The organism is Listeria grandensis FSL F6-0971 (assembly GCF_000525835.1).
Taxonomy (GTDB): domain Bacteria; phylum Bacillota; class Bacilli; order Lactobacillales; family Listeriaceae; genus Listeria_A; species Listeria_A grandensis.
In genome coordinates, this window is the sequence record NZ_AODD01000002.1 from 1 (window position 1) to 115343 (window position 115343).

Annotated in this window: 117 protein-coding genes, 10 pseudogenes, 2 riboswitches and 1 other annotated feature (1 of these 130 running past the window's edge); of the genes and pseudogenes, 97 read left to right on the top strand and 30 right to left on the bottom strand. The window is 42.6% G+C overall.

Annotated features, from left to right (window positions below):
- Positions 1-33: 33 nt before the first annotated feature.
- From PGRAN_RS00525 to PGRAN_RS00565, 9 genes are all read left to right on the top strand, one after another.
- Positions 34-507 (top strand): Dps family protein, encoded by a 474-nt coding sequence (locus tag PGRAN_RS00525; RefSeq protein ID WP_036064148.1) that lies wholly within the window; start codon positions 34-36, stop codon positions 505-507.
- A gap of 177 nt (positions 508-684) precedes the next feature.
- A complete protein-coding gene (locus tag PGRAN_RS00530; protein ID WP_036064150.1) occupies positions 685-987 on the top strand; it encodes a HesB/YadR/YfhF family protein in 303 nt (100 codons plus the stop codon).
- A gap of 126 nt (positions 988-1113) precedes the next feature.
- Positions 1114-2229 (top strand): MBL fold metallo-hydrolase, encoded by a 1116-nt coding sequence (locus PGRAN_RS00535; protein ID WP_036064151.1) that lies wholly within the window; start codon positions 1114-1116, stop codon positions 2227-2229.
- A gap of 10 nt (positions 2230-2239) precedes the next feature.
- Positions 2240-2470, top strand: a complete 231-nt coding sequence (locus PGRAN_RS00540; RefSeq protein WP_036064154.1) for a DUF3006 domain-containing protein — start codon at positions 2240-2242, stop codon at positions 2468-2470.
- A gap of 78 nt (positions 2471-2548) precedes the next feature.
- A riboswitch (SAM riboswitch) is annotated at positions 2549-2659 on the top strand.
- A gap of 131 nt (positions 2660-2790) precedes the next feature.
- Positions 2791-3822 carry a methionine ABC transporter ATP-binding protein gene (locus PGRAN_RS00545; RefSeq protein ID WP_036064156.1) on the top strand — a complete coding sequence of 344 codons (1032 nt, stop codon included), beginning with the start codon at positions 2791-2793 and terminating at the stop codon, positions 3820-3822.
- Positions 3806-4456 (top strand): methionine ABC transporter permease, encoded by a 651-nt coding sequence (locus PGRAN_RS00550; protein ID WP_036064158.1) that lies wholly within the window; start codon positions 3806-3808, stop codon positions 4454-4456. Before PGRAN_RS00545 ends, PGRAN_RS00550 begins: the two co-directional genes overlap by 17 nt.
- Positions 4457-4572: 116 nt before the next feature.
- On the top strand, positions 4573-5427 hold the full coding sequence (locus tag PGRAN_RS00555) for a MetQ/NlpA family ABC transporter substrate-binding protein (protein ID WP_036064160.1): 855 nt from the start codon (positions 4573-4575) through the stop codon (positions 5425-5427).
- A gap of 26 nt (positions 5428-5453) precedes the next feature.
- Positions 5454-6647: a M20 family metallopeptidase gene (locus PGRAN_RS00560; protein WP_036064162.1), complete on the top strand. Its 1194-nt coding sequence runs from the start codon at positions 5454-5456 to the stop codon at positions 6645-6647.
- Positions 6648-6797: 150 nt separating this feature from the next.
- Positions 6798-8432: a peptide ABC transporter substrate-binding protein gene (locus PGRAN_RS00565; RefSeq protein WP_036064165.1), complete on the top strand. Its 1635-nt coding sequence runs from the start codon at positions 6798-6800 to the stop codon at positions 8430-8432.
- A 125-nt stretch (positions 8433-8557) separates the two neighbouring features.
- On the opposite strand, the gene PGRAN_RS00570 is transcribed toward PGRAN_RS00565, so the two are convergent.
- Together PGRAN_RS00570 and PGRAN_RS00575 are read right to left on the bottom strand one after the other, a co-directional pair.
- Positions 8558-9760 carry a CynX/NimT family MFS transporter gene (locus PGRAN_RS00570; RefSeq protein WP_036064167.1) on the bottom strand — a complete coding sequence of 401 codons (1203 nt, stop codon included), beginning with the start codon at positions 9758-9760 and terminating at the stop codon, positions 8558-8560.
- Positions 9761-9764: 4 nt separating this feature from the next.
- Positions 9765-10445 carry a FadR/GntR family transcriptional regulator gene (locus PGRAN_RS00575; protein ID WP_036064168.1) on the bottom strand — a complete coding sequence of 227 codons (681 nt, stop codon included), beginning with the start codon at positions 10443-10445 and terminating at the stop codon, positions 9765-9767.
- A 163-nt stretch (positions 10446-10608) separates the two neighbouring features.
- Here PGRAN_RS00575 and PGRAN_RS00580 point away from each other — a divergent pair.
- Positions 10609-11675, top strand: a pseudogene (locus PGRAN_RS00580) (AI-2E family transporter).
- Here PGRAN_RS00580 and PGRAN_RS00585 read toward each other — a convergent pair.
- Both PGRAN_RS00585 and PGRAN_RS00590 read right to left on the bottom strand, forming a co-directional pair.
- Positions 11656-12593, bottom strand: a pseudogene (locus PGRAN_RS00585) (alpha/beta hydrolase). The pseudogenes PGRAN_RS00580 and PGRAN_RS00585 overlap by 20 nt on opposite strands.
- Positions 12590-13403 (bottom strand): annotated as a pseudogene (locus PGRAN_RS00590) (alpha/beta hydrolase). Before PGRAN_RS00590 ends, PGRAN_RS00585 begins: the two co-directional pseudogenes overlap by 4 nt.
- Positions 13404-13592: 189 nt before the next feature.
- Here PGRAN_RS00590 and PGRAN_RS00595 point away from each other — a divergent pair.
- Complete coding sequence (locus PGRAN_RS00595; RefSeq protein WP_036064172.1) at positions 13593-14051, top strand: DUF4064 domain-containing protein; 459 nt, start codon at positions 13593-13595, stop codon at positions 14049-14051.
- Between the two features lie 178 nt (positions 14052-14229).
- Positions 14230-14361: a hypothetical protein gene (locus PGRAN_RS17430; protein WP_277619692.1), complete on the top strand. Its 132-nt coding sequence runs from the start codon at positions 14230-14232 to the stop codon at positions 14359-14361.
- A gap of 56 nt (positions 14362-14417) precedes the next feature.
- Here the strand turns inward: PGRAN_RS17430 and PGRAN_RS00600 are convergent, their stop codons facing one another.
- Entirely contained in the window at positions 14418-14666 is a 249-nt protein-coding gene (locus PGRAN_RS00600) for a DUF3116 family protein (RefSeq protein ID WP_051998361.1), read from the bottom strand.
- Between the two features lie 461 nt (positions 14667-15127).
- On the opposite strand from PGRAN_RS00600, the gene PGRAN_RS00605 reads away from it, so the two are divergent.
- The 17 genes from PGRAN_RS00605 (at position 15128) to PGRAN_RS00680 (ending at position 27445) form a co-directional block, all read left to right on the top strand.
- Positions 15128-15427 carry a lmo0954 family membrane protein gene (locus PGRAN_RS00605; protein WP_036064174.1) on the top strand — a complete coding sequence of 100 codons (300 nt, stop codon included), beginning with the start codon at positions 15128-15130 and terminating at the stop codon, positions 15425-15427.
- Positions 15428-15457: 30 nt separating this feature from the next.
- Positions 15458-16321 (top strand): PspA/IM30 family protein, encoded by an 864-nt coding sequence (locus PGRAN_RS17070; protein WP_036064176.1) that lies wholly within the window; start codon positions 15458-15460, stop codon positions 16319-16321.
- Positions 16322-16547: 226 nt separating this feature from the next.
- Complete coding sequence (gene nagA, locus PGRAN_RS00615; RefSeq protein ID WP_036064179.1) at positions 16548-17687, top strand: N-acetylglucosamine-6-phosphate deacetylase; 1140 nt, start codon at positions 16548-16550, stop codon at positions 17685-17687.
- Positions 17688-17700: 13 nt separating this feature from the next.
- A complete protein-coding gene (locus PGRAN_RS00620; protein ID WP_036064181.1) occupies positions 17701-18405 on the top strand; it encodes a glucosamine-6-phosphate deaminase in 705 nt (234 codons plus the stop codon).
- A gap of 95 nt (positions 18406-18500) precedes the next feature.
- Positions 18501-19223 (top strand): GntR family transcriptional regulator, encoded by a 723-nt coding sequence (locus PGRAN_RS00625; RefSeq protein WP_036064183.1) that lies wholly within the window; start codon positions 18501-18503, stop codon positions 19221-19223.
- Positions 19224-19465: 242 nt separating this feature from the next.
- Positions 19466-21007, top strand: a complete 1542-nt coding sequence (locus tag PGRAN_RS00630) for an AcpB/EbpR/MafR family transcriptional regulator (RefSeq protein ID WP_036064185.1) — start codon at positions 19466-19468, stop codon at positions 21005-21007.
- Between the two features lie 18 nt (positions 21008-21025).
- A complete protein-coding gene (locus tag PGRAN_RS00635) occupies positions 21026-22060 on the top strand; it encodes a WxLIP family cell surface protein (RefSeq protein ID WP_036064188.1) in 1035 nt (344 codons plus the stop codon).
- Positions 22050-22262 carry a hypothetical protein gene (locus tag PGRAN_RS00640; RefSeq protein WP_036064191.1) on the top strand — a complete coding sequence of 71 codons (213 nt, stop codon included), beginning with the start codon at positions 22050-22052 and terminating at the stop codon, positions 22260-22262. The genes PGRAN_RS00635 and PGRAN_RS00640 overlap by 11 nt, the downstream gene beginning before the upstream one ends.
- Positions 22229-22465 (top strand): hypothetical protein, encoded by a 237-nt coding sequence (locus tag PGRAN_RS00645; protein WP_206537349.1) that lies wholly within the window; start codon positions 22229-22231, stop codon positions 22463-22465. Before PGRAN_RS00640 ends, PGRAN_RS00645 begins: the two co-directional genes overlap by 34 nt.
- The gene (locus PGRAN_RS00650; protein ID WP_036064196.1) at positions 22462-22743 is read left to right on the top strand and encodes an LPXTG cell wall anchor domain-containing protein; all 282 of its coding nucleotides are present in this window, start codon (positions 22462-22464) and stop codon (positions 22741-22743) included. Before PGRAN_RS00645 ends, PGRAN_RS00650 begins: the two co-directional genes overlap by 4 nt.
- A gap of 14 nt (positions 22744-22757) precedes the next feature.
- On the top strand, positions 22758-23426 hold the full coding sequence (locus tag PGRAN_RS00655) for a WxL domain-containing protein (protein WP_036064198.1): 669 nt from the start codon (positions 22758-22760) through the stop codon (positions 23424-23426).
- A 224-nt stretch (positions 23427-23650) separates the two neighbouring features.
- Complete coding sequence (locus tag PGRAN_RS16090) at positions 23651-24442, top strand: copper resistance CopC family protein (protein WP_077914545.1); 792 nt, start codon at positions 23651-23653, stop codon at positions 24440-24442.
- Entirely contained in the window at positions 24381-25229 is an 849-nt protein-coding gene (locus PGRAN_RS16095; protein ID WP_149023946.1) for a copper resistance D family protein, read from the top strand. The genes PGRAN_RS16090 and PGRAN_RS16095 overlap by 62 nt, the downstream gene beginning before the upstream one ends.
- 15 nt (positions 25230-25244) lie before the next feature.
- Entirely contained in the window at positions 25245-25766 is a 522-nt protein-coding gene (locus tag PGRAN_RS00665) for a YcnI family copper-binding membrane protein (RefSeq protein WP_241433254.1), read from the top strand.
- 107 nt (positions 25767-25873) lie between these two features.
- Positions 25874-26197, top strand: coding sequence for a magnetosome magnetite crystal formation protein family (locus tag PGRAN_RS00670; protein WP_036064201.1), 324 nt, complete (start codon positions 25874-25876; stop codon positions 26195-26197).
- A gap of 71 nt (positions 26198-26268) precedes the next feature.
- A complete protein-coding gene (locus tag PGRAN_RS00675) occupies positions 26269-26919 on the top strand; it encodes an MOSC domain-containing protein (RefSeq protein WP_036064204.1) in 651 nt (216 codons plus the stop codon).
- 103 nt (positions 26920-27022) lie between these two features.
- Positions 27023-27445 (top strand): VOC family protein, encoded by a 423-nt coding sequence (locus tag PGRAN_RS00680; RefSeq protein WP_036064205.1) that lies wholly within the window; start codon positions 27023-27025, stop codon positions 27443-27445.
- A gap of 45 nt (positions 27446-27490) precedes the next feature.
- Here the strand turns inward: PGRAN_RS00680 and PGRAN_RS00685 are convergent, their stop codons facing one another.
- On the bottom strand, positions 27491-28213 hold the full coding sequence (locus PGRAN_RS00685) for a potassium channel family protein (RefSeq protein ID WP_149023973.1): 723 nt from the start codon (positions 28211-28213) through the stop codon (positions 27491-27493).
- A 145-nt stretch (positions 28214-28358) separates the two neighbouring features.
- Positions 28359-29277 (bottom strand): annotated as a pseudogene (locus PGRAN_RS00690) (COX15/CtaA family protein).
- A gap of 324 nt (positions 29278-29601) precedes the next feature.
- Here PGRAN_RS00690 and cyoE point away from each other — a divergent pair.
- The 7 genes from cyoE to PGRAN_RS00725 all read left to right on the top strand — a co-directional run bounded on the left by cyoE (position 29602) and on the right by PGRAN_RS00725 (position 34687).
- The gene (gene cyoE, locus PGRAN_RS00695) at positions 29602-30510 is read left to right on the top strand and encodes a heme o synthase (RefSeq protein WP_036064208.1); all 909 of its coding nucleotides are present in this window, start codon (positions 29602-29604) and stop codon (positions 30508-30510) included.
- A gap of 119 nt (positions 30511-30629) precedes the next feature.
- Positions 30630-31682, top strand: a complete 1053-nt coding sequence (locus PGRAN_RS00700) for a CAP domain-containing protein (RefSeq protein WP_036064210.1) — start codon at positions 30630-30632, stop codon at positions 31680-31682.
- A gap of 69 nt (positions 31683-31751) precedes the next feature.
- Complete coding sequence (locus tag PGRAN_RS00705) at positions 31752-32201, top strand: YlbF/YmcA family competence regulator (RefSeq protein ID WP_036064212.1); 450 nt, start codon at positions 31752-31754, stop codon at positions 32199-32201.
- 15 nt (positions 32202-32216) lie between these two features.
- Complete coding sequence (locus PGRAN_RS00710) at positions 32217-32498, top strand: DUF2129 domain-containing protein (protein ID WP_036064215.1); 282 nt, start codon at positions 32217-32219, stop codon at positions 32496-32498.
- Between the two features lie 78 nt (positions 32499-32576).
- Complete coding sequence (gene rsmD / locus PGRAN_RS00715; protein ID WP_036064217.1) at positions 32577-33149, top strand: 16S rRNA (guanine(966)-N(2))-methyltransferase RsmD; 573 nt, start codon at positions 32577-32579, stop codon at positions 33147-33149.
- The gene (gene coaD, locus PGRAN_RS00720; RefSeq protein ID WP_036064219.1) at positions 33142-33642 is read left to right on the top strand and encodes a pantetheine-phosphate adenylyltransferase; all 501 of its coding nucleotides are present in this window, start codon (positions 33142-33144) and stop codon (positions 33640-33642) included. Before rsmD ends, coaD begins: the two co-directional genes overlap by 8 nt.
- Complete coding sequence (locus tag PGRAN_RS00725; protein WP_036065186.1) at positions 33638-34687, top strand: SepM family pheromone-processing serine protease; 1050 nt, start codon at positions 33638-33640, stop codon at positions 34685-34687. The genes coaD and PGRAN_RS00725 overlap by 5 nt, the downstream gene beginning before the upstream one ends.
- Before the next feature lie 29 nt (positions 34688-34716).
- Here PGRAN_RS00725 and PGRAN_RS00730 read toward each other — a convergent pair whose 3' ends face one another.
- Complete coding sequence (locus PGRAN_RS00730) at positions 34717-35904, bottom strand: nucleotidyltransferase (RefSeq protein ID WP_036064221.1); 1188 nt, start codon at positions 35902-35904, stop codon at positions 34717-34719.
- A 239-nt stretch (positions 35905-36143) separates the two neighbouring features.
- Between PGRAN_RS00730 and PGRAN_RS00735 the strand changes: the two genes are divergently transcribed.
- Positions 36144-36671 (top strand): YceD family protein, encoded by a 528-nt coding sequence (locus PGRAN_RS00735; RefSeq protein WP_036064223.1) that lies wholly within the window; start codon positions 36144-36146, stop codon positions 36669-36671.
- Between the two features lie 97 nt (positions 36672-36768).
- Positions 36769-36945: a 50S ribosomal protein L32 gene (gene rpmF, locus PGRAN_RS00740; protein WP_036064226.1), complete on the top strand. Its 177-nt coding sequence runs from the start codon at positions 36769-36771 to the stop codon at positions 36943-36945.
- Between the two features lie 239 nt (positions 36946-37184).
- On the opposite strand, the gene nagA (PGRAN_RS00745) is transcribed toward rpmF, so the two are convergent.
- Positions 37185-38327, bottom strand: coding sequence for an N-acetylglucosamine-6-phosphate deacetylase (gene nagA, locus PGRAN_RS00745; protein WP_206537350.1), 1143 nt, complete (start codon positions 38325-38327; stop codon positions 37185-37187).
- A 1-nt stretch (position 38328) separates the two neighbouring features.
- Positions 38329-39084: a DeoR/GlpR family DNA-binding transcription regulator gene (locus tag PGRAN_RS00750; RefSeq protein WP_036064228.1), complete on the bottom strand. Its 756-nt coding sequence runs from the start codon at positions 39082-39084 to the stop codon at positions 38329-38331.
- Positions 39085-39265: 181 nt separating this feature from the next.
- Here PGRAN_RS00750 and PGRAN_RS00755 point away from each other — a divergent pair, with 181 nt between their 5' ends.
- Together PGRAN_RS00755 and PGRAN_RS00760 are read left to right on the top strand one after the other, a co-directional pair.
- The gene (locus PGRAN_RS00755) at positions 39266-40156 is read left to right on the top strand and encodes a 2-dehydropantoate 2-reductase (protein ID WP_036064230.1); all 891 of its coding nucleotides are present in this window, start codon (positions 39266-39268) and stop codon (positions 40154-40156) included.
- Positions 40153-40536 (top strand): DUF3397 domain-containing protein, encoded by a 384-nt coding sequence (locus PGRAN_RS00760; RefSeq protein ID WP_036064233.1) that lies wholly within the window; start codon positions 40153-40155, stop codon positions 40534-40536. Before PGRAN_RS00755 ends, PGRAN_RS00760 begins: the two co-directional genes overlap by 4 nt.
- Before the next feature lie 327 nt (positions 40537-40863).
- Here the strand turns inward: PGRAN_RS00760 and PGRAN_RS17550 are convergent.
- Positions 40864-40986: pseudogene (locus PGRAN_RS17550) on the bottom strand (ankyrin repeat domain-containing protein); the annotation flags it as partial.
- On the bottom strand, positions 40973-41395 hold the full coding sequence (locus PGRAN_RS17080; RefSeq protein WP_051998364.1) for an ankyrin repeat domain-containing protein: 423 nt from the start codon (positions 41393-41395) through the stop codon (positions 40973-40975). The pseudogene PGRAN_RS17550 and the gene PGRAN_RS17080, both read right to left, overlap by 14 nt.
- 254 nt (positions 41396-41649) lie before the next feature.
- Here PGRAN_RS17080 and mraZ point away from each other — a divergent pair, with 254 nt between their 5' ends.
- The 5 genes from mraZ to PGRAN_RS00790 all read left to right on the top strand — a co-directional run bounded on the left by mraZ (position 41650) and on the right by PGRAN_RS00790 (position 47381).
- Positions 41650-42081 carry a division/cell wall cluster transcriptional repressor MraZ gene (mraZ, locus tag PGRAN_RS00770; RefSeq protein ID WP_036064235.1) on the top strand — a complete coding sequence of 144 codons (432 nt, stop codon included), beginning with the start codon at positions 41650-41652 and terminating at the stop codon, positions 42079-42081.
- A 19-nt stretch (positions 42082-42100) separates the two neighbouring features.
- Entirely contained in the window at positions 42101-43054 is a 954-nt protein-coding gene (rsmH, locus tag PGRAN_RS00775; protein WP_036064236.1) for a 16S rRNA (cytosine(1402)-N(4))-methyltransferase RsmH, read from the top strand.
- Positions 43047-43418 (top strand): cell division protein FtsL, encoded by a 372-nt coding sequence (ftsL, locus tag PGRAN_RS00780; protein WP_036064237.1) that lies wholly within the window; start codon positions 43047-43049, stop codon positions 43416-43418. The genes rsmH and ftsL overlap by 8 nt, the downstream gene beginning before the upstream one ends.
- Positions 43415-45661 carry a penicillin-binding protein gene (locus tag PGRAN_RS00785; RefSeq protein ID WP_036064239.1) on the top strand — a complete coding sequence of 749 codons (2247 nt, stop codon included), beginning with the start codon at positions 43415-43417 and terminating at the stop codon, positions 45659-45661. Before ftsL ends, PGRAN_RS00785 begins: the two co-directional genes overlap by 4 nt.
- Before the next feature lie 232 nt (positions 45662-45893).
- Positions 45894-47381 (top strand): UDP-N-acetylmuramoyl-L-alanyl-D-glutamate--2,6-diaminopimelate ligase, encoded by a 1488-nt coding sequence (locus PGRAN_RS00790; RefSeq protein ID WP_036064240.1) that lies wholly within the window; start codon positions 45894-45896, stop codon positions 47379-47381.
- On the opposite strand, the gene PGRAN_RS17665 is transcribed toward PGRAN_RS00790, so the two are convergent.
- Positions 47359-47517 (bottom strand): hypothetical protein, encoded by a 159-nt coding sequence (locus tag PGRAN_RS17665; RefSeq protein WP_420911960.1) that lies wholly within the window; start codon positions 47515-47517, stop codon positions 47359-47361. The two genes, PGRAN_RS00790 and PGRAN_RS17665, sit on opposite strands and share 23 nt — an antisense overlap.
- Here PGRAN_RS17665 and mraY point away from each other — a divergent pair.
- From mraY to PGRAN_RS00870, 15 genes are all read left to right on the top strand, one after another.
- A complete protein-coding gene (gene mraY, locus PGRAN_RS00795) occupies positions 47444-48421 on the top strand; it encodes a phospho-N-acetylmuramoyl-pentapeptide-transferase (protein ID WP_036064244.1) in 978 nt (325 codons plus the stop codon). The two genes, PGRAN_RS17665 and mraY, sit on opposite strands and share 74 nt — an antisense overlap.
- Positions 48422-48454: 33 nt before the next feature.
- The gene (gene murD, locus PGRAN_RS00800) at positions 48455-49822 is read left to right on the top strand and encodes a UDP-N-acetylmuramoyl-L-alanine--D-glutamate ligase (protein WP_036064247.1); all 1368 of its coding nucleotides are present in this window, start codon (positions 48455-48457) and stop codon (positions 49820-49822) included.
- Positions 49819-50913, top strand: a complete 1095-nt coding sequence (murG, locus tag PGRAN_RS00805) for an undecaprenyldiphospho-muramoylpentapeptide beta-N-acetylglucosaminyltransferase (RefSeq protein WP_036064249.1) — start codon at positions 49819-49821, stop codon at positions 50911-50913. The genes murD and murG overlap by 4 nt, the downstream gene beginning before the upstream one ends.
- A gap of 21 nt (positions 50914-50934) precedes the next feature.
- A complete protein-coding gene (locus PGRAN_RS00810) occupies positions 50935-51720 on the top strand; it encodes a cell division protein FtsQ/DivIB (protein WP_036064251.1) in 786 nt (261 codons plus the stop codon).
- A gap of 354 nt (positions 51721-52074) precedes the next feature.
- The gene (ftsA, locus tag PGRAN_RS00820) at positions 52075-53343 is read left to right on the top strand and encodes a cell division protein FtsA (protein ID WP_036064254.1); all 1269 of its coding nucleotides are present in this window, start codon (positions 52075-52077) and stop codon (positions 53341-53343) included.
- A gap of 47 nt (positions 53344-53390) precedes the next feature.
- Positions 53391-54572 (top strand): cell division protein FtsZ, encoded by a 1182-nt coding sequence (gene ftsZ, locus PGRAN_RS00825; protein ID WP_036064256.1) that lies wholly within the window; start codon positions 53391-53393, stop codon positions 54570-54572.
- A gap of 23 nt (positions 54573-54595) precedes the next feature.
- On the top strand, positions 54596-55273 hold the full coding sequence (locus PGRAN_RS00830; RefSeq protein WP_036064259.1) for a YggS family pyridoxal phosphate-dependent enzyme: 678 nt from the start codon (positions 54596-54598) through the stop codon (positions 55271-55273).
- A 19-nt stretch (positions 55274-55292) separates the two neighbouring features.
- Positions 55293-55781: a cell division protein SepF gene (locus tag PGRAN_RS00835; RefSeq protein WP_036064261.1), complete on the top strand. Its 489-nt coding sequence runs from the start codon at positions 55293-55295 to the stop codon at positions 55779-55781.
- A 53-nt stretch (positions 55782-55834) separates the two neighbouring features.
- Positions 55835-56083, top strand: a complete 249-nt coding sequence (locus PGRAN_RS16100; protein ID WP_221638675.1) for a YggT family protein — start codon at positions 55835-55837, stop codon at positions 56081-56083.
- Positions 56084-56261: 178 nt separating this feature from the next.
- Positions 56262-57038, top strand: coding sequence for a YlmH family RNA-binding protein (locus tag PGRAN_RS00840; protein ID WP_036064264.1), 777 nt, complete (start codon positions 56262-56264; stop codon positions 57036-57038).
- Positions 57039-57186: 148 nt separating this feature from the next.
- Positions 57187-57723: a DivIVA domain-containing protein gene (locus PGRAN_RS00845; RefSeq protein WP_036064266.1), complete on the top strand. Its 537-nt coding sequence runs from the start codon at positions 57187-57189 to the stop codon at positions 57721-57723.
- Positions 57711-57954 (top strand) — a binding site (T-box leader). It overlaps the preceding gene by 13 nt.
- A gap of 86 nt (positions 57955-58040) precedes the next feature.
- Positions 58041-60800 carry an isoleucine--tRNA ligase gene (gene ileS, locus PGRAN_RS00850; RefSeq protein WP_036064269.1) on the top strand — a complete coding sequence of 920 codons (2760 nt, stop codon included), beginning with the start codon at positions 58041-58043 and terminating at the stop codon, positions 60798-60800.
- 630 nt (positions 60801-61430) lie between these two features.
- Complete coding sequence (gene dapF / locus PGRAN_RS00860) at positions 61431-62420, top strand: diaminopimelate epimerase (protein ID WP_036064272.1); 990 nt, start codon at positions 61431-61433, stop codon at positions 62418-62420.
- Positions 62421-62431: 11 nt separating this feature from the next.
- Positions 62432-63124, top strand: a complete 693-nt coding sequence (locus PGRAN_RS00865) for a phosphatase PAP2 family protein (RefSeq protein WP_036064275.1) — start codon at positions 62432-62434, stop codon at positions 63122-63124.
- A gap of 349 nt (positions 63125-63473) precedes the next feature.
- Positions 63474-63674, top strand: a complete 201-nt coding sequence (locus PGRAN_RS00870; protein WP_036064277.1) for a cold-shock protein — start codon at positions 63474-63476, stop codon at positions 63672-63674.
- Between the two features lie 129 nt (positions 63675-63803).
- Here the strand turns inward: PGRAN_RS00870 and ilvA are convergent, their stop codons facing one another.
- The 9 genes from ilvA to ilvD form a co-directional block, all read right to left on the bottom strand.
- Positions 63804-65072 carry a threonine ammonia-lyase IlvA gene (gene ilvA, locus PGRAN_RS00875; protein WP_036064279.1) on the bottom strand — a complete coding sequence of 423 codons (1269 nt, stop codon included), beginning with the start codon at positions 65070-65072 and terminating at the stop codon, positions 63804-63806.
- 49 nt (positions 65073-65121) lie between these two features.
- On the bottom strand, positions 65122-65703 hold the full coding sequence (gene leuD / locus PGRAN_RS00880; RefSeq protein WP_036064281.1) for a 3-isopropylmalate dehydratase small subunit: 582 nt from the start codon (positions 65701-65703) through the stop codon (positions 65122-65124).
- Positions 65681-67078 carry a 3-isopropylmalate dehydratase large subunit gene (gene leuC / locus PGRAN_RS00885; protein ID WP_036064284.1) on the bottom strand — a complete coding sequence of 466 codons (1398 nt, stop codon included), beginning with the start codon at positions 67076-67078 and terminating at the stop codon, positions 65681-65683. The genes leuD and leuC overlap by 23 nt, the downstream gene beginning before the upstream one ends.
- Before the next feature lie 2 nt (positions 67079-67080).
- Positions 67081-68133 carry a 3-isopropylmalate dehydrogenase gene (gene leuB / locus PGRAN_RS00890; protein WP_036064285.1) on the bottom strand — a complete coding sequence of 351 codons (1053 nt, stop codon included), beginning with the start codon at positions 68131-68133 and terminating at the stop codon, positions 67081-67083.
- Complete coding sequence (locus PGRAN_RS00895; protein ID WP_036064287.1) at positions 68130-69671, bottom strand: 2-isopropylmalate synthase; 1542 nt, start codon at positions 69669-69671, stop codon at positions 68130-68132. Before PGRAN_RS00895 ends, leuB begins: the two co-directional genes overlap by 4 nt.
- Before the next feature lie 101 nt (positions 69672-69772).
- On the bottom strand, positions 69773-70768 hold the full coding sequence (gene ilvC / locus PGRAN_RS00900; RefSeq protein WP_036064289.1) for a ketol-acid reductoisomerase: 996 nt from the start codon (positions 70766-70768) through the stop codon (positions 69773-69775).
- A gap of 66 nt (positions 70769-70834) precedes the next feature.
- Positions 70835-71317 carry an acetolactate synthase small subunit gene (ilvN, locus tag PGRAN_RS00905; RefSeq protein ID WP_036064291.1) on the bottom strand — a complete coding sequence of 161 codons (483 nt, stop codon included), beginning with the start codon at positions 71315-71317 and terminating at the stop codon, positions 70835-70837.
- On the bottom strand, positions 71318-73021 hold the full coding sequence (gene ilvB, locus PGRAN_RS00910) for a biosynthetic-type acetolactate synthase large subunit (protein ID WP_036064293.1): 1704 nt from the start codon (positions 73019-73021) through the stop codon (positions 71318-71320).
- Between the two features lie 18 nt (positions 73022-73039).
- Positions 73040-74731, bottom strand: a complete 1692-nt coding sequence (gene ilvD, locus PGRAN_RS00915; protein WP_036064295.1) for a dihydroxy-acid dehydratase — start codon at positions 74729-74731, stop codon at positions 73040-73042.
- 634 nt (positions 74732-75365) lie between these two features.
- Here ilvD and PGRAN_RS00920 point away from each other — a divergent pair.
- On the top strand, positions 75366-75899 hold the full coding sequence (locus tag PGRAN_RS00920; RefSeq protein WP_036064297.1) for a GNAT family N-acetyltransferase: 534 nt from the start codon (positions 75366-75368) through the stop codon (positions 75897-75899).
- Positions 75896-76354, top strand: coding sequence for a DUF6884 domain-containing protein (locus PGRAN_RS00925; RefSeq protein WP_036064299.1), 459 nt, complete (start codon positions 75896-75898; stop codon positions 76352-76354). The genes PGRAN_RS00920 and PGRAN_RS00925 overlap by 4 nt, the downstream gene beginning before the upstream one ends.
- On the opposite strand, the gene PGRAN_RS16495 is transcribed toward PGRAN_RS00925, so the two are convergent.
- The 3 genes from PGRAN_RS16495 to zwf all read right to left on the bottom strand — a co-directional run bounded on the left by PGRAN_RS16495 (position 76341) and on the right by zwf (position 78773).
- Positions 76341-76481, bottom strand: coding sequence for a hypothetical protein (locus PGRAN_RS16495; RefSeq protein ID WP_124892565.1), 141 nt, complete (start codon positions 76479-76481; stop codon positions 76341-76343). The genes PGRAN_RS00925 and PGRAN_RS16495 overlap by 14 nt on opposite strands.
- 13 nt (positions 76482-76494) lie before the next feature.
- Complete coding sequence (locus tag PGRAN_RS00930; RefSeq protein WP_241433255.1) at positions 76495-76938, bottom strand: YueI family protein; 444 nt, start codon at positions 76936-76938, stop codon at positions 76495-76497.
- A 365-nt stretch (positions 76939-77303) separates the two neighbouring features.
- Positions 77304-78773, bottom strand: a complete 1470-nt coding sequence (gene zwf, locus PGRAN_RS00935; RefSeq protein ID WP_036064301.1) for a glucose-6-phosphate dehydrogenase — start codon at positions 78771-78773, stop codon at positions 77304-77306.
- 313 nt (positions 78774-79086) lie between these two features.
- Between zwf and rnz the strand changes: the two genes are divergently transcribed.
- The 4 genes from rnz to PGRAN_RS15400 all read left to right on the top strand — a co-directional run bounded on the left by rnz (position 79087) and on the right by PGRAN_RS15400 (position 82605).
- Positions 79087-80001, top strand: a complete 915-nt coding sequence (gene rnz, locus PGRAN_RS00940; protein WP_036064303.1) for a ribonuclease Z — start codon at positions 79087-79089, stop codon at positions 79999-80001.
- Positions 80002-80016: 15 nt separating this feature from the next.
- Complete coding sequence (locus PGRAN_RS00945; protein WP_036064306.1) at positions 80017-80805, top strand: SDR family NAD(P)-dependent oxidoreductase; 789 nt, start codon at positions 80017-80019, stop codon at positions 80803-80805.
- A 115-nt stretch (positions 80806-80920) separates the two neighbouring features.
- A complete protein-coding gene (dinB, locus tag PGRAN_RS00950) occupies positions 80921-81991 on the top strand; it encodes a DNA polymerase IV (protein ID WP_036064308.1) in 1071 nt (356 codons plus the stop codon).
- Positions 81992-82065: 74 nt separating this feature from the next.
- Positions 82066-82605, top strand: coding sequence for a GNAT family N-acetyltransferase (locus tag PGRAN_RS15400; RefSeq protein WP_051998365.1), 540 nt, complete (start codon positions 82066-82068; stop codon positions 82603-82605).
- Positions 82606-82635: 30 nt separating this feature from the next.
- Here PGRAN_RS15400 and PGRAN_RS00960 read toward each other — a convergent pair whose 3' ends face one another.
- Positions 82636-83868 (bottom strand): toxic anion resistance protein, encoded by a 1233-nt coding sequence (locus tag PGRAN_RS00960; RefSeq protein WP_036064310.1) that lies wholly within the window; start codon positions 83866-83868, stop codon positions 82636-82638.
- Complete coding sequence (locus PGRAN_RS00965; protein ID WP_036064312.1) at positions 83865-84509, bottom strand: 5-bromo-4-chloroindolyl phosphate hydrolysis family protein; 645 nt, start codon at positions 84507-84509, stop codon at positions 83865-83867. The genes PGRAN_RS00960 and PGRAN_RS00965 overlap by 4 nt, the downstream gene beginning before the upstream one ends.
- A 206-nt stretch (positions 84510-84715) precedes the next feature.
- Between PGRAN_RS00965 and PGRAN_RS00970 the strand changes: the two genes are divergently transcribed.
- The 6 genes from PGRAN_RS00970 (at position 84716) to PGRAN_RS00995 (ending at position 88844) form a co-directional block, all read left to right on the top strand.
- A complete protein-coding gene (locus PGRAN_RS00970) occupies positions 84716-85264 on the top strand; it encodes an NUDIX hydrolase (protein ID WP_036064314.1) in 549 nt (182 codons plus the stop codon).
- Between the two features lie 25 nt (positions 85265-85289).
- Entirely contained in the window at positions 85290-85718 is a 429-nt protein-coding gene (locus PGRAN_RS00975) for a VOC family protein (protein ID WP_036064316.1), read from the top strand.
- Between the two features lie 139 nt (positions 85719-85857).
- On the top strand, positions 85858-86748 hold the full coding sequence (locus PGRAN_RS00980) for an ABC transporter ATP-binding protein (RefSeq protein ID WP_036064319.1): 891 nt from the start codon (positions 85858-85860) through the stop codon (positions 86746-86748).
- Between the two features lie 12 nt (positions 86749-86760).
- Positions 86761-87561 carry an ABC transporter permease gene (locus tag PGRAN_RS00985; protein WP_036064322.1) on the top strand — a complete coding sequence of 267 codons (801 nt, stop codon included), beginning with the start codon at positions 86761-86763 and terminating at the stop codon, positions 87559-87561.
- The gene (locus PGRAN_RS00990; protein ID WP_036064324.1) at positions 87561-88166 is read left to right on the top strand and encodes a TetR/AcrR family transcriptional regulator; all 606 of its coding nucleotides are present in this window, start codon (positions 87561-87563) and stop codon (positions 88164-88166) included. The genes PGRAN_RS00985 and PGRAN_RS00990 overlap by 1 nt, the downstream gene beginning before the upstream one ends.
- A gap of 147 nt (positions 88167-88313) precedes the next feature.
- Positions 88314-88844 (top strand): homing endonuclease associated repeat-containing protein, encoded by a 531-nt coding sequence (locus PGRAN_RS00995; protein ID WP_036064326.1) that lies wholly within the window; start codon positions 88314-88316, stop codon positions 88842-88844.
- A 62-nt stretch (positions 88845-88906) separates the two neighbouring features.
- Here the strand turns inward: PGRAN_RS00995 and PGRAN_RS01000 are convergent, their stop codons facing one another.
- Together PGRAN_RS01000 and PGRAN_RS01005 are read right to left on the bottom strand one after the other, a co-directional pair.
- A complete protein-coding gene (locus PGRAN_RS01000) occupies positions 88907-89899 on the bottom strand; it encodes an NAD(P)/FAD-dependent oxidoreductase (protein WP_036064329.1) in 993 nt (330 codons plus the stop codon).
- Entirely contained in the window at positions 89883-90728 is an 846-nt protein-coding gene (locus PGRAN_RS01005; protein ID WP_036064331.1) for an ABC transporter ATP-binding protein, read from the bottom strand. The genes PGRAN_RS01000 and PGRAN_RS01005 overlap by 17 nt, the downstream gene beginning before the upstream one ends.
- Positions 90729-90917: 189 nt before the next feature.
- Between PGRAN_RS01005 and PGRAN_RS01010 the strand changes: the two genes are divergently transcribed.
- From PGRAN_RS01010 to PGRAN_RS01075, 14 genes and pseudogenes are all read left to right on the top strand, one after another.
- Entirely contained in the window at positions 90918-91850 is a 933-nt protein-coding gene (locus tag PGRAN_RS01010; protein WP_036064332.1) for an iron-hydroxamate ABC transporter substrate-binding protein, read from the top strand.
- 61 nt (positions 91851-91911) lie between these two features.
- On the top strand, positions 91912-92937 hold the full coding sequence (locus PGRAN_RS01015; RefSeq protein ID WP_036064335.1) for a FecCD family ABC transporter permease: 1026 nt from the start codon (positions 91912-91914) through the stop codon (positions 92935-92937).
- Positions 92937-93958, top strand: a pseudogene (locus PGRAN_RS01020) (FecCD family ABC transporter permease). The gene PGRAN_RS01015 and the pseudogene PGRAN_RS01020 overlap by 1 nt, the downstream one beginning before the upstream one ends.
- Positions 93959-94172: 214 nt before the next feature.
- Positions 94173-94628: a ferric iron uptake transcriptional regulator gene (gene fur, locus PGRAN_RS01025; RefSeq protein WP_036064337.1), complete on the top strand. Its 456-nt coding sequence runs from the start codon at positions 94173-94175 to the stop codon at positions 94626-94628.
- 139 nt (positions 94629-94767) lie between these two features.
- Positions 94768-95661, top strand: a complete 894-nt coding sequence (xerD, locus tag PGRAN_RS01030; protein WP_036064338.1) for a site-specific tyrosine recombinase XerD — start codon at positions 94768-94770, stop codon at positions 95659-95661.
- Between the two features lie 39 nt (positions 95662-95700).
- Positions 95701-96519, top strand: a complete 819-nt coding sequence (locus PGRAN_RS01035; RefSeq protein ID WP_036064341.1) for a purine-nucleoside phosphorylase — start codon at positions 95701-95703, stop codon at positions 96517-96519.
- A gap of 175 nt (positions 96520-96694) precedes the next feature.
- Positions 96695-98005 carry a diaminopimelate decarboxylase gene (gene lysA / locus PGRAN_RS01040; protein ID WP_036064344.1) on the top strand — a complete coding sequence of 437 codons (1311 nt, stop codon included), beginning with the start codon at positions 96695-96697 and terminating at the stop codon, positions 98003-98005.
- Positions 98006-98017: 12 nt separating this feature from the next.
- The gene (locus PGRAN_RS01045) at positions 98018-98764 is read left to right on the top strand and encodes a segregation/condensation protein A (protein WP_036064347.1); all 747 of its coding nucleotides are present in this window, start codon (positions 98018-98020) and stop codon (positions 98762-98764) included.
- Positions 98761-99332, top strand: a pseudogene (scpB, locus tag PGRAN_RS01050) (SMC-Scp complex subunit ScpB). The gene PGRAN_RS01045 and the pseudogene scpB overlap by 4 nt, the downstream one beginning before the upstream one ends.
- A gap of 43 nt (positions 99333-99375) precedes the next feature.
- Positions 99376-100106 (top strand): annotated as a pseudogene (locus tag PGRAN_RS01055) (pseudouridine synthase).
- Between the two features lie 378 nt (positions 100107-100484).
- Positions 100485-101204: a response regulator transcription factor gene (locus PGRAN_RS01060; RefSeq protein ID WP_036064349.1), complete on the top strand. Its 720-nt coding sequence runs from the start codon at positions 100485-100487 to the stop codon at positions 101202-101204.
- 153 nt (positions 101205-101357) lie between these two features.
- The gene (locus tag PGRAN_RS01065) at positions 101358-103139 is read left to right on the top strand and encodes a HAMP domain-containing sensor histidine kinase (RefSeq protein ID WP_036065192.1); all 1782 of its coding nucleotides are present in this window, start codon (positions 101358-101360) and stop codon (positions 103137-103139) included.
- A gap of 27 nt (positions 103140-103166) precedes the next feature.
- Positions 103167-103676, top strand: coding sequence for an acyl-CoA thioesterase (locus tag PGRAN_RS01070; protein WP_221638698.1), 510 nt, complete (start codon positions 103167-103169; stop codon positions 103674-103676).
- Between the two features lie 65 nt (positions 103677-103741).
- Positions 103742-103867: riboswitch (FMN riboswitch) on the top strand.
- 247 nt (positions 103868-104114) lie between these two features.
- The gene (locus PGRAN_RS01075; protein WP_036064353.1) at positions 104115-104723 is read left to right on the top strand and encodes an ECF transporter S component; all 609 of its coding nucleotides are present in this window, start codon (positions 104115-104117) and stop codon (positions 104721-104723) included.
- An 11-nt stretch (positions 104724-104734) separates the two neighbouring features.
- Here PGRAN_RS01075 and PGRAN_RS01080 read toward each other — a convergent pair whose 3' ends face one another.
- Complete coding sequence (locus PGRAN_RS01080; RefSeq protein WP_036064355.1) at positions 104735-104986, bottom strand: ferredoxin; 252 nt, start codon at positions 104984-104986, stop codon at positions 104735-104737.
- 151 nt (positions 104987-105137) lie between these two features.
- Between PGRAN_RS01080 and PGRAN_RS01085 the strand changes: the two genes are divergently transcribed.
- From PGRAN_RS01085 to PGRAN_RS01130, 11 genes and pseudogenes are all read left to right on the top strand, one after another.
- Positions 105138-106148: a YpbB family protein gene (locus tag PGRAN_RS01085; protein WP_036064357.1), complete on the top strand. Its 1011-nt coding sequence runs from the start codon at positions 105138-105140 to the stop codon at positions 106146-106148.
- Positions 106139-107540, top strand: a pseudogene (locus PGRAN_RS01090) (RecQ family ATP-dependent DNA helicase). The gene PGRAN_RS01085 and the pseudogene PGRAN_RS01090 overlap by 10 nt, the downstream one beginning before the upstream one ends.
- Before the next feature lie 9 nt (positions 107541-107549).
- Complete coding sequence (locus tag PGRAN_RS15405; RefSeq protein ID WP_051998366.1) at positions 107550-107801, top strand: hypothetical protein; 252 nt, start codon at positions 107550-107552, stop codon at positions 107799-107801.
- Positions 107798-108136 carry a CPBP family intramembrane glutamic endopeptidase gene (locus PGRAN_RS17670; protein ID WP_051998367.1) on the top strand — a complete coding sequence of 113 codons (339 nt, stop codon included), beginning with the start codon at positions 107798-107800 and terminating at the stop codon, positions 108134-108136. The genes PGRAN_RS15405 and PGRAN_RS17670 overlap by 4 nt, the downstream gene beginning before the upstream one ends.
- Positions 108129-108914 carry a LysM peptidoglycan-binding domain-containing protein gene (locus tag PGRAN_RS01100; protein ID WP_036064359.1) on the top strand — a complete coding sequence of 262 codons (786 nt, stop codon included), beginning with the start codon at positions 108129-108131 and terminating at the stop codon, positions 108912-108914. Before PGRAN_RS17670 ends, PGRAN_RS01100 begins: the two co-directional genes overlap by 8 nt.
- Before the next feature lie 72 nt (positions 108915-108986).
- Complete coding sequence (locus PGRAN_RS01105; RefSeq protein WP_036065196.1) at positions 108987-109949, top strand: asparaginase; 963 nt, start codon at positions 108987-108989, stop codon at positions 109947-109949.
- A 22-nt stretch (positions 109950-109971) separates the two neighbouring features.
- The gene (gene cmk, locus PGRAN_RS01110; protein ID WP_036064361.1) at positions 109972-110646 is read left to right on the top strand and encodes a (d)CMP kinase; all 675 of its coding nucleotides are present in this window, start codon (positions 109972-109974) and stop codon (positions 110644-110646) included.
- Positions 110647-110923: 277 nt separating this feature from the next.
- A complete protein-coding gene (gene rpsA / locus PGRAN_RS01115; protein ID WP_036064364.1) occupies positions 110924-112072 on the top strand; it encodes a 30S ribosomal protein S1 in 1149 nt (382 codons plus the stop codon).
- Between the two features lie 172 nt (positions 112073-112244).
- Positions 112245-113555: a ribosome biogenesis GTPase Der gene (der, locus tag PGRAN_RS01120; RefSeq protein WP_036064366.1), complete on the top strand. Its 1311-nt coding sequence runs from the start codon at positions 112245-112247 to the stop codon at positions 113553-113555.
- Positions 113556-113570: 15 nt separating this feature from the next.
- A complete protein-coding gene (locus tag PGRAN_RS01125; protein ID WP_036064368.1) occupies positions 113571-114590 on the top strand; it encodes an NAD(P)H-dependent glycerol-3-phosphate dehydrogenase in 1020 nt (339 codons plus the stop codon).
- 101 nt (positions 114591-114691) lie between these two features.
- Positions 114692-115343 (top strand): annotated as a pseudogene (locus PGRAN_RS01130) (tyrosine-protein phosphatase) (it continues 333 nt past the right edge of the window).

The following is a 115343-nucleotide window of genomic DNA, read 5'->3' on the forward strand; positions in this document are numbered from 1 at the left end:
AATAGTTATTATAAATAAGGAGGAGAATTATAAATGAAAACAATTAACTCAGTAGACACGAAGGAATTTTTAAACCATCAGGTGGCGAACTTAAACGTATTTACGGTGAAAATCCACCAAATCCACTGGTTCATGCGTGGACATAACTTCTTTACACTACATGAAAAAATGGACGACCTATACAGCGAATTCGGCGAACAAATGGATGAAGTAGCAGAGCGTTTATTAGCCATTGGTGGCGCACCATTTTCGACATTAAAAGAGTTCTCAGAAAATGCTAGCGTAGAAGAAGCACCATACACAAAACCAAAAACAATCGATCAGTTTATGGAAGATCTTGTTGGCACATTAGAATTATTGCGTGACGAATATCAACAAGGTATCGAACTAACTGGAAAAGAAGGCGATGATGTAACGCAAGACATGTTAATCGGCTTCAAAGCAGCGATCGACAAACATATCTGGATGTTCAAAGCATTCCTTGGAAAAGCACCATTAGAAAAATAAGTAATATGACGCAAAGCCTGTGAAATGCGGGTTTTGCGTTTTTTATTTTTGCTAAAGAAGTTTAACTATTCAAAAAGAGTGGTACATACAGTTATCTAGTTGTAAGCAAAATACATGCGAAATGTGTAGATATCTGCTATTCTTGCAGTAATCGAATTTGGAAGAGGAGTGATGACAATGCAAATCGAAGTAAGCGATCAAGCACAACACTGGTTCAGAAATGAATTTAATACGGCTGACGGTAATGGAATTAGATTATTCGCAAAATATGGTGGCTCAAATAGTTCGCTACATCCGGGTTTTTCGATTGGTTTAGTATCTGAAAAACCTACAGAAATGGCATTGCAACACAAAATCGGCGATATTTTATTCTATGTAGAGGATCATGATTATTGGTACTTTAAAGACCATGATTGGATCATTGACTACAATCCCAAAAGCGAAGAAGTGACGTTTAAATTCTTTGAGAAAGTAAAATAATAGAGAGCGGGTCCTATTTTTGGGGCTCGTTTTTATTTTGTGGAAATCTCCCAAGTTGGCGTGCAGCTATTTACTCCTGACAATGATTCTGCTATTCTAAATGAAGAGAATTAGGGAGTTGAGATTTTGAAGAGATTAACAGGATGGGGAATCATCGCGATTTTTTTAATCGCACTTATTAGCGGATGCTCGAACAATACACAATCAAGCGTGACCGAAAATACATTGAAAGGAGCGAAGTTCACTTTTTTCGATGTGGGGCAAGGGGATAGCACGTTAATCCAAGCCGACGATGGAACAACTGTATTGATCGATACAGGGCGCCATGACGATAATCGGATTATGACTTACCTTGAAAAAGCAGATATCCAGAAAATTGATTTGCTGCTTTTAACACACCCACATTCGGATCATATTGGCAACGCAGATAAAGTTATCAAACAATATAAACCGAAAGAAATTTGGATGGATGGACTTGTATTCAATAGTTCGATCTATGAGCGGGTCATTGACGCAGCGCTTGCATCCAATGCGAAATATAAAGAACCAAGACGCGGTGAAAAAGCGACATTTGGCCCGTTTGGAATTCAAGTATTAAGTCCAGATAAACTATCGGATAACGCCAATAATGACTCGATCGCGATCCGTCTGACTTACAAAGATGTGGCAGCCATTTTTACAGGCGACGCAGAGAAGCCGCGCGAACGTGAAATGGTGGATAGCGGTCTGGATTTGAACGCACAAATCCTAGATTTAGGACACCACGGCTCCTCTACATCGAATCAACCGTACTTTTTAGATGCAGTGAAGCCTGAGGTGGCAGTTTATTCTGCTGAAAAAGGAAATTCCTACGGGCACCCACATCGCGAAGTCATTCAGTGGTTGAAGGATCGTGATATTACAACATATGGTACAGACGTTGAAGGGACAGTCACAATGGAGACTGATGGCAAGCAAATTCACGTTGCAACGGAGCAGTCTGGAACACCGAAACCGGGGAATGAAACAGGCAAACAAACAGCGGAAGAACCAGGAGATGCAGTACCTATCCCTGATAAAATCAATGTGAATACCGCAACTGCCGAAGAATTGCAGTACCTTCCAAGCGTTGGGCCGGTTTTAGCAGATAAAATTATTGCAGAGCGGCCATATCGCACCATTGACGACTTGAAAAAAATAAACGGAATCGGCGACGGCATTGTTAGGCAAATAAAAGAACAAGGCATTGCGACCGTGAAGTAGGTGAATCAACTTGAAAAAAGCGATTTTAGATCGTATCGAGGATGGAAAAGCTGTTTTTCTACTAGAGCCTGATCAGCAAACCTGGACAATCCCACAAACAAAAGTACCAAAAAACATTCATGAAGGCAGTTCAGTCATCATCAATGGCACCACAATCACATTAGACGAGCAAACAACAAACAAAAATAAAGCCAGAATCGCATCCAAACTCGAGCAACTACGCAAAAAAAATGGTCAATAAACAAATAACTTTTTCAAAAATGGTTGACAGTGTCCGAAATACACGATATAGTTATAAAAAATAAATAACGACGAACGCATTTTATCCAGAGAGGTGGAGGGATTTGGCCCTATGAAACCTCGGCAACAGATCAATTTTTTGATACTGTGCCAATTCCAACAAGCATTTTACGTGCTTGGTAGATAAGATGAGACGACAAAGACTGCATTAATATGGCTGTATAATTATTCGGTACATAGATGTTTGGATTAGAATCTCCTCTTATTAACTTAAGGGGAGATTTTTTTGTGGTAAAGTTGTGTAACTAAGGGAGTGAGAAAATGATTGAATTCAAAAATGTAACAAAAACATTCAAAAGCGGAGGAAAAGAAATAACAGCCTTGGACGGCGTGAGTTTGACCATTGAAAAAGGGGATATTTTCGGCGTGGTTGGTTTCAGCGGCGCTGGTAAAAGTACGTTGATTCGCACAGTGAACTTGCTAGAACGACCGACAACAGGCTCCGTTGCAGTCGGAGGCACAGACTTGACGACATTAAAAGCCAAAGAACTCCGTGCGGAACGAAAAAAGATCGGTATGATTTTTCAACATTTTAACTTACTAAACTCGAAAACCGTCTTCGATAATATCGCGATTCCACTGGCTTTAATACATACGAATCGTAAAGAACGCGAACAACGGGTGATGGAGCTTCTCACCTTTGTGGGACTAGCAGATAAGGCTAAAAACTATCCAGACCAGCTCTCAGGGGGACAGAAACAGCGCATCGGTATTGCGCGGGCGTTAGCAACCAATCCTGACGTGCTCCTGTGTGACGAAGCAACAAGCGCGCTCGATCCTGAGACGACAGGTGCGATTCTCGAACTACTGCAAAAAATCAATAAAGAATACAATATTACGATTTTACTTATTACGCATGAAATGTCTGTTATTCGCGAAATCTGTAATCGAGTAGCCGTAATGGAAGATGGTAGAGTGATTGAAGAAGGCAAAGTGTTCGATATTTTCTCCAATCCGCAAAGCCAAACTGCTAAGAATTTTGTGAAAACAGTGATTAATGACGATATTCCAGCAAGTGCGTTAAAACTCATTCAGAATCATGATGCGACGGTTTGGAAATTTACATTTGTGGGAGAATCGTCTGGTAACCCATTGCTTTCTAATATTGCGAAACAATTCGATGTGAACGTCAGTGTGTTAAGTGGCAACATTTCTGAAATTCAGGCGATTGCGTTCGGGTATATGATTGTAGAGGTGACCGGGGAAGCAGAAGAGATTGCAAGCGCATATGCCTATGCTACAACGCAAAATATCAAACTAGAGGAGGTGAGCGTTGATGGAAGTCACATCTGAGCAGCTGAGCACAGCATTTATTGAAACATTATACATGGTTACATGGTCGCTCCTGTTTGCTTGCCTTATTGGTATTCCACTTGGTGTCTTGCTCGTGGTTACTCGTAAAGGACATATTTTACAAAACACAGTGATTTTCAATATTTTAAACCCGATCATTAATATTTTACGCTCGGTACCATTCATTATTTTGCTTGTGGCATTGATTCCGGTGACGCGATTTATTGTTGATTCGAGCATTGGTGTGAAAGCAGCGATTGTACCACTTGTTTTCTATGCCGGACCTTACATTGCGCGACTTGTTGAAAACTCTCTTTTAGAAGTGGATCAAGGAATTATCGAGGCAGCGCAAGCAATGGGTGCCAACGCATGGCAAATCATCTGGCGTTTCATGTTGCCAGAAGGTTTGAGTTCGCTGATTTTGACGCTGACAACAGCAACGATTGGACTTGTTGGTGCGACTGCGATGGCTGGTGTCGTCGGCGCTGGTGGAATTGGTAATTTGGCGATTACTTATGGCTATCAGCGGTATGATAATATCACAATGTTGGTTACCGTCATCATCTTGGTAGTGATCGTACAGAGCGTTCAGTCTTTAGGGAACTTCATTTCTCGCAAAATTCGTCGTCGCTAGGGTGGTACGGTGCTTGGCTTTACCTAGAATCGAGCGTGCCTTGGTTTTAGGTAAAGGAGTCCGGATGGTAATGAAAGTACAAAGATTCAATAATAAATAATAAGGGAGTTTTTTGGATGAAGAAGTTGGTATTCGTTTTGACATTGGTTTTGTTGGCTGTTGTGGTTAGTGCTTGTGGTGGTGCGGACGAGAAGGCAAGCGGGGATGAGAAGAATCTCGTGATTGGTGTTAGCGCTGGGGATCGGACTTGGCCTGAGATTAAGCGGATTGCGAAGAAAGATGGCATTCATATCGAGTTGAAAGAGTTTAGTGATTATGTATTGCCGAACCGTGCGCTTGCAGATGGGGACTTAGATGCCAATGCTTTTCAAACAATTGCTTATTTTGACTCTTTTATCAAGGAAAATAAATTGGAACTTGAGCCGCTTGCTTCAACGGTCATTGCTCCGATGGGCGTGTATTCTAACAAGGTGAAAGCTATTAAGGATATCAAAAATGGAGCTACAATCGCAGTTCCTGATGATTCGACGAACTATGGCCGCGCGCTACTATTATTACAAGAAGCAGGACTTATCACATTAGTCGCTGATTTTGATGGGAATGGTTCACCGGAAGCTATTCAATCTAACCCGAAAAAATTAGATATTAAACCAATGGTTGCAGGACAAATCCCGCGTGCACTAGATGATGTAGATGCTGCCGCGATTAATAATGGCGTCGCTGTGGAAGCTAAACTGAACCCGTTGAAAGACTCCATTTTCCTAGAATCCGATACAGCAAAACCGTATATTAACATTATTGCGGTTCGTAAAGGAGATACAGATCGTGCGGCGCTTCAACAAATCGTGAAAATTTATCACTCAGATGAAATGAAGAAATTTATCGAAAAAACATATAAAGGTAGCTCGATCCCAGCTTTCGTCCCACTTGATGAGCTAGAAACATACAAAGAAACGTGGTCTAAGAAGTAAATTCGAAAAAAAGGAGGCGTTCGTAAATGGTAGATACAAAAATAACATGGTCTGAAGCCATAAAAACCAATATTGATGCGCACAAGGATTTTTATATTGAAGTTAGTCATGCGATTCATGATCGCCCGGAAATCGGCAATGAGGAATTTTACGCTAGCGAAAAATTAGCAACAATTCTTGAAAAAGCTGGTTTTACGGTAGAACTAGATGTAGCAGGCCACAAAACCGCATTTATCGCGCGCAAAAAAGCAGCGAAACCAGGCGCAACCGTCGCATTTTTAGCGGAGTATGATGCTTTGCCAGGACTCGGACATGCCTGTGGACATAACATCATTGGTACGACAAGTGTCGCCGCAGCCATTGCACTCGCAGAAGTTATCGAAGAAGTCGGCGGAGAGGTCGTTGTACTTGGAACCCCAGCTGAGGAAGGTGGGCCGAATGGTAGCGCAAAGGGCAGTTTTGTGAAGCATCATCTACTTCAAGGTATCGATGTTGCGCTCATGATTCATCCATCCAGTGACTCCGCGCTGACGACGCCATCGCTTGCAGTAGACGTATTAGAGTTTGAATTCTTCGGAAAACCAGCCCATTCTGCTGCCAATCCAGAAGATGGTATTAATGCACTTGATGGTTTGATCCAATTTTATAACGGTGTTAATGCCTTGCGTCAACATGTGACTTCGGACGTCCGCATTCACGGCATTATTTTAGACGGCGGTCAAGCACCGAATATCGTACCAGATTACGCTCGCGCTCGCTTCTTTACACGTGCGGATAAACGCCATCGCTTGGATGAGGTAACGAAGCGTGTTATTCAAGTTGCAGAAGGTGCGGCCATTCAAACAGGTACGACATTTAAAGTCACGAATATCCAGAACGGCGTCGATGATTTTCTGATTAATAAGCAGTTTAATCGCGTTTTTGCCCGGATTGCCGAGCAGTTGGATGAACCACTAAAAACCGATAGTCGCGGCATTGGTTCAACGGACGCTGGGAATATCAGCCAAGTCATTCCAACGATTCACCCCTATATCAAAATTGGTGCTAGTAATCTTGTCGGGCACACGGTAGAATTCCGCGAAGCCGCAAAATCAGAGGCAGGAGACAAAGCCTTGATCCAGGGTGCAAAATTGATCGCATTAACCGCACTCGAACTTTATACAAATGAGACTCTGCTAGCCGATATTAAGAAAGAATACGATGAAACAAAGCAAATCTAATGCACACAAAAAGGAGATAGGCGTGTCGCTTGTCTCCTTTAATGTGATAAACGTTATATAATAATTCAATTAATTTTGAAAAAGGTATTTATTTTCACATCGAAATAGCGTATGATAGAAGTATTCACACAGAAAAGGGGAGTTTTACATATGAAAAAAGGAGTTATTATCAGTACCATTTTAGTAGCAAGTACACTTATACTCGCAGCATGTGGTGGGAAAGACACGGCGAGTGACGCATCAAACAAACAAGTATTACGCGTGATTGAAACAACCGAAATCCCACTCATGGATACCTCACTTGCGACAGATGGCGTCAGTTTCACTGCGATGAATCAAGTGTTCGAAGGATTGTACACACTAGATCAAAAAGATCAAATCATTCCAGCCGCGGCCGAAGCGATGCCTGAGATAAGCGAAGATCAAAAAACATATACGATCAAAATTCGTGATAACGCGAAATGGTCCGATGGTTCCGAACTGAAAGCTGCTGATTTTATTTACGCATGGCGCAAAGTCGTGAATCCTAAATCAGGTGCCCAATACTCATTCCTATATCGCGATGTTGTGGAAAACGCGAGTGATATTATTGACGGCAAAAAAGATCCAAAAGAACTGGGCGTTAAAGCGCTAGATGATAAAACCATCGAGATTAAGCTCACTCAGGCTGTGCCATACTTCAACTCACTGCTCACATTCGGCCCATTCTACCCACAAAAAGAAGCTTACGTAACAAAAGAAGGAAAAGATTTTGCGAAGGATTCCGACCATATGCTGTACAATGGTCCATTTACGATGACAGACTGGTCCGGAACGAGTAAAACTTGGAGCTTCCTCAAAAACGACAACTATTGGGATAAAAAGAACGTGAAATTAGATCGTATCGATGTCCAAGTTGCTAAAGAACCGGGTTCCGCAGTCAATCTTTATAACACTGGAAAAGTCGACCGCGCTCCGCTCACTGGCGATTATGCAAGCCAGTACAAGGATAACAAAGAGTTTGTGGCAGAACCAGACTCCTATGTCTACTGGCTTAAATTCAACCAGAAACAAAGCGATGTTGCCAATGTCGAATTACGAAAAGCGATAGCGAAGGCGATTAACAAAGAAGCGTTGGCGGATACCGTTATCGCAAATGGTGCCACTGCAATTAACGGCGAAATTCCAAACGGCTTTGCCCAAAACCCACAAACCGGAAAAGATTTCCGTGAAGATAGCGGCGACCATCTCACCTATAACGTTGCGGAAGCGAAAGAACATTTCGCTAAAGCCAAACAACAACTCGGCAAAAATGAAATCACATTAGAACTTGTCGGTGATGATCAAGAATTTGCCAAGAAAACTTTAGAATTCATCCAAAGCGAGTTAGAAAGTCATTTAGAAGGCTTGAAAATAAATCTAAAAACGGTCCCTTATAAAAACAGGCTAGCACTCGATAAGGCACAAGATTACACCGTTCAACTTTCACGCTGGGCACCAGCTTACAAAGACCCAATGACATACATCGCAAGCTGGCAGACAGACAACAACTATAACAACATGAGCTACTCTAGCCCGGAATATGACAAACTGACAACCGAGATTACGACAACACTAGCGACAAATCCAGAGAAACGTTGGCAAGCCATGCTTGATACAGAGAAAGTATTACTAGATAAGGATGCAGCAATTGCGCCACTTTATCAAAACGCAACGGCTGTGCTTGAAAAACCATACGTAAAAGGCGTTGTTAAACACTTATTCGGCGCTCCGTATAGTTTTAGATGGGCATACATTCAAAAATAATGAGGAGCCATAAGTTTCAATAAATTGGCTCTCAAGCACGGATTGCTTCTAGCAGGAGTCACGTCTTACCTGAAAAAATGGGTTGCGTGATTTCCTGCTTATTTTTGTGTGAAAGGGTGTTTTGTCTAGCTCGCTTTATCAAATACTTTCTTATCTCGAGCTGCATCTAGTCCCATAATGAGCAACAGTAGTGTAGCAACGATAAGTATGCCAAGTGGTGCCGTGTAGCTATCGGTCACATCGTGCAGAAGCCCGAATAAGGTCGGTCCTGTCGCGGCTAGCAAGTATCCAATAGACTGAGCCATCCCAGATAAATCTGCCGCTTCTGACGCCGTTGTGGTTCGCAAGCTAAAGAACATCATGCAAATACTAAAGGCGGTTCCTGATCCAATCCCAATCATAAATACAGAGGCACTTATGAGAAAAAGATGACCGGAGCCGAACATCAATCCAGCCGTACCAGCCAAAAGTAATACGGCCATCGCAATAATAATCGGTTGCTGTGATTTCATTTTGCTAGCGATTATGGGCACGATAAATGTGAACGGAAGAATACCTAGTTGTAGTAACGACAGCATAAATCCAGCTTCTGTACTGGCAATCCCTTGGTTGATTAAAATATTGGGCAACCATGCTACCATTACGTAAAATACCGTAGACTGCATGCCCATAAAAATTGTGATTTTCCAAGCTAACGGGGAACCCCAAATGCTCTGTTTTGGTTTGTGCACAGTAGAATCAAGAACTACTTTCTTATTATATTTTAGTTGCGGTAGCCAGAACAGAAGCGCAATAATCACAAAAGCCGACCAAACGACAAGTGCTCCTTGCCAGCCAAATCCGGATTTTACTGCAATGGGCACACTAAGTCCCGAAGCAAGCATCGCGCAGACATTCATCGAAATCGAGTACATTCCTGTCATCAGCCCCATTTTAAAAGGGAATTCTTGTTTGATCAAGCTAGGCAGTAGTACGTTACCAACAGCAATGGCGAGTCCAATTAAAAACGTACCGAACAAAAGTAGCGGAATCCCACCAAAAGGCCGAACTAAGCTACCGAAAACCATCAAACATAGTGCAAAAAAGACAACGAATTCCATGCCCCATCTGCGCGCCAATTTCGAAACAAAAGGGGACAAACCTGCAAAGGCGAGAAGCGGTAATGTCGTTAAAAATCCCGTCATTGTATTAGACAGCGGCAAATCGACTCGAATATAGCTGAGGAGCGGACTTATTGCTGTAATCGGTGCGCGCAAATTGGATGCAACGAGTAAAATCCCGATAATAAGCAAAATTCTGCTGCGCATCTTTATTTTTTCTTCTCCCATGACTTCATTCTCCTTTCTTCGGCAGTATAATTTGTTTGAAATGCGAAATATACAGATCCACACAATGTACGGCAGAAGCTGCATCCTGATTGCGAATCGCCAAAATCAGATCATTATGACCCGCCGCACTGGAATCATTCATTTCTGTCGTACTCGTAATGGACATTTGAATTTCCTCGAACAGGTGCGCGTACATGTCAATTAAAAGCGGATTATAAGAAGCCGCTGTAATAGCTTGGTGCAACTGCCAATCTGCCTCTACAAACCCCTCTAGATTACTCTCTTTTGTAAATTGGAAGCATTGATCGCGAAACTTCTCCATCTCAATTAAATCCTCCTCTGTGCGACGTAAACAAGCTAACGATACAGCTTCCCGATCAAGCGCATGCCGAACTTCTAGAATCTCAAGCACTGCAGCGCCCTGAATTCTTTTTTGCAAAACAGCATTAAGCTCACTCGTCGTTAAAACAAATGTCCCATCGCCTTGTTTTACTTCAAGCAGGCCGACATGTGCCAAAGCACGGATTGCTTCTCGCAACGTATTGCGACTTACACCAAATTGTTCCATTAAATCCGCCTCAACGGGTAATCGATCGCCAATTTGCCACGTACCATTTTTAATCATATCTTCAATTTGGCTATATACTTGTTCTACCAATGATTTTTTTTGTAATTTGCGTATCATTTTCGGCACTCTCCTTTAAAGGTAGGATGATTGGTTCATAGGATATATTACCGCGTATTCTGTCAAAAGTAAACCCTAAAAGTAGCATTTCTCAACTTTAATAGAAAAACTAACAAATTTTTTCATGAAAGGAGGAATATGTGTTAGAATATGTTAAGAAACGATGGGAGTGTGTTCATTGGAAGAACTATGGGAAAAATTTAAAGTAAATACTGGACTGCAACGACTTCTTATTTTTGCGCTTCTCATTTTTGTATTATATTTGGTGAGAAGTATGATAGACCTGATTTTATTAACATTTATCTTCACCTTTTTGATTACACGGCTAGAAAAAGTTATTTTGCGGTGGGTGAAAGTGCCACGAAAGCTGATCGTTATTGTGTTATACATACTGATCGTGATTTTCTTATACTTTGCCTTTACGCATTATCTACCCATTATTATCGGGCAAATCGTCTCGACCTTTAACGGCGTTATGAAATTCTATAATAACCCTGGAAATAATGATTTTATCAAGTATGTGATGAGCTTGTTCAATGACTCCAATGTGAAAGCGTACATTAATTCCGGTTTGAAATTCATCATTGGATCACTTAGCGGCATTGGCAGTATTGGGATTTCGTTCTTCATGGCGCTAATTCTCAGCCTATTTTTCTCTTTGGAGCAAGAGCGCGTTGTGCATTTTTCAAGCAAGTTTTTGACGAGTAAAATCGGTCCCGTTTTTCGTGAAATTGCTTACTTTGGCAAGAAATTCGTTGGAACGTTTGGCGTTGTTTTAGAAGCGCAGTTTTTGATTGCCATTGTAAATACAGTGCTGACAACGATTGCTCTGATTGCGATGGGATTCCCGCAAGTACTGACACTATCTACCATGGTATTCTTGCTAGGCTTATTCCCGTTGCCGGTGTGATTATTTCCTGTATTCCACTTTCTATTATTGCTTACTCAGTGGGCGGACTTACAGACGTCGTTGTTATTTTAATTACGATCGTCATCGTACACGCCGTGGAAACCTACATCCTTAATCCAAAACTGATGTCATCCAAAACCGATTTACCGGTTTTCTATACGTTCATTATCCTTATTTTCTCCGAGCATTTCTTTGGAGTATGGGGGTTGATTGTAGGTATTCCGGTCGTTGTTTTCCTGTTCGATGTACTAGGTGTACGCGGAAACGAAGCGGAAATTAACAACCGCACATTCTTAGGATTCAAAAAGAAAAAAAGTTAGACAAACCAAAAAAAGAGTCGTATCCAAAACTTGGATACGACTCTTTTTTTAGGGCCATAAAAAAGGCTTTTATTGCGTCGTCAACATCTCTATTCTCATGAAGCCTACTATGCTGCGCTTGGCTTCCAGTCATGACAAGCTCTTTATAGCTCGCAACGTGATTGAAAATAAATTTGCCAGATAAGGCGCTAGCTAAGGAAACGCTAATGTCACTCTTTGTACCATCTTCTACATCCCCAGCAATATTCAAAACTTCAAGTGAAGCGGGGATCGCTTTTTGGCGCGCGATGAAACCTTGATAGCGTTCTGTTTGCGTCGCAGGTCCATTCTCGGTCAAATCATAGGCCGTTTTACCATCCTCGCCAATAACAAGGCCATTAAAAGGAGCGCCAATGGTGACCAGTTTAGCCACCGCTGGGAACGTTGGTTGATTGCTTGCGGCCTCGATATAACTGGTCCAATCGACACCGCCCATCGAATGCCCGACAACGTTCACCGCCGGAATATGATACGTGCTTTTAAGCTCACGCATCACACTTTGTAGCCAAGCCGTTTGATTCGTTAGTGAACTCTTATTATCCTCAAAAAGAACTTGAATGAGTGGCTTCTTCGCAAATTTATCCCACTCACCATCGATTTTAATTTGGCCATCATGTGTCACAGAAATAACAATGGAGCGCGTCGCATCACCATTTCGTGCTAGACGATCCATCATGTGTCCCATCGAGTTTTTCGTTCCAGAATAACCGTGGAGAAAAAGAGTTGGCACATCAATACTCTTCACCTTTGCCGGTGCTTTTTTGTTTTTTCTGTTGTTTTTGGTTGTTCTGATTTTGCAGCATCATGTGTGGCGAAAATAAAGCCGAATCCAATCGCAAATACGGCTAGAATACTAATAGCTACTAAAATTTTCTTCATTTTACTGACCCCTTAAATCCCCATAAAAATTTGGCAACATAGTTATCAACGACAGGTAACTCATGCATATTACTATGTTTTGCCGTCGGGCCTGTCAGTGTATGAGCCTCAACGTATTGATTGCTAAACAATTTCTTGCCATACATCACGCTATCAATTTTAACTTCCCCATCACTGTTCGAACCATCTTCCAAATTACCACCAATAATCATGATTTCCGTCGTGCTCTTTAATCGCTTTTCCATCTGTTTAGCGAATTTTGTATGAATCGCATTCGCATTTTCTAAATCGACTTCTTGATCCCCATTCACATACTCTTCAGGGTAGAAAGGAACCGCCAAAAATACGATTTTCTGAACTTCTGGATATTCGGGATTGTTGGCATAAGAGGACAGATAAGAAACCCAGGCGCCACCGCCCATCGAATGTCCTACAGCATTAAATTTCTTAATGTCATACGTGTCTTCGAGGTAACGCATCACTTTTTTTTGTCCATAAAGATTGCTGTGTCACGGTCGCACGATTGTCCGCGAAAACAATATTTATCAGCGGATTGTCCGCTTTCTTACTATAAGTTCCCTTCACAGAAATATCTCCGGTTGGGCTGACCTTTACGGTTAGGGCATCCGTCGCCCAATCATATTTTTGATCAAAACGTCGAATCATCCCATGGAGCGATCGATCCGTTCCACGATAACCATGAATAAATATCGTCGGTGTCGTACTCTGATTCACTTTTTGGTGTGTCCCGTTTAGTTGCAGCAACACAAATATGGACCCAGCAACAAAAATAGCCGATAAGAGTCCCATCCATAAATTTTTTTTTCCACATAAGACATATCCTCTTTTCTAAAATAGCAACATCTTTCTAAAGTATACAAGTTTTTTTTGAAAAAAACGCACCTTCTATCCTATCAAAAATGACATCTTTATTTTTACAGCTGGATTTATTTATAGTATACTGAAATAAACACGTAAGAAATGAGGGAATAGTAGAATATGATTAAACGTACAGCCGAGGTTGTTCTAGCTGTAATCGGTATGCTTTTTGGGTTAGTGACCTTAGTAGGGTTTACTGCCATTGGGTTTATCATAGATAGCACAGCCAGTACAAAAGAGGGCGTAGCATCCTTTACAAGAAGTTATTATCAAAGCCTAGAGGATTCAGGAATTGCGGTAAGTGATGTGCCGAGTGCCAAGCAGATTTTAGATATGGTGCATACATATGCTATTTTAGCATTAATCGCAACGATCGTTTTCACGGTTTTGCTGATTATCGGACTGATTGGCATTACTGGAAATAAGAAGCCTGTTTTGGCAGGTTTTATGTTCCTTATTGCCGGAATTATCGTAACCATTGGCGGTTTTGTAGTAGCAGGTTTTGTGCCAGGTCTACTACTTGTTATTGCGGCAATCTTAAGTTTCGTCCGCAAGCCAAAAGATCCATTTTTAGCATAAATAAAATAATGCGATGTAAGCCGTGTCTTGATATAGGATGCGGTTTATTTTCATTTGAAGTGGGAAAAGAGAGAGGGATAGCAATTAACGGCGGGGAGGTTTCACAAAATGCGAAATAAAAAAGAATTGGATAATGCTCGGAATGGTGGCTGGTGCAATTGGAGGTATAGTGACATGCGTGATATTAAATCAACGGACACTGGCTCCTTTGGAAGAAGGAAAAGAAGATTTGGAAGGAAATAATATGGTTTCAGAGGGTGCGATGACAAGCATTGATTACGAAAACAGGAGACAAGAACTAAAGAAATAATGAGTACCTATAGCCTACCGCCAAGCATCTTCACTTGGTAGTAGGCCTTTTTCATATCAGTCTTCTCTTTCTATTAGTTTTTTCCCCTTTGGTGTAATGTGGTAGCTGATATCTTCCAAGTGATATACTCGAAAAACATAGCCGTAACTTTCTAACGTGTAAAGGACAACCAAAATTATATCTTTACTAAGGTTCGTTTTTCTCTCTATCTGTGTACTTGCTTTATTGAAGTTTGTTAGCGATAGGCCACCAGCATCCAAATGTTTCAAAATGGTAGTCAGATTCCTATTTAAATCTCTTTTCATTTCCCCTTCACCTCTGTTTCGATTCATCCCAATGTAACAATATCCCCTTGCACAAAAGTTAGAAAGTACCTAATTGTTAGATTTTTCAAGAATCACCCCCAATACCTAGAGACTCCTTGCTTCTTTAAATTATCACCCCCCATCAGAGTATAACCTTTGTAAAGAAAAAATAAAAATCAGAATCGATAGAAAGTGTAACGATTACATCAAAAAAGATACAGGCAATATAATAAAAACGCTCTCATTTTTATTTGTGGCGTGCAAAATATACAAGCTAGATAGGAAGATGCGTTGGGGATATATTCTTAGTAAGTTAAATCAAGGTTTGATATAGTAGAGGAAACAGATACATATTGTTTTAGTAGGACTCTAGTTGTAGTGAAAGTTCCAACTAGAGTAGCTTACTGAAATGGCGAATCTATTTTATGATAGTTGTATAGTAAAGCAAGGAGGACATAATCATGAGAGGAATTATTATTGGAGTATTAGTCGCAGCCCTTATTATTGCGATCATTGTTTTCCTTTGGCCCGCGATTATGGCGGCGCTCGGAGCTGTACTTGGCTACTGGGCTTGGAAGCAATTAATGGTAGCAAATAGTGTAGGAGAAAAGATTTTATACGGTGTACTTATCGGTGTCGGAGCGTTAGTTATTTTGTCTAACTTGCATGGTATTGTTACTGTGGCCATCGTTGTCGCATTGATTTACTTCTTAACAAGAAATAAGCGCAAGACAACCAACTCGAATACATTTGATTATTGATATATAACTAAACAATTGGAGGAAATAACAATGACAAACTTTTTTAACAAATTCAAACAAGCTGTAAACAATGACTGGGATGCAATGAAAGAAAAACGTGAAGAGAAGAAGCGTAACTCAGTATCTTATTATATGGACCAAACAAAGAAAGAAATGAAAGATATTGAACGCGCGGTGGACAAACAACGTGAGTTGAAATCTTTGTTCTATAAAGAATGTACGGAAATTGAGAAATATATCGAAAAACGAGAGTATCAAGCTGGTATCGCGGAAGAAGCTGGAGAAACAAAGCTCGCTAATTTTGCAAAAGAAGAAGTAGCGCAGTATAAAGAACAATTGGCTACAACGCAAGGGCATTATGACAGTGCGTCGGAGCAACTAGATAAACTAGAACTACGAATGCACGAAATGCGTTTGAAATGGAAAAACCTAAAAACACAACATCTTGCGGAAACGGCAGAGAAAAATGCAGCAGAAACAGCTGAAAAAATGGATAAAGTCATTCACGATATGAGCTGGGGCAGCGTAACAGACTATCATGAAGCACAAAAACAACGCGATCTTGCAGATACAGCTAAAAAACAAGCGGATATGACAAGTGAGTTGTCACAAACGTTTGATGAACTGATGGCAGAGTTGGAAAAGAAAACAGCAAAAGGCAAAGAAGCTATCAAAGGAAAAACACAAGATTTTACACAAATGGTAGATGAGATCATCGAACGTGAGAAACAAAACTTCAAGAAGAAAGATAATGCATCCATGGAAGACATGTTAGAGGATCTAGAACGCGATGCGAAAAAACAAGCCAAAGCTGAAAAATCAGAAGAAGAAAAAGAAGTTTTAATTCCTGAGCTTGAGAAAAGAGATCCAGAAGAAAAGAAAGAACAAGAATAGATTGATTCAATAGAAGGATATGGTGCGTCTAGCTACTTAGGTGCACCGTATCCTTTTTTAGTATAGCTTGTTGATTGGCGCATGAGTAAAGCTGTTTCTTATTTTCACCACTAGGATGCTTATATATTAGGATTGGGGGTAAATATAAAAACGAAAAATGGTTGCATTTTTTCGAATAAGTTGTATAATAATTGGTATAGACCAGTTATAGAAGGGATGATTATGAATGACTTCAAAAGTAATCAAGAACGCAGTAGTATACACAGGCGATTCCGTTATCCAAGACGGTTTTGTGAGGTTTGATAAGACTGTAACTGAAGTAGGACCGATGTCGAGTTATCAAGAAGTGGCGAATGAGGAAATCCTTGATGCAAAAGGTCAGAAATTAGTTCCTGGATTTATCGATGTGCATTCACATGGTGGTTATAGTTTTGATGCGATGGATGCGAACCCTGAAGAGCTACGAAAGCAAGTTCGAAGCATGCTAAATGAAGGAATCACAACATATTTTGCAACAACAATGACGCAATCCAATGAGAATATTGAGAAGGCGTTAAAAGTTATCGACGAAGTAGCAAAAGACGAGCCACTGATTGGTGGGATTCATTTAGAAGGACCCTTTGTGTCGCCGGTATTTAAAGGGGCGCAACCGGAAGAATATATTACAGCACCAGATTTGGAATTATTTAAAAAATGGTTTAAGATAAGCGGTGGTCGTATCAAATTGGTGACGTATGCGCCAGAACATAGTACATCACCAGCATTTGAAGATCTTTGTATCGAGCTTGGTGTCGTGCCCTCTGTTGGACATTCAAACGCGGTTCGTGCGGAGTTGATCCATAGTAAAGCGAGCCATGCGACACATATGTACAATGCGTGTCGTCCGCTTCATCATCGTGAACCAGGCGTTGTCGGGCACGTTATGTTAGAGCCTAGCATTCATGCGGAATTGATCGTAGATGGGATTCACGTGCATCCTGACATGATTAAATTGGCTTATAATGTGAAAGGTCCGAAACGAATTGCGATTATTACGGATTCCATGCGCGCAAAAGGAATGCCAGATGGTGATTATGAGCTCGGCGGTCAGAAAGTATATGTGAAAGATCGTCAGGCGCGTTTGGAAGATGGAACACTAGCAGGTAGTGTGTTGACGTATGATGATGCTTTCCGAAATATGATCCAATTCACTGGTTGTTCGGTGGAAGATGCGGTATTAATGTCATCTGTTAACCAAGCAGAAGAGTTTAAACTGGGTTCAAAAGGTGGTATTGCGGTAGGCAAAGATGCCGACTTTAACCTTTTGGACGGTGCCCTTGAAATTCAAGCTACCTATTCATTTGGTAAAAAACATAGTAAACAGTAGGAGGAAACCATTCATGAACATTATTGTAAAAGATTCAAAAGCAGAAGCATCAAAGGAAGCTTTCCAAATTATTGAGAAAGCAATCCAAGCTGGTGAAGCGAAAACATTAGGCTTAGCAACAGGAAGTACACCAACAGATTTATATAAAGAATTTGTGAAAAGTGACGTAGATACATCAAAGCTAGTATCTGTAAACTTAGATGAATATGTGGGCTTGGCGGAGAATGATCCAAACAGCTACCATTTCTATATGAATGATGTTTTATTTTCAAAAAAGAAATTTCAAAAAAGTTATTTACCAGATGGTTTAGCAACCGATGCCGATGCGGAATGTGCTCGTTATGAGCAGATTTTAGCGGACAATCCAATCGATATTCAAGTGTTGGGAATTGGTACGAACGCGCATATTGGTTTTAATGAGCCAGGTACGCCATTTGAAACGCCAACGCATAAAGTGTTGTTAACAGAATCAACACGTGAATCGAATAAGATTTATTTTGAACGTGAAGAAGATGTGCCAACGCATGCCTATTCGATGGGAATTAAGTCGATTATGGGTGCAAAAAAAATTATTTTGCTAGCATTCGGTGAAAATAAAGCGCAAGCAATTAAAGATACGGTGGAAGGTAAAGTAGATGTTCAAATTCCTGCGTCTGTCTTACAGAACCATCCAGATGTGACGATTGTTGTGGATAAGGCAGCAGCATCACTTTTATAAGCAATAGAGAGCACCAAGCTAGTTCGTTCTTGCAAGAATGGCATAGCTTGGTGTTGTATGATATAATTCACTTCTACAAAAAAGAAGGTGTAAAAATGATAGATAAGTCATCGGGAATACCCATTTATATTCAAATCCAAGGTGAAATTAAACAGAAAATAGAAAATGGCACGTGGCAAGTTGGAAAAGCTATTCCTGCAGAGCGTCAGTTAGCCGAGATGTTTCATGTGAGCCGGATGACGGTTCGCCAAGCTATTCAAGGGCTTGTGGATGACACGATTCTGCAACGCCGTGTTGGTGCTGGAACATACATTGCTGAGAAGAAGATGACGGAGCATTTGGAAGCTGTCACGAGTTTTACGAATTTAATGATGCATGAGGGCAAGACGCCATCATCACGGATTGTTTCGTATGGTATCAGGCCCGCGAGCGTACAAGAACGGGAGGCCTTGCAATTACCTGAAAATAGTAATGTGATGCGGATTGAACGGATTCGTTACGGTGACAAAATTCCGATCTTGTTTGAGGTTGTTGTCGTTCCGGAAAACATTGCTTCGCTATTGAATAAAGAAGATATTATGGACTCGCTATATGAGGCTATTTTGTCGAAACTTGGCCAAAATATCGGTGAAGCAGAACAAATTATGGAGGCCGCGCTTGTTTCTGAAAAAGTGGCGCCATATTTGGATGTAAAACTGGGTTCTCCAGTGATGAAATTACGACAAATTACATTTTTACAAGATGGTAGACCATTTGAGTTTACTCGTTCACAATATGTTGGTAATAGGTTTCAATTTGTGGCGCGGGTCAAACAATAACAGAACTGGAATAACCAGAACATGAATGATGTTCCGGCTATTCCAGTTTTATTTTTTCGCGTTTTTATGGTATAAAGAACAAGATAAGTAGGAGATAAGTTGTATTATCCGTTTTTTACAAGTCTTGGCGTTACTTAACTAGCCACAAAGTATAGCTTTATTCCAAAATGAAGAAAAAAAAGTTATTGAAAAACATACCCAAAAAAATGAAATAATAAGGTTCTTGCGAGGAGGAGAAAAAAATGAACAAATTGTATTTAGACTTACTGACAGATAAAAAGAATAAGCGACTAGTTATTTTGTTAGACTATCTTGTAAAGTCTCGCCATCCAAGCACAATCGAGGAACTAGCAGATGTGGTTAACGTCAGCATAAAAACATTAAAAAAAGATTTGGCAATTTTAGAAGACGTATTTCCAGAAGGGGTATGGCTTGCGAATATTGGAAATAAGAGTGTTTTACTAGAATGGCAAGCTGCATTTTCCATCAGTGATTTCATTCAGAGTTTCATCGGTAACAGCCCTTTATTTCAAATTTTGGATGCGATGTTTCGGGGAGAGCATTTTTCAGTGGCGCAGTGGAGTGAGAAACTTTGGATTTCTGAAATGACATTACGCCGTTATACTAATACACTTGTGAAAATAATAAAACCATATAAACTAGATTTGGAGACAGCTCCACTTCAACTTGCTGGGAAGGAAAGCGATATTCGGTGTTTCTATTTTAGTTATCTTAATCAACGTAAGCAAACGGATGTCTTGTCAGCGAGTGTGGAGGAGAAGAAAGTGATTTCTCATTTCTATAAAAAAATGTTGGAAAAAGCGGAAAAACGACTAGATCGAGTGTTGCACCTAGATTATCATCGCATGGTGTCATGGCTTGGCGTAATCACACAGCGGTTGGAGAATAGTAATTATATTAAGCTGAGTGAGGCGTTGAAAGATGAGATTTCAGAGGAGAGTAGCTATCAAATTTTTAGACAACTATATGAGGACGAGTTGATGGTGAATTTTGAGTTTGGAAGTATTCCGGAAGATGAGATGATCTATGCGTATATCATTTGCTTGGATAGTGTTGTCTATAAGTTGAATGATGGAAAGCACTTTCAGATGCGCGGGGAAGATAGATGTATAGAAATATATGAGGATTTGTTCGCATGGAGGCATTTACAGCACCTAGGAATTCCTGCTACAAAATTGGAGCATGCTCACGCAAGTTTTATTGCTTTCACCGAAAATCTTACGTTACTCACACAAATATCGGAAGTATTCCAAAAGAATTCATATGAGCTTAATGTCTATACGAAGTCTGAATATCCATACACGTATCGTTACTGGTTGGATCAATTGACACAAAATGAACATGTGAAGGATTTGCCAATCGCTTATCGGGAAGATGTAGCTGTGAGTTTGACGATGCTAACGTGTGCGTATCGTGGGGAAGAGAATTACCGGAATAAAACAATCCTGTTTGCTTTCTCTGGGGAGTCGACCTATATGAATTATTTGATGACACGTGTCAGACAACATATCCCGCATGGTGTGAAATATGATTTTCTTTTTAATGAGGAGATAACGGAAGAGGCAATCCGGGAGCGTGATGTCGATATATTTTTGCATAATTATGATATTGAAGGAAATCTGAATAATTGTTTATCACTGCGGATTTCCCCTTTTCCGACGGTTCGAGAGTTGGAATTTATTAATAAGTTAATTGTGGATATGCCTTCTGATATTATGCATATGACGTACGATGCTTACAGTGAGAACTTGATTACCGGATAAGATGATGGAGGAGCAAATATGAAAAAAACGATTTTGATATTGGTATGTTTTATTAGTATGTATGTTGTTAAAAGTCCAGTTTTTGCGGAGGAGCCGGCCTTTTCTGTGAAGGCGGTTTTACCTGCGAATCAACAAGGTGACGCAACGAGTTATTTTAATTTAAAAATGAAGCCAGGACAGGAACAAGAGTTAGAAGTGGCGCTTCATAACGCTACAGATAAGGATTTGACGATTGAGGCTGCGGCCAATACAGCATTTACGAATGGGAATGGTATCGTGGATTATAATGCGACCAAACGACCGATGGATGAGTCACTCAAACATGGTTTCGGGGCGCTGACTGAAATCGCCGAGAAAGAAATCATCGTGAAAGCGAAATCGAAGGCGACGGCTAAAATAAAGGTCAAGATGCCGGATGAGGAGAAGAATGGTGTCATCTTAGGAGGTATTGTCTTCTCAGAAAAAGAGCAGGCGACGGATGGGGCTGAGAGCGCTAAGTTACAAAACAGGTTTTCCTATACAATTGGCGTCGTGCTTTCGCAAAATGATACGTTGGTAAAACCTAATTTGAATTTAGGAGAAATAAAAGCAGCACAGCAAAATTATCGCAATAAAATAACGGCAAACTTACAAAATGATCAAGCCGTTATCATACGGGACTTGGCGATAAAAGCAGAGGTATTCCGTGAAAATGGTAGTAAGGCACTATTCGAGCAACAGTCAGAGAAGTTACGGATGGCACCGAATTCTAATTTTGATTATGCGATTCATACACAGGATCAACCACTAAAGCCTGGCAACTATACATTAAAATTGACAGCAGCTTCGGGGGAAGATAGTTGGGCTTGGGAACGCGATTTTAAAATAGACAAGGAAACGGCCAGCGATTTGAATGATACGGCGCTAGATTTGGATAAAGGAGGTTGGTCTACGATTGGATTTATCGCCGCCATTATTATTTTATTAGGATTGGTGATAGTGTTGTTTTGGAGACAACACGAGACGAAGAAGAAACTAGGAATGAAGAAGAGGAGTGAGGAAGATGAAAGTTGACCATCATTTTGACGATATTGCTATTTTTCAGGTGGAGTTTACAGATAAGAAAAACCGGTGCCATAATCGCTGGATTGCCGTGCATGATCACGGGGAAGCAAATCCACGCCATATCTTAGAAAAGAAATTTCAACGTTTTGATGCAGTCAAAGTCAGGAATATTGATGAATGGGATGTTGGACTATACTTACGACCGGAGTAGGTGGAACGATGGATGGGTTGTTATTTTTGCAAGATAAGGAAGAGGAGTCATTCGGAGGCGACATATATAATCAGATGATTTGTTTGGATTATATCGGTTTGATTGAGGCAGAATTTCATGATGAGTATGTCATTTTTAAAGGATACACAGAGCAAGGTTCATATATTGCTAAAACGTTGACGAGAAAGGAGGTGAGCTTTTGAAAAGGCAAAGAAATTCGAGTATGTGTAGAGGCTTGCTTTTCGTAGTAGTCGTTTCACTCGGGATTTCAGGACATCAATATGTGGAGGCCACAACGGGCAAGTCCGAATTAAATATACGAATTGTCGAAAATGAATTGGAAGTAGTGGAAGAAGCACCTGTAGATGAGGTAGGACTGCCACATACTGGAGATAATAATTCTGTTTTTTCATTAATTATAGGCGGAATATTAATTTTATTAAGCTTAGTATACATGAGAAAACGAAAAATTAGAGAGTGAAAGAGGTTGAGTAGATGATGAAGCAGAAGAAAATGATGGCAGGTTTAACGATTTTTGGAATGACGATAAGTGTATATGCTGCGGGCGCTGGTGCTGCAGAATTTGATGGTCCGGATAAGGCGACGAGTGAGGCGACGGTGAACGTTTTACCAGGTAGTGGCGTGGTAAATCCACCGATTACTAATCCAATTGATCCGGAATTACCGGAGTTGCCAATCGATCCGGTTAATCCGATTGAGGGACCATTGCGTATTAATTATGTGTCAGATTTAAATTTTGATGATCATACGCTGACAGGAAGAGAGGAAACGATCTTTTCTAACGATGATGTCGTTGGTGATACTACGATTCCGGCTTTTGTGAATGTGGCGGATTTACGTGGAACAGGAACTGGATGGACATTAAAAGTATCGCAAACCGGTGAATTAGTAGAAGGTGGCGAATTACAGTTCAAGCCTGTGTATAACGGTGCCGATGATAAAATTACAACGGTAGGCGGCAACTTGAATAGCGATGGGGACGAAATTGATATTGCGATTGCTTCTGAAAATGGGGGTATGGGCTCGAACTCGATTCTGCTGGGTGGAACGGACGGTGTGGCACTTGTGATTCCTCATGATGCTAAGGCCGGGGATTATAATGCAGCGCTTCATTGGAACGTTGTTGCTGACCCAACGACATGATTAAATAACTCAATATAGCTGAATCCGCGCTTGCGTACGGCGAGGGTTTGGCGAAATGGAAGCCAGGAGTCTTTGAGGAGGTTCTGGGCTTCTTTTTTGAAGCAAATTAATTTCGTAAATAAATGGAGCATGGTATCTTAGGAGGGTAGGTGTTTTTTTTTCGCGAAGAGAAGGGGTGTGAATAGTGAGAAAAATTTTTATGGTGGGGGACGGGGCTTTTTCTAGTGGTCTGCTTCTTCTGTCTTTCGCCAACTGTGGCAAATGCCCATGCGTACTTGCAAAGTTCGACGCCAGTGGACCAGTCGACGCTTGATCAGGCGCCAAAGAAGGTCGTACTAACATTCACCGAGATGATTCAAAATGAGTATCCTTCGATCATTGTCAGGGATTCGAAAGGAAATCGTGTGGAAAAAGGAAAAGCGTTTATTAATCCAGAAAATGATCATGTTGTTGAGGTCGGCGTGCAAGATTCGCTACCAGCAGATGTTTACAGTGCGGAATGGCGTGTGGTATCAGCTGATGGACATCCGGTTTCTGGGGTTATCTCTTTTAAAGTCGGCAAAACGGATAAAAGTTTTACGACAGGTTCGGAAATAGGTGGAAATGCAACATCTGCTTGGCCAAGCACGATAGTAAAAATGGTTTTATACATAGGCTTTAGTTTGATTGCAGGGGTACTGTTGTTTTTCTTGGTGTTGTATCGGGGAATGATCGATAAACGGTTATCTAAAAGAGCGGGACGTGTGCTGTATGTTGGCGCTGGACTACTCACGCTTGGTTTCCTGTTATTTCTGCCCGTGCAAGTTCAGATCTATACAGGTGGGAAAGTATTAGATATTGGGGCCATGGGGCAACTTATTCGTCATTCTGGAATCGGACATTTATGGTTACTCCAGGTGGTGTCATTTTTATTATTAATTGCGAGTTTTATCGTTATTTTCCGGAAAAAATTGGTTGGGACGCACGTGGTCATGGCTGGTACCGCTTTGTTTGTTCGCGGTAATCTTGTTTGCTAAAGCGATGCAGGGACATGCGGCGGGGAGCTCGGATAAAAGTATCGCGATTCCGATGGACTTTCTGCATTTAGTCAGTGCTTCTGCGTGGGTCGGTGGTATTTTGGTCTTGTTCGTCCTTTTACGGAAAATGCCGGAGGAGGCCCAACTTACTTGGAACCGGTTTAGCCCGTGGGCGGCAAGCTTCGTCGGATTAATTATTGTGAGTGGTTTACTGATGAGCGTGATGAATTTGGGATCGATGCCGAAGCTATTTACGACGGAGTATGGTAAGGTTATTTTGTTGAAAGTGGCGTTGTTCCTCGTGATGGGCGCGCTTGGATTGGTGCATTATTTGTACATGCGGCAAACTGGGAAAATGATGTCGGCAAAAACGATGGTCGCTGAGTTTGGCATTGGTTTTGTGATTCTTGGTGTGGCGGCATTTTTGACGAATGTACAGACACCACCACCCGCGCCGCCGGTTGCTTTTTCGCAAGAAATAGCGACGGATTCTGGTTTTGTCTCACTGAAAATCGCGCCGGCAATCGTTGGTGATAACACGTTCCTTGTTGTGTTTACAGATCGGGATGGGCAAGTCCGGACGGATTTTCAGAAAGTGACGTTGACAGCGACCCCGAGTGGTGGCAAAAAACCAAGCGAATTCGAAGCGCTCCAAAATGCGCAAAAGGAATACGTGGCAAGTGGTTTATATTTGAATGCGACAGGGCGTTGGAAAATCAAGATTCATGCGCTTGCCAATGATTTTTCAGAGGTGGATAAAACGTTTACAATCAAAATAAAACAATAAGGGAGAGTGGCAGGAATGAAGAAATGGATGACAGGTTTATTGACAGGTGCGATGTTGGTGATCTCGCCAGTGTTGGCTAGTGCGCACGTGACGGTTGCACCAACGGAATCAACGACAGGCGCTTGGGAAACATATACGGTGAAAGTGCCTGTAGAAAAGGATAGCCCAACGATGAAATTGGTTATTAAAATTCCAACAGGTGTTGCGTTTCAGTCCTATGAGCCGGTTCCTGGATGGAATGTAGTGGTTAACAAGACGGACAACACGGTGACATGGACGGCAACAGCAGGTGGCATTAAGAATGGTCAATTTCAACGCTTTAGTTTTGTCGCGCAAAATCCAGACAAAGCCGAAACAGTAGATTGGAATGCCTATCAATACTATCAAGATGGTTCCATTGTGGAATGGACGGGAAATGAGGACGCGGATTACCCACATGCGACTACTACGATTTCGAAAGCTGTATCGGATAGCGCGACTGATTCTCACGGGAAAAAAAACAAAGCGAAGCGGCAACAGAGGATGATAAGCGTATGACTTCTGTGATACAATGGATTTCGCTAGGCATTGCTAGTTTAGCATTTGTTCTAGCTTTATGGACTTTTATAACAAAGCGAAAAAAATAACAGGAGGTTGGAAAGGGCATGACAAGCGATAAAGTTTGGGCAATTCTTTCTTATGCGAGCCATTTCTTTTTACCAATTGTATTCCCTGCTGTTGTATGGATGTTGGTTAAATCGGCGTACGTGAAACAGCATGCGAAAACGGTATTATTGGTCGACTTGGTTCCGACAGCAGTTAACATTTTGTTTCTTGTTATTGTTGGATTATACGGATTCTCAACAAAAGACAGCTCGGGGATGGTATTCATTACGATGTTTATGCTATTTGTAATCGTTGTTGTCAATGTTACCATTTTCATCTGGATAATTGTCAGAATTGTGAAGGTCGCAACAAATAAAATCTAAATAAAGGGCGCCAGAGCTTGAAAGTTCGGCGTTTTTTTTGTTAAATTGAAAGCATCAGAGAGGGTGAGGGCATGGATAGAGAAATTGTTGGGCTCGCAATTGGTGAGCCAAAAGAGATGCCAGTTGGTAAAAAGAAATCAATGATGACAGGGATTATCAAACAACCAGTAGAAAAAGCCATGTTAACGCAATATGGGTTTGTAAACGATAGTTCGCATGATTTAAGGCATCACGGTGGGCCAGATCGTACCGTGTGCATTTATCCTGCTGAGCATTATACGCGTTGGAATGAACAATTTCAAATAGCTTTACCACACGCAGCATTCGGAGAAAATTTAACCGTGACCAATATGCTTGAAAAAGATGTCTGCATTGGGGATGTATTTCGGATTGGTAGGGCGATCATTCAAGTGACAGAGGCGCGCAATCCATGTACCACGATTGGTAAACGAAATGATTTATCTGAATTATTCAAAGAAGTTAGAAATACAGGGTTTACAGGATATTTATGTCGTACGATTGAAGTGGGCGAGATTTGCCTTGGTGACAAGCTAGAATGTATTGAACGTCCAGATGATTTGGTGACAGTTGCTTTTTGTCATGAGAACATTTTGCATGGATATGGGACAGAAGAAGAACTCATTCGAATCTTAGAAGTAGAGGCGCTTTCGGAGCGTTATCGTTTTGATGTTGAGACCCGTTTGATCAATCTTGTTACTTGATTAAAAGTGTAGAATCGTGGGACTTACTTTATATGTCGGTCATAACATGATATAATCATTGGGAATGAAAGCGTTATAAATCAAATGAAGGTGGGAATAAAAGATGACATTAGGGGTTTATATCAATTTTAAAACAGAGGCGCGAGAAGCCATTGCGTTTTATGGTCAGATTTTCGGATCAGAATGCACAGATTTGATGACGTATGGTGATCTTCATGGGAAAGAAGAAGGTGGACCAGAAATGGATGACGCGACTAAGAAATTAGTGATGAATGCGAGTATTCAAATCGAGGGAGATACCGTTATGTTCTCCGATACACCGCCGTTCATGGCCAATTTCATACCTGGAAATAACGTGACACTTGTGTTAGATACGAAAGATGCGGATAAACTTACGCGTTATTTCGATGCTCTATCGGAAGGTGCTACGAAAGTGATGCCGTTACAAAAAACGTTCTGGTCTGAGAAATTCGGCCAGTTAACAGATAAGTACGGAATCGGTTGGTCCTTTAATTTATCTGCATAAAAAAGTGTTTGTGCTCTGTCGACAAGACAAGGCGCAAACACTTTTTTATGGCGTATTCTCCTCCTTTTTCTTACTATGAAGGAAGGTTTGGATCATTTGGATTTCTGATTCTGTTAGCGTGCCAGCTTGCTCGATACTTTTTGTGATTTTAGTTATTTTTTCGGAGCTATTAAGCCTTTTGTGATTGTTCGTGATAAAGCTACGAATGGTAGAAGTAAGCATCCCGATAAAACCGATTCCAAAAAGCATGAGCAGCACGGCGAGAAAGCGACCAAGGCCAGTGACTGGAACGATATCGCCATATCCGACGGTTGTTGTAGTAACGATAGAGAACCAAAGTGCATCAGGGTAGTTCTTGATGCTGGGCTCGACGAAAATAAGTGGGATAGGGATGAGTATCACGAGAATGACAAAGGTGTTGACCATCCGATTAAAGCCGTTCGTACGCAAGAAACTATACAGTGGTATAATGTAGCGCTTTCCAATAGCTGTTAGTCGCAATATCCGAATGAGGCTAACAACACGAGCCAAGCGGAAGAAACTATATACTGGTAAAATAGCGATTAGTTCAAAGAGGTGGGTTTTAATGTATTCTATTTTATTTTCAGCACGAATCAATCTTGCAAAATAATCCACCGCAAAAACGGCCCAAATAACAATATTAAGAACGGTTACTGCTGGGGAGTGTATCGGGATGGTTAGGAGAGAGAGGATGACTAAAACGAGCATAAATAGTTCATAAAAAATACTGCGACGTGGAGCTTTCAACCGATTCCCTACTTTCTTCAAGTTATTTATTCATTCTACCATAAAAAACGAAACTAGAACAAAAGGGATCTCCACAAAAATAAGCAGAATTCACGTTATCCTCTTTTTACACAGGGCGTGGATTCTGCTTATGTTTAGTTGAGATCTATCTGATGCGTAAGCGATTTTGCTTACTACGGCTAGCGAGTAGACATAGGTAGGTCATCAAGGCGAACATCATGGTGATAATTAAGCTATGTGCCAGAGCGACATATAGATTGACATTGGTAACCACGGACATGATACCCGTAAACGCTTGGGCTGCTACGAAAATAATTTCGAGTACCATCGCATATTTTAGGACGCGATAATGGCTGTACTCTCGGAATACAATCCAAGTGACATACAAAATCCACACGACAAGGATGAGAGCGGCAAGGCGATGCAAATATTGTACATAATCTTGCACATTGGTTGGCATGACGAACTTACCGTTCTCAAAAGGCCAGGCAGGTACGGCGAGGCTAGCTTTTTCATGACGTACGAGCGCGCCGGTGTAGACCGAGAGATACGTGTAAATCGTGAGCAGGTAGATGTTCACTTTTAGCTTTTTGCCAATGACCATGTTTCGGGCGTCGAACTTGTTGTCCACTTCAAAGATAAGGAGACAAAGTAAGACGATGGCAGCATAACAAATGATCGAAATACCGAAGTGTAGCGCCATGATGTAAGGGTTTTGTCCCCACATAACGGCTGCAGCGCCCATGAAAGCCTGCAATACTAGGAATGCAACAGCAATAATCGCAAGTGGTTTCGTTTCGCGACGATCTTTAATATAAATCCAAGCTAGAATGGCTAAAACAATAACGAAAATAGAGCTAATTCCTGTTGTGAGTCGGTGCATAACCTCGATAATTTTTTTCTGGTGTAATGTCTGTTAGGCGAACAAATTGTCCATTACAAAGCGGCCAAGTATTACCGCAGCCGTCTGCAGAACCCGTTTTTGTCACAAGCGCGCCGCCGAACACAACGAATGTCATGCACAGAATTGTCAGCACGGACCAGACTTTTAGAAATGTTTTCATGTTTGATGGTTTCCTCCTTCGTACGTATGTATTAATTCAAAACTGAGCATACAAATAAATTGCATTGCCATATACTATCTCATTTTAACTTGTTTGAAGGTGTAAGTAAAGAGTGTGGCTTGTGAAATCAGAAGGCGAACCAAAAGTTGCATAGGCAGTTCTTCTTGCTCAAATGAAGCTTAATGGCTTGACAATTAGGGTGTTTATTTCCGATAATAGTTAGGATGGCGTTCATAAGGACAATGTAAACTAATGAGCAATCATAGGCCTAATAATCTATGTGAAAAATTTGTAAAGTGCAACAAAAGCTAAGGGGGAAAACAAGTGAATCAAATGGAGAAGACAGCAAATGTGGATACTGCTGCGAAGCTCACTGTGAAAGATTTTACGGAACTCGTGAAGATTGGGATTGTTAATTCCAACACGATTACAGCTTTTACAGGGATGTGGCTCGCATTTCAGTTAACGAACGTTTCGTTTATGCAGAATCTCGACGTTCTTATTTTTACAATTTTGGGGTCAGGAATGGTCGTGGCTGCGTCGGGTGCGTTTAATAATGTGATTGATCGCGATATTGACGGGATTATGGAACGGACGAAAAATCGCCCAACGATGACGGGTAAAATTTCTGGGAAACGGGCGCTTCTCATCGCGGCGGTTCTTGGTATTGTCGGTGAAGCATTGCTATTTATGACAACGTGGCAGGCTGGTGTTATCGGCTTGATTGGTATTTTCCTATACGTCGTTGTTTATTCTATGTGGGCCAAGCGGAAATTGGTCAGCAATACAGTGATTGGTAGTTTTTCGGGTGCTGTGCCGCCGCTTATCGGTTGGTTTGCAGTAGAGCCGACGTTTAGTGCTGTACCGATTATGTTGTTCCTCGTGATGTTCTGCTGGCAACCACCGCATTTTTATGCGATTGCGATTAAGCGGAAAGAGGAGTATGCAGCAGCCGGTATTCCTATGTTACCCGTTGTAAAAGGCATTGAACGGACAAAATGGAGTACGCTTTTCTGGGTGGTACTTTTGACGATTTTACCGTTTTTCATGTGGGAATTGGGCCTTGTCTATGTTATTTTGGCGACAGTTTTAAACGTTATTTGGTTAGCGTTATGCCTGTATGGATTCAAAATGGAAGACAGCATGAAGTGGGCGCGAATCAGCTTTGTATACTCGATTAATTACATGACTATTTTGTTCGTATCGATGGTCATTATCGGTGTATTTTTATAAGATAAAAGCCTGACTTTGCGGTCGGGTTTTTTATTGCGAAAAAATTCGCTTTTCTTACTAGTAATTTTGACGAAAAGCCGATACAATAGAGAGAGTAGCATGAAGGAGTGCAGAAGTCTATGCGATTTATTTTACGAACACTTTCTGTGGTGGTGGTGTGTCTTTTTGTCGGCTATTACACGGATCTATTTTTTGAAACGCCTACAGATGTGAATTCTGTGGAAGATAAGGCTGTGCAACAAGGGAATGTAGATAAAAATAAAACAAATGAGAATGATCCAAAAGCGGAGACGGCAACTAGTCTTGCGGCTTATATTAATAAAGATATATCAGTTCTGGAGAAGATATACGGCGATCCAAAGCGGGTTGATGAGTCTCCATATGGGTATCAGAATTACATTTTCCATCAAACAGATGACCAGTATATGCAGGTTGGTGTGGTTAATCAGAAGGTACAAACGATTTATGGTCTCGGTGATAAGTTGCCGCTAGCGCCGTTTAAAATCGGGATGGCGACGGAAAAAGTTTTTCTGAATATGAAATTGCAGTCGGAGATTACGTTTAATTACGAGGACAATTACTATCGGTTTGAGTTGTCGGAGGATGAGCTTAATATTCGGCCGCTAATCAGCCTTGGAAATGGTGTGTATGCACAGGTGAATTTTGATAAATTTGAGTCAAAGGTCATCAGTGTGCGCTATTTCAATAAGCTGTCGCTGATTAAGATGCATCCGTACGAAATGACGTATCAAGGGGATATTTTTAAAGATGTTGTGACGGGCGCGGAATGGGACAAGATTGATAAAGCGTCGGACCAACAAGTATTTGATATTTCGAATATTTTCCGTAGTCGCTACGACAAGAAGCAGTTGGATTGGAACGAAGCGGTTGCCAAAGTAGCGTACGGGCATAGTGTGGATATGTATCAGAACAAATATTTTGATCATGATTCACCGACATATGGTTCGCTTGGCGATCGGATGAGTCGCGCAGGTGTCGATTATCAGAAGGCTGCGGAGAATATTGCATCGAATTATTTGGATGCTCCGGCGGCGGTAGAAGGTTGGTTGAACTCGGCTGGACACCGCAAGAACTTGTTTGATGATAGTTTCACGGACATGGGTGTTGGAACTTATCGGAAATTTTACACGCAGAACTTCTTGCAAAAGTAAAGCGTTTTTTGCAGAATCGTGTTATAATGGAGCTTGTAATTTGATTTACGATGGAAAGAAGGTGGCAAGATGCTTGCTACAATGGAAAATCTGGCGCTACTCGATATGTCAGATGACCTTGCATCGATGATTTTGGAGTCAGTAGAAGCGGATCGATATCGCGAATGCTTACACCAAATGACGACAAGTTTACCAACCGATCAGCGTATTAAGCGCTTGGCAAAAATAAAGGAACAATATGATGAAGTGCAACGTTTTGGTCGCTATCATCCGGATTATAAAGAAGTGAATCGTTTGGCTCGTCAATATAAACGTGAGGTTGACATGGATGAGTATGTCGCAGCGTTTCGGCAAGCGGAGATGGATTTACAAAGTTTACTCGATGAAATTAGTTTTATTTTGGCAGATGCTGTCTCGGAAAATATTAAGGTTCCAACTGGAAATCCGTTTTTTGAATCCAAGTCTTCTTGTTCTACAGGTGGATGTGGCACAGGTGGCGGTTGTAGTTGCTCAGCTTAAGAGGGAGGAAAGGCAATGGAGAATGAACGTCAATCCATTATTATTTGGATGAATCATTTGAAACAAGTACGTTCTTTAAAGCGTTTTGGAAATGTGCACTATGTTTCTAGGAAATTGAAATATGCGGTGTTGTATTGTGATATGGTTGATGTGGAAGAAATTTCAGCTAAATTATCGCGGTTCCATTATGTGAAACGTGTGGAGTTATCGTATCGGCCGTTTTTAAACACGGAATACGAATCGAAGAAAGACATGAAGTTTCGTGACCGCATGGAAGACGTACAAATCAGTATTTAATAACAATAGCGGCATGATTCGGCCTTGTTTTTGCGAGGTTGGGTGATGTCGTTTTGTATTTTGGAGGTACATATATAGATGAGAGTTATTGCTGGAGAACGTAAAGGGCATCATTTGAAGGCGGTGCCAGGAACGAATACAAGACCGACCACGGATAAAATTAAAGAGTCGCTATTTTCGATTATTGGCCCTTTTTTTGATGGGGAGAAGGTGCTTGATTTGTTTGCTGGAAGTGGCGGATTGGGTATCGAAGCGCTCAGTCGTGGGGCAAGCGAGTGCGTGTTTATTGACCAGGCGCAAGCGGCGCTTAAGACGGTACACGGGAATGTGGCGGCGTGTCATCTGGAAGAACGGTCGCATATTTTTAGGAATGAAGCGAAGCGGGCGCTTAAAGTTTTGACGAAGAATGAGTGGTCGTTTGATCTAATTTTTTTAGATCCGCCATACAAGAAGCAGCAGTTGGAGCAGCTTTTGACGTCGCTTGCGGAGCTTGCGTTGGTGAACGATGCGGCATTAGCTATTTGTGAGCATGATGCGGATGCGTTGTTGCCGGAAATCGTGGCGGGATTTAAAAAAATTCGGGAAGAGCGCTATGGCATTACGGTGCTGTCGATTTTCGAATATGAGAAGGAAGTGGCCGAAAATGAATAAAATCGCGGTTTGCCCGGGTAGTTTTGACCCGATTACGAATGGACATTTGGATATTATTACGCGCGCGGCAAAGGTTTTTGATGTGTTGTACGTGGCCGTTTTGAATAATTCGTCGAAGAAGTCGTTGTTTGATGTGGAAGAACGGATCTATTTGATGGAGCAGGTAACAAAGCATCTACCAAATGTGCACGTGGAAAGTGCGTCAGGATTGCTTGTCGATTATGCGAAGCAAAAAGAAGCGGATGTGATTGTGCGCGGGTTGCGGGCGATTAGTGATTTTGAATATGAGATGCAGATTACATCGATGAACCGCGTGCTGGATGATCACATTGAGACGTTTTTCATCATGACGAGTTCGCAGTATTCCTTTTTAAGTTCGAGTATTGTGAAGGAAGTGGCGCAGTATGATGGTAATATTGCTGAACTTGTACCACCGATCGTGCACCAAGCGTTGTTAAATAAACTAGGAATACAGGAGAAAAAAGATGATTAAAAAGAATTGGAAAAAACTCTTAGCTGGGCTGATCGTCTTGGCTTTAGTTGTCGCATTTTTTGTACCGTTACCATATTATGTTACGAGACCGGGGAGCGCCGACAAGTTGAGTCCGCTCGTTTCAGTGGAAGGATACCAGAGCAATAGTGAAGGCGTATTTCGTTTGGTGACGATTGCGATGGGGCAAGCCAACATATACGCTTATTTAGCGGCGAAAGTGTTGCCATATCAGGAGATTGAGAAAGAATCCGATGTTCGTGGAGAAAATGAGACGGATGAAGAATATAATGTACGCCAATTATCGCTCATGAATCAGTCGAAAAACAACGCGATCCAGGTGGCTTATAAAGCGGCGGGGAAATCGGTGAAGGTGGAGTATCGCGGTGTTTATGTGCTCAGTGTGATGCCGGATGCACCAGCTGCGAAATATTTAGCTGCAGGAGATTTGATTACGGCCATCGATGGTAAGACGTTCGAATCTAGCGCCGAGTTTATTAAATATGTACGCAGTAAAAAAGTGGGGGACAAAGTTGAGATCAGCTACAAACATCAAGATAAATCTGAAAAAGCATCGATTGAACTGATTGACATTGATAAAAAAGGAATGCCTGGCATCGGAATCTCACTCGTTGATGACCAAAAGCTAGTGACCGATCCTAAAATAACGATTGACTCCGAAAAAATCGGCGGGCCATCCGCGGGTTTGATGTTCACGCTTGAAATTTATAATCATTTTGGTAAGACCGATTGGACAAAAGGGCATAATATTGCAGGCACGGGAACCATTGATGTAGACGGGAATGTGGGCCGAATCGGCGGTATTGATCAAAAAATTGTTGCAGCAGATCGCGATGATGTCGAAATTTTCTTTGCTCCAGATGATACAGTGACGCCAGAAATGAAAAAGGCGGACCCTAAGGCTGTGAGCAATTATCAAGACGCGGTGAAAACAGCGAAAGCGATTGATTCTAAGATGAAGATCGTCCCTGTAAAGACATTCCAAGACGCACTAGATTATTTAAAAACAGTGAACGAGAAAAAATAGAGACCAGAGAAAAACTTTGACCGCTTGGATCAAAGTTTTTTTCTATATGGTGATGTGTGATAATCGCGTAGAAGTTGGTCTCCTAAGCTTGGCGAAAGTGAATACAGTTTTGTCGCTAAAACATCTTTTTGAATGAGTGCTGGGTCGGTCTTTGAGGCGGTGCTGACAATCGGCAAAGTAGCTACTTTTTTAACTTGGCTGAGGTATCTTTGCCCCGCGGAGGACATACCTAAAAGGCGAATATAATTTTGTGTGGGCGCTTTTGTTTTTGCTTGTTGTGCGAGTATTTGCAAGGAGACTCGCTTGATTCGAGCGCTGCTGTAACGCTTTGTTGTCACAGCGCCTAGGAATTCATCGAAATTTGTTGCAAGTTGCGTTGCTTGTTGCAGACGGTTCTCAATGCCTTCAGAAACGCCGCGTATGGCCTGTAACTGACTTGTTGGCGCCGTCATCAATTGATAACGCAGTAACGGCCAAAAATCATCCCATGACACGAAGGAGTATGTCTCACGGTATTTGTGCAAAATCGCAAGTGTGGTTTCGGGTACGTATTGTTTCACTGATTGCCAATCATTCGCCAGTAACATGCGGCGTATAGCGGTCGCGCTAGCAATAGAATGGTGCGCCGGGCTTTCATCATGGTAGCCTGCACTTTGCCGAGTCATCGTTGCAATTTCTATCCTTTTTCGTTGCTCGATGATAGCCCGCGTATAGTGGAATCCCAGTATGTTATTGGGTTGTGCTAAATCAAGCGCTAAATTGGGTGCTATTTCGCGAATTGCTAAATTCCAAGCTACAGCATAACTATTCGCCTTATCCTCCAAGAAACGACCCATAGCGGCTTTAAAAGGTATGCTTTGTTCTGTCAACAACTTTGCAGTCTGAGTAAAGGCGTCCGCATCTCCATTTTCACTTCCAAAAAAGAGCGTCTGCACACCAAGCGCATCTAGAATGTCAACCGCACCGTTTGCAAAAATATCTGCTTGTTGCGTAGCGAAATGAAACGGCAATTCTACTACAAGGTCGACACCAGCATCGATAGCCATTTGCGCGCGCTCCCATTTTGGAAGAAGAGCTGGTTCACCACGCTGTAAAAAAGAACCGCTCATTACCGCAATGATAACATCGGCATCGGTTTGTTTCCGAGCTTCCCGCAAATGCAAGAGGTGCCCATTATGAAAAGGATTATACTCTACGATAATGCCTGTTGCTTTCAAAATTATCAACTCCATGTCACAATAGTAATAGGTATTTTGATATTTAAATGAGTTAGGGTAACCTATATTTGATCTCGAAAAAAATAGATGTTTTTAAGAAACTTGTCGATGCTTACCTTCGATTACTTCCAGAATACCATAAAATCGCGCATGATAACATGATTCGCTTAATAAATAGGGATTGACAAAAGGCTTAGAAAAGTCTATAATATTTTTTGTTGCGCTTGGAGTGATAAACGATGAAATGGTCATTAATTCAACTACAGAAATACCGTGGTAAGAAAGTGCCGTTTGAGCAGGAAATAGATGTGGCAGAATACTTGAAAGAGCATAATCACGATGTCCGTGAAGCAAGTCTTGTACGTGTTTCAGGAGATATTACAGTGCGCCAAGATTCTGTGTTAATCAATCTTGTTTTGGATGGAACGCTGACATTGCCATGTGCCAGAACATTTGAAGATGTTCTTTATCCGTATCATATCGAATCTATCGAAACGTATGTGAACAAAGAGGAGAAGGTACTGGATGAGATGCATCACCTTATGGATGGCGATAAAATTGATGCGTTACCGGTGATTGAAGAATTACTTTTGTTAGAAATTCCGATGCAAGTCTACAGCGATAACATAGAAAATGCGTTATCAGAAGGAAACGATTGGAATGTCGTGACAGAAGAAGAACTGGAGCAACAGGCAATACAAGCAGAAACAAAAGTGGATCCTCGTCTTGCAGGATTAGCCGATTTCTTTGATAAGAAAGAAGACTAATTCTAAGAGCTGGAATATATTTTAAGAGAAAGAAATTTTTCTTAGATGGATTGCGATGAGGGAGATATCCTAAAAGTCGCGAAGGAGGTGTATGGAAATGGCAGTACCTTTTAGAAGAACATCTAAAGCAAAAAAACGCAAGCGTCGTACGCACTTCAAATTACAAGTGCCTGGTATGGTTGAATGCCCAAATTGTGGCGAGTACAAACTTTCTCACCGTATTTGTCCTGAATGTGGTCAATATAACGGCAAAGAAGTAGTAGAAAGCAACTAATATGCGTGAACAAAAGCAAGCGAAACGTACGCTTGCCCAAATAAAAAAACCAGAAGACGCCATGGATCTTCTGGTTTTTTTGTTGAGGTTCTTATGAAGCGTTCCCTGCGCTGAATTAGAACATCAATATGCATGCGAACAAAGTGAGCATGTAATCCTTCAGTGGTTCTTATGACGCAAAGCCAGAATAACTGCCCGGTACACTAATTGAAACTATACATACATATAATTCCCATTCACTAAAGGGAAACTAACAAGCCATCCAGTAAAACGTTAGACACTTCAAAATGCTCATCTAGAAAAACCAAATTTGCAATGTTCCCAGCTTTAATGGCACCTAAATCTTCGAGCCCTAAAATAGTTGCAGGAGTATTAGAAGCCATTTGAATAACATCAGAAAGTGGAATTCCCATCTCTGTTCCAATTTTTAAGGCTTGGTTCATGGTAACGGTGCTGGAAGCTAATGTGCCATCTGTTAAACGAGCTACTCCATTTAATACAGTAACGTGATGTCCACCGAATTGATATTCACCGTCGCCAACACCCATTGCTTGCAAGGCGTCGGTGATCAAAACCATTCGCTTGGCAGTTTTTACTTTATGCATTAATCGAACCATGCCTGGATGAAGGTGAACGTTGTCTACAATAGCTTGAATACTGACTTGATCATTTTCTAAAGCTGCGGTAGTAATGCCAGGGTTTCTATGGTGGATTTGAGGCATGGCATTACAACAATGGGTGATATGTGTTACACCGTGATGAAAGGCGATACTTGCTTCCTCGTAAGTCGCATTGGTGTGTCCAGCAGCCACAATGATATCAAGTGATCTAAGATAATCAATCAGCTCCGTTGCTCCGGGGAGTTCTGGTGCTATCGTAACCATTTTGATCAATCCATTGGCGTGTTCTATAATTTTCCTCATTTCGTTTAAATCGGGATGTCTAATAAAGTGAGGATCCTGCATTCCTTTTTTCTCGATATTTAAGTAAGGCCCTTCTAAATGAATGCCTAAAATTTTGGCGCCTTCTTCTTTACCGATGACTTGTTTTACGGCTTCGATCATGGCTGTAAGTTGCGCTAATGATGAGGTGACAGAAGTGACGAGAAAGCCAGTGCATCCTGTTGCTAGGCATTTCTTTGATACTTCCTGAATGCTTTTTGTTGTGCCATCCATCATATCGTAATGATTTGCGCCGTGAATGTGAACATCGATCATTCCGGGGATTAGCAATTCTCCTAACCCATCGATTATTTTGTCAAAATGACTTTCGGGATTCTGTGAACTAATCGCTTGAATTCGTCCGTCTTCTACTTGAATATAGGCGGGTTCTTTTCCTAGTTCTGTCGCGATAACAACATTTTTAATAAGGGTACGCATCATTTTACTCTCCTTCGATAATACAAGCTATATTTTGTTCTTTTAGGGTATCTAGAAGTGTTTTTGGAATGGGGCTGTTTGTAATAATGGCGTCGATTCCTGTGAAGTCCATCTTGAAATTAGTTGTGACATGAAACTTGGAACTATCGATCAATAGATAGGTCTTGCTTGCGTTATCACTAATGGCTTGATGTAGCTGGATATCATCAAATTCTGGGTAGAAAATACCTTGGTTTGTAATTCCGGAAGCGCCGATAAAGGCAACATCGAAATGAAAATGCTGGATTTGTGCGATGGTCGAGGCTCCATTTAATAGGTGAAAATCTGCGTGAAAAAAACCACCGAGTAAATAAATACGTTGCTTCTGCTTTGAAAAGGACAGCGCGTTGTCTACCGAGTTGGTCACAAGAAATGTATCTGGCGTGGCCAAATGTTCCGATATTAACTGGACGGTGGTGGAGACATCTAGCCATACTGTGTGCTTGTCATGGATGAGTGAAGCAGCTCTTTTTGCGATGCGTTGTTTGGCATGACTATGTTGTATTAAACGGTCGGTGTAATTTTCAATTTGTTGTTTTAATTTGGGGAGTGTGACCCCGCCGCGTGTTCTTTCCGCTAGGTCTTGTTCCACGAGTTTTAGAATATCTCGTCGGGCCGTGTCTTTAGAGATTCCGAAATAGCTTGTTAAGTCTGGGAGTGTGAGAGATTGTCTTTCTTGTAGCAAGTCTAAAATTTTTGCTATGCGCGCTTTTTGTTCCATATGCATCACCAAGTTTAGTATACAATATAAAAGTAAAGTTTGCTAGTTATTAAGTTTTTTTTATATTTTTATAAGTTTTTATAAGTTTTTTAAGAATGTTACGTGGCGTTTTTTCTTAAAAATGCAAAATACACGAGGATTTGCTAAAATAGAGCCAAGGTGTTTAAAAGGAGTGAGTAGCTTGACTTATCGGGTGGGCATTATTGGCGCAGGAGCATTAGGACTTTTATATGCTGGGATGTTGCGAGCGGATGTGACGCTTTATACGCACTCCGAACGTCAAGCGGTCGCAATTAACGAAAATAATGGTATAGCAGTGAGGTTAACTGGAACAGAAAAAGAAGCGGCTATCCGTGGCGTGCGGATCGAAAAAGCCGATTTTTTGGAAATGGATCTCGTTATTGTAACGGTGAAGTCTTATCAACTAGATTCGCTCGAAAAGCAATGGGGCGAAATTCCTTTGGAGACGCCGCTTTTATTTTTGCAAAATGGAATTGGGCATTTGGAATTGTTGGCGAATTTGCCACAGGAGACGATTTTGGTGGGATCTTGTGAGCATGGCGTCGGGAAAATCGATGATAGGGTGGCGGAATGGCGTGGTATGGGTCGAACGAATTGGGCGCTTTATCGGGGACGTGCTAACGAGGCTTTATATGGCATATTTGATGCGAACCCAGACTTTCTTTTTTTGGAGCAGGTAGATTATCGTGAAATGTTGTATAATAAATTATTGGTTAATGCGGTGATTAATCCGTTGACTGCTGTTCTTGGTGTGTCAAATGGTGCATTGTTACATAATGAATATATGTTGGAACTATTGAAGCGATTGACGGAAGAAGTGGCGACCGTTTTAGCGCGCGAGGAGGCATTTCAGAAGGTATCTGGAATATGCGAGGCGACGGCGCTGAACTTTTCTTCAATGGCAACGGACGTCAAGGAGAAGCGGCGGACGGAGATTGAGAGTATAACTGGAGCGGTAGTCAAGCTTGCGAAAAGGCAGGGCAAACCCGCTCCAATTTCAGAGACATTATACGGCCTATTGAAGGGGCTAGAGGGAGAGTATTTACAGTGAATTGGTTAACGAATGTGACGGCGCTTGTTATTATCGCCCCAGTACTTATATTTACGTTGACGTTTATGGTGACGCAGTATATGACGAAACGAACACCCAAAGCGATCAAACGGAGCGCGGATGTGACAACTTTTTTCCTGATTTTAGCGGTGCATTTCTTCATGATTGTGCTGTTTGATCAGTCCTTTTTGCTCTATATTTTGTTGTTTTTATTTTTGGTAGGCATTGTTTTTGTGGCGATGTATGCGAAGTCGCAAGGCGATATTAATTTCCGCAAAGTGATTCGTGGTTATTGGCGAATTTGTTTTTTTGCTTTCGCGATTTTATACTTGCTATTATTCGTCATTGGGTTGGCAAAAAGTATTGTGCTTGTTTTTTGAAATAGTCTGAGATCTTCTATTCTGACAACATGTGGATGGCAATTGACGACAGTATGAGCAAACATAACCAAAAGAAGAGGCGTGGCCGAGTATGAGGAACCGGTGTATGCCTCTTCTTTTTGAATTATTTAGCGCCGTGTGCTTGGAGCATGTCCGCTATGGCGTGATCGTTTTGTTCCTTGGCGTGTTGGAGTGGCGTTACGCCGTTTGCATCAGCAATATTTGGGTTAGCGCCATTTTCGAGTAGGCCTGCACGATTTGTTGTTGCGTTTTATTGCCGTTAGACAAGACGATGGCTTCTAAAAGTGCTGTCCAGCCTGGATTGTTTACGTGATTGACATCGATTTCGGTCTCGGCTAGGAGCAGACGAACATTCGCTAAATGGCCTTTTTCAGCGGCAGGGATCAGGGCGGTCCCTCCGAATCGATTGGTTAATTTAATCGGGGTGATGGGAAAGCATGTGCCTTAAGATCTCTGTGCGTCCTTCTGCGCCAGCGTATAAAAAGGGGCTATCTTGCATATGATCCTGTAAATTGACGTCGGCATCATACTTTAGGAAAAGTTGTGCCATCTGAATATCGTTTTCGTGTGTCGCGATGAGCAACCCGCTTTCTCCTTTACTGTTCACCGCATCAACCTGTGCCCCTTGGTCAAGAAGCGACCTGATTTGTTCGAGATCTTTTGCTTTAATAGCTCTGAGTAAAGAGGCGTTCAAATTCGCTGTGCTTTTCTTGGGCATGATTTTCTCCTCCGTTTCCTGTTTTGGTATATTTTCTGATTCTCTTGATTTGGATTTGTTGGAACAGGCTATAAGTGTAATGATTGCAATCGTGTCTAAAAATAGAAATAATTGGCGCATAATCTGAAACCTCCTTTATATGACTAGTATGCCATATGAAAATAAACCAGACATTAACTGGATATTAAATGTTTAGTGGGAAATGTCCCCACTCCTGCTCCACTTCTGTGGAATAAGAAAAAATCGCTCTATATCAGCGCTTAGTAATCTTGTTTTTAGGACAAGGTTTTATTTTTTTGCACTTTTTTTCAGTTTTTGGTGGTACGAAGTGGGGAGTTGTGGTAAAGTTGTTAATAAGAAAGTGGGGATGGACTATGTTCATGGGCGAATATCAACATAACATTGATATAAAGGGCCGTTTAATCGTGCCATCTAAATTCCGTGAACAATTAGGGGATCAATTTGTCATTACCCGAGGGCTTGATAAATGTCTCTTTGCTTATCCGCTTGATGAGTGGACGAAAGTGGAAGAGAAGATCCAGAAACTCCCGCTGACTAAAAAAGATGCTCGTTCTTTTACCCGTTTTTTCTTTTCTGGGGCTTCGGAATGTGAGCTTGATAAGCAGGGTCGGATGAATATTCCGTCCAACTTAACAAGCTATGCGGAACTCGAGAAAGAGACGGTGATTGTCGGGGTCGCAAGTCGTATTGAAATTTGGAGCAAGTCAGAATGGGATAAATTCTTCGATGACGCACAGGAATCATTCGCAGACATTGCCGAAAATATGATTGGCTTTGATATTTAAAAGAGGAGGGCATACTCGGATGTTTGAACATGAGACAGTATTGTTAAAAGAGACGGTAGACAGCTTGAACATAAAGCCAGATGGTGTGTATGTCGACTGTACGCTCGGTGGGGCAGGACATAGTGCTTACTTATTGAGCCAACTTTCGGAGTCGGGGCATTTATTTGCGTTTGATCAAGATAGCAAGGCGCTTGCCCACGCGAAAGAACGTTTAAGTGAGTACACCGGACAAGTGACGTTTATCAAAAGCAACTTTAGATATATAAAGGAAGCATTACTAGAAGTTGGGATTACCAAAGTGGATGGAATTTTGTATGATTTAGGTGTTTCGTCACCGCAACTAGATGAACGGGAACGTGGATTTAGTTATCATCAAGATGCACCGCTAGATATGCGAATGGATCAGGATGCCGAGCTTACGGCACGCGATGTCGTGAATGATTGGCGTTATGAGGATCTTGTGCGCATTTTTTTCCGGTATGGCGAGGAGAAGTTTTCGAAGCAAGTGGCACGTGAGATTGAACGGAGACGTGAAGTGGCACCGATTGAGACGACGGGGGAACTCGTGGATGCGATCAAAGCCGCGATTCCAGCGCCAGCAAGGCGAAAAGGGGGGCACCCAGCGAAGCGGGTTTTCCAAGCGATTCGGATTGCAGTGAACGACGAACTAGGTGCAGTAGAAGATTCGCTGAAAGAAGCGCTTGAACTACTGAAACCAGGTGGACGAATCAGCGTGATTACGTTCCATTCTTTAGAAGATCGAATGACGAAGCAAATTTTTGCAGAACAAGCGAAGGGGCCGGAGCTGCCACCAGGGTTACCGATTATTCCAGATGAATATAAGCCAAAAATGAAGCTAATAACAAGAAAACCTATTCTCCCATCTGAGGAAGAACTAACGGAAAACAATCGTGCGAGATCAGCAAAGCTAGAGTGGTGGAACGAAATAGTTAGGAGTGATGTAAATGAGTAATAATGTAGCTTACAAAACGAATGCGGAACCAAAACGTGTACATAGAGAAGTACCGCAGCCGCAACCTAGGAAGCAAATATTAAAACGTGGTAAAATAACGCTTGGTGAGAAAATGATCGCCTCCATTTTCATTGTTGTGATTGCGGTTTTTGCATTTAAAATCATCAGCGTGCAGGCGCAAATATATGATGTGAACCAAAGTATTCAAGAAAAACAAACGGATGTGGATAAACAAGTGAAAGCGAACGAAGATTTGTCGGCGGAAGTGGCAGATCTTAGCCGTTACGAACGTGTGTGGCAAAAAGCGAAAGAGCTTGGTTTGAAACTCGATCCAGATAATGTGAAAGTAGTGGAAGGCAAATGAAGAAACGAGTAGGAAACATGCGAAGGGGCGCCTTGGTTCTTTTCATCATCTTTGGCGTTATTTTTCTGTCAGTTATCGGACGCTTCTTTTACATGCAAGTCGTTGGCGATGTTAACGGCGTTCCTCTTGCTGCGAAGGCGGCAAAACAGCATTTACGAAGCAGTGTCATGGAAGCAAATCGCGGCTCTATTTTGGACCAAAAGGGCGAAGTGATTGCAAAGGACACTGCTTCTTATACGTTGGCGGCTGTGCTTGATCCAAAGCAAACCGTCGATCCGAAAAACCCGCATCATGTGGTTGAAAAAGAGAAAACTGCGGCACTTTTAGCGAAATATTTACCGTTAAAAGAAGCGGATATTTTGAAAAAGCTCGAAAAGAAAAAGGTATTCCAAGTTGAATTTGGGAAGGCTGGCAAGAACTTGTCGGCCGAAGTGAAGGATAAGATTGAGGCTTCCAAACTGCCAGGGCTTGTCTTTACAAAGCAAGCAGAGCGATTTTATCCGAATGGTGTCTTTGCCTCGCATCTTGTTGGTTATGCCCAGCAGGAGACTGGAAAGGATGGTATGTCGAAATTAATCGGTAAAATGGGAATTGAGAAGGCGTACAATAGCATTTTAACTGGTAAAAATGGATCGATTAATTATGATGCAGATAAATATGGTTATATTTTGCCGAACACGAAAAGTAGTGTGAAGGAAGCGCAAGATGGTCAGAATATTTATTTGACGCTGGATAAGAAAATCCAAACATTTTTAGAGGATACGCTCAATACGGTGGATGCGAAGTATAATCCCAAAAATATGATGGCGGTTGTGATGAACCCGAAAACGGGTGAGATTTTGGCTATGAGTCAGCGCGATACGTTTAATCCAACGACGAAGGAAGGTTTGACGAAAGAGTGGGCGAACTTACCGGTGGAAACAACGTATGAGCCTGGTTCGGTTATGAAAGTATTCTCGCTTGCATCGGCTATCGATCTCGGTGTTTATAACCCAAATGCATACTATCAATCTGGAACATACAATGTTGGTAAGATTCCAATACATGACCATAATGCTGGTGTTGGCTGGGGATCAATTACGTATCGTGAAGGTGTGGAACGCTCCAGTAACGTAGCGTTTGCAAAAATGCTTGCTGGTATGGGCCCTGATAAATTCAAAACCTATTTGCAAAATTTTGGATTTGGTCAAAAAACGGGTATCGACCTTCCGAATGAAGCGCAAGGCAAGATCCTTTTTGATCAAAAAATTGAGCAGGTAACAACGGTATTTGGCCAAGGGACAACGGTTTCTATGATGCAAATGCTTCAAGGTGCGACGGCAATCGCGAGTGATGGAACGATGAAGCAACCATACGTTGTCTCAAAAATTGTCGATCCGAATACGGGTAAAACAACGAAGACGAAGCCGAAAGTGACGGGTAGCCCGATCAGTGCAGCAACAGCGAAGCAAACGCGTGAGGAATTACGAAATGTTATTAAAGGTAAAGTTGGTACGGGGAAACTGTACGCGATTGACGGTTATGATATCGCTGGTAAAACCGGAACGTCCCAAATCCCCAATCCAAATGGTGGGGGTTATATGACAGGGGATAATAACTATATATTCTCCTTCATGGGCATGGCACCAGCAAAAGATCCAGAGCTTGTCATGTATGTGACGATGTTGCAACCGCAATTGCCAACAGGTGTGACAGGCGGCAAGGCGGTATCTGAAATTTTTAACCCGGTAATGAAGAACAGTTTGCAATACTTGAATATCAAGTCGGCGGATACAGATAAACTAAAAACGGTCGAAGTTCCGACGATGGCAGGTAAGACGCCGGAAGCGGCTAAGAAAGAACTGGAAGCGAAGAAGTTGGTTCCTGTCGTGATTGGTAATGGTAAGAAAATTGTGCAGCAATTACCGCAAGTTGGTGAGAAGATTTTAGAAGGGCAGCGTGTTATTTTGATGACAGAAGGTGACATGACGATTCCTGATATGAAGGATTGGGCGAAGAATGATGTGCTCAAAGTCTCCGAAATAACGGGAGTTCCTTTTAAAGTGACCGGAAATGGGTATGTGCTTAAGCAGAGCCTATCTGCGGGATCCGTGCTGAATGATAAATCCAATGTGATAATTGAGCTTGCGACACCGGATAAAATTCCGAATTTCAACAAAGTGCCTGTGGTGACGAAGGATAAAGACGATTCGACGGACACATCGGTGGAAGAAGCGGCAGGGCTAAACGCCTTATTAAATTAATATACGTGAGGAGTAGGCGCCAAACTTCGTGACAGGCAAACGCGAGGCGCCTACTTTCTTTTCATCACATTGGAAACATTGTTAAAAGACTAGTATTCCCACGTTGTTTTTGCTAATATAGAGGAGAAGATTTGTCATCGTTACGCGCGGCTGATATGCTTCCCCGCTTTTTAAAGGGATGTGATATCGTTTTTTGGCGTTAGGGCGATCGGGATGGAAGGGAAGTTTCAAAATGGAATTAAAGAAGCTGATACAGGCAATTCCTTATAATCGAATCATGCAGGCGAAGGAAGATGTGCTACATATAGAAATTAATGCGGTGGAACAGGATAGCGGGCAAGTGCGGGATGGAACGCTATTTGTTTGTATTGACGGGGAAGTCGTTGATGGCCATGATTACGCGAAAATCGCGCAGGAACAAGGCGCGGTGGCGATTGTTGCGGAACGGGTGCTGGCGGATGTGACGCTACCGATTATCTTGGTACAGGACGGGAAACGGGCGATGGCGATGCTTGCTGCGGCGTTTTATGAAAATCCGACAGCTGAAATGGCTTTGATTGGTATTACAGGAACAAACGGTAAAACGACAGTGAGTCACCTCATCGAGTTCATTCTCGCAGATCATGCGGTGACAACGGGTCTGATTGGCACGATGTATCGCAAAATTGGTGCTGAGATTTTGGAGACTAAAAACACGACACCGGATAGTTTAACGCTACAAAAGACATTCCGGCAAATGCGGCATGCCAAAGTGACGACGGCAATCATGGAAGTATCTTCCCACGCATTGGTGCAAGGCCGCGTTTATGGATCAGAGTATGACATAGCTGTATTTACGAATTTGTCGCAGGATCATCTCGATTACCACAAAACGATGGAAGAGTATGCACACGCGAAGAGCTTGCTATTTGCACAGCTTGGTAACGGTTATGGTGGTGTGGCTAAAACGGCCGTTATGAATGCCGATGATGCGTATGCGCGATTCATGACGGAGGCAACTGGTGTGAGTTTATTGTCGTATGGCATCGAGAATGAAGCGACATTTCAAGCAAGGAACATCAGGATTAGTAGCAAAGGCACTGCGTTTGATCTCCATTTTCAGGATGAGGTTTTCCATACCGAATTGAAATTAAGCGGCAAGTTCAATGTATACAATGCGCTAGCAGCGATCGCAACGGTCTACGCGGCGAAAGAAGGACCAAGCACACTGCCAGAAATTATCGCATCATTGGAAAAGGTACCAGGTGTCGCGGGGCGTTTTGAGCTCGTAGATGCAGGCCAACAATTTCCGGTCATTGTAGACTACGCGCATACGCCAGATGGACTCGAGAATGTTTTGAAAACCGTGGGCGAGTTTGCAACAGGACGGATTTTTGTTGTTGTTGGTTGTGGCGGTGATCGTGATAAAGGAAAAAGGCCACAGATGGCGCAGATTGCCGTGAAGTATGCTACAGATCCTATTTTTACATCGGATAATCCGCGAACAGAAGCACCAATGCAGATCATTGAAGATATGTTGGCGGGCGTGCCCAATGCGACTTATACAGTGAAGGAACAACGACATGACGCGATTCGGTTTGCCGTAAATCAAGCAAAGGCGGAAGATGTCATTTTGATCGCTGGAAAAGGGCATGAAACGTACCAAATCATTGGCGATGTCGTCCATGATTTTGATGATCGCACCGAAGCGCGAGACGCTATTTTGGCGAAGATACTATAAAAACTAATATTGCACAGAACAGATTTACGTTGTTCGTGATAAAAAGATAGGAGCGAAAAAGCGTGTCATTATATTGGATATTTACAACATTTGCGATGGCGTTCATTATTACTGTAATCGGGGTGCCACTATTCATTCCGTTTTTACAAAAATTGAAGTTTGGTCAGAGTATTCGTGAAGAAGGACCACAAAGCCATCAAAAAAAATCAGGAACGCCGACGATGGGAGGACTTGTCTTTTTACTAGCTATGATTGTGAGTTTTGTCGTCATGGTACTGATCGGTGGCTGGTTTGGAAGCGAGGCATTGCTACTCCTTATCCCGCTCGTTTTATTTGGTGCACTAGGCTTTTTAGACGATTACATCAAAGTGGTTAAAAAACAAAATTTAGGATTAAAATCCAAACAAAAATTTATCGGACAAGTCGTTATTTCGGTCTTGTTCTACCTCGTATATCGTTGGGGAGGTTATCCAGATACGCTCACGATTCCATTTACATCTATAGAAGTGAACCTTGGTTGGTTCTTCCTTATCTTTGTGATTTTCTGGATGGTCGGATTTTCCAACGCTGTTAACTTGACGGATGGTTTAGATGGTCTTGTTTCTGGACTGTCTGTGATTGCATTTGGCACGTTTGGAATCATTGCGATTTACCAAGAGCAAAACGTCGTGGCGATGTTCTGCTTAGCCATTGTCGGCGCCATGCTTGGGTTCCTTCTTTTTAACAAAAATCCTGCGAAAATTTTTATGGGAGATACCGGATCACTCGCGCTAGGTGCTGGGATTGCGGCAATCTCGATTCTGTTGAAACAAGAATGGATGTTGCTTTTAATCGGCCTTGTTTTTGTCATTGAAACGTCATCGGTTATTATCCAAGTATTCTATTTTAAAGTAACAAACGGAAAACGACTATTCAAAATGAGTCCAATCCACCATCACTTTGAGCATGCCGATATCGGCTGGTCTGAGTGGCGTATTGTTTTCACTTTTTGGGGGACTGGCCTTGTATGTGCTATCATTGCCCTGTTCGTTATCCTTTAAAAAATGGTAGAGAGTTAAACTGGAGGAGTAGAAATGAAAAACATTATTCAATATAAGCATCGCAAAGTACTTGTATTGGGCTTGGCGAGAAGTGGCGTCAGTGCGGCGTCATTACTGCATAAACTCGGCGCCTTTGTGACGGTCAACGATCAACAGCCGTTTAGTGAAAATCCAGAGGCGCAAGGTCTGCTAGAACAAGGCATTAAAGTTATCTGTGGTTCACATCCCGTAGAGCTTTTGGATGAAGGATTCGAGCTGGTTGTGAAAAATCCGGGCATCCCGTATGAAAATCCAATGATTAAAAAAGCGCAAGATTTGATGATCCCGATTATAACGGAAGTCGAACTGGCTTACCAAATATCAGACGCGCCGATCATTGGTATTACAGGTACAAACGGAAAAACAACGACCACGACGATCATACATCACATGTTAAACGAAATGTCGCCTAACAAATCATTACTTGCCGGGAATATTGGTTTTCCGGGTTCAGAAGTTGCCGAAAAAGCGACGACAGACCAATATATTGCGATGGAACTTTCGTCATTCCAACTCATGGGGATTCGTACGTTTTGTCCGAAAATCGCAGTGATTACGAATATTTACGAGGCGCATCTCGATTACCATAAGACGCGTGATGAATATGTGAAGGCAAAATGGCGTATCCAAGAAAACCAGACGAAAAATGAATTTTTAGTCGTCAATTGGGATCAAGATGAACTGCGTAACATGACGAAGCGTACAAAAGCAAAAGTCATTCCATTTTCACCAACACAAAAACTAGCAGAAGGCGCCTACGTCAAAGATGGCAATATCATGTTTTATGATGAAGTTATTGGAAACCGCGATGATATTTTGCTTCCAGGAGAACATAACCTCGAAAATATTTTAGCTTCGATTGCAGTCGCAAAAATTTGTGACGTCAGCAATGAGCAAATTATGCATATTCTAGAAACATTCAAAGGCGTGGAACATCGGACACAGTTTGTAAAAGAGCTGAACGGTCGTAAATTTTACAACGATTCTAAAGCGACGAACATTTTAGCGACACAAAGTGCGCTCAGCGGTTTCAATAAGCCAGTCGTTTTGCTTGCGGGCGGGCTTGATCGTGGCACCCAATTCGATGAACTAAAACCATTTTTTAAAAATGTAAAAACATTGATCGTATTTGGAGAAACTGCCGAAAAAATAGGCCGTGTTGGGAAAGAGGCTGGTGTTGATGTGCACAGAGTCCATGATGTCACAGCTGCAGTGCCACTTGCCTATCAATTATCGAACCCAGGCGATATTATTTTATTATCACCGGCATGTGCAAGCTGGGATCAGTACCGAACGTTTGAAGTTCGTGGTCGCGCCTTTATGGATGCCATCGAAGAATTACCAGATGAGGTGGAAAAATGAAATTTGTAATAAGCGGCGGTGGCACGGGTGGACATATTTATCCAGCTCTTGCGCTAATCCGAGCTATAAAAAAAAGAGACCCTGAAGCAGAATTTTTGTACATTGGAACGGAAAAAGGACTAGAGTCCACGATCGTTAGGCGTGAGGGGATTCGTTTCGAAGCTATTGATATTACCGGTTTTAAACGCTCCCTCTCGCTTGAAAATGTCAAAACGATTACCCGCTTTTTTAAAGGTGTTACAAGAAGTAAAACGTTGATTCGAGACTTTGCGCCTGACGCGGTTATTGGCACGGGTGGATACGTATGTGGACCGGTTGTCTATGCGGCAGCAAAATTGAAAATCCCGACATTGATTCACGAACAAAATAGTGTCGCTGGATTGACTAATAAATTTTTAAGCAGGTACGCAGACCGTGTCGCGATTTGTTTTGAAGAAGTAAGCGACTCATTCGCTGCTGAAAAAGTTGTTTTCACCGGTAACCCGCGCGCGTCCGAAGTTGTTGGCATCGAATCAGGGGATGTTTTGACGGAATACGGTTTAGAAATGGGCAAACCAACCGTACTCGTTTTTGGAGGAAGTCGTGGTGCTAGGGGTATTAACGAGGCAATCGAAGCCAATTTAGCAAAAATCGGCAAGCGTTCTTATCAACTGTTGTATGTGACAGGTGATGTTCATTTTGACAAGATCAAAGAGAAGCTAGCCAATATGGAGCTAAGTCATAACATTAGCATTCAACCATTCATCTACGACATGCCAAAAGTACTTAACGTAAGCACGTTAGTCGTATCAAGAGCAGGCGCTACATCACTTGCAGAACTGACAGCGCTAGGTGTTCCGAGCATCTTAATCCCAAGCCCATATGTGACAGCAAATCATCAGGAAAAAAACGCAGAATCGTTAGCGAAAAAAGCAGCAGCCTCCGTATTAACGGAAGCAGATCTAACGCCTCAGCGCTTGCTAGATGAGATTGATAACATCATGGGTAGCCCAGAAAAGCTCGCAAAAATGCAATATGAAGCGAAACAACTAGGCGTTCCGGATGCAGCAGATCAGCTCGTCGATGCCATTTACGAAATCATAAACAACTAACAAAGATGAGGAGGACAAACCGTGGCGAATAAAAAAATTGTTTCCATCGAAAGCAGAATTCCTGAACTAAAAAAATATCGCAAAAAGAAACTGATTCGCCATATGTCGATCCTGATAAGCGCTTTCGTTCTTCTCATTTTGATTACGCTCTATTTTTTGTCACCGCTGAGTAAGGTTGCGCGCATCTATGTCGATGGCAATCACCAAGTGGACGAAAAAACAATTTTAGCAGAAGGAAATCTAGATCTCGACGAATTTATTTTTGCACTAAATAAGTCCAAAAGTGCGTCGAAATTGGAAGAAAATCCGTTGATCAAAAAGGCGACGATAGAGCTTCAGGGATTTAACACTCTACGCGTCCATATTACAGAGAACCAAACGGTAGGCTACCAAGAAAAAGAGGGGCAATACTTTGACATTTTAGAAACAGGTAAACTGCTTACAACCCAGCCTAAGCAATTTCCGATTGGCAATAGCCCGATATTTAGCAATTTTAAAAACGGAACCGCACTAAAGGATATGGTTTCGCAATTAAACAAGCTTCCAGAAGGCGTGAGGCTCTCCATTTCGGAGATCCATTTTGCACCAACCAAAAGTGATGATGAGCACATTCGTCTCTATATGAACGATGGCAATGAGGTATCTGCAACAATTGCAACCTTCGCTGAAAAAATGGCGCATTATCCGTCCATCGTCGCGCAATTAAAAGCGGATCAAAAAGGAATTATTGATCTAGAAATAGGATCTTACTTCCGAACATATTTAAAAGATAAAGAAGAAAAAGCCGCCTTGGATAAGAAAAAATGACATGGAGCGACAAACTAAAAAGCTAAAAAGATGTGTGTTTTACTACATAAAAAAAATTTTGTATGAGAATGCACGTTCCTTTTTTAGAGCTGAATTAAAAAAAAAAGCTAAAAAGTTGCTGAAAAACGTCCTTTGTGCTTTTATTACTATCTTTCTTGGTGTAGACTATAGATATGCGTTGTAAAAAAAAAACGGAATTATTTTGGACAATCATCATGTTTGCTAGAAAGGGAAATCTTAATCAGCAAACACCAACATTAAAAATAAACTTATGAATAAAACACTTACTACTAACATTCTTGCGAGTAGACAAATATAATGAGAAATAACTTTAAATGAAGGAGGTGCCGATAAATGGGAGAAAACGAAATTTACGTGAGCTTAGATATTGGAACATCATCTGTGAAAGTGATTATTGCTGAAATGGCAAACGACAGACTCAATATTATCGGTGTGGGCAACGTGGCATCCCAAGGTGTCAAAAAAGGCGTGGTCATTGATATTGATAAAACAGTAGATTCCATAAAAAAAGCAATTGAGCAAGCAGAGCGCATGGTAGGCGTGCATATTTCACAAGTGATTGTGGGTATCGTATCCAGCCAAGTGCGACTTGACCCATGTCGTGGTATTGTTGCAATTAGTAGTGAAAACCGTGAAATAACAGATGAAGATGTGTGGAATGTTATGGACGCAGCGCAAGTTGTTCCGCTATCCCCAGACAGAGAGATCATTAATATCATTCCAGATCAATATATTGTGGATGGACTAGAAGGTGTGACCGATCCTAGAGGCATGATTGGTGTGCGTTTAGAAGTCGAAGGGACACTTATTACTGGCTCAAAAACCATCTTACATAATACGCTACGTTGCGTAGAGCGCGCTGGTTTAGAAATTACGGATATTGTTTTACAGCCCCTTGCAGAGGGAGCAATTTCCTTGTCAGCAGATGACAAAGATTTCGGCACGGCACTTGTCAATATTGGTGCTGGAACAACGACAATAAGTGTCTTTGAACAAGGCAAGTTAACGTATACAACGGTATTACCAGTCGGTGGGGATCACGTGACAAAAGATCTGTCACTTGGCTTAAATACATCGACAACAAATGCTGAAAAAGTGAAGTTAGAACAAGGATATGCTTTTTATGACGATGCATCTGCGGATATTGCATTTGGTATCGATGTCATTGGTAGTGATCAACAGCAGCATTTCACACAGCTAGAGGTCGCAGATATCGTCGAAGCTCGGATGGAAGAAATTTTCTCATTGACGATGGAAGAGTTGGCGCGTGTTGGGAAAAATCACCTACCAGGTGGTTATGTGCTAACAGGTGGCTCAATGGCAATTCCAGGTGCGATTGATCTGGCGGGAAAAATATTTCAATCGCATGTCAGGCTAGCAATCCCAGATTATATCGGTGTTCGTGAACCGAGTTTCACAACGGCCGTTGGATTGATAAAATACGCCTATCAAATGGCTGAAAAAGAAGGTCGGAGCGTGAGTTCTGCGCCAGCTGAAACAATGGAACAAGAAGCGCACACACCAAAACAAAAACCAAAGAAAACAGAAGAAGAGAAAGTTTCTACTAAAATGAAGAATTTCTTCGGTGCATTTTTCGATTAAAAAAGTACGTGTTTTTCGTTAAAAAGGTGAAATTAGGAGGCAATAATATGTTAGATTTTGACACAAGCTCAGAAAGCTTAGCAACAATTAAAGTAATAGGTGTCGGTGGTGGCGGGAATAATGCTGTCAACCGTATGATCGAACATGGCGTCCAAGGTGTCGATTTTGTCGCAGCCAATACGGATGCACAAGCTTTAAATCTATCCAAGGCAGAGGTTCATTTGCAACTAGGCACGAAATTAACGCGTGGACTAGGCGCCGGCGCTGTTCCTGAAATCGGTAAAAAAGCTGCAGAAGAAAGTCGTGAAATGATTGAAGAAGCATTAAATGGAGCCGATATGGTCTTTGTAACAGCTGGTATGGGCGGTGGTACTGGAACTGGTGCAGCACCTGTCATTGCGACGATTGCTAAAGAGATGGGTGCTTTAACGGTAGGCGTGGTCACGCGCCCATTCGGTTTTGAAGGGCCGAAACGTACGAAGCAAGCGGCAATTGGTACAGAAGCAATGAAAGAAGCAGTGGACACATTAATCGTCATTCCAAATGACCGTTTGTTACAAATTGTCGACAAAAATACACCGATGTTAGAAGCGTTCCGTGAAGCGGATAATGTTTTACGTCAAGGTGTACAGGGTATATCTGATTTAATTGCTGTTCCAGGATTAATCAACCTCGATTTTGCCGATGTGAAAACAATTATGACAAATCGTGGTTCTGCTTTGATGGGAATTGGGATTGGAACGGGTGAAAATCGTGCAGCTGATGCAGCTAAAAAAGCGATTTCTTCACCACTTCTGGAAACGTCTATTGATGGCGCGAAAGGCGTCTTGATGAACATTACAGGTGGTTCTAACCTTAGCCTTTATGAAGTTCAAGAAGCAGCTGAAATCGTGTCTTCTGCATCTGATGAAGACGTGAATATGATTTTTGGTTCCGTTATTAATGACGATTTGCAGGAAGAATTGATTGTTACGGTAATTGCCACTGGTTTTGACGAAGTTGCTCAAGCTAAGGCACAAGCGCAATCGCAAGCACAGGCACAAAATAAACCCAATCCATCGATTCAAGTGAACCGTCCTGGCTATGCAGTTAAAGAAGAAACTGGCGGAACACTCCCGCAACAACAGAATACACAAGAAGAACAACAAGCACCGCACGTGGAAGAACCACGTCAAAACCTCGATGTCGAAGTACCAGCGTTTATCCGCAATCGAAACCGTCGAAACTAAAACGTAAAAATAGGTGATATGTGATGAGCTATAACGATAACTTAAAGTTGGTGGAGGATAAAATTTCGAGAGCAGTAGCAAGAAGTCATCGCGAGCGAAGTGACGTGCATTTAGTTGCCGTAACCAAGACCGTAGATGTGGCTGCGATGGAGAAGCTATACGATCTGGGCATTCGTCATTTTGGCGAAAATCGCGCCGATGTTTTTGCTGAAAAGGTAGAGGCATTCGCGGATAAGCCAGATGTTGTTTGGCATTTTATCGGATCCTTACAAACACGAAAAGTGAGAGCCATCCTACCATATACGCGTTTTTTACATTCTTTAGACCGGGTATCTCTGGCGGATGAAATTGAAAAGCGCGCCACTGAAAAAATGGCTTGTTTTTTGCAAGTCAATATTTCGGAGGAAGAAACAAAACATGGCTTTAATGCCGAAGAAGCAATTGCGTTTGTAAAAGCGCAGAACTATCAACACGTTGAAATTATTGGGTTGATGACAATGGCTCCAAACACCGATGATGAACAAACTTTACACCACGTTTTTCAAGGATTAAAAGCATTGCAACAAGAAATAGAGAAACTTGAAATCGCGAATGTTCCGTGTCACGAATTATCGATGGGAATGACGAATGATTTTGAGATTGCAATAGAGGAAGGCGCAACGTTTATCAGAGTAGGAAGAGCTTTAGTAGAGGAAAACTAAATGTGGAGGTGTCAATCAGATGGGATTGAAAAATAAATTTAAATCTTACTTTTTCTTAGATGAGGAAGAGGGCGAAGATTATTATGAAGAGCCAGTTGCAACAAAGCCGCAGCCACTTCGCGAGGTTCCAGCTGAGAATAAAATGAAAAAAACAACAGGAAAAAACTATTTTAAAAATCAAAGCGAAGCACCTGTGGACGACGATCACAAAGTCGTAAGCATGAATGGCGCGCAATTTTCTAGCCAAATGGTACTAGTGGAACCGCGCGTGTATGCAGAAGCACAAGAATTATCCGACTACTTGAAGGAGTACAAAACAGTGGTTGTGAACTTGCAACGTATCAGTCATGATCAAGCAATCCGCATTGTGGACTTTTTGAGTGGGACTGTGTATGCTTTAGGTGGAGATATTCAACGTATTGGTAACAATATTTTTCTATGCACACCAGAAAACGTCGAGGTTGATGGCGCTATTTCTGAAATGTTGGAAGAACAAGATTTTATGTAAATGAGGTGTAACACATTTTAGCATATCAGATCGCACATTATGTTTTTTTAGTATTGGATTACTTTCCGTACGTCTTATTTGTTTACATTTTGCTGTCATGGTTTCCTGGCGCATATGAAACGACATTTGGTCGCTTTTTAGCCAAGATTTGTGAGCCGGTCTTAGCACCGTTCCGCAAAATCATTCCGCCGATCGGTGGCGTCCTTGATTTATCGCCAATCATCGCCTTTTTTGCAATAAGAATGGCAACGTTTGGTTTGCAGTACTTAGTCTACAATTACATTTTACCATTTTTTATTTAAAAGGGAATACCGAAATGAAACCGATCTGAAAAATCAGGTGTGCGTTCATTCGGTATTTTTTGGATTTTTAGTGGGTGTCAAAAATGGGGGAACCGTGCTATAATGGGAACTATATGTACGACTATTTTTCAAGATATCTTATCAAGGAGATGTTTTGTTATTAAAGGGAGTAAGGGACATGGAAGGAATTTATCAACATTTTAGAGCAGAGGAACATGGGTTTATTGACTTGGCGCTGGAATGGATTGTGCAAGTAGAGGACCAATATACGCCGCGTTTGACCGATTTTTTAGATCCGCGACAACGTCATATACTTGAATCAGTTGTTGGTGGATATGAGCACATCCGTGTGAAGTTCTGGGGTGGAGTGCCACATGCAGAGCGTAGACGGGCGCTTATTTATCCGGATTACTACGAGCCAACAGATGATGATTTTCAGATTACGTTATTTGATATCCGCTATCCAGTCAAATTCACAACATTGACGCATCAGATGATCCTTGGGACGGTAATGTCGCTTGGAATGAAACGGGATATCTTTGGTGATATATTGACGGAGAACGAGCTGTGGCAGTTTTTCGTGATGGTGGAAATGAAAGAATACATTAGTTTGCAGCTTGATAAAATAGGGAAAGTGAACATTATGCTAGAAGAAATTCCGCTAAGCCAAGCGTTGCCAGTACGTGCAGATTGGGATTATGAGAGCACCACGATCACTAGTCTAAGACTCGATTTAGTCGTAGCAACGGCGCATCATATTTCTAGACAAAAAGCGAAACAATTAGTGCAAGGAAAACTTGTCAAAGTAAACTGGAAAACCGTTGAAAATCCTGATTTTGAATGTGAAGAAAAGGATATTATTTCGGCTCGTGGATACGGACGTGTGAAATTGGGCGAGATTAATGGGCATACGAAGAAGGATAAAATTCGAATGGAAATTGGTTATTTACGCTAAAGTTTCTGCCTTTTGGGAAGCTAATACTTGCGAGAAAGCCAGAATTTTATTATAGTAATAGACAGGTATATATGAAATGAATTTTTATGGTATAATAGAGGGGCTAGCCTAGATTTTGATGGGCTTTGACCATATGGAGGTGTTGAGCATGCCATTATCACCGCTGGATATACATAACAAAGAGTTTAGCCGTGGTTTTAGAGGTTATGAAGAGGACGAGGTGAACGAATTCCTCGACCAAATTATTAAGGATTATGAACAACTGATTAAAGAGAAGAAACGCCTAGAGGAGACACTATCTTCAAGAGATGACCGTTTAGGACATTTCACGAATATTGAAGAGACGCTGAACAAATCATTAATTGTGGCACAAGAAGCTGCCAATCAAGTGATTGATAATGCGGATAAAGAGGCGAAGCTGATCGTGCGTGAAGCTGAGAAAGATGCGGATCGTATTTTGAGTGACTCCCTTTCTAAAGCACGCAAAATTGCGATTGAGATTGAAGATTTAAAACGTCAATCGAAAGTATTCCGCGAACGCCTGCGTATACTAGTAGAAACACAGATGGATTTAATCAAGAGTGACGATTGGAAGCAATTGATGGAATACGAAGTTGATGCAACCGAGTTGAAATCAGTAGAACCATTGGAAGTTTTAGAAGAAAACGAAATAGAGAAGCAATAATAGAGACAAGTACATTTTCTAATGAAAGCCTATGATAAAGCGAGCTGGTGGATGGTGAGAGCCCAGTGAGTAGGATAGAAATATGGAAATCACTCTGGAGCTCTTCTTTTGAACGACCAAGCGTCAAGTAGGAAGAAGCGTAAGTCGGCGTTAACGATGTAACGAAGTGGGCAAAGATGTAAGATCAATGTCAACAAGGGTGGTACCGCGACTATTAGACTCGTCCCTTTTTTTGAGGGAGGGGTTTTTTTGTCGTGAAAAGCACCGAATATAGCACGCATATAACAAAAAATAGTATTACAAAGGAGAATGAACTGATGGAGTATAAAGACACATTATTAATGCCGAAAACAGAATTCCCAATGCGAGGTAATCTTCCTAACAAAGAGCCTGAATGGCAAACAAAATGGGAAGATATGAATCTATACGATCAAATTCAGCAAAAAAATGCAGACAAACCGACGTTTATTTTACACGATGGACCGCCGTACGCGAATGGTGAGCTACATATGGGCCACGCAATGAATAAGGTTATCAAAGACATGATTGTTCGTCAAAAATCAATGAGTGGTTTCCGTTCGCCATACGTTCCTGGTTGGGATACACATGGTTTGCCAATCGAACAAGCGCTAGCTAATAAAGGTGTGAAGCGTAAAGAAATGTCCGTCGCTGAATTCCGTAAACTTTGTGCAGAGTACGCGTATAAACAAGTGGATATCCAGCGTGCAGGATTCAAACGTCTCGGCGTAACGGGTGAGTGGGCGAATCCATACATCACGTTGCAACCCGAGTACGAAGCAGAACAAATCAAAGTTTTCGGTGAGATGGCTAAAAAAGGCTATATTTACAAAGGCAAGAAACCAGTTTATTGGTCTCCATCGAGTGAATCTGCCTTAGCGGAAGCCGAAATCGAATATCAAGATAAGAAATCTGCCTCGATTTTTGTGGCGTTTAAAGTGACAGATGGCAAAGGTGCGCTAGAAGAAGGCACGAATATCGTGATTTGGACAACGACGCCGTGGACGATTCCTGCGAACATGGGGATTACGGTGAATCCAGATTTAGAATACGTCGTTGCAGCGGTTGATGGTAAAAAATATGTCGTGGCAGAAGCGCTTTTCGAAAGCCTTCGCGAAACATTGGGCTGGGAAGCTGCTGAGGTCGTTAAAACAGTGCGTGGTTCCGAGCTTGATCGCGTTGTAACGAAACATCCATTTTATGATCGTGATTCCTTGGTGATGAACGGTGGGCATGCCACGGCAGAAGCTGGTACTGGTGCAGTTCATACGGCGCCTGGGCATGGGGAAGACGACTTTATCATCGGTCAAAAATATGGCTTAGAGACGCTGGCCCCACTGGATGGTCGCGGCGTTTTCACGGACGAAGCACCAGGATTTGAAGGTGTATTTTATGATACAGCGAATAAAATGGTGACGGAGAAGCTAGAAGAAGTCGGTGCGTTACTAAAAATGGAATTCATTACGCACTCGTATCCGCATGATTGGCGTACGAAGAAACCAGTTATTTTCCGTGCGACACCGCAATGGTTTGCATCCATTAATGCATTCCGCCAAGAGTTGCTAGATGCTGTACAAGGGGTGACTTGGACGCCTGCGTGGGGCGAAACGCGTTTATTCAACATGGTTCGCGATCGCGGGGACTGGGTTATTTCGCGTCAACGTGTATGGGGCGTTCCTCTTCCGATTTTCTACGCGGAAAATGGGGAGTCGATCATTACGGATGAGACGATTAATCACGTTTCGGAATTATTCCGTGAGCACGGATCGGATATCTGGTTTGAGCGGGAAGCGAAGGATTTGTTACCAGCTGGATTCACGCATGAAGGCAGCCCAAATGGGGAGTTTACGAAAGAAAATGATATTATGGATGTTTGGTTCGATTCAGGATCAAGTCACCAAGCCGTTCTCGCAGCGCGTCCTTACTTGAATCGTCCGGCTGATTTGTATATGGAAGGCTCTGACCAATATCGTGGTTGGTTCAACTCTTCGTTAACGACTAGTGTTGCAATCAGTGGACAAGCGCCGTACCGCAACGTTTTAAGTCATGGTTTTGCTTTAGATGGCGATGGTCGTAAAATGAGTAAATCGCTTGGAAACACGATGCTTCCAGGGAAAGTCATCAATCAATTAGGCGCGGATATCGTACGCTTATGGGTTGCCTCTGTGGATTATCAAGCGGATGTGCGTATCAGTGATAATATTCTAAAACAAGTTTCGGAAGTATATCGTAAAATTCGTAACACGATGCGCTTCTTGCTTGGAAATATTTCTGATTTTACACCAGCAACAGATGCGATTGCGTATGAAGATTTACGTGAAGTCGATCAATATTTGTTGATTAAACTGGATGAGCTCGTTAAGAACGTTCGTGAAAGCTATGATAAGTATGAGTTTTCAACGATTTATCATCAAATTAATAATTTCTGTACGGTAGAGCTTAGCCAATTTTATATGGATTTTGCGAAGGATGTTGTGTACATCGAAGCGGCTGATAGCAAAGATCGTCGCGCGATGCAAACAGTATTTTATGAAGCGGTTGTTGTGTTGACGAAATTACTGGCGCCAATTTTGCCACATACAGCAGATGAAGTTTGGTCGCACATAACTGGTCAAGAAGCAACGAGCGTACATTTAGCCGAAATGCCAGAAGTGAAGAACTACTTGGCAACAGCTACGATTACTGAGAAGTGGGATCAGTTTATGCAAATTCGTGATGTTGTGCAAAAAGCATTGGAAGAAGCGCGTAACGAAAAAATCATCGGTAAATCGATGCTTGCAAAAGTGACATTGTTCGTAGATGGCGAAGCAAAACAATTATTTGACTCGTTAGAAGGCGACTTTGCACAACTGCTAATCGTATCCGATTTTGAGTTAGTAGAAGGCTTGGATCAAGCACCAGCCAAAGCGATCAAAGATAACCACGTAGCCGTAGCGATAACCGTAGCAGAAGGCGAAACATGCGAACGATGCCGCGTTGTGAAAAAAGACGTAGGCGAAAACCACGATCATCCAACACTGTGCAAACGATGCGCGGATATTGTAGTGGAGAATTATTGAATGAAAAGCTGAAACGGCCCGTTCAGCTCCGAAAAAAACTGGAGCGGCCGCAGTAAAAAGCCGATCTTGCTTTTTATGGAGGGCGTGAAGTATTCGAGGAGTTGGCCGTTGAAGCTGGATCCGAAGGCGCCGGACACGATGCAACACATGGATTACATGCTCACTACGTTCTCATGCATATTGAGGCTTCTAATTCAGCAAAGGACGCTTCATAAGAGCCACAACAAAGCTGAAACGGCCCGTTCAGCTCCGAAAAAAACTGGAGCGGCCTCCATAAAAAGCCGATCTTGCTTTTTATGGAGGGCGTGAAGTATTCGAGGAGTTGGCCGTTGAAGCTGGATCCGAAGGCGCCGGACACGATGCAGCACATGGATTATATGCTCACTACGTTCTTATGCATATGGAGGCTAGACTGGAAATAGGAAGCTAAGCTGAGAATAGGCGTAAGCAGGCCACTGGTGGATTACATGATCACTGCGTTCTCATGCATATTGAGGCTCTAACTCAGCAAAGGACGCTTCGTAAGAGCCACAACAATAGAACGAATGCTCTCTACGCTCGCACTCATATTGATTCTCTAAATCAAAGCAAAGGACGCTTTGAAAGTTCATCAACAATGGAGGTAATCGGATGGCACATATCCATTTTATTAAAGTACATGGTTCACAAAATGATTTCTTTCTCATCGATGAAACTAAAAATAACTTAACAAACTGGCAAGATAGTGATCGCGCTAAACTGGCTACGCGTATTTGTGATCGCGGGGAATTTCTCGGTGGCGCGGATGGGATTCTATTTGTGTCTGAAAGCTCAAATGATACCTCTATCGGCCGTATGCGCGTTTTTAATGCTGATGGCTCTGAAGCATCGATGTGTGGAAACGGCTTACGTACGGTGGCTCGTTACTTGTTAGAAGCGCATGATCTAGATGAAGCTACCATTGAGACAATGAAAGCAACATTGCACGTCTCAAAAGCAGCGGAAATCGGTGATGGCATTCCAACATACCAAGTCGAAATCTCACCGGTTTTATTTGCTCCTGAAGCACTGCCGCTAAATTGGTCAGAATCAGAAATGATAAACGAAATGGTACCCGCATTTGATCCAGATTTACGCTTCTCTGCCGTCGCGGTTCCTAATCCACATTTGATTACATTTGTTGATCAGGCGACGCTAGACTCGGATAAGCAAACGGAACTTGCCACTTACTTAAACGGTGAGAATCCATACTTTACAGATGGTGTGAACGTTAGTTTTGTCAAAGAGCTGGCAGAAGACACGATCTATGTCCGGACTTTTGAGCGCGGTGTTGGTTTTACAAATGCTTGCGGTACTGCGATGTCGGCCTCAAGTCTGATGAAAAAACTATTGCACAATGATAAACTGGAAACGCCGGTCAACGTGTATAATAACGGTGGTCGTGTGAAAGTAACGGCTACAAAAGATGCGGAGGGCAATCTACACCTACAGCTCATCGGTAATGCCACATTTTTGTATCGCGGCACGCTTGCAGTCACCAAAGATTTCGTGAATCTCATTCTAAAAGAAGATACAAACGAACAAGCGAAATATCAAAGCATGGTAGAAGAAGTACAAGCCTACCTGCAAAAAAATAAGTGAGGAGTAGATTTATGAACACAAACAAAAAAAAGGCCATACCACTGTTCACGATTGGTGGTTTCGCCTTGCTATTATTCGTAATCGTAGCACTAGCGGTCCATTCAGAACCAAGATGGGTCGCAAAATTTGATTTGAACTGGATCGGCCGAATTCAAACAAATGTATCAGCTTCCAAAACTAGCCTTATCGATAGCTTAACAATGATTGGGAGTGCAGAAACAGCAATTATTTTAACGATTATCGTTGTCGTTATTCTTTTCTTCTTGCGTAAATTTGTCGTCGGCCTTTGGTTTGGTGGTACCGTACTCGTGTGTGCGATTCTACTCAATGCAGTTTTAAAACACATTTTTGAGCGCCCACGTCCAAATTTCAATCGCCTTATTGCAGAAACGGGATTTAGTTTTCCAAGTGGGCATGCGACTGGAACGACGATCTTTTATGGCTTAGCGGCGATGTTTCTTATCTTCACCGTGAAACAAATGTGGGCGAAGATTGTTATCGGTGTCGTTGGGCTTGGCTGGATTTTCTTCATTATGTATTCTCGCGTGTATCTTGGTGTTCATTACCCAACGGATGTGCTAGGAGGATTCTTGTTCGGAATCGCCTCGATTTTTATCTCCCTGGGCGTGTACTTCCTTGTCCGCGAACCATTACACAACTTATTGGTGAAATGGCGTATCAAAGACCGTAGTATTATTAAATAAGCCGAAGAATCGCGATGTCTCCCATACACTGTGGGGCGCGCGATTTTTTTATCGACAGAGTTGTCGCAATAATGGCGCACTTAGGTAAATATTGCTTGCATTTTTAGAATGAAAGCGTTAAAATGATTGTATTGATACGTTACTTTTACTCTGTATTGTTGGGATGCTGTAAGCGCGACTGGCTATCATTCACACATTATAAAGGATATTAATCCGATGATGAGTATCTTTTATAATATGTGAATTTTGAAATGAAAACAAAAGGTAAGCTTGTTGTTAAGCAGTTTCCCAGTAAGTTTTATATTTGTAAAAGGAACATATTAAGAAAATTTTTGGAGGTTTTTGACAGATGCAAGAAGGTACAGTAAAATGGTTCAATGGTGAAAAAGGTTTTGGATTTATCGAAGTTGAAGGCGGCGACGATGTATTCGTCCACTTCAGCGCAATTCAAGGAGAAGGTTTCAAAACACTTGACGAAGGTCAAAAAGTAGAGTTTGAAATCGTAGAAGGACAACGCGGACCTCAAGCTGATAACGTAACTAAACTTTAAGAATAGTGAGAGTATGCGAAGAGGATTGAGCAATGACCGACATGTGCGGTAGTTGCTCAATTTTTTGTCAGCAAAAAATAAAGTGCCAGTACTCAGGATTTGCCTGAGCAGGGCACTTTATTTTGTTTATTAAACAAGTAAGGTGTATAGCATCTGATTATCATTAATCGGCATGAAACTTGGATCAAAAACGGCGATGCGTTCTAATAGTTTTTCATAGTCATTTGGATCTTGTAGTAAGACACCGATGATAACGGGACCTTGATTCCGGTTTACTTTTTTTGTGTACTCGAATTTTGTGATGTCATCGTAAGGCCCAAGTACGTCATTGACAAATTCACGCAAAGCACCAGGGCGCTGTGGGAAATTGACGATGAAGTAGTGTTTTAAGCCTTCAAAGACGAGAGACCGTTCTTCAATTTCTTGCATCCGGTTGATGTCATTATTACCACCACTGACAATGCAAACCACGTTTTTACCTTTGATTTGTGGTCGGAAATGATTGAGTGCTGCGACGGATAAGGCACCGGCTGGCTCTGCTACAATGGCTTGTTTTGTGTACATATCTAGGATGGTAGAGCACACTTCGCCTTCATCCACTTCGGTTACTTCATCGACGAGTTTCGCGCAATGATTATAGGTTAGTTGGCCAACCTGTTTTACGGCTGCACCATCAACGAACTTATCGATTTTCGGTAGGTTGACAACTTTGCCGGCTAGCAGTGATTTGGCCATAGAAGGAGCACCAGCGGGTTCGACACCGATGATGGTTGTTTCTGGGCGGACAGCTTTGACGTAAGAGGCAACACCAGATACAAGCCCTCCACCACCGATTGCTGCGAAAACAAAGTCACAGGCTTCGCTACCGAGGTCATCCAACATTTCTACAGCAACGGTACCTTGACCAGCAATAATGTCTGCATCGTCAAAAGGAGCAATAAATGCTTTATTTTGTTCTGCGCTAAATTTTTTCGCAGAGTAGGCGGAGGCGTCGAACGTATCTCCCGTAAGGCGAACTTCGACAAAATCGCCACCAAAGAAGCGAACTTGCGATACTTTCTGTTGCGGTGTCGTTGTTGGCATGAATATAGTAGCAGGTACGCCGAGTTTTTGGCAGGTGAAGGCGACCCCTTGTGCATGATTTCCAGCACTTGCGCAAGTGACGCCATTTTTGAGTTGTTCTTTGTTTAATTGGGCGATGGCGTAGTAGGCACCGCGTAATTTGAAGGAACGAACCCATTGTAAATCTTCCCGTTTTAAGTAGACGTTGCAGTCATATTTTTGCGATAAGTAGTAGTCTTTTTCAAGCGGTGTGTGTTTGACGATCGTTTTTAATGTATCGTATGCATCCAGCACGTCTTGTTTGCTAACTAAAGCATCCACATCAACCATTTCCATAACATCTTCACATCCTTCTTAAGATTGGGGCATACCCCAGACAAAGCGTTTAGTAGGCGCGTGCTTGATTCTCGTATTCTGTAATCATGGATTCGTGTTCCATTGTTTGTGCAATATCATCGAGACCTTTGATGAACTTTTCTTTCCATGTAGCGTCGATCTCGAAATCGTAGGTGCCCGCCGTGCTAATGACTTGCTGATTGGGGAGGTCGATAGCGATTTCTTCGTTAGCTGGAATCGCGGCCAGTTTTTCGCGGGCTTCTTTTGGTAGGCTGATCGGTAAAATACCGTTTTTTGTACAGTTCATGTAAAAAATGTCGCTGTATCCGCCGGCGATAATGACCCGGAAACGGTAGTCAAGTAGGGCCCAAGGAGCATGTTCGCGACTGGAGCCACAGCCGAAGTTCTCACCGGTGACAAGGATGGTAGCTTCTTGTCGGTCAGGAGCGTTCAGCGGGAATGCAGGATTTAAGGAACGATCGGGAAGATAGCGCCATTCATCAAAAAGAAATTCGCCAAATCCGGTGCGTTCGATCCGCTTTAAAAATTGTTTTGGGATAATTTGATCCGTGTCAATGTTATCGTTCATGAGGGCTACGGTTTTTCCTTTATGCAACACCATTGCTTCCATTTTGCCACACTCCTTTGCGAATATCGATAAAGCGACCGTGAATGGCTGCTGCTGCGGCCATTGCAGGGCTTACCAAGTGAGTTCGTGCACCTTTTCCTTGGCGGCCTTCAAAATTACGATTGGATGTTGATGCGCAGTGAATGCCTTCTGGTACTTGGTCGGGATTCATACCTAGGCACATGGAACAACCAGGCTCGCGCCATTCAAAGCCAGCGTCGATGAAAATTTGATCGAGACCGATGCGTTCTGCGGCTAAGCGAACTTGGCGGGAACCGGGAACGACCATGGCGCGAATACCAGATGCGACTTGGTGTCCTTTGACAATTTGTGCGGCTTCTTCTAGATCAGAAAGTCGTGAGTTGGTACAAGAGCCGATAAAAACGTAGCCAAGGTCGATTTCGGACGCGGTTTGACCGGGTTTTAGTCCCATGTATTGATAAGCGCGCTCGTCGTTGATGCTTTCGATTTCTGGGAATGCTTCGGTTACTGGAACGCCCATACCTGGATTGGTTCCCCAAGTAACATATGGTGCTAGCTCTGAGACGTCAATTTCGATGTCACGATCATATGTCGCATCAGGATCACTTGGTAGCGTCGTCCAATCGGCGATAGCAGCCTCCCAATTTGTTGGTGCATACTCGCGACCTTGAATGTAAGCAAAAGTGGTAGCATCAGGAGCCATCATCCCCATTTTAGCGCCGCCTTCAATGGACATATTGCAGATGGTCATGCGTTCTTCCATCGTCATATTGCGCACGGCTTCTCCGTAATATTCAACGGCGTATCCGTTGCCGAAAGCGACGCCGTATGTTGCAATTAGATGCAGAATAACGTCTTTTGCATAAACGCCTTTTGGAAGGGTGCCGTTGATTTTGACACCCATTGATTTTGGTTTTTGTTGCCAGATAGATTGCGTAGCAAGGACATGTTCTACTTCACTCGAGCCAATACCAAAGGCCATTGCTCCGAAAGCGCCATGTGTTGCGGTATGTGAGTCACCACATACGATTGTTTTACCAGGTTGTGTCAGCCCAGTTTCTGGTCCGACCATGTGCACAATGCCTTGACGCTCACTACCGACATCTGCCAGTGTGACACCAAATTCTTCGCAATTTTTGCGCAGGGCATCGATTTGCTTTTTAGCAACGACATCGTGAATGTTGAAAATGTCTTCGGTTGGGACGTTGTGATCCATCGTGGCAAATGTGCGATCCGTGCGACGAACCTGTCTTCCTTCCATTCGCAATCCTTCAAAAGCTTGAGGGGAGGTAACTTCATGCACCAAATGCAGATCGATGTATAACAGCTGCGGTTCACCTTCTTTTCCAAATATGACGTGACGATCCCACAACTTATCGAACATTGTTTTAGCCATTGTTATTCTCCTCCTTTAACTCGTTTTTTAACTTCTTTTGTAAAATCGGTAGTCGATGTGTTACCGCCAAGATCTTTGGTTAGGAACCCTGCCTCCATGGTTTCTGAGGCTGCTTTGTCAAGATAATCTGCGGCTTCAAAAAGTTGGAGCGATTGGCGTAGCATCATGGACACAGATGAAATCATCGACATTGGATTGGCGATGTTTTGACCAGCGATATCTGGCGCGGAGCCGTGAATGGGCTCGTAGAGTGATGGACCTGATTCTGGATGGCTCGCAGATGGTAACATGCCAAGCGAGCCAGTAATAACGGAGGCCTCATCGCTCAAAATATCACCAAACATGTTTTCTGTGACGATGACATCAAAAGTGGTAGGGCGTTGGATGAGAATCATGGCAGCCGCATCCACGTAAAGATGTTCTAGTGTGACTTCTGGATAGCGCGTAGCGACGCGTTCCACGACTTGACGCCAAAGTTTACTCGATGCCAGCACATTGGCTTTGTCGACCGAGGTCACTTTGTTGCGCCGCGTTTTTGCGAGGTTAAAAGCTTGGACAGCGATGCGTTCGATTTCTTGCGCTGTGTACGTTAATGTGTCTACCGCACTGTTTTCATCCCAATGCTTCGGCTCACCAAAATAAATGCCGCCAGTTAGTTCGCGAACGACGATAAAGTCGGTACCTTCTACGATTTCCTTTTTCAATGGAGAGAGGTGGGCGATGGTGTTTGGCACTTGAATCGGGCGGATATTAGCGAATAGGCCGAGTGCTTTTCGTAACGCTAGTAAGCCTTGTTCTGGCCGTTTTGATGCGTTATCCCATTTTGGACCACCAATAGCACCGAGCAAAATGGCATCTGCTTTTTGGCACGCGGCAAGTGTTGTTTCTGGTAGTGGATCGGACAGGGCATCAATGCCAGCGCCGCCAAATGGGTGTGTTTCTATTTTAAAATCTAGTTGGAATTTTTGAGCAAGGGCTTCTAGCACTTCTAGTCCGCTCGCCATGATTTCTGGGCCAATCCCGTCGCCAGGAAGGGCGGTAATGTGATATGTCACTTGACTGGGACCTCCTCGCTAGTCGTTTGTTTTTTTTCGGTAGCTTTGGCGCTTGCATGCAAGTAAGATTTGGCGGAAGCGGTGAGGACATCATTGTCAATACCAATGCCGTGATACGTCGCACCTTTTTTGTCTTTGACGATAACATGAACCTCTGCTTGCGCGTCATGACCTGCCGTAATCGCTTGAATACGGTAATCAGTCAGTTCGATGTCTTGCTCCATCAGGCGGTTAATCGTGTTGTAAATCGCTTCGATACTACCTGCCCCAGTCGCCGCATCTTCTAAAACAGAGCCATCTTCCGTATGGATTCGAACAATCGCGCCTTGAATGCCGCCGGTCACATACTGTACTTGCAGGTGATTCAATTCGTAGTCATCGGCTTTCTCGGATGTTTGACCAAGAATCAATGCATGTAAATCGTCTTCGGTTACGTCTTTTTTCACATCGGCCAAATGTTTGAAGCGCTTGAATGCATCGTTTCTCTCGTCGTCCGTCATGGAGTAGCCGAGTTCTTCCATACGCGCGACAAAAGCGTGACGGCCAGAGAGTTTGCCAAGTGGTAGCGCATTTTTCTCGACACCAACAAGTGCTGGTGTGATAATTTCATACGTAGTCGGTTCTTTCAAAACGCCATCTTGGTGGATACCGGATTCATGCGCGTAAGCATTGCCACCGATAATCGCTTTATTGCGTGGTACAGGCATTCCAGAAAGGCGGCTGATTAGGTCACTCGTTTTCTTTGTCTGATTCAAAATAATGCCAGACTCCGTTTTGTAATAATCGTTGCGAATGTGAAGCGCCACTGCAACTTCTTCTAGCGCTGTATTCCCTGCGCGTTCACCGATACCGTTTACCGTACCTTCAACACGACGAGCTCCATTTTCGATCGCAGCAAGCGCATTTGCAACCGACATACCAAGGTCATCATGACAATGGGTAGAAAAAATAACCTCATCGAAGCGCGGAATATTTTCACGCAAGTAGCGGAAGAGGGCACCAAACTCTGTCGGATTCGTAAAACCAACCGTATCCGGAATATTAATCACCGTCGCCCCAGCATCGATCGCCGTTTGGACAGCCGCTACTAGAAACGCAGGATCTGTTCGCGTCGCATCCTCAGGTGAGAATTGGACGATTGGAAAAAGCTTACGGGCATGTGCGACATGATGTTTAATCGACGCCAAAACCTCAGGCCTACTCATTTTTAACTTATGCTTCATATGTACATCACTGGTAGCAAGAAAAACGTGTACCTGAGCATTTGCGGCCCCGCTTAGCGCTTCGTAAGCTCGGTCAATATCACGTTCCACAGCACGCGCTAATCCACAAACTGTCGCCGTTTTAATCATGCTGGCAATCTCTTTTACCGAGTGGAAATCACCATCAGACGCGATGGGGAATCCAGCTTCAATAACATCAATCCCATACGTTTCTAGTTGACGTGCGATTTGAATTTTTTCTTGCTGGTTAAAATTGACGCCTGGCGTTTGTTCGCCATCACGTAGCGTCGTATCAAAAAATTGAATATAAGCCATAAACTTTCACCTCATTAGAAAAGGGGACCAGCGTGCCGATAAATACCTATCTTTAGTGGCTCAACACGCTTGTAGGTTTCCTAATCCCCAATCTCTTCCTATTATTTTTGTGGTTTGACGAAAGGCATCATTTCGCGCAAGCTCGCACCAACCGCTTCGATTTGGTGTCCTTTTTGTTCTGCGCGCAGACGATGGAATTCTTTGAAACCATTTTTATTATCATCGATAAATGCTTTGGCAAAGTTACCATTTTGGATGTCTGTCAAGACTTCTTTCATGGCTTTTTTCGTGTCACTCGTTACTACGCGAGGGCCGGAAACATAGTCGCCGTATTCCGCTGTATTCGAGATCGAATCACGCATTTTTTCCATGCCACCTTCATACATCAAGTCAACAATCAGTTTCAGCTCATGCAATACCTCGAAGTAAGCAAGCTCTGGTTGGTAGCCAGCTTCAACTAATGTCTCAAACCCAGCTTGTACTAAATGCGTTGTACCACCGCATAGAACCGCTTGTTCGCCGAATAGATCGGTTTCTGTTTCTTCTTTAAATGTTGTTTCGATCACGCCAGCACGAGTCGCACCGATGCCTTTTGCGTAAGATAACGCGACATCTGTTGCTTTTCCAGTAGCGTCTTGGTAAACCGCGAATAATCCTGGAACCGCGCCACCTTCCACAAATGTACGACGAACTAAATGTCCCGGACCTTTTGGTGCTACTAAGAACACATCCACGTCAGCCGGTGGTTTAATTACGTCAAAATGAATGTTAAAACCATGCGCAAAAGCTAAGGCATTTCCTGCTTCTAAGTTAGGTTTGATTTCAGCTTCATAAGTATCTCCTTGCGTTTCATCTGGCAAAAGAATCATCACGACATCAGCCGCTTTCGTAGCATCTGCGACAGACAAGACTTCAAAACCATCATTGCGAGCAGCCTCGGCTGATTTTCCTTCACGAATCCCAATAATGACATTGTTTCCGTTATCACGTAAGTTTTGTGAGTGGGCATGGCCTTGTGAACCATAACCGATCACTGCAATTTTCTTACCTTGTAACGCGCTCTCTTGTACTGCATCTTCATAATATACTTTTGTCATTTTCCTAACCTCCATAAATTATCTATATATATTTCTCAGAAAAAGGATTTCTGGGATTCAAAATGATTATTTAGCGCTTCGTGTGAAACCAGTTACACCAGTTCGCGCCATTTGTTTGATACCGTAAGGGCGAATGCTATCAACAAACGCATTGACTTTCTCGCTCGTCCCTGCGACCTGCACCACGACGCTTGATTTACCAACATCGATAATCGTTGCGCGAAACGGCTCAATAATGGAATTAAGCTCCGCACGTGTTGTAGCTGGGGCATTGACTTTAATTAAAGCCAGTTCACGCTCCATATGTGGATCATCTGTAATGTCACTGACTTTGAGCACATCGATTTGCTTGTTTAGTTGCTTCGTCACTTGTTCAATTTCATAGAGTGAATCGACATGAACGACGATGGTGATGCGGGAAACATTCGCGGTTTCTGTCCAACCAACCGAGATGCTATCAATATTGTACTGGCGGCGCGATATGACACCAGTAATTCGGTTAAGCACACCACTTGAGTTATTAACAGTAGCTGTAATGATACGTCGCATTTATTCCACTCCTTCCATCTGATGATTCGCTTTGCCTGGCGGGATCATTGGTAGTACAAGCTCACCTGGGGAAACCACACAATCAATAACAATGGGACCAGGATAGGCAAAAGCTTCTGCGAGATCAGCGGCGAGCGTCTCAGGATTGGTGAGACGAACTGCTTTGACACCGTAAGCCTCTGACAATTTCACAAAATCAGGCTGACTCTGGAAAATGGAGTGGGAGAAGCGCTCGTTATGAAACTTCTCTTGCCACTGCCGCACCATGCCAAGTGATCCGTTATTGATAATGACCGTTTTCAAATTGATTTTATAATCGTTCAAAATAGCCAGTTCCTGATTCGTCATCTGGAAGCCACCATCACCAACAAAAGCAACAACGGTTTGTTCCGGATAGGCGAGTTGTGCACCAATTGCGGCTGGAAAACCAAAGCCCATTGTGCCAAGACCGCCACTCGTCATAATTTGGTGATCATGACTAAACGGGTAAAATTGCGCGACCCACATTTGATGCTGTCCAACATCTGTTGCAACGAGCGCCTTACCTTCTGTAATATCGCCAATAATTTCGATGACTTTTTGCGGTTTGATCTCGGTTTTTGCATCGCGATTATACGTGAATGGATGGCGTTCTTTACGCGTCATATTCAGTTTATACCAATGTGTTTTATCCGCCTCGTCCGTCACGTTCATCTCAAGTAATTGCGTTAATGTTTCTTTAATATCCGCCACAATCGGAATTTTTGTTGTTAAAACTTTACCGATCTCTGCGGGATCAATATCGACATGCGCAATCACCGCATGTTTCGCGAATTCTTGAGGCGAGCCAACCATTCTATCATCAAATCGCGATCCAAAATTAATGAGTAAATCAGGATCCGTCAGAGCCATGTTCGCCGCATAAGAACCGTGCATGCCACCCATTCCTAGGAAGAGGGGATGATCTTGTGGAAAACTGCCAAGTCCAAGCAATGTATTCACTACAGGGATTTGATAGCGTTCCGCAAAATCAAGCAGTTCTGCAGTCGCACGAGAATGATTCACGCCAGCTCCGGCTAAAATAACCGGTTTGCTAGAAGCCGCCAACGCTTGCATCAATTTTTCCAGTTGCATGCCATTCGGTTTTACAGTTGGCTGATAACCTGGTAAATCAATCGTAGCGTCGTTTACTTTATCAGTGGTTGCAATCGACATATCTTTTGGTAAATCAATCACGACTGGGCCTTGTCGACCTGTTGTCGCAATGTGGAAAGCTTCTTTAATAATTTTCGGAATATCTTTTACGTCGCGTACTTGATAATTATATTTGGTGATCGGAATCGTCAAGCCAATCATGTCCGCTTCTTGGAAGGCATCTTTCCCAATGCCCGGTGTGGCCACTTGCCCAGTGAAGACAACCAATGGAATCGAATCACTCATCGCATCCGCAATCCCTGTCAAAGCATTGGTAGCTCCAGGTCCGCTGGTTACGACGACAACGCCAGCCTTTCCTGTTACACGCGCATAACCTTCTGCTGCGTGGACTGCGCCCTGTTCGTGCCGCGTCAAGATATGGGGAATGTCGCAATCATAAAAGGCATCGTACAAAGGAAGAACGGCGCCACCAGGATAGCCAAAAATCATTTCTACGCTCTGCTCATTCAAGGCATCAATTAAAAGTTCCGCGCCACTTTTCGTCGTTGTTTGCTTTTCTACTTTCATCATTTTCTTCACCTCTCCTTATCACTCTAAGAAATCATCTGGAAGTTGCAATACGCCACCAGTGTGAGCAGATGTCACGAGTGCAGCATAGCGAGCCAGATAGCCTTTTTTAATTTTCGGTACAAATTTAGGAATACCAGCGCGGCGTGCTTCTAAAACATCGGGCGCAACATCGACATTCAGCGTTCTATTTGGCAGGTCAATCACGATTGTATCACCATCTTCAATCAGCGCAATCGGGCCACCAGAAGCGGCTTCCGGCGAGATATGCCCAATCGCAATCCCACGAGTCGCACCAGAGAAACGACCATCCGTGATCAGCGCGACATCTTTTCCAAGTCCGCGTCCAACGATGGAAGAAGTCGGAGCAAGCATTTCCGGCATTCCTGGACCACCACGCGGTCCTTCGTAACGAATCACGACCACATGCCCCTCGCGAACTGTATGATTGTCAATAGCCTCAACAGCCGCATCATGGGAATCAAAACAAATGGCTTTTCCAGTAAAGACGGATACCGATGGATCGACCCCGCCAACTTTGATCGCTGAACCTTTTGGCGCAATATTTCCAAAGAGGATGGAGAGACCACCCGTTTTCGTATACGGATTTTCTTTCGGATGAATCACGTCTGTATTGTTAATTTTCGCATTTTCAACGTTTTCCCGTATTGTTTTCCCAGTGACTGTAATTCGATCGGGATGAATCGCGGTTTCTAAGTCCACGAGCTCTTTCATGATTGCAGGGACCCCGCCAGCTTCATGGACATCATGCATGGAGTAAGCAGAGGATGGAGCGATTTTAGAAAGGTAAGGGACACGACTGGCGATTTCATTAATGCGCTCCAAATCGTAATCAATCTCCGCTTCATTTGCGAGAGCAAGCACGTGTAGCACCGTATTTGTCGAGCCGCCCATCGCCATATCAAGCGCAAAAGCATCATCAATCGCATCGCGTGTAATAATATCACGAGGACGAATATCTTTTTTCACAAGATCCATCAAGTGGAAGGCTGATTCACGAATCAACTCGCGCCGCGCCTCTGATACAGCAAGCGTCGTACCATTGAACGGCACTGCCATACCAAGCACTTCCATCAAGCAGTTCATCGAGTTCGCTGTAAACATCCCGGCGCATGAACCACACGTTGGGCACGCATTTGCTTCCATATCTAAAAATTCTTCTTGACTCATGCTACCTTCTTTAAAAGCACCAACCGCTTCGAATACAGAGGATAACGTCAAAGCTTTCCCAGTGGCAGAAAGACCAGCCTTCATCGGACCACCGGAACAAAAGATTGCCGGCACATTCGTACGGACGGAGGCAAGCAACATGCCTGGTGTGATTTTGTCACAGTTTGGAATATACATAACACCGTCAAACCAGTGAGCGTTAATCACTGTTTCTGCAGCATCCGCGATCACTTCACGGCTCGGCAGGGAATAACGCATCCCAATATGACCCATCGCAATCCCGTCATCAACGCCAATCGTATTAAATTCAAAAGGAATACCACCAGCTTCGCGAATCGCTTCTTTTGCAATATCGGCTAGTTCACGCAAATGCACATGACCAGGGACAATATCGATGTAGGAGTTACAAATGGCGATAAATGGTTTATCCATATCACCTGGACTTTTAATTTGACCTGTTGCGTGCAGAAGACTCCGAGCGGGAGCTTGTTCGACACCTTTTTTGATTTTATCACTACGCATGAGCATATTCCCCGTTTCTTTATTATAATTGTTGGTCGACGCTGAATTTTTAGAATATAATAACTAGCACGACCTTTTGTTTCAAATAAATACCATTGATAGCGTGTTTGGCAACAAAAAAGGCATCCCATTTTTGAGTAAAAAATGGGATGCCTAGATACAAATCCCATTTAATGCTAAACAGGATCTAAACGACTGCTTGTTTTAAACAGTGTTCCAGACCCTTGCTAGAGTAATAAAATTGTAATGACGTAATGTCGGTTCCATGTTTTCATAAGTCATTATCTCCTCTAAAATCAAATTTGGGATACGTATCAAATTCGTATGTAGCCTTAAAGAATCTCATAAGTATCAATGCATGTAATATTATTATTAATTATAGCTTTTGACAGCCAAATGTCAACCGTTTTTTGAAAATTTGTTGCTTTTGGATTTCAGTGAAAAACGGGAATACATAGCTAAATCTATTGAAAGAGAATGGTGTAAGCGGATACAATTATTTTGAAAAAAAATTTTTAAAAAAATTAGTATGTGGTAATAATAACAGGTAGTATTCTACGAAAAATTTGCGTAATCCAGCATAATTTGATAATTTAGAGAGAAGATATACTGAAATGGAAAGTCGGGTTTTAATATGGGGAAATTAGAAACAAAGCGGCTGTTATTAGTAGAGTATAATTTAGAGTGGATCAAAGCGACGATTGCGGGTGTAGACGAGCTGGAGCGTGTATCAGGTTACACCGTGTCCAGAGATTGGCCTGGCATCGATTTCTTTTTTTATCTGCCATATGTATTGGAGAACGTAAAAAAAGAGCCGGAGATGACGAAATGGACGCATTTAATCGTCTTGAAGGACGAGAACAAGGTTATCGGGGAAATTGGCGGTCAAGGAAAACCGGAGGAAAGCGGAGAGATTGAGCTTGGTTACAGCATCGTGCCGGCTTACCAGAATAATGGCTACGTGACAGAAGCGCTAGAGGAGTTATTGATATGGCTCAAAAATCAGCCGGAGATTCACCGAATTTTTGCAAGAAGCTTTGAAAGTAATACGTATTCGATTCAAGTCTTACGTAAATCGGGATTTGTCTATCAGCCAGAGAGAGATAAGGTAGATTCGCGGGGGACGATTGTTTTATGGGAATACCCGATGAATGAGGATGTATCATGATTATCATTCCGTCAGGTAAGCCAAAAATTTGGGATAAAAAAGAGGATGCGGGACCTGTCATAGCTAGTGAGGCGTATACTGGGAATTTCCATCGCTTATGTAAGGCTTATGCAGAGAAATTTGACGGGGATTATGTTATTTTGTCGCCGAAATATGGTTTTTTGAAGCCTGATTCACTTGTTTTAGAGACGTACGATGTAAGATTTACAGCGCGCGGCGTGACAGCGGAGACGATTTCTGTAGAAGCATTATCTGACCAATGGCGCTCATTAGGCATTGCGCAGGAAACGATTGTGATGCTAGGCGGGAAAAAATTTAAACCACTACTTGCAGAGGTGACAGGAGGACAGCCATTTGTTTTTCCACTTCACGGTAGCGAAGGCATCGGCGACATGCAAAAAAGGCTCCGCGCAGCATTGGATACTGGAGAGCCTTTGAAGATCAACCAATCGTAGAAATAATAAGCAATGCGATACCGATGAGCAGGAACATCACGCCCATATCGGTATTTTTTCGTATGAAGAAATAGATTGTTTGTAGAAAAATGAGGATCGCGAGTGCAAGTACAATCGTATGAAGCATCTATGTCACTTCCTTAATCTTGAAAAATAGCTTTGATTTTGTCGAGTAAACTTACTTTACCAGTTTGGTCCTCTGTGATAATCGGTGCTTCATGAAGGTGCGTATCCTCACGATTGATTTCGTGATCTTCAGCTAAGACGAGACCGATTGGCGTATCTTCATCTTCGCGTGCCACAATGGAAAACGGCATTTTATGTTTTTCAGCAAGCATGATGTAGGAACGCAATATCTCATAGGAAATTGAGCCATTTAGCAGTAGTTTGGCCTTTGGATGATCTTTCATTTCCTGTTCTAATTCTTTAGTACAATATTTTTGGAAAACTTCCTGTTTGGTCATTTGGATTTCGATACGTTCTCGAAATGTGCCAAGATATTTTTTTTCGTTCCGCTGGATTAATTTCTTTTGTGCCATGTATTCCGCGATCGATATAATCGTCAATGCTTTCAGGCATATCATGACTCTCCTTTGTTGAGGCTATTAGGAAACACGCTGTACTTACTTAGTACGTCCATATACATGATGGCGAAGTGTTTTCCAAAAACTAAGACTCATAATTGGAATGGGAGGTGTTACTTAGTTACCCATTGAACTTAATGATATCAGCTTTGTGGGTGGTTGGTCAACCTATTTTTGTTGAAAGAATTAGGAAATATTACGTGTTGACTAGAGGTAGGGATGCAAAGGCAGCGGAGCGATGATGGCGCTAAGAAAAAAAGTAAGAGCGACTTTTTACAGCTGCTCTTACTTCTTAGGGTTTTCTAACTAATTTTTGTTCTCAGATCTAGCTCTAACCGAGGCTAACGAGCTGTTTCCGCTTTTCACTATTCAAACCACTCAAATCCATCTTGTGATACTAGCTTGTCTGCTTCTTTTGGTCCCATCGTGCCAGATGTGTAGTTCGGGAAGTGTTCTTTGGTTTTTGACCAGACGTTGGCTACTTTGTCGACAAAGTTCCATGATAGGGAAACTTCATCCCAATGTGAGAAGTAGGTGGCATCGCCATTTAGGCAATCTTGAATTAGTTTTTCATAGGCCTCAGGAGTGTTCATACCGTCTGGCGAAGAGTGTGCGTAGTTCAGGTTGATTGGCATGGTCAGCATTCCTTGACCCGGCTCTTTCACATTCATGTGTAGCGTGATACCTTCATCTGGTTGGATATGTATCACCAGTACATTTCCGGCAAGGGACTGTTGCCCTCCAAATAGGTTCATTGGGACGCTCTTGAATTGAATCGCAATTTGGGTTGTTTTCTTAGCAAGACGCTTACCAGTTCTAATATAAAAAGGTACGCCGCTCCAACGGAAATTATCGATCATTAGTTTTGCTGCAACAAATGTTTCGGTGTTGGAATCAGGATCGACATTATCTGCTTCGCGGTAACCAAGAAGCTCCTCGCCGTCTACTTTTCCAGGACCATATTGACCACGAACGAAATATTTATACACATCATCGCCTTCAATAACACGCAACGAACGGAGCGCACGCACTTTTTCATGGCGAATTTCTTGTGTCGTTAACTTGATTGGCGGTTCCATCGCAAGTAAGGAAACGATTTGCAAAATGTGATTTTGAACCATATCACGCAAGGCACCACTTTCCTCATAATAACGTCCGCGATCCTCCACGCCAAGTGTTTCACTGAGTGTTACTTGCACATTATCAATATAGCGGTTGTTCCAAAGCGATTCAATAATCGAATTCGCAAAACGGATAACAGAAATGTTCTGAATCATCTCTTTACCAAGATAATGGTCAATGCGGTAAATCTCATCCTCAGCAAAAGCTTGGCGAAGCGATTCATTGAGTTCCTTCGCGCTAGCTAAATCACGACCGAATGGTTTTTCAATAATTAAGCGGCTAAATCCAGCATTATCGACAAAACCTTCTGATTTTAATCGACTAGCGATAGTTCCAAAGAAATTCGGCGCCATAGCAAGATAGAATAGGCGATTTCCTTTTAGTTCGTATTGCTTATCGAGTTCATCGGATAGATTTTTCAGTTCTACGTAGGATTCGCGGTTCGTTACGTCATGTGATTGGTAGTAGAAATGAGAAGCAAATTCTTTTGGATCGAACCCTTCTTTTTCAATACCTTTCAATGATTCCACGACTTTTTCGCGGAAGAAATCATTCGTCCATGGGCGACGAGCTGTACCAATCACGGCGAAATTCTCTTTCAAAAAGCCTTTCGTGAAGAGATGGTATAGCGAAGGGTAAAGTTTGCGATTTGCTAAATCTCCCGTACCGCCAAAAATTGTAATTAAAGCTACTTGTTCTTTCACTTCTGTCATACGTGCTTACCCTCTTTCATTATTATATGGAACATACCTGAGATACATCGGCTTTCAAGCGCTCGATTCGTATAAAGCTGGTGACACATCTTACCCAGCTTGCTCTCGAAGTTGTTTCAAGCTATTCTTTAAAATGAGGTAAATAAGATCTAATCAAAGTCGGCCTCATTATTCCTTACTATTTTAGCCGTTTGATTTCTAATGTGCAACTGATTGAACCAGAAAAATTAGAAAACAACGTGAGGACGAGTGCAACAAGCATGGTAAATATGGTATGATTAGTAGCGAATTAGAGAAAGGATTGTGAGACAAAATGGAACTGATTTTTCTCGGAACAGGAGCGGGTGCCCCTTCCAAAGGCCGTAACGTAACGGCGATTGCGCTCACGATGCTAAACGAGCGAAATAGTATTTGGCTTTTTGATTGTGGAGAAGCAACGCAACATCAGATTTTGCGAAGTTCGATTAAATTAAGTAAACTGGAAAAGATTTTTATTACGCATTTACATGGTGATCATATTTTTGGCTTGCCGGGTCTTCTTAGTAGCCGTTCTTTTCAAGGTGGGGAGACGAGGCTCACGGTCTATGGTCCAGTTGGTATTGCGAACTATATTCGAACGAGTCTAGCGGTGAGTGGGACGCATCTGAAATATCCGCTAGAAATCATAGAAATTTCCGATGAAACGGTATTTGAAGATGCTGATTTTAAGGTGATCTGCGGTGAGCTAGATCATGGGATTATGAGTTACGGCTACCGGATTGAGGAAGCAGATAAGACGGGAGCGCTTGATGCTGCGGGACTTGCAGCGCTTGGTGTGAAACCAGGGCCGATTTTTAAAGAATTAAAGGAAGGTAAGATGGTGACGCTTGAAGACGGTACAGTTGTAGATGGAAGCAGGTTTATTGGCCCTACAAAAAAAGGCCGGATTATTGCTATTTTCGGAGATACTCGAGCAGCGCCAAATGAGCTAATGATTGCACGCGATGCAGATGTAATCGTCCATGAGGCAACATTTGGTGCGGAGATGGGTGATGTGGCCTGCGAATACATGCATTCAACGACGATAGGAGCTGCCACTTTGGCAAAGAATGCGGGTGCGAAACGACTTATTGTGACCCATATTAGTTCGCGTTACAATCGTGAAGATAATCGTGAGCTTGTTGCGGAGTGCCAGTCCGTTTTCCCAAATACAGAAATCGCAACAGATTTTGCCATATTTGAACTATAAAGGAGTTTAACTAGGATGAATGATTTTTTGAAAGGAAAAACAGTTTTGATTACGGGGGCATCAAACGGTCTTGGTGCAGAGATTGCGAGGCAGGTTGCGGCGCAGGGGGCACATACGATTTTGACTGCTAGGCGAACGGAAAAGCTAGCGGAATTAGCGACGCAGATTCAAGCGGAATATGGAGTCATCAGCGCTTATCATAAGATGGATATGACCAACTTTGATGAGATTGCAGCAGTGGTTCAGAAAATCGGGGATACGAAGATTGATGTCTTGGTAAACTGCGCAGGTTTCGGAATTTTTGAAGAGGCAGTGACTACCGATTTTGAGACAGTGAAACAAATGTTTGAAACGAACGTACTTGGTTTGATGCGTCTGACACAGCTAGTTTTGCCGGCTATGCTGGCGCGGAAATCTGGTCATATTATCAACATCGCTTCCCAAGCTGGCAAAATTGCAACACCGAAATCATCGGCTTATTCTGGAACTAAATTCGCTGTCTTGGGCTATTCCAACGCTTTACGAATGGAAGTGAAACCAGCGAACATTCACGTGACAACGGTCAATCCAGGTCCTATCGCCACCAGTTTCTTCGATATTGCGGATAAATCAGGGGACTACCTCGATAATGTAGGATTCCTTGTTTTGCAACCTGAGAAAGTAGCAGCGAAGATTGTAAGGATTATGGGGAAATCAAAACGCGAAATTAATTTACCATTTTTAATGAACCTCATTTCGCGAATGTATCAGGTCATGCCACGGGTTATTGAGTTTTTTGGAAAAGGTGCTTTTGAGAAAAAATAAAGAGGCGAGTAAGATTCCAAATAGGTGGGAATCTTGCTTGCATTTTTTATAGTGGCAAGGTATAATAAAAAATAAGAACAAATGTTCGTTTTGGTTGTGAAAGGCGATGGAAAGAATGGATAAGACACGTAAAATTATTCATATAGATATGGATGCTTTTTTTGCTTCTGTGGAGGAACGAGATCATCCGGAATATCGCGGGAAGGCGCTTATTATTGGTGGAGACCCGAACAAGCGCGGTGTTGTCTCTACGTGTTCTTACGAAGCAAGGAAATTTGGCGTTCATTCGGCCATGCCGACGAAACAAGCGTATAAACTGTGTCCGCACGGTATTTTTATTCATGGGAATATGGAGCATTATCGAGAAGTTTCTAACCAGATTCGTGAGATTTTTCATCGCTATACAGATTTAGTGGAACCGATGTCTCTCGATGAGGCTTATTTAGATGTGACGGAGAATAAGAAAGGGATTAAATCAGCAATGAAAGTGGCGCTAGAAATCCAATATGCGATTTATCATGAACTCGGTTTAACTGCATCCGCTGGTGTTTCTTACAATAAATTTATTGCTAAGATTGCATCTGATTTCAAAAAGCCAGCAGGAATGACAGTTGTAATGCCTGATGAAGCGGAAGCCTTTCTTGAAAGACTACCTGTTACGAAGTTTCATGGCGTGGGAAAGGTGACCGCAGAGAAGCTACATAAATTAGGTATTCATACTGGAGCTGATTTGAAAGCTTGGGATGAATGGGATCTCATTCGAGAATTGAATAAACAGGGGTATCGTTTGTATCGTGCGGTAAGGGGATTGTCGGATTCGTTGGTTAATCCACATCGTGAACGTAAATCAGTGGGTAGAGAAACGACATTTGCTAATAATATTTTTGATGAACGAGAAATGCAAGAAATGCTATTATTATTCTCGCAAAAGATTGAGAGCTCCCTTGAGCGTATTGGGAAACATGGTAAAACTGTTGTTTTGAAGTTGCGTTACAGTGATTTTAGTACAGTAACCAGGCGATTATCTCTCATGGAGTATACACGAGATGCAAGGGTCATTTATGAAGCGGGAGTTAGCCTTTTACGAGATGTGTACAGCGGGGAAGAAAGCGTTCGCTTAGTGGGACTTACGGTAACTAATTTAAAACCACTTCACTTTGAAAATTTAAAGCTAGAAGGTTTTTAGTGAAAAATAGCTTGTTAATTGTGCCGAGTCATTGGTATACTTTACATGATAACTTTTGTTGGGAGTTGTAGTAAATGACCGAGGAAAAAGGGATGATTAGACCCATCAGGATGGAAGATGTGGAAGTGATGCATGCTTGGGAACATGATGAAGAGATTGCAACAGCAAGCGGTATCATAAAGCCACGTTCGTTGGAAGTATTTCAAGCGGCGTATGCGAAGTATTTTTTGAAGGTGAGCGATTCTTTACGCTTGTTTAGTATTACACTAGACGGACGTGTTATTGGGCGAGCAGAGCTAGGTTTGATTGATCGGGAGAATGGCAATGCCGCCTTTGGTATCGTTATTGGGGACAAGTTATGTTGGGGAAAGGGATACGGAAAACAGGCGATTTGTGACTTGTTAGGCTGGGCATTTGAGGAACTGCATTTACATAAGGTTTACTGTGAAGTATATACATTTAACGATAGATCGATGAACATGATGCGATCGATAGGCTTCCATCAGGATGGTGTATTACGGGAACATGAATATTTCAACGGCGAGTATCATGATGTAGCTGTTTTCAGTATACTTCAGTCAGAGTACAACAAAAATAAGAGGATAAGGTGCTGATTTTGAGTCAGCATCTTATCCTCTTATTTTTTATTTCATTTCTAGTAAGCGGTCTTTGAGTTCTTGTTCCATTGTTATGAGCTCTTTTTCTGCTACGGCGCGTTTAGCACGGCCTTCTTGTTGGATTTTCAATGTTTCTTGTAATGTCTCGATTAAACTTGATTGGGTCTCTTTTAATGTTTCGATATCTACGATTCCTCTTTCGTTTTCACGCGCTGTTTCGATTGCGTTTGTCTTAAGCATATCGGCATTGCGTTTTAGAAGCTCGTTTGTTGTTTCAGATACTTGGCGCTGTGCTTCTGCTGCTTGTTGTTGTCGTAGTAATGTAAGCGCGATTGCTACTTGGTTTTTCCAAAGCGGAATAGCCGTCATGATGGAGGATTGGATTTTTTCAGCGAGCACTTGGTTTGTGTTTTGGATAAGACGAATTTGTGGTGCTTGTTGAATAGTGATTTGTCGGCTAAGTTTCAAGTCGTGCACGCGTTTTTCTAAGCGGTCTGCAAATTGTGTTAGGTCGTTTACTTCTTGGAAATCCATTTGATCGCCGGATTGTTCGGCTTTTTTACGTAGTTCTGGAAGTAGTTTTGTATTGATTTCTTCCTGTTTTAATTCACCGGCTGCAATGTAAATATTTAAGGCTTGGAAGTAATCTTTGTTCTTGTCGTAAAGTTGTTCTAAGAAGGAGTTGTCTTCCATTAAGCGTTTTTTAGCATGTTCTAATTTGAGGGCAATACGATCGATTTGTGTGCCCATTTTTTGATATTTGGATGTGATTTCATTGATGGATTGCTTCACGCGAGAGAACATTTTTGTAAATACATTTTTATTGCGCGCGGCAAGTTCGTCTGGATCAGCTTCTTGTAAGCGGAACATCAGATCGCTAATAATTTCGCCGATAGGACCAACATCTTGCTTTTGAACTTGGTTTAGCATCGAATGCGAGAAGTCATGTAATTTCGCTTGAGCTGGTGCACCATATCCGAGGATTGCGGCTTGATTACCAGGTTCGATTTGTTTAGCGAGTTCAACAGCTTGACGGCGGTTAGCCTCGGGTAACATATCTACAAGGCGCGGTGCTTTGTCAGTCTCGTTATTTACGATTTCTTGTACCGTTTGTGATCCGTTGGTGCCAAAAGGGTCGGCGAGTAGGTCATCCAATGTCTTATTGAAATTGGCATCGATAACCTCGGCTTTCGGTTGATCATATGTTGGTGTTTCTTTTGTTTCTAATTCAGGTTCGTTCGGCTTTTGGCTCTCGGTCATTTGGGTGTTCTCCTTTCAAATTTCTTTTCCTGTTTGGAGATCGAGTTCTTTGCAACTTCTAGTTCGAAATCAAGGCTTGATACGTCTTTATTAAGAAGTGCAAACAGGTCCTTCTCGATGACGCGGCTTAGATCGTTTAAGAGCGCACGTGTGTCTGAGAGGGTTTGGTAGATCTTCTTGTCTTTTACAGGTTGACTGTTTAAGAAGGCATATTTTTCTGTTAGCTCAACTAAAGAGTCCAAGTGGGAAAAGAAGAAATCCTCTGCATCGTAAAAGCGTTTTGGTTCTTCTTTCACAATACCGTAAATTCGTTTTGTAAGTAGCAGTGTTTTGTCGCGTTCTTGGAAGGTGAATAACGTACGGTGTGCCGCAGTTATCTTTTGCAGACGAAGTATTTTAGCACGCGATTCTTCTAGGTTCACGCGAATGTATTTGTACTCTTTTTTCGTCAGCCCGGTTTGTATAGCATGCGCTTTATCTCCCGCTTTTGCAGAAAAGAAGAACAGGACGGCGGCAACAACGAGTGTCACTACGCTAATAAGCAACCAGTTGTTCACAAAGATGCTTGCCAAGATGCCGAACAAAATAAGTGTTAAAACGATTGAGCCGGTGAAGGCCATAAATTTTTTAAAAACTACCATGTCTATCTTCTCCTTAGGCTTCCTTATTTTTTTAAGGATTAAGTATTTGTAAAAATTGTTCATTAGAAAATCATTTGAAACGGCTAACTGATTTGAGTATATCATACCATATTGCTGGAAAAGATGTTATCAGTCGTGCGATGTAAATTCCCCTCAGTCTACGTTATGGTATAATGGTGAAAAAGACTTGAGAATGGAGTGGTAGCATGGATTCATTGGAAGAAAAGACGATAAAAAGGGAGACTATTTTTGACGGTAAGATTATCAAAGTTGTGGTGGATGACGTGGTGTTGCCGAATGGTGCAGCGAGTAAGCGCGAAATTGTGAAGCATCCTGGGGCTGTCGCGGTTATCGCGATTACACCGGACAATAAAATGATCATGGTGGAACAATATCGTAAGCCATTAGAAAATACAATTGTTGAAATTCCTGCTGGGAAAATAGAGCCCAATGAGGATCCTAAATGGACTGCTGGGCGCGAATTAGAGGAGGAAACGGGATATAAGACAGATGATTTAACGCATCTAGTATCTTTTTACACGTCTCCGGGTTTCGCGGATGAATTATTACATATCTATCTTGCGGGAGATTTGCAAAAACAGGTAAACCCACTTCAAGCAGACGAGGATGAGTTTGTGAACATTGTGGAAGTCACCTTGGACGAAGCGCTACAATTAATAGAAGAAAAAGTCATTTGTGATGCAAAAACGGTGTACGCTGTGCAGTATTGGCAGTTACTTATAGCAACAAAATAAACGAATGGAAAGGAAGTTGAGTGAGATGACAGCTATTTTTCTACATTTTACGGGGAATTGTCGGGAGGCTTTGGATTACTATGCGGAAATTTTTGAGGTGACACCAAAAGGCGTAGCGACATATGGTGAGGCACCTCCAACGAGCCCAAATGCTAGTGAGGAGAGTGCGGCGAACGCAGACAGGATCATGTATAGCGAGATTGATGTGAGAGGTCTGCGCGTGATGATGTCTGACATGCCAGATGGGCTTCCAGCGACGGTTGGTGATAACGTGAGTATTGTGTTGGAAAGCGATAACTTAGAAGATTTAAAAGCTATTTTTTCGAAGTTTGAAAAGGATAGCAAAATTTATATGCCGTTAGCAGAAACGTTTTGGAGTAAGGGATACGGGATGCTTGGCGATAAATTTGGAACGCAATGGCATTTTAGTTACGATGATTTTCGTACAGAATAAACAAAGGGGACGCGTCGGGAATTTCTCGATGCGTTTTGCTTTGTCTAGACGCAGAGAATAGTTATTGATTGACTACTTGGTCAAACGGATGTATAATCACTTTGACTAGATGGTCAATTGTGAATTGGAGGGGTCGAAAATGAAGGCAATAGAGATGAATGATTTGACGAAATTCTATCATAAAAAACGGGCCATTGAAGGTGTAAATCTGACCGTAGAGGAAGGAGAATTATTTGGATTTATCGGACCAAACGGAGCCGGTAAATCGACAACGATCAAGCTACTACTCAATTTTATTTATGCTTCCAGAGGCAGTGGCGTAGTTCTCGGGAAGGATATTGTGAAGGAATCGGCAGCGATTAAGAAAATGGTGGGATATGTACCGAGTGAAGTGCGTTATTATCCACAGATGACAGCGAATGATATTATTGGCTTTGCAGCGAAGTTTCATCATATTGACCAAGCATCCATTCAAATGAAGCGTTACTATGAGATGTTTGATATTGAACCGCATAAGCGATTCGGGGATATGTCCCTTGGGAATAAGAAGAAGGTCGCGATTGTGGCTGGACTAATTACCAAACCGAAATTGCTTATTTTAGATGAACCGACGAATGGGCTAGATCCACTCATGCAGCATCATTTATTTAAAGAAATGACACGGCAAAACCAGGAAGATGGTATGACTATCTTTTTATCGAGCCATAACTTGCGCGAAATTCAGGAGTACAGCACACGAGCGGCATTTATTCGTGGCGGTGAAATCGTTGCGCTAGAAAATATTGCGGATCAAGAAATGTCTGGGAAAGTGATTATTTTGAAGGGTGATGCACTACCGGTCACTGAACTTGTGAATGCGGGCGCGAAAGTTGTGGAAACGACAGAAACGACGGCGCGACTCACGTTTGATGGGAATGTACAAACCGTATTACCGATTCTTGGCGCGGAAGGAATTAAAGATTTATCGATCACAAACCAAGAGTTAGAGGATAAATTCTTGACGCTCTATGAAGGAGGAACGACGAAATGAACATTTTAAAAAATTGAATGGAAGACTCATTTTAAAAGTTTACTAGTCTGGTCGGCGGTTGTGGCGCTTGTACTTGGCGTTTTCATGGCGTTCTTTCCTAGTATGCAGTCAAGTGGGATGCAGGAGTTAGTCAACACGAAAATGAACGCTTTACCAAAGGAAATGATGAGTGTTTTGCACATCAGCTCGATGGCAGATTTGACGAAAATTGATGCTTATTTTGCGTATGTGTTTCAGTATATTTTTATTGCAGCGTGTGTTTACGCGGCTATGATTGGAGCGCAAGCGTTGGTGAAAGAGGAGACAGATGGAACGATTGAGTTCTTATACGCGCAACCAATAACGCGTTCGGAACTTGTGGCTTGGAAAATGGTTGGAAACGTGATTTCGTTTGTTGCTTTTTGGGTGATTACATTCGTGATTTCGACAATTTTGGTGATTTTCTTGAAGCAAGATGGTGCCAATACGGGGGATTTAGTACAGTCACTGGTACGGATTTTCTCGGGTGAATTGCTTGTGGCGTTATTGTTTATGAGTGCTGGTTTTTGCTTTTCAGCGATTGTCCACTCGGCGAAACAGGCAACTCCTGTGGCCTTGGCACTTGTTTTCATTACGTATATTTTAGGCATTCTTTCAGGGCTCAATGATACGGTGGAATTCTTCAAGTATTTTTCGCCAATTAATTTTGCGATACCATCTGATCTACTGCATACATCGATGGGAGGCGTGAATGTGTGGATTTCACTCATTGCGATCGCGGCTTTTGCCATGTTGACCTTTGTGCTGTATCGGAAAAAGGATTTGAAAGTGTGATGGAGGACAAGCGAGATAAAATTTTGCAGGTGGCGGTGCGGGAATTTGCGGAGCATGGCTATAAGGCGGCGAGTACGAATCAGATCTGTGATGCTGCAGGTGTTTCGAAAGGCTTGATTTTCCACTATTTTGGCTCAAAGGAGAAATTGTACACGGCGGCTGTTGCGTATTCGATGGACTTAGCGATGCGGGAAGTGTCGATGGAAGAAATGCCTAAAGGGGATTTTGTCCAGGGAGCGATTTGGTCAACGAAGCAAAAGTTGAGCTTTAGCAGAAAGTATCCGGCGGTTTTTCAATTGATTATGCAGTCTTATGCTAATCCTCCGGCTGTGCTTGCAGAACGGTTGCGTGCGTATTATGCGGAATTGATGCAGGTTCAAGAGGTGTATGTGAACCAGGTTTTTGAGAAAGTAACATTGCGGGAGGATGTGTCCTATGAGGATGCACGTGATGTTGTGCAGGGGCTGTTTGATTATACGATTAAGATGGCGACGGATTACATGCAGCGGCACCCGAATGCGACAATGGAAGATATGCAGCCACTTGCGGATAAGTTTAAAAATATGATGGCCATTGTTGAGCGAGGAATGGTAGATAAAGCCTGAATATGGTGGAAGGCAAACCTGACTGTGTTTGGTTGGGTTTGGTTTTTTTTGAATTGGTAATTTTTTTAGTTGTTAAGTCGCTTTTTTTATGATACAACATAATGGTATACCAAATGAAGTTATTACACAGGAGAAGGGGAACAATGGATGGTCGATAGTGTTGTGACAAAAGAACAGATTATTGCTGAATTGCAACAATTGGCGCAAGAACAAGGGCGTGTGCCAAGACGGAGCATGTACAATCATTTTGAAAAAGCAAGACAACTTTTTGGCTCATGGCCAGATGCGCTTAAAGCGGCTGGATTGGAAAATGAACCGAAGAGATCTTTTAAGGAAGAGTATTTGATTGCAGAGGTGAAGCGTATTTCTGTGGAACTTGGTCGTCCGCCTGTAAGTGGACCGCGTGAGTTTCCGCTATATATGTCTGTGATGGAGTATTATGATTCTTGGGACGCATTTCTGGAACGAGCTGGTCTTACGAAATTTGCGAGTGAAGCAGATGGTGCGGAGATAAAAGAGAAGCTGATTTTGGATATTTTGGAAATGGAGCGAATTATACGTAGATTCCCAATAATGAGCGAGTTTAAAGATTACCGATTAGTGCGTTATTATTTCGGCAGTTGGAAGAATTTTAAAGTCGCGTGTGAGGCTAAAAAGCAAGAGATATCCTCAAAATAAATTAGGAAAAGGCTCGCGGTTCTCTGAGGAATAGAGAAGCTACGAGCCTTGTTTTTATTATATTAGTTGAAATTTTCATGGTGGGTGCTGATCATGGCAACATGGTCGGCTTCAGGATCGAGATAGTTTTTAGCGCTATTGAGTGCGATGGGGCCTTCGTGTAAACCAGCGGCGATGATACGCATCTTGCGCGGATATGTGCAAACATCGCCACATGCATAAATTCCAGGTACGCTAGTTTCCATTTTTTGGTTAACAAGGATGCCGTAATCAGAAATATCAAATCCCCAATCAAGCATGGAACCTAGGTCAACTTTTATGCCGTGATTGACAACGATGGCATCTGTCGCGATCTTGGTTGTGCTACCATTTTTGTTACAATGGATGATGCAGCTTTGTAGGTTGTTGGTGCCACCTTGTAGAGCAGTGATTTCGTGATTGACATGAACAAAAATACTAGATGCATGCATTTCTTTCACGCGTTCTTCATGTCCTTTGAAATTCTCACCGCGATAGACGAGGTGGACTTCTTTAGCAATTGGTTCAAGTGATTGTGCCCAGTCGATAGCGGCGTTACCACCGCCTGATACGATGACGGTTTTATTTCGAAAGCTTGCAAGATCTTTAATGTCGTAAAACAGATTGTTTGTATAGGCCTCACTTCCGGATACTTCAAGTCGGTTTACCTCGTACGTACCGCTTCCTGCTGCGATAATGATCGTTTTGCTGCGATGCTTGTTGCCATTTTCTGCGACGAGTTCGAATGTTCCATCGGTTTGTTTGTGTAGTGCGATGATTCGTTCGTCACACACGATAATTGGCTGAAATGTGTTTGCTTGGGCATGCAAGTTTTTCACAAGTTCTTGTCCTTCAATTTCTGGAATGCCACCAATGTCACGGATGATTTTCTCGGGATAGAAGTAGCGGATTTTACCGCCGACTGCAGGTTCAGCATCGATAATCTTCGTTTTTAGGGAACGTAAACCGCTGTAAAAGGTCGTGAATAAGCCGACAGGACCGGCTCCAATAATGGTGACATCATACAAGTTTGACAACGACTTCACCTGCTAACTTGGTTGCGACTTGTCTGATTTCACATGCTTGACATGTTTCGTACGGCAGGCAGAGTGGGACACCGGTTCGTGGATCGAGCATAATATCTGCCTTGATGCCAAAAACGTCTTCTAATGTCTGCTCGGTCATAACGTTTACGGGTGCACCCTCGGAGATAACTTGGCCGGACCGGATGGCAATCATGTGATCGGCAAAACGAGAAGCGTGGTTTAAATCATGCACCACCATGACAATGGTACGATTTTCTTGTAAATTCAACTGTTTCAGCAACATCAGAACTTCGAGTTGATGGGTCATATCAAGAAATGTCGTCGGTTCGTCAAGGAATAGAATATCGGTTTCTTGTGCAAGGGCCATTGCAATCCAAGCGCGCTGTTTTTGCCCACCGGAAAGGCTGTCGAGGGAGCGGTCTGCAAAATCGTTTAGGCTAGTTACACGAATGGCCCACTGAATCATGTCACGGTCTTTCGTTGACATGGATTTGAAACCACCTTGGTGTGGAGATCGGCCGTAAGAAACGAGTTCTGTTACGGTTAAACCTTCTGGTGCTGTTGGGTTTTGAGGTAAAATCGCGAGTTGTTTGGCGACTTCCTTAGTCGACTGGCGGTGAATGGCCTTGCCGTCCAGAAATACATTGCCTTTCGATGGTTTCATCAGGCGAGACATCGTTTTTAAGATGGTCGATTTTCCTGAACCATTGGCCCCGACTAAAGCGGTAATTTTGCCTTTCGGTATTTCAATATTTAAAGCGTCTACAATGACACGCTTGTCGTATGAGATTTGCAAATTGTCTGTTTCTAAATTATTCATAAACATCGCTCCTTATATTTTCGCGATTGATAATCATTCTCATACCTAGTATAGTTTTTTTTGCTCTAAGTTGCAATAGCTAAGGGTGGCAAATCCCTGTTTTTCTAAAAAATATTGCTTTTTGAAAGGAGTCTTGCTATAATTTCAATTGATATTGATAATCATTATCAATTAAAGAGGAGTGAGGCAATGAAGAGAGTATTATTTTTAATGTTGACTACTGTTATGGCGGTCATGTTAGTGGCGTGTGGCAGTGACGAAAAAGCGGAGGGGCAATCGGGAACGCATACATATAAAATGCCGAATGGAAGAACGGTAGAAATACCTGATGATCCGAAAAAAATAGTGGTGACAGAATATATGGGATCGCTTGTAGCGCTTGGTGTGAAACCAATTGGAGCGACTTCTTTTGTTTTGCAAAATCCGTATTTAGACCCATATAAAAAAGGTGTGGAGGACATTGGTGATCCGGCTTCGGCGGAAAAAGTAGCGGAACTGCAACCGGATTTAATCATCGTTTCGGGAGAAGATCAATATAATCAAATGAAAAAAATAGCGCCAACGATTTTGATTCCGTATAATACGTATAAAAATGTACAGGACGAGTTGACCGCGATTGCTGAAATTGTTGGAAAAGAGCAGCAAGCGAAAGATTGGCTGGCGGATTTTGATCAGAAGGCGGCAAAAGCGCGAGCGAAAATAGCGGATGTAGTTGGCCCAGACACCACGGTTGGTTTGTATGAAGGGGACGATAAAAATTTCTACGTTTTCGGCGATAATTGGGGTCGGGGTGGACAAGTTCTTTATAACGCATTACAATTAAAAGCGCCGAAGAAAATTCAAGATGAGGTCATCAAGGGTGATGGCTATAAACAGATTTCGTTAGAGGTGTTGCCTGATTTTGCGGCGGACTATATGTTTGTCACACGGTTTAAGCATGGCGATAGCCGTAATGGTGCACTTGATGGAATGGAGGCGTCGAGCATTTGGAAAGACTTACCGGCGTATAAGGCAAAACATATTTTCACAATGGATTTCGATGACATGTATAATTATGATCCAATTGCCGTTGAAGGGCAGATGGATTTGATCGTGAATAAGATTTTAGATGGTAATAACTAATGTTAGAATGGTGATCCGCGTGTTTTGGGTCACGTACATAGAATGATGGGGGATTCGGGCGATGAAAACAAAAGAGCTTTCCCAATTGAAAACGCGGCCGGTGATGGCAACAGTGATTTTGACAGTAGGTATTGTGGTCCTTATTATCTCTGCTTTTATTGGTATCGCGGTTGGTGCGGCAGATATTGACTTGGGAACGGTATGGGACGCGTTATTTCATTACAATAAGGCATTAACAACGCATCAAATTATTTGGGAGCTTCGTGTGCCACGTGTGCTTGCAGACATGATGGTTGGTGCGGCTTTCGCAGTAGCCGGTGCGGTGATGCAGGGAATGACCCGAAATCCATTAGCGGACAGTGGTTTGCTTGGGCTCAATGCAGGGTCGGCGTTTATGATTGCTGTCTGTTTTGCGTTCTTGCCCGGACTGAGTTACAATTATTTGATTTTCTTTTCATTCGTCGGCGCCGCGCTTGGCTGTGTCCTTGTTTTCGGTGTAAGTGCGCTTGTTAAAGGCGGTTTATCTCCGACGCGGCTTGTTTTGGCTGGTGCTGCTGTGGCGTCGCTGCTCACAGCGCTTAGTGAAGGGATTGCGATTTATTTTAAACTGAGTCAAGATTTGGCATTTTGGTTTGCTGGAGGTGTTGCTGGCGTAAAATGGTCGCAAATTGTCGTTGTCTGGCCGTGGCTGATCGGGGCACTTATCATGGCGATGCTACTGAGCAAGTCGGTGACTATTCTTAGCCTAGGAGACGATATCGCAATCGGGTTAGGACAAAATACGACGCGGACCAAATTGCTATCGATGTTTGTTGTGTTAATTTTGGCGGGGCTGGCGGTTTCTGTCGTGGGTCCGGTCGGGTTTATCGGTCTGATCGTACCACATTTGGTGCGCTATATGGTGGGTGTGGATTATCGTTGGATTATTCCGTGCTCGGCCATTATTGGTGCGCTGTTGACGCTGTACGCGGATATCGGTGCGCGAATGGTGAACCCGCCTTATGAGACGCCGATTAGTGTTATTTTTGCCATTATTGGTGTGCCTTTCTTCCTTTATGTGGCGCGTAAAGAAAGGAGGAGTCTGTGATGATGGGTTCCACCGCAGAACAAAAAGTTACACGCAAACGCTGGCTGATTTTGATTACCCTCGCTATCTTGCTTGTTGGTACGTTTATCTATAGTGTTAACGCTGGTTTTTCGAAAATTCCATTTGTCGATGTTATCAAAACGCTATTCGGACAAGGTTCGGCGCAGGATACACTGATTATTTCACAGTTTCGTTTGCCGCGTATTGTCGTCGCTGTACTCGTCGGTGCTGGACTTGCGATTTCAGGAGCGCTTTTACAAGCTGTGTCACAGAATAGTTTGGCGGATCCAGGAATACTCGGCATTAACAATGGTGCTGGGTTGGCTGTCATGCTATATATTTCCTATTTTCCATCCACGCTAGATGTGCCTGTCATGTTTATGCCGTTCGTTGGTTTTACAGGTGCGATCCTCACCGCTTTTGTGGTGTATGGTTTATCGTATAGCCGACAAGAAGGGTTATTACCGAATCGGCTTGTTTTGACGGGTGTGGCAGTTTCGGCTGCAGTCGCAGCGCTGATGACGCTTTTAACGATCCGCCTTGATCCAGAGAATTATCAAGTTGTTGCAGAATGGCTGGCAGGGAATATCTGGCTAGTAATTGGCAATATGTTTTTGCATTGTTGCCGTGGCTCCTTATTTTAGTGACGGTAGCCATATTTAAAGTAAAAACGCTTGATATTCTCGGTTTTGGCGATCAAGTAGCGACCGGGCTTGGTGTGAAAACGGAAAAAGAAAAGGCTATCCTCCTTGTTGTTGCGGTGGCACTTGCTGCGGCTTGTGTTTCGGTCAGCGGGGGTATTGCCTTTATCGGTTTGATTGGTCCACATATTGCGAGAAGACTTGTCGGTAGTGGGCATAAATGGGTGCTACCGATCTCAGCACTAGTTGGCGCGTTACTTCTTCTTGTTGCAGATACGATTGGTCGAATCATCGTGCAGCCATCTGAAATTTTTGCGGGGATTGTCGTCGCCGTGATCGGGGCGCCGTATTTCTTATATCTACTTGCAAAAGCTAAATGATAATAATTATAAAAGAAAAACCGTACTTTCATTCTAATTGATAATTCAGATGGACTTTTCATCATTTTTATGCTATCTTTGAATAGATATAAAAACCACTTGTTCCAATTGTTTTAGTGTAGTAAAGAGCGAGTATGTAGACTTGATTTTTATTTAGAATTATTATAAACTACTAACCTAAGACGGAATGTTTGTTACCGAGGGAGGGCGTAAAATGGAAGGCCGTATTCAACGGATTAAATCGCAGTTGCATGAAGCAAGTTATAAATTAACGCCACAACGTGAAGCTACCGTACGTGTTTTATTAGAAAATGAGAAAGATCATTTGAGCGCGGAGGATGTTTATTTGCGCGTGAAAGACATCGCTCCAGAAATTGGATTAGCGACCGTTTATCGGACGTTGGAACTTTTAACAGAGTTGCGCGTTGTTGATAAAATTAATTTTGGCGATGGTGTAGCGCGTTATGATCTTCGCAAAGAAGGCGCGAAACATTTTCATCATCATTTAGTTTGCTTGGAATGTGGCTCGGTAGAAGAGATTCAGGAAGATTTGCTTGACGATGTGGAGAAAATTGTGGAGCAGAAGTGGGATTTCTTAGTGAAGGATCACCGTCTGACATTTCAAGGTATCTGTACGGTGTGTAAAGGCAAGTTGAAGAAAGCAGAGTAGCGTTGGAAGGGCCTGATGTATTCGGGCTCTTTTTTTCTTTCGTATTTGGGTGCTTTTTGGTATACTGAGGAGGCAACGAGGTAACGCGAAAGTTCATAGAGCGAAGAAAAGCTTTTTTGGACGAATGAGGGGATTATTTATGGATGATTTGATACTGGATTTTCTGCATTTTTTGCAGGTGGAGAAAGGCTTGTCGGCCAATACGCTCGTGGCTTATGAACGGGATTTGCGCTTTTTTGCGCGGTATTTGGCAGAGGAAGAAGGGCAGATAGCGATTCGGGACGTGGAACGGATACATATTGTGAGCTTTATGACTTTTGCGAAATTAGAGGGCAAGTCACCGAGAACGATTGCGCGCTACATGGCTTCTTTGCGATCTTTTTTTCATTTTCTATTGCATGAAAAACTGGCGGATCGGGATCCGATGATTCAGGTTGAAACACCGAAACAGGCACAGGCGCTACCGAAGATTTTAAATTTGGATGATGTGGAGAAATTGCTGGAGGCACCAGATGGAGCGAAACCACTTGGCATGCGTGATCAGGCGATGCTTGAGGTATTGTATGCGACGGGGCTTCGGGTAACGGAGTTAGTGCGGCTTCAGATGGATGATTTACATTTGCAAATGGGATTTATTCAAACGATTGGCAAGGGTGAAAAGGAGCGAATTATTCCACTTGGCAAAACAGCGACATCGGTTTTGGAACGTTATTTGGAGTTTGGTCGGTCTAGATTGCGTCGTGCGTCGGATCGCAACGATTTTGTATTTTTGAATCATCATGGTCGCGGAATGACACGTCAGGGTTTTTGGAAAAACTTGAAGCAGATTGCAGCTAAGGCTGGTATCGACAAGCCGATTACGCCACATACGCTACGCCATTCATTTGCCACGCATTTACTGGAGAATGGAGCGGATTTACGGTCGGTGCAAGAACTGCTCGGTCACGCCGATATTTCGACGACACAGATTTATACGCATGTATCAAAAGCACGTTTGAAGGATGTGTATAAGCAATATCATCCACGCGCTTGACGTGAATTTTTAGTGAAGAAAGAAGGAGCGATTAGGAAAATGAATTACACGAAAGTAATGGAAGCGGTCAAAAAGATTAGGGAAACATACAATGGAAAGCCTCGTATTGGATTGATTTTAGGGTCAGGACTTGGTGTTTTAGCAGACGAGATCTTGGAGCCAACAATCATGAAATATAAGGATGTTCCTTATTTCCCAGTTTCGACGGTAGAAGGCCATGCGGGACAATTCGTATTTGGAAGGCTTGAGGGACAAGAGGTTGTTGCCATGCAAGGGCGATTCCATTTTTATGAAGGGTATTCGATGCAAGACGTGACGTTTCCTGTTCGCGTGATGAAGGAGCTGGGCGTCGAGATATTGATCGTGACTAATGCCGCGGGTGGAGTGAATGAGCTGTTTTCTGCGGGTGATTTGATGCTGATTTCAGATCATATTAACTTCACCGGGACGAGCCCGCTCATCGGGCAAAATGACGAACATTTTGGTCCGCGTTTCCCGGATATGTCGGATGCGTACCGCCTAGATTTGCGCCAGCAAGCGCGTCTTTTGGCCCAGAATTTAGAGCTTGAAGTGCGTGAAGGTGTTTACGCAGGATTCACGGGACCAACGTATGAGACGCCAGCAGAGATTCGAATGATGCGTACACTAGGTGCGGATGCTGTTGGGATGTCAACGGTTTCTGAAGTGATCGTTGCCAATCATTGCGGCATGCGGTGTCTCGGTATTTCTTGTATCACGAACATGGCGGCAGGCATTCTTGACCAGCCACTAAGCCATGAAGAAGTGATCGAAACAACGGAGCACGTAAAAGAAACTTTCTTAACGTATGTAAAAGCGCTTGTTGAAAATGTGAAATAAAAGTAAAAATGGGTCTGGTGCAATACGCATAACATTTTGCATCGGGCTCTTTTTTTGTGTACATAGCCTAAATTTGTTTGGAAAACATACGGTTGCCTATTGTCCCGTGGTAGGCTTGTATGCTACTATATAAAAGAACTTTCGATAAAATAAATGGAGTAAAGGTGGGATTGACGTGGCGTTTGAATCATTTGGGACAATGCGAGTGAATGAAGTTGGACATCTAGAAATTGGAGGGGTGGACACTCTGAAGCTGGCGCAAAAATATGGTACCCCGCTTTATGTATATGACGTTGCGTTGATCAAAGAACGTGCCCGTGGATTTAAGAAAACGTTTGAAGAGCTAGGCGTGAAGGCGCAAGTAGCCTATGCCAGTAAAGCTTTTTCGGCGATTGCGATTTATCAATTAATGCATGAAGAGGGGTTGTCGCTAGATGTTGTTTCTGGTGGCGAATTATACACGGCGATGCAGGCTGGTTTTCCAGCGGAGCGGGTTCATTTTCATGGGAATAATAAGACAAAACACGAACTCGAAATGGCGATTGATTATGGCATCGGCTGTATCGTGATTGATAATTTTTATGAGATTGAGTTATTAGCGGAAGTGCTGGCGGAGAAACAGGCGTCAGTAGCGGTTTTGATTCGGGTAACACCTGGGATCGAGGCGCATACGCATGATTATATTTTAACAGGGCAAGATGATTCTAAATTCGGATTTGGTTTAACGAATGGACAGGCTGAGGACGCGATTAAGCGCGTGATGGCAATAGATGCGTTCCAGTTAATCGGTCTGCATTGTCATATCGGATCGCAAATTTTTGAAACGACTGGGTTTAAACTAGCGGCGCATCGGATTATGGAGCAATTGGTTGTGTGGCGTACGGAGCTGGATTTCCATGCGGAAGTGCTAAACCTTGGTGGTGGTTTTGGTGTGCGTTATACGGCGGATGATCAACCGCTGCCGCCGTCGCAATATGTGCGCGAGATTATTGCGGATGTGCGCGAGGTTGCGATGGAAAACAATTTAGACATGCCGGAGATTTGGATTGAGCCTGGGCGCTCGCTTGTTGGTGAGGCGGGTACGACGTTTTATACGATCGGTTCGCGTAAAGAAGTACCAGATATTCGTAGCTATGTCGCGGTGGATGGTGGGATGTCTGATAATATCCGTCCTTCTTTATATGAGGCGAAATATGATGCTGTCATCGCAGAACGGCCGTTAGAAGAACCAGAGGAAACGGTATCTATCGCTGGGAAATGTTGTGAGTCTGGGGATATGCTAATCTGGGATTTACCGCTCCCAAAATCGGATGCAGGCGAGCTTTTGGCAGTATTTTGTACAGGAGCTTATGGTTATTCGATGGCGAATAATTATAATCGAATTCCTCGTGCAGCTGTTGTATTTGTGGAGAACGGGCAAGATAAACTCGTCGTTGCTCGAGAAACGTATGAAAATCTGGTACAACTGGATTTACCGCTTCATTAAGGTGGGCTATGCATGACTGGAATTAATTTTAAGGTAGAGGCGTTTGAGGGGCCGCTTGATTTGCTCCTCCAACTGATTCAACAATTGGAAATTGATATTTACGATATTCCAATGGCGGATATTACAGATCAGTATTTGGAATACATCCATTTGATGAAGGAAATGGAGCTCGACGTAGCGAGTGAGTATTTGGTGATGGCAGCGACGCTCCTAGCGATTAAGAGCAAGATGTTACTGCCAAAACAGGAGCTTGAAATCGATTTTGAGGAGTTTGATGATTCCGTCGATCCCCGTGATGAATTGGTTGAAAAGCTGATGGAATATAAGCGTTTCAAAGAGGCTGCAAAACAGTTAAAGGAAAAAGAATCAGAGCGCAATTTTTATTTTGGAAAGGCGCCGATGGATTTGGGTGAGTATGATACGTCTGGGAAACAAGCTAATCTGGACGTGTCGTTAAATGATATGTTAGGTGCGTTTCACAAGATGTTACGCCGTAAGAAGCTTGCCGAGCCCCTTCATACGCGGATTACGAAGCAAGAAATTTCGATTGATCAGCGTATGAATGATGTGATGGATCGGATTGAAGCGGCGCATGGTCGGGTGGCATTCGAAGCCCTTTTTGATGCGGCGACGAAAGATGATTTGATCGTCACTTTTTTAGCGGTGTTGGAGTTAATGAAACGGCGCCAAATTAGTGTTTCACAGTCGGGTAGTTTTGCGAAGTTATATGTTTTTAGTAGAGGTGAAGATGAGGCGTGAATAAAAAATTAGGAATCCTTGAGAGTTTGCTTTTTGCAGCAGGCGATGAAGGGTTGAGCACGAAGCAGTTAACAGAAGTTATGGAAATCAGTCATATTGAGGCGCTTAATTTGTTGGAGACGCTCAGCGATAGCTATGCAAAAACGGCAGAACGTGGTATTGTTCTTTTAGAGCTTGCGGGAACGTTTCAACTAGCCACAAAAAAAGAGCATGCCGCCTACTTGCGAAAATTGGTAGAAGTGCCGGGAAGTACGGCTCTTTCACAGGCTTCGCTCGAGACGCTTGCGATCATTGCTTATCGGCAACCAATTACACGGATGGAAATCGATGATATTCGTGGCGTGAAAACAGATGGTCCGATTCATACGCTGACCGCCAAAGGCTTATAATGGATAAAGGTCGCGTAGAAGGTGCCGGTCGTGCTAAACTATATGTGACGACTTCTGAGTTTTTGGATTGCTTTGGATTAAATAAACTAGAAGACTTACCATCGATGGATACTGTCGATTCGGAGGAAATGATCCAAGATGAAATGGACTTGTTTTTTGACCGTTTTGCTGGGAAATAGACGATGAAATAATAATTAGTGAATAGCTAAAAAGAGGTGCAAGATGGAACGATTGCAAAAAGTAATTGCGAATGCAGGGATCACATCGCGAAGAAAAGCAGAAGTAATGATCGAAGAAGGTAAGGTAAAAGTAAATGGCAAGGTTGTTCGCGAACTGGGATTAAAGGTCGGTAACTCAGATAAAATCGAAGTGAACGGCATCGAGTTGACACAGGAAGTCAAGCGTTACTTTCTTTTGTACAAACCGCGCAGTGTTATGTCGGCGGTATCGGATGATAAAAAACGACGCGTCGTATCAGACTTTTTCACGGATATTCCAGAGCGTTTGTATCCAGTGGGGCGTCTAGATTATGATACATCAGGGTTGTTATTGATGACCAATGATGGTGATTTTGCGAACCAGCTCATGCATCCGAAGTTTGAAGTAGAAAAAACGTATATTGCTCGTGTCAAAGGAATTCCTTCGCGTGAGGCCTTGCGTAAATTGGAAAATGGCGTGATGATGGAAGGTCGTAAAACAGCGAAAGCGAAAGTTCGTATGCAATCATTCGATAAAAAGAAAGAAAAAGCGATCATTGAGGTTATTATCCATGAAGCCGTAATCGCCAAGTTCGTAAAATGTTTGATACCATTGGTCATCCTGTGCAAAAGTTGTCACGTGAAGCATACGCCTTTCTAGATTTAAAGGGTTTAAATGCAGGCGAGCGCAGAGAATTGACACATCACGAAGTAAAAAAATTAAAAGCCTACACGCAGTTTGGTGATAAAAAATAAAAGTGTCTGCTGATGAATATCCTAGGGATTCAGAGAAAATACAGCCATGGTGCATTTTGACAGATAATCTTACTTTTTCCAATGAAAAACTAGGGATGCCTATGCCATTATCCCTAGTTTTTTGTTGTCATTGTATGTAAATCATTCACTTTTTTTCACAAAGGAAGGCTTAAAAATAGCTAAAATAAAAAAAAGCATGTATAATTTGTGCAAGGACAATAGATTTCTTTTTTATAGGGGTTGTTCTGTGTTGTTGGTAGAGATGTGAACAAAATGTCAATAAAAAGGTACGAAAGACTAGCAATATATGCAAACATAATGATTACATACCGAAATAAGTTTCAGTTTTTAGAGAAACGAGTAAGGGGATGATTACCTATGAGTGAGCAAGTTAAAATTCTCGTTGTGGATGACGAAGACCGAATCAGGCGTTTACTGAAGATGTATCTCGAACGTGAGAATTATAAAATTGAAGAGGCTAGTGACGGCGATCAGGCGTTGCAACTCGCAATTGATAATAGTTATGATGTGATTTTGCTTGATTTGATGATGCCAGGAAAAGATGGCATTGAGGTTTGTCGGGAATTACGTGAATATAAAGCGACTCCGGTTGTTATGTTGACCGCTAAAGGAGAGGAAGCAAACCGTGTTCAAGGGTTTGAGGTCGGTGCAGACGATTACATCGTGAAGCCGTTTAGTCCTCGTGAGGTTGTGTTGCGAGTCAAGGCTGTATTACGGCGCGCGCAACAACATAGCCAACCAGTTGCAGCAAGCGTGCCAGGTGATGTCATTACGTTCCCACATTTAAAAATTGATAATGAGGCGCATCGGGTCATTGTTGAAGGTCAGGAAATAAACTTGACACCAAAAGAATATGACTTGCTATATTATTTAGCGAAATCACCGGATAAAGTATTTGACCGGGAATCGTTATTAAAAGAAGTTTGGCGCTATGAATTTTTCGGCGATTTACGTACCATTGATACGCACGTGAAGCGTCTTCGCGAGAAATTATACGATGTATCCGAAGAAGCTGCCAAGATGATTGTGACGGTTTGGGGCTTGGGGTATAAGTTTGAAGTGACAGAAACAGAGTAATATGGATATAGGTAGATAGGTTAACGTTATGTAATTTGTGACAAAACCTATCTTTTTCTTGATTTTAGCGCTTATTTTTTGCAAAATGGGATAGAGAAATGTAAACTTGCAAGTAACGATGAATCGGAAATTCAGATTAAAGGGCTGATGAACATGAAGTTTTGGCACAGTATCGTAGGAAAAATATGGGGTACGATTATTCTTTTGCTCACGGGTGTTTTAGTGGCAACTGGATTTTTCATTGCAATTATTTATGATGATAAAAATACGGAACAGATTGCTCACGGGATTGAAGCGACGACAGAACAGATTGGTAACTTAATTGAGGCTGGAACGGGTTTAGATGTAATTGGATCGGCTTTTCAGTTGTTGGATAATTCAACAGGAGTTATTGTAGAGCAAAAGGGAGAGGTAGTGGCATCGCAACAGACATCCATGCATTTAGATGATGCTGCGTACCAACATTTATTCAACGATAAGAAGTTGAATGAACGGCTTTCTAAAGGTGGCTATGTAAGCGAAGAATATAATTTTCACGATGATTCGAATAATGAAACGGTACATATGGGAGCGCAACGTTTTAAAACATTGGATGGGAATATTAGTACGGTCTATGTATACAGGTCGTATGGGGATATCTTGAAAATTACGGGGCAAGTGACGAGAACCTTGATTATATCAGGGATTATGGCGGTTTTGGTGACCTCGATTCTGTCCTTTATTTTGTCATCCCGGATGGCGTATCCGCTCAGGGAAATGAAAAAAATTGCGATTGCTGTTTCTAAGGGGAATTTTGACAATCGGGTGCCCACCTATACGCATGATGAAATTGGGGATTTAGGGATTGCCTTTAATAAGATGGCGCAGCAACTGAAATATAATATTAGTGCGCTAAGGCAGGAGAAGGAGCAACTATCTAATATTCTAGTCGGTATGGCCGATGGTGTTATTAAGTTTAATATCGATAAGACTATTATTTTGAGCAACCCGCCTGCGGAACAATTTTTGCATGATTGGTTTTTCTCGACCGAAAATGAGAATAAGGTATTGATTCCACCGAATTTAGATGTGATGTTGACGAATATTCTGGAAACACGTGAGGAGCAGGTGGGCGACATTGTGTTTGGGGATCAGACGTATGTTGCGATTTTGACGTTGTTGTATAATGGTGATGATATTCGGAGTATCGTGACGGTTATCCGTGATATGACAGAGGAGAAACGCCTAGAGAAGATGAAAACCGACTTTGTGAATAATGTGTCTCATGAATTGCGGACGCCAATTTCGATGTTGCAGGGCTATAGCGAGGCCATTATAGACGGTGTTGCTCAAACAGATGAAGAGGTGCGTGAATTTGCGCAAATTATTTATGACGAGTCGCTCCGCATTGGTCGTTTGGTCAATGATATGCTTGATTTGGCAAGGATGGAAGCTGGGTTTGAGCAGTTGGAGAAACAACGCTTGCCAATGGTACCATTTTTGGATAAGGTCGTTTCGAATTTCGAGGTGTTGGCGAAGGATAACAATGTTGCCTTGAAGCTAGTGATGGATGATCCAGATCTTGAGTATACGTTTGACCCTGATCGGATGGAGCAAGTGCTGGTGAACTTAATCATGAATGCGATCAGACACACAGGTCGAGAAGATTATGAAGGCGTGGTTGAGGTGCATGAAGCAGCGAATTACCATACCGATGAATTGGTCATTAAAATCATTGATAACGGTAGCGGTATTGACGAAGTGGATATTCCATTCCTATTTGAGCGCTTCTATAAAGCCGATAAGGCAAGAACGCGTGGCAAAACTGGGACAGGTATCGGTTTGTCGATTGTAAAAAACATCGTGGAAGCGCATAATGGTAAAATAACAGTGGAAAGCCATGTGGGAATAGGTTCGACGTTTATCATCACATTACCACTTTCCACAGATATATAAAGGAGTTTGATAAAAGTGACAGAACGCATGCAAAAATTTTGTAAAGATTCATTGGTAATTAAAACAAGTCGGGTATTTCCGTCCGATACGAATAATCATAATACCTTGTTCGGCGGGCGATTGATGACGTATATTGACGATACAGCCTCCATCAGTGCGTCGCGCCATTGCCGTACTGGCATTGTGACGGCATCGACAGATTCCGTCGACTTTTTGCAACCGATTAAAAATGATCACTCGGTTTGTTTGGAGTCTTATGTTGCCTCGACGGGCCGTTCTTCGATGGAGATTTTTGTAAAGGTGATCGCGGAAAACTTGAAAACAGGGGATCGGTATTTAGCGGCGACTTCTTTTTTGACGTTTGTAGCGATTGATGATAACGGGAAAACCGTAGAAGTCCCAACTGTTGTGGCGCAATCGGATGAGGAGCGAATGATTAGCCGTGATGCGAAGGAACGAAGCTTGGCTCGGAAAAAACGTCTGACACAAAGTCGAGAACTTGCAGCATCGCTTTCCACGGAAATACCTTGGGGCTGAGTTTTCTAGACTTTACAGCAAAGAAAAGCTTATGATACAATGAGGCTGTAACACAATAAAATATAGTTCATCTTCGGGGCAGGGTGTAATTCCCGACCGGTGGTTAAAGTCCACGAACTGTTTCTTTTTGAGATGGTTGATTTGGTGTAATTCCAAAACCGACAGTATAGTCTGGATGGGAGGAGATGTTGGTTCGCTTATTGTTTAGCGCACCTACTTGAAAAATTGGCTAGTAATGGTCTATTTGGATTGGGCGTTTTTGGCAACTGTTTTTTCAGTGGCTTACTGGGTCTTATTTGAATGTACCATGCTTGTTTGGATTTTCACATACCATCCCTCGAATTATTTTCACGAGGGATTTTTTTTCGTTGTAGCGTTGCATGAATAGAGGGGAAACCGCAGATTCTTAGGATGAACATCTAAGGAGAAGTGATTTTGATGAAGAAGTATTCTTTAAAGGCGTTTGTAAGTATTGCAGTATTGGGAGCGGTGGCATTTGTCATCATGTTAATCCAGTTTCCGCTATTGCCAAGTGCACCATTCTTAAAGTTGGATTTCAGTGATATTCCTGCTATTATCGGTGGCTTATTATTTGGACCGCTCGCGATTATTTTGATTGAGTTTGTGAAGAATGTGTTGGAGTATTTAGTAACAGGAAGTTTTGTTGGGGTACCAATCGGAGAACTTGCGAACTTCTTATCGGGCATTTGTTTTGTGTTACCGATTTACTACGTATTTCGTTATACGCGTTCCACGAAAGCGATGATTTTAGCTGTAGGCCTTGGAACGGTGACGATGACGGTAATGATGTCCCTGTTTAATTACTTTATCTTATTGCCATTTTATATCACAGTCGGCGGTTTACCAGCAGGAACGAACATTGCGACGCTTGTGACAACAGCGATTGTACCGTTTAACTTATTAAAAGGAATCATCGTTGGGGCGGTATTCATTCTTGTTTACGGCAGGATGAGAGCATGGATTTTGAAGAATACGATTGTTAAATTGAAAGTGAGCAAAGATAAAAAGCATCACGGCGTTGTGTAATGCTTGGATAATTAGTGATGCTCATATTTTAGCGGGTCGCCTTGAAAGGGGTGATCCGCTATTTTTATGGATAGGGATGGACAAGCCTGTTCTGCATCAAGTGCATCGCTTTCGAATGGTGCAGGGATGGGCGCATTGCCGCTATTTTGGTCGAGCATGCTGTAGGCTGAACCTTCGTCATTGTAGTCAAATAGGTCGGGAGCATGAACGGAGCAGGCGCCACAAGCGATACAGGTTGTTTGATCAACGATGGTATATTTCATGAAATTTGGATACCTCCTTGTATTCTTCCTAGTACCTATTATAAAGGAGCTTGGAATATTGTCCAGTTAGCGAATTTATTTCCACATTTCTATCGCCGAACAAATGTTTTCGTGTTAAAATAAATAAAAAGCATGGAAAAGAGGTGGGCGGATGGACACGTTAGATCAATATATACTGAGTGTGATAGCTTCTTTTCCGCTGAAACGAAAACCTGCTTTTCTTTTTGCGATTGTGACGGGGAAAAGGACGGGACAGGCGGTTCAGGATGCGCATCTGTTTGAAGTGACGCCGCTTTTCGGGTGTTTACCAACACTTAGGCAGCGGAGTTTTGATGCGAGATTGGCGGGGCTGCAAGAGTTGGGCTGGATCGAAGTGACGGAGGACGGGATTGCTTTGGTACCTGGCATAGCGTCCCCTTTTCAGACGCAATTTCCGTACATAGACGGCTTTTTATATCAAAATCGGACGAATCGTTTTTTTGAACGTTTGCTGTTGGCGATACAGGTTTTTAGTAATTTTAAGCATGAACGGAAGAATTATTTGCCAATTGTTCGGGATGAGGAGACGCAGTTAGCGGTGAAGTATTGGTTAGCTACTCACTTAGCGGAGCGGTCAAAAGAGGTTGTGCGTGCGGATCTTTTCTCAGAGCTTGAACGATGGTTGATGGATGCTGATGCTTCTTTGTTTGTACCACGCTTTTCGGGTGGCGATTATATCGGAAAAACAGCGTTTCAAGTGGCAGAGCTGACTGGAAGGGAGCCGTGGAACTATTATTTTGCTTGGTTGAACGGCTTGCATCAGTTGTTTGGGAGATTGGATCAGGGGTTTCCGCTTTTGGCGGGCTTGATGCCGAGTGCGGAAGAGGGACTGACGACATCAGCTAGGAAGACATTGCAATTGGCGGAACAAGGCGTTCCATTTGATAAAATGATGACGGTTCGGCATTTAAAATGGAGCACGATTCAGGATCATATCGTAGAAATTGCAGCAACGATTCCGGCATTTGATATTTCTGAATGGGTCGATGAAGCTACAGTTTTGCGAATAGGTGCACACGGGTGGCAGTCATTAAAAGAAATCAAGCAGGCTTTTCCAGAACTCGATTATTTTCAAATTCGGTTGGCTTTGATTGCGAAAAGGAGTGGCGCGACATGCAGTTAGAAGAGCAGTTAGAGCGGTTTTTAGGATTTAGCGCATTTCGGGCAGGACAGCGTGAGGTGGTGTCGCACGTACTTGACGGCAATGATTGCTTCGCGATGTTGCCGACGGGGACTGGGAAAACGGTTTGCTATCAATTATCTGGTTATTTATTGAAGGGAGCGGTACTGATTGTGTCACCGCTACTTTCCTTGATGCAAGACCAGGTGGAGCGGATGCGGGCAAACGGGGAAAAACGTGTGATTGCGCTGAATAGCTTTTTAAGTTTGCCGGAAAAGCAGCAAGCGCTCGGAAATTTGGGACAATATAAATTCATTTTTGTATCACCGGAAATGTTAGCCAATCAACGAATCAGGGCGGCGATTGCAAGCCTTACAATCGGTCTGTTTGTCGTCGATGAGGCGCACTGTATTTCGCAATGGGGGCATGATTTTAGACCGGATTACTTGGAGCTCGGCGCAGTTAGGGAACAACTTGGCTCACCGGTTACACTTGTTTTGACAGCGACAGCAACAAAAAAAAGTGAGGATGGATATCAAAACGCAACTTCGCCTCACGGATTGTGTGGATGTGATTCATTCTGTGGATCGGCCGAATATCGCGATGCACGTGCAAAAAGTCGAGACGCGGCTCGAAAAACAGGAGCAACTTTTGCGGCTAACGGGGATGCTTCGAGGTCCGGGGATTATTTATTTTTCGAGTAAGAAGTTGGCGGAGCGTTATGCTTATGAGATCGCGGAACAGCACGGATTACGTACGGCGTTTTACCACGGAGATATGAGTGGGGAGGTCCGGGTGACCATTCAACAGCAGTTTATCCAGAATCAGTTGCACCTTATTTGTGCGACGAGTGCTTTTGGAATGGGGATCGATAAAGGGGACATTCGTTATGTTATTCACTTTCATATGCCGGGAGACTTGGAGGCGTATTTGCAGGAGATTGGTCGGGCAGGGCGTGATGGCAAGCCGAGCGTCGCGATTTTGCTTTATGCAGACGGGGACGAAGCAATTCAGTTGCAATTGCAAGATCGTGATTTGCCTGAAGAAGAGTTGGTGCATTTAAGCCCGGCTTCGACGGAGCAATTACCAGTGACGGAGCGCCGTTTTTTAGAATTTTATAGGGAGCTTGGATTTACACCGAATCAGATCAAAGAAAAAATCCAGTTTCGGAAGCGATGGAAACGAGAAAATCTCTACACTTTCTTGAATTTTATGAAAGGAATTACGTGTCGGCGTCAGTTTGTTCGGCATTATTTTGAGGAAACGACGCGTTTTTCGAATCCTGTGAATTGTTGTGACATTTGTGGGATGGAGGTTTCTGATTTTTTTGGTGATAATGAAGTGATAGAAGAGCAACAAGATTGGCAAAAATACATCGCGTATTTATTGAGATGAGGGAAATATGTGGCAAATACAGTAGATAAAATGCGGAACATGTCTAAAAAAGAAATAACACGTGTTTTTTTACTCCAAAATGGGTTGTTAATTGCGCTCGGAATTGGTATTATTTTTATAAGTACTGGTATTTTTGTTTGGGTGCAGGAATTGAGTTATGATTTACTGGTAATCTTTTTTGCGGTGTTGCTTGCCTGTTTTTGGGCAGGACTCAATATTGGCCTAGATCGCTTGCTTCCCAAACGGATGACGGTGGAATGAATCTGCTCATTTTTAAAGACCGGAGACCACTGGACATTCTTGGATTATGTATTTTGATTGGAATCACAGAGGAGTTCATTTTCCGCGGGATTATTCAATTTTATTTTGGCTTCTGGGCAAGTGTCATTTTATTTGTGCTTGTGCATTTTCGCTATTTAAATAAAGTATATCTGTTGTTCAATGTTACAATAACTAGTATAATTATTGCAGGACTATTTCAATTTAGTAATCAAAACTTAATGGCTGTGATAATATTTCATATCTTGTTCAATTTTATTGGGGCATTAGATATGAAGATGAGATATCAGGACGAAGGAGGGGTCGCGCATGGTTAGGAAAGAAGACAAGAACATGGGTAAAGAGGACGATCAAGAGTTGAAACAAATAGGTGAAGAGTACGACGATGATTATATTGATTCTATTCCATCACGCTCCCAAAGCAGACGCGCTAACAAATCAAAGAAAGCTATTTTTCGCTATCCAATATTGAATTTATTAATTATCTTCTTTTTATTGATTCCGATCGTGTGTTTAGGTGTGTATTTGTTCGTCCTAAACTTTGGGCCAAACAAGGATGATACGGTGACAACGGAAAATGCACAAACGACATCGGCGAAACCGAAAGAGGTCAATATTTCAAGCAATGAAGAGAAAGTAAAGGAAGCGAAGGAAAAAGCAGCGGCTGATAAGAAAGCGAAAGAAGAAGCAGCGGCTAAAGCCAAAGAAGAGGAAGCAAAGAAAGCAACAACCGCGAAAGAACAAGCCGAAGCGAAGCAAAAAGAAGAAGCCGCTCAGAAGGAAGCTGCCAAAAAAGCGGAACAAGAGCGCCTAGCAGCAGCGAGAGCAGAAGAAACACGCAAACAACAAGAAGAGGCCAATGCGAAAAAAGCAGAGCAAGATCGTATTGCGGCCGAAGCGAAGAAGAAGGAAGAAGAGGCAGCCAAAGCAGCGAAATCTTCGCACACAGTTGTGGCTGGAGATACGCTGTATAAGATTGCGCGTCAAGCTTATGGCAACAGCAACGTCGCTGCCAATGTCGCTAAGATTAAGCAAGCGAATGGAATAACGAACGATAATGTGCCAATTGGAACGGTGCTCACGATTCCACAATAAACAAAATAAGAAGAATCGAGAATGACACGATATCGTTTTTCTCGATTTTTTTCTGGGAAGCAGGTGTTTTTTTTGGCAAAAGTAGCTTTGATTACAACGGGAGGAACGATCGCAAGTACGAAAACGGAGTCGGGGAGATTGGCGTCGGGAGAACTCTCGGGTCAGGAATTAGCTGCACTATGTGAATTGCCGGCGGAGATCCAGGTTGATATTTTCTCGACATTTCAGTTGCCGTCGATGCACATTACGTTTCAAGATTTGTTGTCGCTGAAGGATTTGGTAGTGCAAATTTTTGAGGATGATACATATGATGGGGTCGTAGTAACGCATGGAACGGATTCGTTGGAGGAGACCGCGTACTTCCTTGATCTGGCGATTAGTGATGCAAGGCCAGTTGTAGTGACAGGGTCGCAACGGGCGCCTGGCGAGGCTGGAACGGATGCGTATATTAATATTCGGCACGCCATCTATACGGCAAGTGTGGAGGAACTTCGCAACACAGGGACGGTGGTCGTTTTTAATGAACGTATTTTTGCGGCGCGATACGTCAAAAAAGTACATGCTTCCAACATTCAAGGATTCAGCGCCTTTGGCTTTGGTTATTTAGGCATCATCGACAACGATCAAGTCTTTTTATATCAAAAGCCTGTAGAGCATGAGTCATATCCGATCAGACGTGCGATGCCTTCGATCTATATTGTGAAATGTTACTTGGAAGCGGATGGGTTATTTATTGATGCGGCGCGTGAAGCTGGGGCAGATGGCATTGTTTTAGAAGGTGTAGGTCGTGGTCAAGTGGCGCCGCGGATGATGCCTGCAATTGAACGTGCTTTAGCTGCGGGGATTCCGATTGTTATTTCTACGAGCGCAGAAGAAGGAAATGTTTACACAACCTATGATTACGAAGGTAGCACATATGACCTTTACAAAAAAGGCGTCATTCTTGGAAAAGACTACGATAGCAAAAAAGCACGCATGAAATTGGCCGTTTTAATTGCTGCGGAAGAAGAGATTTGCCAAACCAATTTCAGATAAGATAAAGGAGTCGAATGAGAAAATGAGTAACAAGATTTGTATCGCGATTGACGGTCCTGCCGCTGCAGGAAAAAGCACGGTGGCAAAAATTGTCGCGAAAGAATTACAGTATATTTATCTTGATACAGGAGCGATGTACCGTGCAGTAACCTATGCCGCGCTACTTCAAAAACTTCCACTTGGGGACGCCGTGGCGCTTGGCCATATGCTAGCTGAAACCGCGATTCGTTTTGAACCTGGAGAGGTGCAACAAGTATTCGTCGGTACAGAAAATGTGACCGATGTGATCCGCTCATTGGAAGTAACAGCTAACGTATCAGAGGTTGCGGCCCATCCGGTTGTCCGTGAAGAATTACAAAAACGACAACAAGTATTCGCCAAAGAAGGCGGTATCGTGATGGATGGTCGTGACATTGGTACCGCTGTTTTACCAAATGCAGAACTAAAAATATTTTTACTCGCAAGTGTAGATGAGCGTGCCGAACGCCGCTATAAAGAAAATATATCAAAAGGGTTTCCAAGCAATCTAGAACAGCTGAAAAAGGAAATTGAGGAGCGCGATCACCTAGACTACACAAGAGAACATTCGCCTTTGCAAAAAGCAGCAGATGCCATTGAGCTCGATACAACATCGATGACCATTGCTGAAGTAGCGACCGCGATTTATGATTTAGCGCAAACAAAAATCAAGCATTAAGTCTATACAATAATCATAAAAATCTATACTTGCGAATTATTTTTTGATCGTTTAAAAAAAAGTCATCAAAAACAACTTAAAAAAACTTGACAAATGAGCGCATTTGTAGGAAGTTAGTAGAGAGAGAATTTATCTCGTCACTAGGATTTTTTAAAACCTTATTAGATTGAAGTCGTATTCATGCTTATTTTGGCGCGGTGAGCGCTTGCTTTTCTTGGAACAGTCAATCTTAGGAAGGTCCTAGCTTACGATAAACGTTTTTAGAGGAGGGCTATACATGTCTGAAGAATTGAATGATGTAGAAGTTAGAAATTTTGAAGAAGGCGACAAAGTCACTGGTACTGTTACTAGTGTAGAGGATAAACAGGTGTATGTTGGTATCCCTGATTCCAAATTAGATGGTGTTGTCCCAATCAGTGAATTATCTAATGTTCATATTGAGCAAGCATCTGATGTTGCGAGTGTTGGTGATACACTTGATTTAATCGTTTTGAAAGTAGAAGATGACGTACTTGTGTTATCTAAACGTAAAATAGACGCGCTTCAATCCGTAGATGATATCAAAGCAAAATTTGAATCTGGAGAAGTATTTGAAGCAGTCGTTAACGATGTTGTAAAAGGCGGTCTAGTGGTTGATTTAGGCGTGCGTGCATTCGTGCCAGCATCGCTTGTAGAAGACCATTTCGTAGAAGACTTTGCATCGTATAAAGATCAAACATTGACGTTCAAAGTAGTGGAATTTGAGCCAGAGAACAATCGCGTGATTTTATCTCACCGCGCTGTTGTCGAGGCAGAGAAATCCGGCAAGAAGCAAGAACGCTTAAATGAAATCAAAGAAGGCGACGTTGTGGAAGGTACAGTACAACGCCTAACGAGCTTCGGTGCGTTCGTTGATATGAATGGTATTGATGGTTTGGTTCACATTTCCCAAATCTCGTATCAACATATCGCAGCGCCATCCGATGTTTTAGAAGAAGGTCAATCCGTGAAAGTAAAAGTTATCGGTGTAGACCCGGCGAATGAGCGTATTTCTTTATCCATTAAAGCGACACAACCAGGCCCTTGGGATGATATCTCAGAAAAAGCGCCAGTCGGTTCCGTTTTAAAAGGAAAAGTAGCACGTCTTGTTACATTTGGTGCTTTTGTTGAAATTTTCCCTGGTGTAGAAGGACTTGTTCACATTTCGCAAATTTCTCACCAACATATCGGTACACCACAAGAAGTTCTAAAAGAAGGTCAAGAGATCGAAGTGAAAGTACTCGACGTCAACGAAGCAGACAAACGCTTGTCGCTTAGCATTAAAGAGCTAACAGAAGCGCCTGCGGAAGTAACGGATTATGAGTTGCCAGAAGAAAACACTGGTTTCCAACTAGGTGACTTAATTGGCGACAAACTAAAAAACCTAAAAACGACCGACGATAAATAAGCAAATCATTATCAAACTTTTTTATCCGCCAGAGCGGGAAGCCAATACCACGTATTGTTTACGTGTTACTGGCTCCCCGCTTTTTATTTGTGAAATTTAAGTTGATACTGGATGCGTTTACTGTTAAACTAAAGAAAGTCTAAAGTAATTTAAAGAAAAAGAAGGTGAAATAATGGTTAAACCAGTAGTAGCAATTGTCGGTCGTCCGAACGTCGGCAAATCCACTATTTTCAACCGCATCGTTGGCGAACGCGTCTCGATTGTGGAGGATATTCCAGGTGTCACACGGGACCGGATTTATAATTCGGCTGATTGGCTTGGGCGTGATTTTAATATTATAGATACAGGTGGAATCGATTTAGGAGATGAGCCATTTTTAGCGCAAATTAAAGCGCAGGCAGAAATCGCGATCGATGAAGCAGATGTCATTATTTTTATTACAAATGGTCGTGAAGGTGTCACGGATGCTGATGAGCAAGTGGCCAAAATTTTGTATCGGTCAAAAAAACCGATTGTTTTAGCGATTAATAAAGTCGATAATCCAGAAATGCGCGATCAAATCTATGATTTCTATTCCTTAGGATTTGGCGAACCGTTTCCTATTTCAGGATCTCACGGTTTAGGACTTGGTGATTTATTGGATGAAGTATTCAAGAAGTTCCCAGAGCTTGATGAAGAAGAATACGATGAAAATGTCATCAAATTCTCTCTTATCGGTCGTCCAAATGTTGGGAAATCATCTATTTTGAACGCTCTTTTAGGCGAACAGCGAGTGATTGTCTCTGATGTTGCTGGAACGACGCGTGACGCGATCGATACCCCGTATGAGCTTGAGGGACAAGAATACGTCATGATCGATACAGCGGGTATGCGTAAACGTGGGAAAGTCTATGAATCCACGGAGAAATATAGTGTTTTACGTGCGATGCGAGCGATTGAACGAAGCGACGTTGTTTTAGTCGTGCTAAATGCCGAAGAAGGAATTCGCGAGCAAGATAAACGAATTGCAGGCTATGCACACGAAGCTGGACGCGGTATTTTGGTCGTTGTCAACAAATGGGATGCAATTGAAAAAGACGAGAAGACGATGAACGCGTTTATTCAGGATATTCGTGAACAGTTCTTATTTTTATCGTATGCACCGATTGTTTTCGTGTCGGCGGTAACGAAACAACGCCTGACGAACCTATTCCCAATGATTAATGATATCAGCAATAACCATTCCTTGCGCGTGCAATCCAGTCTCTTAAACGATGTTATCATGGATGCTGTGGCGATGAACCCATCACCAATGGATAAAGGTAAGCGTCTGAAGATTTATTACACCACGCAGGTTGCAGTAAGACCACCAACGTTTGTAGTCTTTGTCAATGAACCCGAAATGATGCATTTCTCTTACGAACGTTTCTTAGAAAATCGAATTCGCGAAGCCTTCCCGTTTGATGGCACACCAATTCGACTAATCGCAAGACAACGAAAATAAAAGGAGCGAAATTTAATGACGAAAAAACAAAAGATTGCTGTGCTTGGTGCTGGCAGTTGGGGCACAGGTTTAGCCTTAGTTTTGATCGAGAATGGGCATGATGTTGTTATTTGGGGAAATCACGCCGAAGTGGTTGATGAACTAAACACGACGCACACCAATCAACATTATCTTCCTGATATGACGCTTTCGCCAAAAATGCGGGCAACACTTGTATTGGAGGAAGCTTTAGAAGGCGCACAGATGGTCGTTATCGCGATTCCAACAAGTGCTATGAGGATTGTTTGCAGTCAATTAAATAAGGCCTTAAAAGAGCCCACATTGCTTGTACACGTAAGTAAAGGTATCGAGCCAGATACAAATTTGCGTATGACACAAGTGATTGAAGAAGAAATCACGCCTGAGAAACGTTCTGCGCTCGTTGTTCTTTCTGGGCCGAGTCACGCCGAGGAAGTTGTACGTCACCATCCAACAACGCTTTGTGCGAGTTCTAAAGATTTGAAAGCAGCAGAAATCGTTCAGGATGCCTTTTTAAATAATAATTTACGCATTTATACGAACGAAGACGTCATCGGCGCAGAAATCGGCGGTGCTTTGAAAAATATTATCGCACTGGGCGCAGGTATTACAGATGGGCTTGGCTATGGTGATAACGCCAAAGCGGCGCTTATGACGCGTGGTATGGCAGAAATTACACGACTGGGTGTTACTGCTGGTGCTGATCCGCAAACGTTTTACGGGCTTACGGGTATCGGTGATTTAATCGTCACGTGTACGAGTGTCCATTCACGGAATTGGCGCGCAGGAAATATGCTAGGTAAAGGTGAAAGCCTAGAGCGTGTGCTTGAAAATATGGGAATGGTTGTCGAAGGTGTGCGTACGGCAAAAGCTGTTCACCAATGGGCACAAAAGCTTCAGATCGACATGCCAATCACCGAAGCAATCTATCAAGTATTATTTGAAAAAGAAGATCCTAAGGTTGCCGTAGACCGCCTTATGGGTCGCGATCGTAAGCTAGAAAAAGAAGAATATTGAATAGTAAACCTTTTATGGGCCTCTTGCTCATGGAAGGTTTTATTTTTGTTTTGTGCTAAGATAGAGGTGTGGAATGATACAATTTGGAGGGACAAATTATGATACAAACAGAAAGAACAGGAAATCAGTTGGCGCTATCGTGGGCATTGGATGATATTCCAGCAGGTTCTGTCATCTATCAGAGCCATTCGTTACAACCGAGCGCATCCAAAAAACAATTATTAACCGTGACAAAAGAAAACAAGCTGCTCCTAGTCACGGAAGATATTCCCGTGTTTTTCACGATTCAAAAACCGGACGGAACGAGCGACGTGATTGGGGAACGGATTATTCCGCTCAAAGGATGCTTTAATTTTCGCGATTTAGGAGGCTACACAAATACTGCAGGAAAAACGGTGAAATGGGGGCAACTCTATCGCTCTTCCTTGCTCACCAATCTGACATCTGCGGATAAAAACGCGCTTGAAAACATGGGAATTAAGTGGATTTGCGATTTGCGCAGTACATCTGAGATTGCGGCAAAACCGACACCAAGCATACCTGCCACCGAAAATCGTCACATTCCAATTGGTACCGCAAAAAATGAACCAGAAGAATCTCAAAAGATGGACTTCCCAGATGATCATCGTGTATATGAACCGTTGATGGGAGAAAGCTATCGTGTCTTTGTTCGCTCAAAAGACGGTTTTCGTGAAATTTTAGAGGATATCATCGATCGTGCGGAACTCCCGTTTCTATTTCATTGCACGGCGG

Coding starts and splice junctions, on each gene's coding strand:
- PGRAN_RS00525 (WP_036064148.1), top strand. CDS start 34: ATGAAAACAATTAACTCAGTAGACACGAAGGAATTTTTAAACCATCAG.
- PGRAN_RS00530 (WP_036064150.1), top strand. CDS start 685: ATGCAAATCGAAGTAAGCGATCAAGCACAACACTGGTTCAGAAATGAA.
- PGRAN_RS00545 (WP_036064156.1), top strand. CDS start 2,791: ATGATTGAATTCAAAAATGTAACAAAAACATTCAAAAGCGGAGGAAAA.
- PGRAN_RS00550 (WP_036064158.1), top strand. CDS start 3,806: ATGGAAGTCACATCTGAGCAGCTGAGCACAGCATTTATTGAAACATTA.
- PGRAN_RS00555 (WP_036064160.1), top strand. CDS start 4,573: ATGAAGAAGTTGGTATTCGTTTTGACATTGGTTTTGTTGGCTGTTGTG.
- PGRAN_RS00560 (WP_036064162.1), top strand. CDS start 5,454: ATGGTAGATACAAAAATAACATGGTCTGAAGCCATAAAAACCAATATT.
- PGRAN_RS00565 (WP_036064165.1), top strand. CDS start 6,798: ATGAAAAAAGGAGTTATTATCAGTACCATTTTAGTAGCAAGTACACTT.
- PGRAN_RS00570 (WP_036064167.1), bottom strand. CDS start 9,760: ATGGGAGAAGAAAAAATAAAGATGCGCAGCAGAATTTTGCTTATTATC.
- PGRAN_RS00575 (WP_036064168.1), bottom strand. CDS start 10,445: ATGATACGCAAATTACAAAAAAAATCATTGGTAGAACAAGTATATAGC.
- PGRAN_RS00595 (WP_036064172.1), top strand. CDS start 13,593: ATGATTAAACGTACAGCCGAGGTTGTTCTAGCTGTAATCGGTATGCTT.
- PGRAN_RS00600 (WP_051998361.1), bottom strand. CDS start 14,666: ATGAAAAGAGATTTAAATAGGAATCTGACTACCATTTTGAAACATTTG.
- PGRAN_RS00605 (WP_036064174.1), top strand. CDS start 15,128: ATGAGAGGAATTATTATTGGAGTATTAGTCGCAGCCCTTATTATTGCG.
- PGRAN_RS17070 (WP_036064176.1), top strand. CDS start 15,458: ATGACAAACTTTTTTAACAAATTCAAACAAGCTGTAAACAATGACTGG.
- nagA (WP_036064179.1), top strand. CDS start 16,548: ATGACTTCAAAAGTAATCAAGAACGCAGTAGTATACACAGGCGATTCC.
- PGRAN_RS00620 (WP_036064181.1), top strand. CDS start 17,701: ATGAACATTATTGTAAAAGATTCAAAAGCAGAAGCATCAAAGGAAGCT.
- PGRAN_RS00625 (WP_036064183.1), top strand. CDS start 18,501: ATGATAGATAAGTCATCGGGAATACCCATTTATATTCAAATCCAAGGT.
- PGRAN_RS00630 (WP_036064185.1), top strand. CDS start 19,466: ATGAACAAATTGTATTTAGACTTACTGACAGATAAAAAGAATAAGCGA.
- PGRAN_RS00635 (WP_036064188.1), top strand. CDS start 21,026: ATGAAAAAAACGATTTTGATATTGGTATGTTTTATTAGTATGTATGTT.
- PGRAN_RS00640 (WP_036064191.1), top strand. CDS start 22,050: ATGAAAGTTGACCATCATTTTGACGATATTGCTATTTTTCAGGTGGAG.
- PGRAN_RS00645 (WP_206537349.1), top strand. CDS start 22,229: ATGGGATGTTGGACTATACTTACGACCGGAGTAGGTGGAACGATGGAT.
- PGRAN_RS00655 (WP_036064198.1), top strand. CDS start 22,758: ATGATGAAGCAGAAGAAAATGATGGCAGGTTTAACGATTTTTGGAATG.
- PGRAN_RS00665 (WP_241433254.1), top strand. CDS start 25,245: ATGAAGAAATGGATGACAGGTTTATTGACAGGTGCGATGTTGGTGATC.
- PGRAN_RS00670 (WP_036064201.1), top strand. CDS start 25,874: ATGACAAGCGATAAAGTTTGGGCAATTCTTTCTTATGCGAGCCATTTC.
- PGRAN_RS00675 (WP_036064204.1), top strand. CDS start 26,269: ATGGATAGAGAAATTGTTGGGCTCGCAATTGGTGAGCCAAAAGAGATG.
- PGRAN_RS00680 (WP_036064205.1), top strand. CDS start 27,023: ATGACATTAGGGGTTTATATCAATTTTAAAACAGAGGCGCGAGAAGCC.
- PGRAN_RS00700 (WP_036064210.1), top strand. CDS start 30,630: ATGCGATTTATTTTACGAACACTTTCTGTGGTGGTGGTGTGTCTTTTT.
- PGRAN_RS00705 (WP_036064212.1), top strand. CDS start 31,752: ATGCTTGCTACAATGGAAAATCTGGCGCTACTCGATATGTCAGATGAC.
- PGRAN_RS00710 (WP_036064215.1), top strand. CDS start 32,217: ATGGAGAATGAACGTCAATCCATTATTATTTGGATGAATCATTTGAAA.
- rsmD (WP_036064217.1), top strand. CDS start 32,577: ATGAGAGTTATTGCTGGAGAACGTAAAGGGCATCATTTGAAGGCGGTG.
- coaD (WP_036064219.1), top strand. CDS start 33,142: ATGAATAAAATCGCGGTTTGCCCGGGTAGTTTTGACCCGATTACGAAT.
- PGRAN_RS00735 (WP_036064223.1), top strand. CDS start 36,144: ATGAAATGGTCATTAATTCAACTACAGAAATACCGTGGTAAGAAAGTG.
- rpmF (WP_036064226.1), top strand. CDS start 36,769: ATGGCAGTACCTTTTAGAAGAACATCTAAAGCAAAAAAACGCAAGCGT.
- nagA (WP_206537350.1), bottom strand. CDS start 38,327: ATGATGCGTACCCTTATTAAAAATGTTGTTATCGCGACAGAACTAGGA.
- PGRAN_RS00750 (WP_036064228.1), bottom strand. CDS start 39,084: ATGGAACAAAAAGCGCGCATAGCAAAAATTTTAGACTTGCTACAAGAA.
- PGRAN_RS17080 (WP_051998364.1), bottom strand. CDS start 41,395: ATGCGCCAATTATTTCTATTTTTAGACACGATTGCAATCATTACACTT.
- mraZ (WP_036064235.1), top strand. CDS start 41,650: ATGTTCATGGGCGAATATCAACATAACATTGATATAAAGGGCCGTTTA.
- rsmH (WP_036064236.1), top strand. CDS start 42,101: ATGTTTGAACATGAGACAGTATTGTTAAAAGAGACGGTAGACAGCTTG.
- ftsL (WP_036064237.1), top strand. CDS start 43,047: ATGAGTAATAATGTAGCTTACAAAACGAATGCGGAACCAAAACGTGTA.
- PGRAN_RS00785 (WP_036064239.1), top strand. CDS start 43,415: ATGAAGAAACGAGTAGGAAACATGCGAAGGGGCGCCTTGGTTCTTTTC.
- PGRAN_RS00790 (WP_036064240.1), top strand. CDS start 45,894: ATGGAATTAAAGAAGCTGATACAGGCAATTCCTTATAATCGAATCATG.
- PGRAN_RS17665 (WP_420911960.1), bottom strand. CDS start 47,517: ATGAATAGTGGCACCCCGATTACAGTAATAATGAACGCCATCGCAAAT.
- murD (WP_036064247.1), top strand. CDS start 48,455: ATGAAAAACATTATTCAATATAAGCATCGCAAAGTACTTGTATTGGGC.
- murG (WP_036064249.1), top strand. CDS start 49,819: ATGAAATTTGTAATAAGCGGCGGTGGCACGGGTGGACATATTTATCCA.
- ftsA (WP_036064254.1), top strand. CDS start 52,075: ATGGGAGAAAACGAAATTTACGTGAGCTTAGATATTGGAACATCATCT.
- ftsZ (WP_036064256.1), top strand. CDS start 53,391: ATGTTAGATTTTGACACAAGCTCAGAAAGCTTAGCAACAATTAAAGTA.
- PGRAN_RS00830 (WP_036064259.1), top strand. CDS start 54,596: ATGAGCTATAACGATAACTTAAAGTTGGTGGAGGATAAAATTTCGAGA.
- PGRAN_RS00835 (WP_036064261.1), top strand. CDS start 55,293: ATGGGATTGAAAAATAAATTTAAATCTTACTTTTTCTTAGATGAGGAA.
- PGRAN_RS00840 (WP_036064264.1), top strand. CDS start 56,262: ATGGAAGGAATTTATCAACATTTTAGAGCAGAGGAACATGGGTTTATT.
- PGRAN_RS00845 (WP_036064266.1), top strand. CDS start 57,187: ATGCCATTATCACCGCTGGATATACATAACAAAGAGTTTAGCCGTGGT.
- ileS (WP_036064269.1), top strand. CDS start 58,041: ATGGAGTATAAAGACACATTATTAATGCCGAAAACAGAATTCCCAATG.
- dapF (WP_036064272.1), top strand. CDS start 61,431: ATGGCACATATCCATTTTATTAAAGTACATGGTTCACAAAATGATTTC.
- PGRAN_RS00865 (WP_036064275.1), top strand. CDS start 62,432: ATGAACACAAACAAAAAAAAGGCCATACCACTGTTCACGATTGGTGGT.
- PGRAN_RS00870 (WP_036064277.1), top strand. CDS start 63,474: ATGCAAGAAGGTACAGTAAAATGGTTCAATGGTGAAAAAGGTTTTGGA.
- ilvA (WP_036064279.1), bottom strand. CDS start 65,072: ATGGAAATGGTTGATGTGGATGCTTTAGTTAGCAAACAAGACGTGCTG.
- leuD (WP_036064281.1), bottom strand. CDS start 65,703: ATGGAAGCAATGGTGTTGCATAAAGGAAAAACCGTAGCCCTCATGAAC.
- leuC (WP_036064284.1), bottom strand. CDS start 67,078: ATGGCTAAAACAATGTTCGATAAGTTGTGGGATCGTCACGTCATATTT.
- PGRAN_RS00895 (WP_036064287.1), bottom strand. CDS start 69,671: ATGGCTTATATTCAATTTTTTGATACGACGCTACGTGATGGCGAACAA.
- ilvC (WP_036064289.1), bottom strand. CDS start 70,768: ATGACAAAAGTATATTATGAAGATGCAGTACAAGAGAGCGCGTTACAA.
- ilvN (WP_036064291.1), bottom strand. CDS start 71,317: ATGCGACGTATCATTACAGCTACTGTTAATAACTCAAGTGGTGTGCTT.
- ilvB (WP_036064293.1), bottom strand. CDS start 73,021: ATGATGAAAGTAGAAAAGCAAACAACGACGAAAAGTGGCGCGGAACTT.
- ilvD (WP_036064295.1), bottom strand. CDS start 74,731: ATGCGTAGTGATAAAATCAAAAAAGGTGTCGAACAAGCTCCCGCTCGG.
- PGRAN_RS00920 (WP_036064297.1), top strand. CDS start 75,366: ATGGGGAAATTAGAAACAAAGCGGCTGTTATTAGTAGAGTATAATTTA.
- PGRAN_RS00925 (WP_036064299.1), top strand. CDS start 75,896: ATGATTATCATTCCGTCAGGTAAGCCAAAAATTTGGGATAAAAAAGAG.
- PGRAN_RS16495 (WP_124892565.1), bottom strand. CDS start 76,481: ATGCTTCATACGATTGTACTTGCACTCGCGATCCTCATTTTTCTACAA.
- PGRAN_RS00930 (WP_241433255.1), bottom strand. CDS start 76,938: ATGATATGCCTGAAAGCATTGACGATTATATCGATCGCGGAATACATG.
- zwf (WP_036064301.1), bottom strand. CDS start 78,773: ATGACAGAAGTGAAAGAACAAGTAGCTTTAATTACAATTTTTGGCGGT.
- rnz (WP_036064303.1), top strand. CDS start 79,087: ATGGAACTGATTTTTCTCGGAACAGGAGCGGGTGCCCCTTCCAAAGGC.
- PGRAN_RS00945 (WP_036064306.1), top strand. CDS start 80,017: ATGAATGATTTTTTGAAAGGAAAAACAGTTTTGATTACGGGGGCATCA.
- dinB (WP_036064308.1), top strand. CDS start 80,921: ATGGATAAGACACGTAAAATTATTCATATAGATATGGATGCTTTTTTT.
- PGRAN_RS15400 (WP_051998365.1), top strand. CDS start 82,066: ATGACCGAGGAAAAAGGGATGATTAGACCCATCAGGATGGAAGATGTG.
- PGRAN_RS00960 (WP_036064310.1), bottom strand. CDS start 83,868: ATGACCGAGAGCCAAAAGCCGAACGAACCTGAATTAGAAACAAAAGAA.
- PGRAN_RS00965 (WP_036064312.1), bottom strand. CDS start 84,509: ATGGTAGTTTTTAAAAAATTTATGGCCTTCACCGGCTCAATCGTTTTA.
- PGRAN_RS00970 (WP_036064314.1), top strand. CDS start 84,716: ATGGATTCATTGGAAGAAAAGACGATAAAAAGGGAGACTATTTTTGAC.
- PGRAN_RS00975 (WP_036064316.1), top strand. CDS start 85,290: ATGACAGCTATTTTTCTACATTTTACGGGGAATTGTCGGGAGGCTTTG.
- PGRAN_RS00980 (WP_036064319.1), top strand. CDS start 85,858: ATGAAGGCAATAGAGATGAATGATTTGACGAAATTCTATCATAAAAAA.
- PGRAN_RS00990 (WP_036064324.1), top strand. CDS start 87,561: ATGGAGGACAAGCGAGATAAAATTTTGCAGGTGGCGGTGCGGGAATTT.
- PGRAN_RS00995 (WP_036064326.1), top strand. CDS start 88,314: ATGGTCGATAGTGTTGTGACAAAAGAACAGATTATTGCTGAATTGCAA.
- PGRAN_RS01005 (WP_036064331.1), bottom strand. CDS start 90,728: ATGAATAATTTAGAAACAGACAATTTGCAAATCTCATACGACAAGCGT.
- PGRAN_RS01010 (WP_036064332.1), top strand. CDS start 90,918: ATGAAGAGAGTATTATTTTTAATGTTGACTACTGTTATGGCGGTCATG.
- PGRAN_RS01015 (WP_036064335.1), top strand. CDS start 91,912: ATGAAAACAAAAGAGCTTTCCCAATTGAAAACGCGGCCGGTGATGGCA.
- fur (WP_036064337.1), top strand. CDS start 94,173: ATGGAAGGCCGTATTCAACGGATTAAATCGCAGTTGCATGAAGCAAGT.
- xerD (WP_036064338.1), top strand. CDS start 94,768: ATGGATGATTTGATACTGGATTTTCTGCATTTTTTGCAGGTGGAGAAA.
- PGRAN_RS01035 (WP_036064341.1), top strand. CDS start 95,701: ATGAATTACACGAAAGTAATGGAAGCGGTCAAAAAGATTAGGGAAACA.
- PGRAN_RS01045 (WP_036064347.1), top strand. CDS start 98,018: ATGACTGGAATTAATTTTAAGGTAGAGGCGTTTGAGGGGCCGCTTGAT.
- PGRAN_RS01060 (WP_036064349.1), top strand. CDS start 100,485: ATGAGTGAGCAAGTTAAAATTCTCGTTGTGGATGACGAAGACCGAATC.
- PGRAN_RS01065 (WP_036065192.1), top strand. CDS start 101,358: ATGAAGTTTTGGCACAGTATCGTAGGAAAAATATGGGGTACGATTATT.
- PGRAN_RS01070 (WP_221638698.1), top strand. CDS start 103,167: ATGCAAAAATTTTGTAAAGATTCATTGGTAATTAAAACAAGTCGGGTA.
- PGRAN_RS01075 (WP_036064353.1), top strand. CDS start 104,115: ATGAAGAAGTATTCTTTAAAGGCGTTTGTAAGTATTGCAGTATTGGGA.
- PGRAN_RS01080 (WP_036064355.1), bottom strand. CDS start 104,986: ATGAAATATACCATCGTTGATCAAACAACCTGTATCGCTTGTGGCGCC.
- PGRAN_RS01085 (WP_036064357.1), top strand. CDS start 105,138: ATGGACACGTTAGATCAATATATACTGAGTGTGATAGCTTCTTTTCCG.
- PGRAN_RS17670 (WP_051998367.1), top strand. CDS start 107,798: ATGAATCTGCTCATTTTTAAAGACCGGAGACCACTGGACATTCTTGGA.
- PGRAN_RS01100 (WP_036064359.1), top strand. CDS start 108,129: ATGGTTAGGAAAGAAGACAAGAACATGGGTAAAGAGGACGATCAAGAG.
- cmk (WP_036064361.1), top strand. CDS start 109,972: ATGAGTAACAAGATTTGTATCGCGATTGACGGTCCTGCCGCTGCAGGA.
- rpsA (WP_036064364.1), top strand. CDS start 110,924: ATGTCTGAAGAATTGAATGATGTAGAAGTTAGAAATTTTGAAGAAGGC.
- der (WP_036064366.1), top strand. CDS start 112,245: ATGGTTAAACCAGTAGTAGCAATTGTCGGTCGTCCGAACGTCGGCAAA.
- PGRAN_RS01125 (WP_036064368.1), top strand. CDS start 113,571: ATGACGAAAAAACAAAAGATTGCTGTGCTTGGTGCTGGCAGTTGGGGC.